Raw genomic sequence first — 115,343 nt, 5'->3', positions numbered from 1 at the left:
CAGCAGGTCGCAGTCTTCCGGTTCGACCAAATCCAGCCCTTTCAGGGGGGCCTAGTGGGCTGGAAAGCCACCGTAGAAATGTATAGCCTGAAATATAGCCTCACCCCCGAGGACATCGAAGGTGAGCGCCCCTTGCCCACAGAGCTAGAACGCTACCTCATTGATGACGACGAGCTGGACATGGAAAAAGCCAGCATTCAACAGGCCGCCCGGGAAGGGGCCGGGACCGAAACCAATGTGCTACGCAAAATATTGCGCATTCGCAACTACGTTTACGATCGCATGTCCTACGGCATTCAGCCCGCCATTGATACCCCAGCGGTTGCCCTCGCCAGGGGAACCGGCTCCTGTGGTGAATATGTCGGCGTGTTGTTAGCCCTGGCTCGGCTCAACGGCATCGCCTGTCGCACCATTGGCCGCTACAAATGCCCGCCCCATGCCGAATATCGCCACCTGCCCCTAGAGCCCGACTTTAACCATGTGTGGCTAGAATTTTATGTCCCCGGCGTGGGCTGGCTACCCATGGAATCCAATGTCGATGATGTTATCGAACGAGGGCCCTATCCCGAGCGTTTCTTCATGGGGTTGTCCTGGTACCACACCGAAATTGGCAAAGACATTCCCTTTACCAAAATGAATGCCGACGACAAACCAGACGATTTTTCCCTGCGCGATTTGGCCATCAACCACATTCGCTTTCGCATACTCGATGAGCTAGACCCTAGCGAAACTGTTGGGAAGGCTGATGACTAACTCCTATTCTCTCATTCTCCACGGTGGCGCGGGGGCGATTCAAACCCTAAAGTTTGGCAGTAGCGAAGAGGGTTTTCAACAAAGTATTAACGCCATCCTATACCAGGGACGCCAGCGCCTAGAGCGGGGAGATAGTGCCCTGGATGTTGTTGAATACTGTGTTTCATTGTTAGAAAACGACCCGCTTTACAATGCGGGCCGTGGGTCGGTGCTGAACGCCAAGGGCAAGGTGGAAATGGATGCAGCCCTAATGAATGGTGCCGATTTACGGGCGGGGTCCGTAGCCTGCGTGAGCCAAATAAAAAATCCAATTTCCCTGGCGCGTCAGGTGTTAGACCATGGCCAACAGGTTCTTTTAGTGGCCTATGGGGCGATGGAATTTGCCAAGCTGCGGGATGTGGAATTTTGCCCAGAAGAGTATTTCGTTACGCCAATGCGGGTAAAACAGTGGGAGGCAGCCCAAGCGGCTGGAACAATCACGTTGGACCACGAGCGGGTGAAGCCAGAAAAGCTCGGAACAGTGGGTGCAGTGGCCTACGATTTGAACGGTGATTTGGCCGCGGCTACATCCACCGGAGGCTTAGTAAATAACTCCTGGGGCCGGGTGGGAGATTCTCCCATTATTGGGGCCGGGGTGTATGCGGATAATCAGTCCTGTGCGGTTTCGGCAACGGGCTATGGAGAAGCGTTTTTGCGAACGGTTTTGTCGAAGACGATTGCCATGTTTGTGCAGTGGCGGGGCATGGATGTGGAGACCGCGACCCAGGCGGGCATTGAGTATTTGGTGAATCGGGTACAGGGACAAGGCGGCGTGATTGCCATTGACGCGGCAGGGCGCTGTGCGTCGGCACAGTCAACAACGGGGATGGTCTGTGGGTGGATTGAGCAGGGTGGAGAGAGTTACTACACTTTAGGCTAATGGCAAGGCTTATATTATCGGTGCTTTGTTCCCTCGCTCCCAGGCTCTGCCTGGAGTGAAAGATTGTGGCTCTGCCACAGCTAGAAGGCAAAGCCTTAGCAGGATTCAATTGTACTAGGATAGAATAGATAGTCAGCAGTCTGATGATTTACATCTTCTATCTGTGCCATGGTCCAAGTGATTGCCGCCCATAATCTGGAACTTCATGATGTAGAAGCACGCTTTGGTCTGCAGCAATCGACCGATCCTGCTTTTTTCCCGGAGTGGCAGGGGGTGGCGATGGCTCTAGATGAGCGAGACCTGTACTGGCTAGATAAGGCGAAAGCTAATTTTCTGAGCTTAATCAAATATCGCCTGCACGAAGAGGTGGTCAAAATGTCGATTTTGGCCCCACTGTTAGCTGTGTCTGGTTTAGGAACTGCTCCCTTTGTACCCAAAGCTGAAAAACAGGTGGAGGTTACCTTTCCCAACCAGGATTCAGATGCTGACGGAGAGATGATCCGTGGCCGCATTGATTTATTGGTGCTATATCAGAATCTATGGGTGGTCACCATTGAGACTAAGCCCCAGCAGTCGGATGTTTTAGAAGCGCTGCCCCAAGCATTGACCTATATGATGGCTAGTCCAGACGAGGCGTTGCCCCTGTTTGGTTTACTTACCAATGGTCGGCATTTTATGTTTGTCAAGCTCCTTAAACAGCCCCAGCCGGTTTACGGTCTATCAGAGCTCTTTACTTTATTTAGACAAGGCAATGAAATGCATCAGGTGACAGCGATTTTGCAACACCTTGGGAAGTTAACGATGGAGCTAGATTGGAAAAAGAGAAAAGTTGGCTAATTTTCTGCCTAGTAACAGTTTTTGCTTGACTAGGTAGGAGTGCAATTCCAGAATTATGGAAACGGATGAGTGTCTAGTGCATTGCTCTTAGGTTTTTACTATGATGGTGCAACTATGCCACTTGTCTACAAGGGACTCCAGTATAAAGAGGGTGTTCTCTCGCTCCAAGGCTCTGCCTGGAGTGTAAGATTGTGGCTCTGCCACAGCCAGGAGGCAGGAGCCTCCGTAGGGATTGGCCAGCCAGAGTCTGAGCACTAGAGGTAGGATGCACTATAGGGGCAAGGGAGATGTCCTACAGGTCCATTGCCATCAAATTGTGTAACGGATTTTCTCGGCTTGGTCGGCATAGCCCACCCTACGATGACTTTTTCCGTAATCCAGACTTACCACCAAGGGTGTACCAATATTCCCAATGGCCCCCAGATGCTGTAGCCCAATCATTCAAATTAAACTCTCCTGTCCCTTCCGGTGTGCCAGCAATTTTATAAACCTTGACCGCTTTTCCGCCATTGTCCCAAACCAACGGCCAGCCAGGTTCCATCTGTTCAGGTAGCGCACCATTGGGCGAAAGAAAATACGCATCCTGCCCGCGATGGGTGCCATTACCAAAGACCTTGGCTATTCCTGTTTTATCGATGGCAACAAAAGCCCCTTCTTCTAACCCAATGGCATGATTGTCCAGAGAGTTTTTATCTGCCGCAATTACCCTGGCCAACAATCCTAAAATTCTGCCGTAGCGAGTTTCTGGGTTCCGTTTGTTAATCCGGTCCAAGTGGGTGTCGGTAATCACATTAGATAAAAACGGCACCTGAATAAAATCGCTTTTGTGAATGGTCTGCGTATTGAAATGAAAGGGATCATCCAAAATTTCTGAGCTGATTATACCCTGATGATCTGGCGCATAGTAGTAGCTGCCCAAGATGGCCATGCCTGCACTGGTACCAGCGACGGGCGCTTTCTTGTCGTTGATAAGATAATTGATCGCATCTTCGGTGCGGGTGCCTTCCCACAACTCTTGATATAGGTTTTGGTCTCCCCCGGCAATAAACAGGGCATCGGCTTCGCGAATATAGTCTTCTACTTCGCGGCTGTTGGCCGCTTCTCTGCTGTCGATGGAGAGTTCTGCGGCGGAGTGAACATAGTCTCGATAGTTGCGGCTAATAAAGCTGGCTTGTTTGCCAACGCCCCCGGTGCGGATGGCGAGATAGTTTCCGCCACGGGCCTTTTCGAGAAACCATTTGGTGGCAGCATCTTCGCCCGATTTGCCCCCTTCAGCACCGCCGATCAGTAAAATAGCAGGCTCGGGCTCACTCCGAGCACTGCTAGGAGAACCACAAGTTAGAGAATATTCGAAGTCCTTTTGCTTACCCATGGTAGTGCTCTTGGGGGTGTATAAAACCAATTTCGGGTGCGTCGAAACCACGTTCAACACACCCGAAATTGTTGTTCCATTTAACTGATTAACTGCCTACGGGCATAGGCTCCACAGACGACTCATCCGCAGGGTCGACCAACAACGCTGGATTGGCATCATCCACAATGGGGTCACGTTTTTGAATGATTTCAATTGCCCGGCTCACCTGCTCTGGGAAAATCACCACTAAAGCGTCTTCCGGGGCATGGTCTAGGGCCCATTCAATCGCTGTGGTCTCATCCAATTGAATAAAGTGAGATACGGCAGAGTCAGGCACTTGCCCAATGCCCTGGACAATTAGCCCTGACGCCTCCCCTGCAGGGCGGCCCCGACGGTCATCATCTTCTTTGACAATAATGTGATCAAAGAAGGTGGCGGCGAGTTGCCCCAGACCAATCAGATCCTCATCGCGCCGATCCCCAGGGCCACCGACCACGCCGATGGTGGGGCCAGACCAGTTTTTTACAAAACCACCTACGGCTTCATAGCCTGCGGGGTTGTGGGCGTAGTCCACCAATGCATGGAAGCGCCCCATGTTAAATAGGTTCATGCGACCTGGTGTCTGCTGCGCGGAGGCCTCAAAGCTGCGCAGTGCGGCCCGAATCTGTTCCACTGTGATGCCTTGAACAAATGTGGCCAAGCTGGCTGCTAGGGCATTGGCAATCATAAACGGTGCCCGTCCGCCCAGTGTCAGCGGTACCTTAGTGACGTGCTCAATCCGATGCACCCACTCGTTTTGCAAAATAACAATGTGGCCATCGTCGTAAACGGCGGCAATGCCTCCATCCCGCACATGGTCTTGCACCAACGGGTTTTGGGCATCCATTGAGAAGTAGGCGACCTTACCCGCCACCCGATCGGCCATGGCCGCTACGCGTTCATCATCGGCATTGAGAATGGCGTAACCATCCGCATGGACAGCCTCAGCAATTACGCCTTTAACCCTAGCCATTTGGTCGATGGTGTCGATATCGCCCAGACCTAGGTGGTCGGCTGCAACATTGAGCACCACACCTACATCACAGTGGGGGAAGGCCAACCCAGAGCGCAAAATACCGCCTCGGGCTGTTTCTAATACGGCCATTTCCACGGTGGGATCTTGCAAAATCATCCGCGCACTTTGGGGACCCGTGGTGTCGCCCTTTTCAATCAGGTGATCGCCAATGTAAATCCCATCGGTGGTGGTAAAGCCGACGGCGGCGTGAACCTGGCGCGCAATGTGAGCGATCAGGCGGGTGGTGGTGGTTTTGCCATTGGTGCCTGTGACTGCCACCACGGGTACGTGGGTGGGAGTATCCGGTGGGAACAACATTTGTAAAATGGGGGCTGCCACATTGCGGGCCACCCCTTCACTAGGCGCTAAATGCATCCGCAACCCTGGGGCGGCATTCACTTCCACAATCACCCCATCTGCTTCTTTCAAAGGCTTGGTGATGTCGGTGGTGATCACATCGATCCCCGCAATATCGAGGTCAATAATCCGTGAGACGCGCTCTGCTAGCCACACGTTGTCTGGGTGAATGTCGTCGGTGCGGTCGATGGCGGTGCCACCTGTGCTGAGGTTGGCCGTTGCCCGCAGGTAGGCCAACTGATCCATTTCTAAAACGGTATCCACACTCAACCCTTGGCGAGCCAACATTTCGTCGGTGGAATCGTCTAGCTGAATCTGGGTGAGCACGTTGTCGTGGCCATTGCCACGGCGTTCATCTTGGTTTTCTTGTTCTACGAGTTCGGCGATGGTGTATGCGCCATTACCCACTACGTGGGCGGGCACCCGTTCTGCGACGGCGACTACCTGATGGTTCACCACCAGGATGCGATGATCCCGACCGGCATAAAAACGCTCAACAATGATCCCCCTGGAGATTTCCTTGGCGCGGTCATAGGCTTCTTCGGCCTCTTGCCAGGAGCGAATATCAATGGTGATGCCACGGCCATGGTTGCCATCCAATGGCTTAATCACGATGGGATAACCACCCAGATTCTCAATCGTGGGTTCGAGATCGTCAAAGCTGTAAATTAATGCGCCAGCGGGCACTGGGGCACCCATATTTTCTAGGACGGCTTTGGTGCGTCCTTTGTCGCAGGCGAGTTCTACACCCAGCACATTGCTGGAGGATGTGAGCGCTGCCTGAACGCGTTTTTGATATTTGCCATAGCCCAGCTGGAATAGATCACAGTTTTCTAATTCCATCCAGGGGATGCCCCGGGCCTCAGCTTCGCCCACTAGGGCATCGGTGGTCGCCCCCAGCGCCGCGTTTGCTTGCAATTCTTTGAGGTCGGCTAAATCTGTGCGCAGTTCAGTTGCGGGGTAGGAGCCTGTATCGATGATGCTTTGGCACAATCGCACGGCGGCACGGGTGGCATAGCGGCCAGCGGCTTCATTTTTGTATTCGACCACCACCTGATAGATTCCAGCGGTGCTGGTTTCTCGGGTGCGGCCAAAGCCGACGGTCATGCCAGTGAGCACCTGCAGCTCGAGGGCGACATGTTCCACGATGTGGCCCATCATGGTTCCTTCTTGCACACGGCGCAAAAAGCCACCTCTACAGCCGGGGGAGCAGTGATGCTCTTCCAAGCTGGGCAGCACTTGCACTAACCCATCGTAGAAGCCAGGTAGCGTATTGGAAGGACTCTCTGCGAGTTCCTCTAAATCTAAGCGAACGACAATTAGCTTAGGACGGCGAATACTCCAATAGTTGGGGCCACGCAATGTGCGAGTGTGCAGAATTCTCATAGGTGACAAAAAAATGTATGTGGATAGATGCCAACAGAAATTAAGGGGCCAGTTAATTTCGTATGCCAAGCTACAGGCCCTCTTTATGGGGGAGAGCTAGTACGGATAAAAGCGAACATGCCTGCAAAAATTAGCTCAGGCTTGCTAACTGGGTCATATATTTTTTGTAAAATTAATTACAGATGTATTTGATTTTAAGTGAATGCTTTGAAATTTTGATCGGAATATTTCGTGAAGAGGTCTCCAATTTTGGTGCGACTCTCGGAAAGCTGTTCTAGACCAAAAATAACTTAAAGGGTGTTGAATAATTGAACCCAAAGGGTGTGGGCTAACTGTAATGGATAATACAACACCGCTTGATTGGAATTACAGATATCCTAGCTTTGTCAGGATACCATGATACTTTACTGGGTATTTGATGCATTTAGCGCATTGAAATATGCAACTTTCGATGTTATCCAACGATAAAAACTGATGGGCTCCCGTGATTTTTCACACCCTATCGATAAATTGCAACAACCTTTAGCGACACCTGCATACTTTGCCGTAGTTGGTGATTAAAAATGAGACACCATGCCATGGGTGGGCATACATACTGAGCGGCGTCTATAGTCGTATTCATCGCCTTCGCTGAGAATATGCACCCGCAAATCGTGCAGGCTAAGGGGCGATGTTGGGGCAGAGCTACGATAGTTGGTGTGGGTTAATTCGCGGGGGTCAATGATGGTGACGGTCCCTTTTCCAATGACTTCAAAGGTGCCATCTCCTTTAAAGGCGGCACAGGTATCTTCGTCAATGCCAATACCTAGTTTGTCGGGGTTGGCTGCGATCGCACTCAATAACCGCGCCATCCGATTGCGATTGTGGAAATGTTGATCGACTAACACTTCTGGAACAAATCCCAACCCATCCATGAGATCTACCAGCCCACGGTTAGGTGACTCACCGCTACTTCCGCCTGAAATCATCTTTTCTCCCATCACTGCAGCACCGGCACTGGTTCCGGCCAGCACTAGCGTGCCCAGGTTCAGACGTTTTTTAAGGGTGGTGGCGAAAGTACTATTGCGGATAAATTCAAACAACCGCACCTGGTCGCCGCCGGAGAGGAAAATCCCAGTGCAGCTATCTAAAGCCTGGAGCCAACCATCCTGATCACATTCCTGCGGCCGCCTAATATCTAGAACCTTAACGCTCTTAGCTTTTAGCTCACTAAAAATGCGGGTGTAGCGATTACCCACTACGCTCGGCTCTTGGGATGCGCAAGGAACAATGCCAATGGTTGCCTGGGCTCCACCAGCACTTTTGAAGAAATTCGTCAATATGCTACGGGGACCGACCTTATCTTCTGCCCCTCCAATCACCATTACGGGGTACTGGGTCGGATTTACCATAGCCTAATCAATACAGTGAAAATTTACTAACGTCTATAACGTATCTCTAAATGATAAATCATATAGTTACGATGAGACAAAAATAGAAAATACTTTTCTCGAAGAAATTGCCGGTCGTCCATGGGAAAATATTTAGGGAAGGCGGTTAGATATTTTACAGAAAAATGTTCTCGGCTATGGGGGATTTGTAAATCTCAGAAAGTCTCTCTACCGTGTAAGGAGATTGACCCAATGAGCTGGCAGATGTCGAGGGGGCCAAAACTGCGACGTCAATAGGCTTGTATATGTCTTGTGAAATATTGAGTTCACCCACTTGTTGTTGCAAATATCTCTTGTTTGTTTGTCGGTTGTTGTCGTCCCGATCGGCAGCAAAAAAAACAGGAAGCTTGGATTAATCAAGCTTCCTGGGTGGCTCGTGGAAGAATCGTTATTAGTGCGTGGGCTGCTGGTTAGGAAACCGCAAACGCTTCGAACGGTGTGTCTTCGGCAACGCGAGGGGCGACACCGCTGAAGATGTCTGCCACTCGGATGGCGTCTGCCACCGCCGTCAATGTGGGGTTAGCATAGCCCACACTGTTGGGGAAGACGGAGGTGCCAATGAGCGTGAGATTGTCGACGCCATGCATGCGGTTCTCCGCATTGACCACACCATCGGAGGGGTTAACACTTTGGCGAGTGCCACCCATGTGGTGGAAACCACTGCCTGCGCGGGGAATATCTCCTTGGCCCAATTCACGCATGGTGACAAAGGAGCCGACGCCCGATTGCTTGAATGCATCGGCAACAAAATCCGCAGCCCGGTTGATGGATTCAGTCTCTTTCTGACTCCAGGACCACTGTAGTACAGGTAGCTGGCGACCTAAGCGATCGCAGTTTGTCCCCAACCGAACCCGGTTATCAGGTGATGGCCGCTGCTCAAACATCGCCTCCACCGAGACCGAGCCAAAGCTGTGGTAGCGAGCTGCCGGATCGCTCCAACCGCCTTTCCCTGTATTATGCACAGGATTATTCCAGGCTTCATAAATAAGTCTGCCTGCCCGAATTGGATCAGCGGCTAGCTGGGGCAAGAAGCCCAGGAACCCTTTCCTGTCGCGGCGCTTTAACCGGTCCCAAGCCTGGGCCACGGCCACCCCTGTCTTGGAAGAATCACCGACCGGGCGTCCTACCAAATCAATGGAGAATCTCAGGATGCCGAGTTCCTGGGCGATTTCAGGTTGAATCTCATGGCCACGCATAATGGGCGTGCCCGCGACTTCTTGGAAGTCGTACCAAGCTGTCGCCTTGAGCAATTCATCAGGATTAGGATCCGTTAAATACCCCAGGCGGGTGTGGGGATGATCCACAAACCAGCGGCCAAATACGTCGTGGGGGTCGGCCAGGGCGCCATCTTGTTTTGCTAGCAGTAGCTGGCGCGCATTTTCAATGCCGCCCAAGGCCAAGACATAGTGTCCGGCTTGAATGCGAACTTCACTACCATCTGGACGGCACATCACCAGGCCGGTTACCGTCTCTTGTTTGTTGGTCTCAATCCGCACGAGATGTAGGTCTGAACAAACCGTAATGCCCGGATGTGCTTTGGCTTCCGCCACTCGCTGTTGGCTGATGGCCTTAGAGCGGGCAAAGTGGAACAGTTTAGTGGGTAGGGTGAAGGTCGATAGAGGCACCGGATTAAAGTCATCCTGGTATCCGCCGATGTCGAAATTATGGCCTTCTAAAGCAAAGAAATCTAAAGCATCTCTGTAGCGGCTATAGACATCGATGCCCGGTGCAGCCCACGCTGGAATATCGAACTCGGGACGAGCATCAAAATCGGCCAGGGCACCTGGCACAATCCGCACCCGGCCTTCGGCAGCGGGTCGCCACTCTACACCCCAACGACAAGAATTACCACCAGACCCTAAGTAGCGGGAGTAGGTCATGTAGTCTTGCCTGGAGTACAGCGTTCCCTCCGACACAAGGGTGGGGTCAGTTCGATCCGCTGCGTCTGCCGCACTGGCAACTGTGCCGCAGAAAAATTCATGGCCCTGATCTTTGGCCGCAAACTTGCCACTGTCGATCACTGTTACAGCCTTGCCCGCGTTGGCTAAGCGCAGCGCAAAGGCAAGACCCACCGGGCCACTACCCACTACACAAACCGATTGAGGATCGATGGAACTTAACGTTCCTGGCTCGGCCTTGGCATCGAACTGATTTTTATTCATGACGAAATATTAACTGGTAGAAATTTTTCTGAAGAAGATACATTTACAGGAGACATGTCCGTGTCTCCATCTCTTCCTGGAAAGTTAACTAAATGTTCTGAAATAATACGTGGTTGTTCGTTGACAAGAACAGTGCTTCTGCGGTGCCTAAGCCTTGGGACTTGAGCGATATAAAGAGCACTCTTCTAAAGTTCGCAAGTGCATTTTGAGACCTAATCTTAGGTGGAACCTACCTAGGTTACTCGGCCCAATAGTAACAACAAAGAGCGATTGATGAATGAGCTTTGCACGGACTCTTTACGTAGAATTTATCGTTCCTTTACTTTATATAATGTAATTAGTCCGGATGGGGCTGTTTTCACTGTTACTAGATATAGGCTACTTCGTGTAGTATGTGCTTGAACTTTGCTGTTTCTTTAAGTACGGCTGGGTAATATTAAGGAAACTTGTTGAGTAGGCGCTTTGTCTAGTAAGTCGTTCTCCCATGGTCTATGCAGCTGCGTCCGATGTATGTTCTGTGTACTAAGGTATCGAAAATTACCTACGCATTCTTTGCCGCTTTCGGCAATGTAGTGTGATCTTTTGTGTCAGGTTGAAAGTTGTTACTGTTCCTGCCGATTGATATTTAACGCCAAAATCGCGAACCCAATTGCGGTAACAACACTGGGCAGGATAACTGTTTCCTTAAGAGATAATCGATGCCTGAACAACAAGCATAGGCTAATGGTTCTGGGTATCAATGTGTGATTGGCCAGGGTAAGGCCCCCGGCAATGAATGGGGGGTGAGAACCGTGTCTCCATTAATGTGCAGTGCCTTTTCTGCATAGTCACTGTCGGGCAGGCATGCCATCACCAATAGCCAGGTAAACCACGCATGTTGTTGCTTTGATTGTTGTTGTTTTGATTGTTGTTGTTGTCTTTAGGCTCTTGGGTGAGGGCGTATGCGTCAACGGTGGCCAGGCTATGGCCCACAAAAGAAGACAGGGTTGAGCGTAGATATCAGGATATGGGGAGATAATATCTGTTGTTTGTGGTATAGACAAAATTATTGCCGCACCATGGCGATGGGATGGACGGCAAATTATATCAATGACTTGGCGATATCAATGCAAGCGGCCAGGGAGGCCTCCGTTTTAACTGCTTGGGCATCTAGATGGGTGCGGGTAGTGCGATGGCCGCTGTGGCGCAGGGCCTCGATTAGCCGATCCCTCGGTGGAATATCCATGTGCCCTCGGCGCCCGAGTTCTGGCAGGGGATAGTAATAGGGGGGCATGGGGGCTTCGTCTAAAAGCGTTTGCAGGAGAGTTTGAATGGGTTTTGGCCATTGCCATTGGTGGGCCAGATCTGCCATCTGGGTGATGTAGTGCGCAGCGTGGAGCGGGCCTAGCCACATCGGTCCACTAACGACAGGGGCGCTTCCACAGGCTGCGCAGCTTAGCTGCCCCAGCTGTCGCCAGTTGGCGGTGCGGAACTGGCCGCAGCCGTAGCAATAGGCTAAAAAACCATAGTTTTCGTTTTGCCAGGGCTGTTTAACCACCCTCACCATGGCTCGATGGATGTAGCCATTGAAAATGGAGAACACTGGCTCAATGGCAAATCCACGGGCTGCGGCTTGCTGGGCCGCGCTGCCGATTAGCAGGCGCAACCCCTGTTCATGCACCGCGGGATGGCTGCGGGCACAGGCTCCATAGATTTGTACGCTTTTTTCTGGGGCGTGGCCGCTTGTAGTACGTCCATCGGTGCTGGTTAGGTAGAGCAGGCCGCCCAGCTTTATGGCCCAAAGGGCGGTGGTGATAAATGGGGTGGGGCTACCAAAGCTATCAATGTCGATGAGGTCGTAATAGTCTTTGTGTTGGGCGCAGCTAAAAAATAGCTGGTTCGCCTCCTGGTGGCTAATGCGATAGGTGTTGGGGGCCATGGCCTGGGCCAAATTTTGCTGGACCAGGGGGCGGAGGTCCGGGTTGCCTTCATTGGCCCAGACCCAGTCGGCACCTGATTCTAGGTGATAGCGTAGTGCCCTAACGCCACAGCCGGTCATGGCGTCGATTATCCTGAGCTGTCCGTTGGTTTGGCGATAGATGGCGGCGGCCAGGATGGCTAAATCGCGACCAATTTTGCTGGCAGGTCGGTAAAAGGCCTGGGCGATCGCAAACTGAGCTTTCCCTTCCTGTATAGGTGCATGGGTTTCCTCCGCACTCACCCCGGTACAACGGCCTGAATGGCTTCCTTGAGTTGTTCTAGATTCAGGTTGGTGATGATGAACACTTCTTGAATAGACTTGCCTTGGCGCGCAATTAGCTTAAACCCGCCGCGAATGGGCACCGAAATTTTGAGTCGAAACTTTGGTGCATGGGAGCGCCCCCGGCTAATCACCGCTGGGGTCAGCGTTTTAATGTGGGGGTGGGCCGAGAGTTTGTGCAGAATCGCAATTAGGCCAGGGATATGGGTGGAATGGTTGAGCACCACGCGACCACGGGCATCTTTGGGCTTAGGGGCCATCGCTATGCCTGCTCCAGGGGTGCCATGGTCAATCCGGCGCGAATTAGCTGGCTATGGTACAGCTCAGCCTGCTCTAAGGGGCCGACCCAAACCGTTGCCTGGCCTTCGTAGTGCACCTGATTGGTCAGTTTCCACGCCCGATCTGGGGTCATGTGGGGAATGTATGTCACCAGGGTTTCTGCGACATGCTGAAACGTATTGAAATCATCGTTGAGCACAATGATTTTGTAGTTGGGGTAGGGCTGGCGAGTGGTTTGATTCGCCTTTTCTTTCACCACGGTGGGTGATGCTGTTGCTCGAATGGCTGAATTTAAAATTTCTGCCTTCATAGGTATGACGTTGCAAGAGTAACGACTATTGCGATCGCGAAACACCTGAGGACACGATCCTGAATACTTTATATACAGTAACAAAGTGCCCTTAAAGCATAATGCTTGGGCAGACCCTTGATGGATTGCCATCGTTGTCTCATCGTCGTCTCATCGTTGTCTCGGCCAAGAATGTATAAAGCAAAGGGACTTTGACGATAAGGGTTAGTTAAGAACGTTGCCCCCTTAGCACAAAACCAGTTGATAAGTCGTCACCCTGTTGGGTGCTATGGTCGCTAAAGATTTGTATTCTAAATAGTCAACTAGGACACAGTGCCTTGGTCTATTTAGACACAACGTCTATTCAGACACGATGTCACCCAGGCAACATGTCTTCCAGGCAAAATATCTCTTAGACACAATCACTTGCATCTCTACAATATTCACCATCAGTAAACGAGTAAAGGAACAAGGTATGAAGAACTGGCGCTGGTTACAAGGAATTGGCCTGGGCCTACTTATGGCGGGGGGTGCAACCGCCATTCAAGCGGCGGAGCCATTGCCAACACCACTGCAGCCCCTACGTTTGAGCCAAAGCTATACCGATCTGGTGGCGGTGTCTTTGTTCCAGCACTATGCCGCAGGGTATCCGGCCCCCATCCTCACCGACGGCCTTTCCTCGCGCCAGATTGATTCGGTCCACATTACCTTTGTGCGGCGCTTGATGAATGAAGCCGGGGAAGAGGGCTCGGTGGTGGGCTATAAAGTGGCCCTGTCCAACTCCAAAGCCCAGGCGCAGCTGGGTGTGAACCATCCCCTCTATGGGTTCTTGCTAGAAAATATGCTGCTGGAAAGTGGCGACTCGTTGCCCCTTGAGTTCGGCAGCCGTCCCCATGCTGAGGGGGACCTGATGGTGCGGGTAGGCGGCCCAGATATTAACGAAGCCGAGACAGATCTGGAGCTGCTAGCAGCCTTGGATGCGGTTATTCCCTTTTTAGAGCTACCAGACTTGATCTACGCAGAAAATGCCAATATTAATGCTGGCGCCCTGGTGGCCGTGAATGTGGGGGCTCGATATGGCGTGGTCGGTGAACCGGTGGAGTTGGCCGCTGATGTTGCAGGTATGGAGCAGTTGGCCAATATTCGGGTGGTCCTAAACAACGACAAGGGCCAGTTTTTGGCAGAGGGCACCAGTGAAGCGTTGCTCGGGCATCCCATCAATGCGGTGCGGTGGCTGCGGGATACCCTCAATAGCCAAGGGGTGGAGTTAAAACCAGGGGATTTGCTTTCTTTGGGCTCTGTGACGTCTTTGGTTTCTTTAGACGAGGCGGATATTGAAGGCATAGAGGCGCGATATTTTGGCCTCGATTCTGAAGAAGGGTCCGTGGACCTGGAAGTTGCCTTCGAAATTCCTGAGTAAGACGGCTAGGTGGTAACTCCCACAGGTCATCTCCAGTTCGGCGTTTAGAACATGCTGCGAAAAGGGTAAAGCCCTGCAGAATGTTCATTAGATCAAGAGGGGTGCGGGGCGGAAATCCCTGAGCGCCCCTTTTTGCTATGTGCCGATGCTTAACCTGCCAAGCCGTGTATTTTATTGTTGGCAGTTGTTTGGATGTATAAAAAACAACATCTCTTCTGAGGAATTTACAGATATTCTAAGAGGGTTTTGAGCGCAAAAAATAAGCGCTGTAAATCTATGGAATCTATATTCATCAAGCTAAAAGCCCCTTAGGTTAGTTGGTGCATATCCAATTTTATTGTTATTTTTTTAGGCAGTTTTTTGATTGGTCTTGTAAAAAATAACCGAAACCAGTACTGATGCCTCTGTAGTGTTCAGGTAAGAAAAGTTAAACGCCATCAAGATTTTTCGTAGTATTGCTGATTCACACTATGATCTTGGCGCAGACCTTTGCCCGGATGGCAAAGTGCATCATTTTCGACATCAGCAGCTATTTCTACGTTCAATTATGGTCACTCTTAGGTTGTCAGAGAGAAAAAATCGTCATGTCTATTCGTTCGCGTTTTATCCAGGCTGTTCTTGCTAGTTTGATGGTGGCAGCGGCGGGTCCTAGCTACGCCCTAGAGTTTCCCCAAACCCGCGATCGCGGTGCCCCGGCCCGGGGACCATCCTTGGCCACCCGGGGTGAAACCTGCCTGGATCCTCAACAGAAGCCTTCATTGACCTCAATTTTGCCCCACAATGCGATCTCCACAGCATTTGGTGCAGATGCCGATATTCCCCTATCCCTGTGGTTCTATATTCCTGAAACCGGGGCCGTCAACGCCGAACTCACCGTGGTAGACGAAGTGGGGGAGGACGTTTACCAAGAAATCGTGACGCTACCCGACACCCCAGGTACGATTCAATTGCAACTGCCCCGCTACCAAAGCGATGGGGTGACGCCTATTTTTGCCGCTGGCAACCTGTACTATTGGGACCTGGCGCTGGTTTGCGATCCTAGAGATCGCAGTGACGATGTCTTAATTGGTGGGGGCATTCAGCGGTTGGATGCGAGCCCAGCACTACTAGCCGAGCTAGAGGCCGCCGCCGATGATGCCTTAGCCCAGGCCGAACTCTACGCCGCCGCCGGTGCCTGGCAAGAAACCCTGACCTTGGCTGCATCCCTCCGCTCCACCAATCCTGACCCATGGACCCAGCTGTTATCCTCGGTGGATTTAGACGCAGTCGCAGCGCAACCCATTGTGGGTCAGGAGGCCGCCGTGGTCGATGTCGCTCCTCCCGCCGTGCCGATGGCGGTGCCCAGCAGCGACGTCGACCATGGCACCAGTAATTTAGAACAGCTGCTTGACGGCATTCGATAATCGACAACGGCTGCTCGAGAGTCTCACCTAGTGCTGAAGCATGAATCTTAAACGTCTTTGGTGGCAATGGCGCGGTATTGTTGTTGCCGCCCCGACGATGACCATTATAATTATTCTGTTGCGCGCCCTGGGGCTGTTGCAACCTTTAGAATGGCTCACCTATGATCGCTACCTGCAGTGGCGTCCAGAAACGCCCGATACTCGTGTGGCCATTGTGGGTATCGATGAAGAAGATATTCGCCAGATGGGCCAGGCCATCATTCCAGATGCGGTCTACGCTGAGGTGATTTCAAAATTGTCGAGCCAGCAGCCCAGGGCCATTGGCCTCGACATTATTCGCGACGTGCCGGTGGAACCGGGCCACGCTGAGCTAGAAGAGGTGTTTCGCAATACGCCGAACCTCATCGGGATGCGGACCATTTTGGGGGACAGTGCCGATCGAGACTTAATTGATCCGGCCCCGGTGCTAGCGGAGTTGGGCCAGGTGGGCATCAACGATGGCATTGTGGATAACGACAACACAATTCGTCGCGGTCTGTTGATGGTGACCACCCCGGAAGGTGTCCAGGCCCCGAGCTTTGCCCTATATTTGGCCCTGCTGTACCTAGATGCTGAGGGGATTGGTCCCCAGCCGGTGGGCATCGACGACTGGTGGCAGTTGAACGGGGCTGTTTTTCGCCCCTTTAACAAAAACGACGGGGGCTATATTCGGGCTGATGCCGAGGGCTATCAAACCCTGATTAACTATCGGGGGGGCAGCGAACTTTTTGAAACCGTGCCCCTACGGGCGGTGCTAAATGACGAGCTACCGGAGGACTGGGCCAAGGATCGGGTGATTTTTATTGGCTCCGTGGCGGAAAGTCTCAAGGACCGTTTCTTTGTGCCCCACAGTAGCAAGATGCTGGCCCTGCCGAAGTCCATGGCTGGGGTGGAAATTCACGCGAATCTCACCAGCCAAATAATTAGTGCCGCTTTGGATGGTCGGGCGCTGATTCGCACCTTGTCAGAACCGGTGGAAATTCTCTGGATTTTTCTGTGGTCTCTATTTGGGGCAACAATTACCTGGATGCAGCGCAATCCGGCTAAGGATACGCTATGGCGCCAGGTTATTTTTCTCGTTGCCCTTGGCTGTGCTTTGGTGGCAGGCACCTATGGATTGTTGTTGTTGGGCTGGTGGGTGCCCATGGTTCCTCCCTTGATGGCCCTGACGGGGGCTGCCGCTGGGGTGAATACCTACCTGGCCCATAGTGCTAGCCAAATTCGGCGCACTTTTAGTCGCTATTTGAGCGATCAGGTTGTTGCTAATTTGTTGGACAATCCTGAAAATCTTAAGCTGGGGGGAGAGACGCGCAAAATTACCATCCTCACCTCCGATCTGCGGGGCTTTACCGCTCTTTCGGAACAGTTGCCGCCGGAGCAGGTGGTGCAAATTCTCAATTTGTACCTGGGCTATATGTCCGATGTGATCAATGAATATGGAGGCATCATTGATGAGTTTATGGGGGATGGCATCCTAGTGATTTTTGGTGCTCCCACCATCCGGGTCAATGATAATCATCCTGACCGGGCCGTGGCCTGTGCGATCGCAATGCAACAAGCCATGGTAGACGTGAATGTTGCCATGCGAGAAAAAGGATTTCCCGAACAAGAAATGGGGATTGGCATCAATACCGGCAGTGTGATTGTCGGCAACATTGGCTCAGAAAAGCGCACCAAGTATAGCGTCATTGGTAGTGCCGTCAATCTCGCCTTCCGCATCGAGTCCTATACGACCGGCGGCCAAATCTTTATTTCCGAAGATACCCACGAAGAAATTGGCACCATCAATCACCATCGTCTGGCCATCCAAAGCAAAGTGGAGGTCTATCCCAAAGGCATTAAACGTCCCATTACGATCTACGACGTCACCGGCATTCGGGGCGATCAATTCAAACTGTTTCTGACCCCAGAAGATTTACCGCTAAAACCCGTACATCAGACGATCTCCGTTGAATATGTAGCCCTAGAAGGAAAGCAGGTAGGGGCCCAACACTGTGGTGGCAGTTTGCAAAAACTCTCACCCAAAACGGCCCTGTTAAATATTCAAGGAGATGAACCCCTTAACTTACTCACCAACATTAAGCTACTCATTCAAACACAGTCAGCCCCCGAAGAAGTCCGCGAAACCGACATCTATGCCAAAGTGCAACAGCAAGGGCCAACAGCCAAAGAGTATGTGATTGCGTTTACGGCCCGTTCCATGGCCGTGATTAACTGGCTCAATCAGCAGATCACAGACCAATAGGGGCGTCCTTAGCCCAACCCCTTCAACACACCCAATGCTTCCTCAACGTGTTTCTTCGGGTTGAACTGCGAATTAAACATATGCTTCACAGTGCCTGTTTTATCAATCACATAGGTGACCCGACCTGGCAACAACCCCAGGGTTGCAGGCACCCCATAGGCCTTACGTACCGCTGACCCAGCATCGCTCACCAGCGTAAACGGCAAACTATACTTGCTTGCAAACGCTTGGTGAGAATCCGGTGAATCGCTGCTAATGCCGATCACCTCAGCGCCCAGCTCCTGAAAATCCTGGAAACTATCGCGAAATGTGCAGGATTCCGTGGTGCATCCTGGGGTGTCATCCTTGGGATAAAAGTAAAGCACGACGGCCTTTTGCCCCTGAAAACTCGATAGCGTTACCGAGTCTCCAGCCTGAGACTGCAGGGTAAAATCCGGAGCCTTGTCACCCACTTTGATTGCCATCGATTGTGTTCCTTTCCTTAAAACTAGATACCCTGTACTGCTGAGTCTTGATGAGCCGAATGACGTCATCCTAGATGAGTCCATTGCGGGCCGCCTCGTAAATCAGCAGCGACATTGCTAACATTTATTAAGCATACTCTGTCAGTAGAAAAAATGTCTTTCTAGCCGATGTACCCACCGACCTCAACCTGTTCATGCGCATTTTGCTCTGGTTTCGCAATGACCTTCGCCTCCACGACCACGAACCGCTGCATCGTACCCTAGAGCAGAAAGCCGAGGTGATTCCGGTCTATTGTTTTGATCCGCGTCAGTTTGGCCAAACCCGCTTTGGCTTTCCGAAGACCGGGACCTATCGGGCTCAGTTTTTGCTAGAAAGCGTAGCGGATCTGCGGGCCTCGCTACGGGATAAAGGGGCTGACCTGGTGGTGCGCCACGGTAAGCCGGAGGAAGAAGTGGCTGCGATCGCAAAAGCCCTACAGGTAGATGCCGTGTACTGGCACGAAGAAATCACCAGCGAAGAACTCGCAGTGGATGCCGCCCTCGAACAGCAGCTAGCCCAGCTAAAAATTAGCTACGAGATCTACTGGGGGACCACCCTCTACCATCCCGACGATTTACCCTTCGACGTCTCCCAGCTCCCCAAGGTATTTACCTCCTTTCGCAAGAAAGTCGAAAAAAGCAGCTCGGTCTATCCAGCATTTCCCTCACCCAATCAACTGCCGCCCCTACCCAAGGTGGACCTTGGCGAGCTGCCCAGCCTGGATGACCTCGGTCTAGAACCCAAAGTCCCAGACCCACGGGGTGTGCTGTCCTTCAACGGAGGAGAAACCGAAGCCCTGCAGCGGCTGCAGCACTACTTTTGGGATGTGGACAAACTACGGGTGTATAAACAAAACCGCAACGGTATGCTCGGGGCCAACTATTCCTCCAAATTCTCTCCCTGGCTAGCCCTCGGCTGCATCTCTCCCCGCAAAATCTACGAAGAAGTCGGTGCCTACGAACAACAGCGCGTCAAGAACGATTCCACCTACTGGCTAGTGTTCGAGCTCCTGTGGCGAGACTTTTTTCGGTTTATTTGTGCCAAACATGGCGATACGGTGTTTTACCCGTCCGGATTGCGGGGGCTGAAGGTGGCCTGGAAAGAAGACTGGCAACGATTTGAGCTGTGGACCCGTGGCGAGACCGGCTACCCGTTGGTGGATGCCAACATGCGAGAGCTAGCGGCAACCGGGTTTATGTCCAACCGGGGACGACAGAATGTGGCCAGCTTTTTAACCAAAAATTTGGGCATCGACTGGCGCATGGGGGCAGAGTGGTTCGAGTCGCTGCTGATTGACTACGATGTGTGCAGCAACTGGGGAAACTGGAACTACACAGCGGGCGTCGGCAATGATGCACGAGGGTTTCGGTATTTTAATATTCCCAAGCAGTCGAAGGACTATGACCCCGATGGAGACTATGTAAAACACTGGCTACCAGAATTGCAAAAGCTGCCCCGGCGCAAGATCCATAGCCCCTGGAAGCTGGATAAAGAAGAACAGAAACGGTGCAATGTGACCCTGGGTGTGGACTATCCCAACCCGGTGGTGGATTTACAAAAATCGGTGCAGACCAACGAGGCAATCTACAACGCAGCAGTGCAGATTCGGTAATGCTGGGAGGCACGGCCCACCCTCGACCCTTTTGATGAATGACTTATTCCTCGTATGCCGTCGCATAGGTGGCAACACAAACAATTTCAAACGTAGCATGGCTGTTGCAGGCACTGCCCGTAAAGCGATACTCAGATCGCAGCAGTGCCTCACGGTGGCCACGGCTCGGCACATTGTCGTCAATTAACAATTGGATAATGTGCCATTCCGCCGAAGAGAAAGGACCAAAGCTAATATTTTCACCGATGCGATTCCCAGCAGGAATCGTGCCATAGCGATTCACCCGATCCAGCGGTGCGCTACCGTCGCTGCCATAATGGCCAACGTTACCATTGCCCAAGTCGTTGGCGTGGTCCGCTGCCCCCTGGCTAAGTCCGGTGGAATAGCTAAGCAGTGGGAGAGAATCGGTATTCTCGAGGGCTACAATCGCTTCATCCAGGGCGGCGACCCCTTCAACAGTTTGCAAAATAGGCTGTCCCGGTAGTTTTACCAGGTTGCCGTCATAGTAGGGGCGCAGTGCCCGTAGTTTTTCTGCATACCGGGCCGGGTTGCGTCGCAGGGTGTTGGTCTCGGCAATAAAGTCTGCTGCCAGGGTGGATAGATGCTCTGTTGCGCTGCTAGTGGGGGTTGCTTTACTGGCGACTGGTTCAGGGGCAGCGTTGTCGGTGTAGTGGGTGGCGAAGCTGGTAATGCAGAGGGTGAGCCTGCCGCTGGGGATGCAGCCGATGCCGATGTGGTGCAGGTCGGGGGCCAAAAGGGTTTGCTGATAGCTGCGACTGCTATTGCCATCGTCCAGAACCAGGGCGGCGACGATGGCGGCTGGGTCGTTGAGACCTTCGCTAATGAGTTCTTTGAGGCGACCTTCGTAGGTGCCGTAGCGTTGGATGCGGTCTTCGGCGGTGCTGCCGTCGCTGCCCCGGAGGCTAAAGCGACCGGATAGGTGCAGGTCCTGGGCATGGTCTGTGGCGGCTTGGGAAAGTCCCTGGCTGGTGGTTAGGGGGGCTAGGGGTGCGGTGTTACGCAATGTGCGGATGGCGTTATCCAGGGCGGTGGTACCTTCTTGGGTTTGGAGGGGGCGTTGTCCGGGCCAGTAGAGGGCGGTGCCGATGTAGTAGCTGCGGGTGGTTTGGAGCCAGTCGGCATAGGCGGCTGGGTTTTGGCGCAGGCGGTTGATTTCGTTCAGGATATCGGGGGTGGAAACAGTTGCGCTGCGGGCGATTTGTTCAGTATTGATTGGTTGCGCGCTAAGTGGGCTAATAGTCAATGAAAATAGCAATGGTAGCAGTGTTGTACTGGCGGCATAGTGCTTGAAGCCCATAGAAGAGTTGCCCATAGTTTGTATTACAGGGATAACTTTTCTAATGAGATACTGACTTTCAAAGATATACCGAATCTCGAATGAAGCTTTAATGAGTAAAAAACTCCGTTCGTAAGTATGACTTATTCAATGGCTGTCAGCAGCTGTCTTAGTCAGAGAAGTCCGCATGATTTTCAGACCAAGGACATAGTAGATTTGTCAATCTCACTAGCATCGCCAAAGTAGCTTGTTATAAATTATATAATGTAGGATTGTGCAATCAAAGCACTCTATGTTGTGTGCTTTTTGTCTGAATTCAGCCTGATTTTTGCAATTAATCTACTTTGAGTAATGCCCCAACGACTGAAGACAATTTTTTTACTTAATTACAGAGGTTTAGCTCTTAGTGTTTTCAGTGCATTATTTTTGGCTTCTGGCAGCTACGCACAACCAAATTCGACGCCGGGGACAACCTCTTCATCGGTCAGTCAAGCTGTTCAACAGTCTCAACCTTCCACGGATATAGTTTTCGATTGGTTTAAGGAAAATTGGATAGCAATACTTCCAATACTTACGCTATCTGGGGTAAGTATTGCTTATCTTTCCATTTTGTGGAAACGTCCACTCTGGTTATTGCATTTACCTGCCCAGTTTTCAATTCCGAGTACGCAAATCACTCTAACCCCAGACATAGTACTGTGGCTTAAATATCGTCCCAAGGTACTTGATGCCTGGGTAGATGTTCGAATTGAACAAGCTCTAACAGAGTTTGAATCCCGTACAACGGTTGAGGAGCGACTGATACATATTTCATTGCCTGTGTCAGTTGACCGAAAAACTAATCCTCAGCTAACGGCAGAGGATTTACAAACATTTTGTAAAAGACAGCTCTTTCGGTTGGTAATTGTAGGTGAGGGAGGTATAGGCAAAACAAGCTTAGCTTGCCAAATTGCGAAGTGGTCAATGGCGGAAGTTCAGGAAGAGCGAATATGCGCTCATCGCATGATTCCTGTACTTATCGAAGAAGAACTAGACGGTACGCTGTTAGATGCAATTACTCTACAGATTAGGAATCTAAGAAATGACGAAAAGCCTGTATCAGAAGAACTCTTAAACCAGTTACTTGAGAAGCGTAGAGTTTTGGTGATTGTTGATCACTTATCTGAGATGAGTGAGAAGACACGCAAAGCAGTAAGGTACAAAGATCCTAAATCTCCAGTTAATGCCCTAATTGTCACATCGCGGCTAGAGGATATTTTAGGGCGTGAAGTTACTCAAACAACAATTAAACCTCAGCGTGTTTCAGGTAAGCAGTTGTCTATTTTTATGGACGACTACTTGAAAGCTAAGGACCAACGCGAATTATTTGAAGATGAAGATTACTTTGATGCTTTGCGTCGTTTATCACAACTTGTCACTGAAGAGAAAGAAATAACTGTTTTGTTGGCTAGACTGTACGCAGACCAAATGATATCTGTCGTACAAGATCAATTTATTAATGATCTTCCTACTAATATTACGGATTTGATTTTAAGCTATCTAAATGAGTTAAATCGAAACGTTCAAGATGGCAGACTTGATGATACAAAGGTTCAGCAGAATGCAAAAGTGACTGCATGGGAGTGCTTGAAAAATACTTTAAAACCGGAAACAGCAAATCGAGAACAAGTCATAGAAAAACTTTTGCTATTGAAGGGCGATAATAATTTTGCTCAAGAACAAGCTAAGAATGCTTTAGATTATTTAGAAAAGCCACTTTCTCTGATTAGAACTATTTCGCCCGCAAAGACTCGGATTCGTTTTACTCTCGATCCATTAGCAGAGTATTTGGCAGCGTTACACTTAGTTGAGCGGTTGCGTGATAACGAGAACGATTGGCAAGCCTTTTTTCAAGAGATTTATGCTAAGTCTAACTCATTGGAAGAAATCCAAGGTTTTTTGTTAGCGCTTCGAAACTGTTGTGAAGCGGAAAGTGGTTCCAGTTTCAGAGTGCCTGAAAGTATCATTCAGCGATTGGAGCAACTGGCAGGTCTTGATCCTGAAGTATTAGCTACAGAAAGACTCAGGCGTCGAATCCGTAGATTGATGTCTGATCTTTCTGTAGCAGAACCAGAGGATAGACAGCGAGCAGCTAGAGAAATTGGCAAAATTGGAGCTGATGCAAAAGACGCTCTGACGGCTTTAATCAAAACCGCGCAAGACTTAGATGGGGATGTACGAGCAAGTGCAATTCAATCTATTGGTAAATTAGGGCAATCTTCTGAACTGGTTGTACACACTCTGATGCAAGCATCTGAGGATACTGAACCGCATGTGCGTGCCCAAGCTGTTTCAGCACTAGTGGAATTGAGCGTTGTATCTAACTCAACGCAAATGCGATTCTTAGAGCTTTTGGGAGATGCCGACATTAAAGTTCAAACCATTGCCATTTTGGGCCTAGAGGCTGCAGGTAAAGCTGATGAAGCCACGCTTAAGGGCTTGCGGCAGATGCTTGAAAGTAGTTCATCAAGTATTTGTCTGCAGGCAGCAAAAACCTTGATGAGTTTAGAACAATCAGATCGCTTAATTATCCAGGCAATTATTAATCAACTGGATGATGAGGACTATCGAGTTCGTATCCATGCTGCTGAGCTAATTGGTGAATTAGACAGCGGTTCTGACTTATTGGACAGCCTTGAAACTGTACTAGAAAAACTTGAGTATTTGTTAAATGATAGAGCACCTGGAGTTCGCACTAGTGCGGCAAAAGCATTGATAAAACTTGATCAAGAGTCAGAGTTCTCAATTAAGGGATTACTTGCATTACTAAAGGATACAAACGCTAATGTACGCTCAGATGCCGCACAAAAATTAGGTATCTTAAATAATGGTTCTAGAGAGGTAGTCGAAGAATTAGAGGGGCTATTAAACGATAAAGACTATCAGGTTAGAGCCAGCGCAGCTGAAGCATTGGGTAAGCTTGATCGCTCATTGCCTAGTGTATTAGAGAAGCTGACGTTATTGCTGGATGATAAATATCCAGAGGTTCAGTCTAGTGCGGCTGAAGCATTGGGTAACCTCGGGAACTCGGCTAAGTACATCATTGAGAGACTCCTCAGCTTACTTAAAAACAAAAATCAAGATGTGCAGATTAGTGCTATCTGTGCATTAGGCAAGCTTCATAATATTGCTCCCCTGATACTACAGAGCCTTACAGAGTTTCTCGATGATGCGAATCCTAATATTCGTTTTCAAGCTGCTAGTGCTCTCCTCAAGCTTGAGCAAACCTCATCAAAAGTAGTGGATGTTCTGTGTGAACAGTTATTAAATGGGACTGCAGATAATCGGTTACAAGCATCTGAGTTATTAGGAGCAGAGAATGTTTTATCAGGTCAATTGATTCTTGTTTTTCTAGAAGCCATTCAAGATAAAGATATTAGAATTCAATCACAATCAGCATATGCGCTAGCGGAATTAAAGTGTGGATCTGCTTCTTTGATAAACACGTTAATTCAGCTTTTGAAAAGCGAGGATTTTAAGATTGTAGAAAAGTCTATTCAAGCTTTAGGTAAACTAGGAAGTTTAGCAAAAGACTGTTCTGGTGAACTTTTATACTTTTTAGATACGAATCTATCAGAGTTTAATGAAGAAGAAGTTGAAAACTTGAGGTATGAAGCACGAGAAGCTTTGATTGAGATTGGTAGTGTGTCTGAGGGAATAATTCATAAACTATTTGAGTTGTTTTCTGGCAAGGATGAAGATCTCCGACGTGACGCATCAAAAATTTTGGAGAGCATTCTGGAACAATCAGACATAGCTTTAAATAAAATCTTAAAGCTCCTGGAAAATTCAAGTTTTGAGCTAGTTAAAGATGCGTCGAATATAATTGATTCTTTTTCTTTTAATTCTATGGCTCCTAGGATTAAAAGAAAATTAGAAGATTTTTTAGTGCCTTTAATGCTGAGCCGAAAAGACATTATTACAACTAGTATTTCTACATATTTTTTAGTTAAGTTCGAGCTTGTGAGCGATCTGGTTATTTCAGAGATTTCAGGATTCATTGAAGATGGAGACTATGGTTTGCCGACACAAATCTTAGAGTATCTAAATGAATCTGGTGATTCAGAGCTAGAAGATTCCTTAGATGTTATTGTTGCAGCTATTGCGCATTTGCTAAGGGAAAATGATGAGTCAAAAAGTCAATTAGAATATATATTCCGAGCAATAACAAGGGAGGCTTATTTAATTCTTGAGAAGAGAATATTTAAGTTATTTAAAAGTGAAAATCTTTGGATTCAAGAATCAGTATCTCTAATATTACTCAGTAATGCTATTCCTATTGATAAATCTAAAATCTTAGAAATTGTCCCTTCGATTATTGAAGTTTTCTCAGATATAAAAAAAATAACTGAATCTAATCTATTTCAGGATTTAGCGAAAAAGGAAGAATTGAAAGAGGCTATATTATCAATCAGAAAAACTCAAGATAAAGAACTTCAGGTAAAATGTATAAAACTACTATTAGAATTAGATACGCTTTTTGAAGAGCGCGCAGTTACGGAATTAACGCCCCTTCTAGAAGAAGATTATATAGTTCGTGTAGAAGTATTTTCAATATTGCAAAATTTATACAATAGTTCGGGAAGAGTCTTACCTTTATTAGGTAGCTTACTAAAGGAATTAACTGACAAATATACGCAAAGGTATACTTATTTTACGAGTCAAAAAGTGAAATATATTTATATGCTTTTGGAATGTTTGAATGAGTTGAATTACTCTTTTTCTGAGTTGGAAAAGCAAAATCTTAGTTATATTCTAGTTAAAATTTTCGATAGAACGGTAGGGTTTGGCATTCCTTCTTATGGAGAATATAGAAATTATTTTGAGTGTATGAATTGGCTAAAAGTAGTCACAAAAAATAATCTTTCATCAGAATTAATAGTTCAAAGAACTCTAAGGCTTACAGAGACCTCAGTAAATACTTCATTGCGATGTCAAGCTATAGATGCTTTAGGTGAAATTGCTAGAGGATTTGAGCAAGTTTTCACTAAATTATTGTTTTTGATATCTTATGAAGATGATCATGTCAGACATCGTATAATTAGAACAATAGGAAATCTGTATATTGATTCTGATATTGTTCTAAATAATTGTTTAAGTCTTTCAACCGATAAAGATCCTTATGTGAGATACTTTGGAGTCTCTTCTATAGGTCGCTTTGGAAAGAAGCCAAAGAAAATCTTGACCGGTCTTGAGATTTTATTAAGTGATGAGGATATTCATGTTCGCCTAATCTCAGCTCAAACTTTACTGAGATCGAGTGTATTGAATAGGACAGTTATTAATACCCTTATAGAATTGATATGTGATGAAGATAATAATAATTTTGTTCGAACTCATGCAATTCGTCAACTTTGTGGTTCTAAAGAGATTGGCATTCACTATAAGGCTAAACTCTGCTCTTTGCTGAGTGATAAAGAAATATCAGTCCGTCTTCAAGCAGCTCAATCACTTCTCGAATTAGGCATAACAGAAAAAAAAGTTGTAAACACACTCTTAAATATAAGCCTTACTAAAAATGAAGAAATTATTTCAGAACGTACTCAGGCGATTAAAGCAATAGGATCTTTAGAGGAGCTAGAAAATGTAGAATTTGAAACTCTTCTGCCGTTGTTAGATGCTGAAGATGTGTCTATACGTATTGAAGTAGCTAAAGTACTGCTTCCCAAAAAGCAATATCAAGAACTTGCTATCAACACACTATTGTCAGTAGTAAATGATGTTGATTTAGACAGTCGTTACGATGCTATCGAGGCTTTGGGAGAATTACAATCTGCCTCTAATAAAGTATCTAGTAACCTGATTGAGGTTCTCAATGATTCTGATATCTATATTCGCGTAGTTGCTACAGAGACGTTGATTGCTTTAAATAAAGTAAGTCAGCCTGTAATTGATGTTTTAGCTTCTCTGCTGAAGCATGAGACGTCTTGGATACGTCGTTCAGCAATAGATTCTATTGGAAAATTAAAAGACACACCCAACGAAGAAATCTTGGTCATATTAAAATCATATTGTTTAGAAGATGACTGGCATCATGAGTCCCTTGAGAGCTTATATCAGTTAAGTGTTCATTCAGATATTGTGGAACTAGATCTGAAATCAATTCTAAATACTGATAATGCTGATATACAAAGAGATTTTATTCGGATATTAGAAAATTATCTAGAAGAAGGAAAAATTAAAGAGACTTGGATAAGTCAACTCATTCCTGTTGCTTATGGAACTGATGAGGATTGTCGGCGTGACGCAATTTCAGCTCTATACGAAGCTACTAAGACATCAGACTTTGCCAGTCAACAGTTTGTATCTTTACTGAAGAGCAATAATATCTCGGTCATACAAACTGTCTGTGAAACCTTGTATGATTTAAAGGAGCGGCCTCCAGAATCTTTATTAAAAACCTTCAGAAGACTAATTGCTGATGACAATTTATTGGTCAGCTCTATTTCTGCATATTTTTTAGTTTTATTTGGAGTTGATGCTCCTGTCGCTAATCTTCTAAAAAGGTACCTGATTGAAGAAAACTATGAAGTACCTGAGCAGGTTTTGATTCTACAGGAAAACCTACAGAATGGTTTAGATTTTATTATTGCTGCTGTGGCAGATTTGATGGAAAATGATGATGCGACTATTAGAGAATCCACTCTAAAAATTTTAGAGTCCATAGAAACATCACTGCCTCCTTTAATTGGGAGAATGTTTGGGATTCTTGAAGAAGATGAATCCTATCTTGTTGATGATATTCGCAAAATACTAATTGCACTAAAAGTCGAACCTACTGCCTTTTTAGAAAAGAAAGTAAACTTAATTGCACTTGATACGTCTGAAGAAAGCGTGAATTATAATGCTATCTCTACGTTAGGTGAATTTAGCAGATTGTCTGATTTAGCTGCAAATAGTCTATATTCGGCTATGGAAAAGGCTTATGACAAGACCCTTTCCTTGTCAATTGAAGGAAGTTTTGAAGAGGCTGAAGAATATTTTAGTTTGGCAGGTGAATATTTCCAGGCATTAATTGAAGATCATACGAGTGGTACAGAATTTATATCTAAAAAATTTCATCTGCTTTTAGATAATCAGAATCTTTTAATCCAAGGTATTGCTGCTTATGGATTATTGAAAATGGATGCTAATTTAGACTCAATAGTTGAAAAACTACGGTTGTTTATTGCCCGGCAGTTCTATGATCTTCCTCTCCAATTCCCTGATGGGTCTGGAATAGTGGATGCACTAGATCTTATCTTGATAGGCTTAGGTCGATTGTTAGATGAAGAAAACCTTGGATTGAATCTGGGTAATAAGGTAAGAGAAATATTCACTCTCTTGCCAGATCTTGTTGAACAAACTGTGCCAAGGCTTCAAGGTTTACTCGCTAGCGAAGAACGATCTATTTATAGATCGTATAAATCTTCAACTAATATTTTAGTTCAAATAGATTTATCTATTCCGTCTGAGCAAATTGTAAATCTTTTAATTCCTTTGCTTAAAGATGAATCGTCTGAAAAACGTGTCTTTATTGTAGGAGCTTTAGAGCAGCTAAATTATGTTTCTGAAACAGTAGTACATGAGCTATCGGAACTCCTATGGGATGAGGATCAGGCTGTTCGCGATAAAGCTATTAATGCCATTACAACCCTCAAAGGTGTTTCAAAGGTTGAGGCAATGCTAATTTAACCTTTTATTAGCCATACCCTATTTTCAAATAGCTATAAAATAAGCTCCTGTTGGTTGCTGGTAAACAAATGTACCAAGGCTCTGCCGACTCGCCAAAACATCTGCTGGAAGTCATTTTTCGGCAAATTCAATCCAGTTCCGATCAGCGCATTCCCTTCGCCACCTACATGGATCTGGCCCTCTACCACCCGGACCACGGCTACTACACCACCAAAGCCTCCGTCCTCGGTCCCGATGGCGACTTCATTACCTCCCCCCACCTGGGCCACGACTTCGGCCAGCTCCTCGCCGTCCAGTTTGCCGAAATGTGGGATATCCTCCACCAGCCCCAACCGTTTCATATTGTCGAAATGGGGGCAGGCCAGGGCCTAATCGCCGCCGATGTCCTTGCCTATTTGCAGCAGCACCATCCCCACTGCTACGCCGCTCTAGACTACATCATCATCGAAAAATCCCCCGCCCTGCGCGCTCAGCAACAACAACGTCTCACCCACCCAAATATCACCTGGACTACCCTAGAAACACCCTCCCCCATCACCGGCTGTTTCTTCTCCAATGAACTGTTGGACGCATTCCCCGTCCACATCGTCGAAAAAAACAACAACCAGCTCCAAGAAATTTACGTCACCGCCGAGAACAAGACCCTCACAGAAACCCTCGGTCCCCTCTCCACCGAAAAGCTATCCCAATACTTTGAGCAGGTAGGTATTGATCTCCTATCGGACACCTACCCCGACGGCTACCGCACCGAGGTTAACCTCGCAGCCCTCGACTGGCTTCAAACAGTCACCCATCGCATTGATCGCGGTTTTCTCCTCACCATTGACTATGGCCATACCGCCCAGCGGTACTACAGTCCCGCCCGCCACCAGGGTACCCTCAAGTGCTACCATCAGCACCGCCACCACAACGATCCCTACATCAACATCGGCCAGCAGGACCTCACCGCCCACATCGATTTTACCGCCTTAGAAAACCATGGAGAAAGTCTAGGTTTAACCAACCTAGGCTTTACCCAGCAGGGGCTATTTTTAATGGCCCTGGGCTTGGGCGATCGCATCGCCACCCTCACCCAATCCATCACCCCCGGTCCCGACGGTTTCAACCAACTGATCCAACGTCGCCAAGCCCTGCATCAGCTCATGGATATGAGCCCCATGGGTCTAGGCACCTTCGGCGTTTTAGTCCAGGGCAAAGGCCTACTAACAAAAGTCTCCCTAAAAGGCCTAACCGTCCCCCCATTAACCTTGTAGGACGTGTCCCTAGGGGATGGTGGATTATGCAGCTTGCCCATAGTGTTTGTTACCTGGAAAATCTCTTTACCTGGAGACCGAATTTTGTAAATATTGGGTCACATGGTCCGGCACCCCAATTCCCTTCGCTAATTGCGGGTCCCCAATCGGTTCCCCCGCCTGCACCCGCAGTGGAATCACTCCCGCCCAATGGGGCAAATCATAATCCGCCGCATCATCCACTGGCGGACCGGTGCGAATCTTGGCCGAGGCCTCCTCAATGGGCAACGCCAACACCGTCGTTCCTTGCAATTCCTGTTCATTGGGCTCCCGCGTTGCCGCCCAACGCCCCGCCATCACATGCTCTGTAAACGCATACAGTGCCCGTAGTTTCTCCTCGCGTTCGCTCACTAGCTCAGCCTTGCCAAACACCACCACCGAGCGATAGTTCATGGAGTGGTGCATGGCTGATCGCGCCAGTACTAACCCATCCAATAACGTCACCGTGACGCACACATCGATGCCTTGTTGCAGCGATTTCAGCATGCGGCTAGCGGGAGACCCGTGGATAAATAGCCGATTCTCTATGCGACCATAGGCCGTGGGAATCACAAAGGGTTGCCCCTCGACCACAAACCCCACATGGCAGATCAGTCCGGCATCTAAAATGGAACACACTGTGGTGAGATCATAGTTGCCCCGCTTAGGGACTCGCTTTACCTGGGTGCGCGCTGTTTTCATGGATGTGTTGAATTGAAAAAGTTTGCTGTCTGAAAAAGTCTTTCGCGGGTGCCCCTTGGACAATCATTGGAAAGATAACAGAGCTGATAACGTTACTGTAGCGATCGCAATTGGCCTTTGCCTAGAGCCAATTTATAATCAACCTACCAGTCCAATTTTTAGCCCAATTTTGGTATGCCCCCATGGAATTGGCCTTAACCATTGATGCCGCCTTGCCTGACCCGCTACATCACCAGGTCTATGCCCAACTGCGACAGGCAATTCTCTCGGGGCGGCTGTCGCCCGGTCAGCGGATTCCGGCATCTAGAGCCTTAGCCAAATCTCTTGGGCTGTCGCGTACCACGGTGACCCAGGGCTACGATCAGCTCATCGACGAAGGGTATTTGCACACGCAGCCTGGTGCCGGCACCTATGTGTGTAAACTTCCCCCACGCTTATTAGAAGCAGATAGTCCCGAGCCTCCCCAACCCGTATCCAGACATATTGCCCTATCCACCTATGGTCAACAGGTAGATAAATCCCCTGGCAGACCGCCAAGATCGGCCTATGACATTAGCTTTCGCTACGGTCAGCCCGCCCTGGACTTGTTCCCCAAAGAACTATGGCGAAAACTGTTATCTAAGCACTGTCGAGCCAGCTCCCATTGGCTGGGCTATGAAGAACAAGCCTACGGTCATCAGCCATTGCGACAGGCCGTTGCCAGCTACCTGCAACAGTCTCGTGCGGTGCGGTGTACCCCCGATCAAGTCATCATTACCAATGGCAGCCAGCAGGCGTTGAGCTTAATTACGCGTCTGCTCGTTAACCCTGGTGACACCATTGCCACGGAAGAACCAGGCTATCGGGGGGCGGCCCAGATTTTTAAGGCGAACGGTGCCCATCTCCTGCCGATATCGGTAGATCGCGATGGGCTCATGGTAGATAAACTGATGCACCATCACCAGATGCCACGGCTGGTCTATGTGACACCGTCCCACCAATTTCCCACCGGGGCACTGCTTTCTCTGCCTCGGCGGTTGGCGCTGTTGCAATGGGCCCATCAAAACAATGTGCTGATTGTAGAAGACGACTACGACAGTGAATATCGCTATGGCGGTCGTCCGATTCCGTCGTTGCAGGGGTTAGATTCCCATGGCTCGGTTTTATATGTGGGCACCTTCTCGAAGGTGATGTTTCCCAGTATTCGTTTGGGATATTTAGTGTTGCCCCAGTCGCTGGTGGATGTGTTTGGTAAGGCGAAGTGGCTAGCGGATCGACAGCCCCCGAAGCTAACCCAATATGCTTTGACGGAATTTATTACGGCTGGGCATTTGGACCGACACCTGCGCAAAATGCGACTGTGTTATGAACAGCGACGGCGTGTTTTAGTTGAAGCCCTGCATCAGCACTTTGGCGAGGCCGTGGAAATCTTTGGGGACAGTGCGGGATTACACATTATGGCGAAGTTGCCACTGCAACTCAGTGATACTGAGGCGGTGGCTAGGGCTGCCTCTGTGGGGGTGGAAATATGTAGCGCTCAGATTCAATATGAAGTGCCCTGCTGCCACGGAGACTATGTTTTTGGCTATACGAATATTACGGAAGAGCAAATAAAAACAGGGATTGCTCTAATTGCACAAGCGTTTCAGCCCTAGGGGGGCAAGCCTAAGATGTATGTGGATGTAATCATCAGGGCTGTTCCCCAAGTTTTGGCAAAATAGCGTTTCTAAAAACACTTTTCTGAAAGATAAATCATTAATAAGTTTTTTGTTGGGACTAATACTCCCTCGACAAAATATCTACTATGTAAGAGACAGCTAACATTTGAGGACAACGCTTTGGATCTGACACTGCTTGCCCTACTCATCATCAGCATGGTTCTGTTTTGGTTGCATATGCCCTATGCGGTATTGACCCTCGTGACCATCATTGCCCTAGCTACTCTAGTAACGCGTCTATCTTGGTCTGTAATCAGTGCGTTTGAGTCGGTTGAGGTTGACTAGGCTGGTTTGAACTAAAGGTTTGATTTTAATTTAACGTTGACTTTCATTGACGATGCCCTTCATTCTGTGAGGGGCATCGTTTTTGTGGATGGTTTTTCCCAGTAGCCCAGGGGGCTATGCCCAATATCTCTGGGCGGTTCGTAAATTGCGGGTGCGCCAATAGAGAATGCTGGCCAGGGTGACCTGTTTTAGCAGCCAATACACCACGGCCAAAATTATAAATGTCCCAAACATCACTGCGAGGGGCCACTTAGACAATAATAATGCCAGGGTATTTCCCATAACGGCCAAGGGGCTAGTGACTAAATCCCAACTGTTAAATCGTAGAAAACGACCTAAATAAATACCTAGGGCTGTGAGGCCATGGAGTGTGAGTTCCGCCGGTAGTACCCAGCGGCATTTTCCCTCCCGACTTAGGTAACGACCTAAATTCACTAGCGAAAGCGTATAGGTGGCCACACCAAAGCCGATAAAGAGAAAATATTGGGGAATTAAAATTAGTGCGATCGCCCATACCGATGTGCCCATCCGAATATCTTTGACCAGGTGAATAATATCGGTCAGCACATAGGGGGCATTGGGGAGAAAGGCAACAAACAGAGTAAATCCGATCCACCAAGGCCAGTGACGTCTATGGCTACCCCGGCCTCGAAATAACCAAAAACTTAAAATCAATGGAATCAGGGCTAAAAAGCTATTCCACACCATGAAAGGTAAATTGCCATGGGCCGTGTCTAAGCCATGGAGTAGCCATGTTGTCATGTGGGATGGCATAGATTGATTAGGGTTGCTGCGCGATGACCTTGAGATACACAGCGGCCAGGGGCTATTCCTGATCTAGCAGCTTGAGGGTGAGGGAGCGGAGCCTTGGGGGCTAAATCAACAACAGCGATTTGATTAACAGTGATGTAATCAAATTCGCACTATTGTGAATTTCGATTTAGTAAGTAGGGACCGCCCGCGTACAATAGATCGGTTGTATCCTGCGACACGAGTTTTGATTGAACGTTACACCCTGCCCGAGATGGGCGAACTTTGGACCGACGAGTATAAATTCCAGACCTGGCTTCAGGTTGAAATCGCCGTCTGTGAAGCTCAAGCTGACCTGGGCCGAATTCCTCAGGAAGCGGTGGACGAAATCAAAGCCAAGGCCAAGTTTGACGTAGCACGCATTCTAGAAATTGAGGCTGAAGTCCGCCACGACGTAATTGCGTTCTTGACCAACGTCAATGAATATGTGGGCGATGCGGGGCGCTATATTCACTTGGGAATGACCAGCTCCGATGTGCTAGATACGGCGCTTTCTCTCCAGATCGTAGCGAGTCACAAGGTGATTTTGTCCCATGTGGAAAAACTGATTCAGGTGATTCGCACCAAGGCCCAGGACCATCGTAATACGGTGATGATTGGCCGCTCCCACGGGATCCACGCCGAACCCATGACCTTTGGCTTTAAGCTAGCGGGTTGGCTGGCAGAAGTGCTGCGCCACCGTGAGCGCCTGTGCCGCATCCATGATGAAATTGCGGTGGGCCAAATATCGGGTGCGGTGGGCACCTACGCCAATATTGATCCAGAAATTGAAGCGCTTACTTGCCAAAAGCTTGGCCTGAAGCCAGATACCGCATCCACCCAGGTGATTTCTAGGGATGTGCACGCTGAATTTATGACCACTCTGGCCGGGTTGGCGGCCTCAATTGAGCGGTTTGCGGTGGAAATTCGTAACCTACAGCGCACCGACGTGCTGGAAGTGGAAGAGTTTTTTGCCAAGGGCCAAAAGGGGTCTTCGGCCATGCCCCACAAGCGCAACCCGATTAAGTCTGAGCGGTTAACCGGACTGGCCCGCCTGATTCGTACCAATGCTTTGGCGGCTCTAGAAAATGTGGCCCTATGGCACGAGCGAGATATTTCCCATAGTTCTGTTGAACGGGTGATTTTCCCAGACAGCTGTATTCTGACCCACTTTATGTTGGTGGAGACGACTAAGCTAATTCAAAATCTGCAGGTTTACCCCGAGAACATGAAGCGTAATATGAACATGTACGGCGGGGTGGTGTTTAGTCAGCGGGTGCTGCTGTCCCTGGTGGAAAAGGGGATTGCTCGCGAGGATGCCTATGGCATTGTGCAACGCTGTGCCCATGAGGCTTGGAATGTTGAGGGCGGCGATTTTCAGGCGCTGATTTCTGCAGATGCCCAGGTGAAGGAAAATCTATCGCCTGAAGAAATTAAGGAGGCGTTTAACCCAGACTATCAGTTGAGAAATCTGGATAAGGTTTATCAGCGGTTGGGAATTTAAGCTGGGCCGCCGTTTGTTGTCAGGGAACATGCCCTTGTTTGGGGGCATCCCAAAGGGCATGCCCTTCGGCTGTTTCGACGGTGGACAAAAAACTGGATAAAAAAACAGGAAGGTGGCATCGCCATCTTCCTGTCATGCCTACTATATGCTCACTAGACGCTTGCTAGTAGTAGGTAGCTCCAACCATGTACCTACTACATACTCAGACTAGGACCAATCAACTTTGTTCCGTATCTTCGACGTAGTCAGCGTCTTCATAGTCTGTTGTTTCAGCATCCATCTCGTCTTTAAAACCGCGTAGGGTTTTACCCAGGGCACTCCCCAATTCTGGGATTTTTTTTGGCCCAAAAATTAAAACGGCGACGATGGCGATAATTCCGACTTCTGGCCAACCTAAACCGAACATGGCAACTTTCGATGAATATCTCAAATACTATACCGTAGCTAATTAAGACATCAGCGAAGGATACCGGAGTTCTTAACCCTGGGGGGAGCGATCGCACCCTCAGGACCAAAAGTTTTGAGGATACCTAATGGGGGGGACTGCAAGCTGTATTAGGATTGCAGTCCCGAGCTGGGATCTATAGACTACAGGCTGTAGCGTTGCTCTAGCCACGTGCGTAGCCCTTCTTCCGAAGCAAACATGTGGTCGGTGCCACCGATGGGATCATGCACGTGCCAAACGGTTCCCTGCTGGGTGGACTGAGTGCGAATTCGGAGCTGATCACCTTCGGTGAGAGCCTTGACCAGCCACTGCCCTGCCTGACGCAGCCAACGACCAGATACCGTTGTAAGCTTTTGGGCTGGGGTGGGTTGGCAGAGTTTTTCGAGTCGTAGACGCTGTACTTCGATGTCTTGAATGTCGGAGGGGAAGGTGTTCATGAGAACCTCCTCGAAGGTGTATCGATGGGTCAGATGGATGAGAACAGCGGATATCCCGATAAGCTTGCGGTTACATCACCTGACTAGCAACTAGCCTGTGGGGCAATTGCTATGGTTCCTAATCTACGGATGAAACTTTGGATCAACAAAGCATGGGATAGATGGGTTCTATCTATGAAACTAATAGTGTTTTATTGGCTACGCCGGGGGAGAATTAGGAATTAGGCAAGAGGGCATTCCGACCTCCGACTTTCGACCTCCGACGTTCTAGATGCCTCGCAAATCATTCGGCGTTGTGGGATTACCCTAAATCCACAATGGTCCCTGGGGAACGATCCGTTAAAATACTGGACGCCACTAGTCCGGAACGTTGTTTGATGAGAAAGCTGTATTTTCTGCTGCCAGGAACCACCCGTTCGTTTTATTGTGGTGGGTTGTTTGCGGAGCTGAATACGTTGGCGCTAGCTCAGCAGGTGTGTGATGCGGCGGTTGTCACCTACCGGCAGCGGGAAGACGACCATCTGTTTCTTGAGGATGTTTTACAAGAACCTGAGCTGAGTCGCTATATCTTTGTTGTTAGCTGGGGATTTGATGTGCCTAAGCTACTGAAAAAACTCTCTGGCTGCCATGTGATTTACCATGCCCATAGTTCGGGATATGGGTTCTCGCTGCCACCCCAGGTGCCGATTTTGTCGGTCAGTCGTAATACGATGGGATATTGGGGGGCGCGATCGCAAAATTCTCTCCTCTATTGGCTACCCAATCAGCTGCCAGCGACGGTGCAAAATCAAAATCTAGAACGAGATATTGACATTCTCGTCCAGGCTAGAAAATCTTCTGAATACGTTAGCCAACAGCTGGTGCCCGCACTCCAAAAGAGATTTAACGTAGTTGTCATCGACTCATTTGTCGATGACCTGATGGCATTGTTCAATCGCGCTAAAATCTACCTCTACGATTCCGCTGAATACTGGACCCAATATCGTTTGACCGAAGGGTTTGGCCTACCCCCCATGGAAGCCCTTGCCTGTGGCTGTCAGGTATTTTCCAGCGTGAACCACGCCCTGTCCGATTTCCTCGATCCTGGCGAAAACTGTTATAAGATCGCCGGTTATGCCACCGGATACGATGTGCAACGCATTGCAAATGTGTTAGCCCACTGGCAGCCCAGTAATTTATCCGATAGCTTTTTCGCCCCCTATAGAGAAGCTCAGCTAGTGCCCCGTTTAGGCTCAATCCTAGAAGAACTCAATCAGTTTTTTGACTATTGTCAGCAGCATCCCGCCGATATTCCGAGCCTGACACGGCAGCGACGGCTTTATCTCTTCTATAAGCGAGTGCGGTCAAAACTAGAAAAAATTAGAAAATAGCCCGCATCCTGTGGGAGGGGTGCATGCATCACCGCCCCCCTAGCCACATTTTTTCTGAGTCTTCTGCATCTGCTGCAACAGATACTCTGTTTTGCCTAAATTTGCATTCTGGTAAAGTCGCTCAAACTCTTGGGTAAAGTGTTGGGCTACGGTGGGATTGTCAATAATCAAAAGATTCTCATCATTGGTGTGGTTGGCAGCCTTACTCCAGTTATGGGAGCCAATGATGACCGTGCGATTATCCAAGACTGCAAACTTGTGGTGGAGTTTGTCGCCATCTGCGAGTTCTGGATAGCCCACCTCAGCAATGGCCTTACTCCAGGGGCGATTCTCTTTTTCATATTGACAACGACCGTCGGGTAGCGCTAGCCCCAACATATCCAAGGCCTCGCTGTGATAGCGATAAATAAAACTACGGTCAATCAAAGTACGCACCTGGAGCTTGGCATTCGCCTGGAGGGCATTGGCAACGCCCTGATCCGTAAACACAAATAGGGCTAGATCCGTCGATTGGGTCGCTTTACTCAGGGTGCTAGCGATCACTCCGTTGGTGGTTTGTTCCCAGGGCGTGTCTTTGCGGTGGGGAGAAAATTGAACGGTGACGTCACCCCCGGGCAACATTACCGTTTGGGTGGGTCGTATGGGTTTCGGTGAACCAAAGGCACTATTGTCTGCCCCGGCTGGCCCATCGCCCCACATCAGCTCAAATTCCTGACGGTAGGCTGTCGCCAGTGCCTCACTTTGGATGTTCAGCAGCGCATTGGCATTGCCAAGACTTTCTGGCACCAGCCAGTCTCCATGGATGCCCGAAAGTGTAAAGTTTGCGGTGCCGGTCAGCACTTGGCGATTGTCCACCACCACAAACTTGTGGTGCATTAAGCCGCTGCCCTTGCTGCCATCATCCGTATCATCGACGATGGGAATACCCGCCTGGCGCAACATGAAAACCGCATCTCTTTGGGCGGCTTCCCCCGAGGCAATCTGTCCATCTCCATTGAGATCCCCAAATGCCCATAAATTTTCCTGTTTTCCTCGACTGTAGCGGTCTTGGTCGGCTATCCCGCTCAGGTTTTTCTGGCTCCAGGGCTGGCTGTATTGATTTTCTAAAATCACTCTGACGATCACGCCCTCGTTGGCTTTATCGATCAGGGCTTGGGCGATGTCCGGTAGGTTCAGTTCCTGAACCGCTACATCAACAGACATGTTGGCCTGATGAATCGCATCAATCAGTATTTGTTCCAGGTTGTCACCAGTGCGCTGGTGCCCCCGGTAGGGATCCCTATAGCTATTGGTGTTTCTGTGGTTCAAGAAAACTTGAACATAGGGATCTTGCGGTAGCGTTTGGGTATTGTTCTGGTTTCTCCAGTTCCAGCCCACTAAGCCTAAGCTACTCAGCGCTAGTGTTAACAAACCCAGCGCCCGAAATCGATTTAGCATGCTCCCAATGATTTTCCGTAGACAGTTTCTAGTAAGCCCTGTCCCGCTGATGCATTAGCAAAATCAGTCGTTGGTTTCTCGTGCCTACCCCTGAAAAACCGTCTCCACTGATAGGATTAATAGCGTTATGCTGATTACAATTCAAAAGCGCTAGTTTGCTATGCCAACTCCCGAACTTTTTCTAGAGGCAACCAAATGGATGGGCTTCGCCACATTAGCCTTTGCGGCTTTGGCGGTGCTGGCGTTTTTGGCCAAGTGGGGGATTCGCTTCAGATTGGTGGGCACGACTGGATTTTGTGGTGTGCTCACTGCTGGGTTGTTTGGCCTCAGTTTTCAACCCCTGGTACCGACTACGATTGAAGGGGCGATTCCTTACACTACGGTGTTTGACTCCGGAGCCTCCCAGCTAGTGATTGCTGTTCCCGCCACTATTACTGAGGAGCAACTGGAAGCGACGCTCCAGCAGGCGGCTATTAATTCATTTAATCCCAGCCAGCTGGATGGTGCTGGGCAAGCGCCTCTGATTAGGGCCCGTACGATTGTTCATCGCGCACCGGCCATTTCTGATTTGCTGTATTTGGGCCAGGTTCAACCCGATGCCCAGGCTGAGTCGGGCTATCGCACTCAGCTATCTCGCGCTGCTTTAGCGAAGGCCCGAGCGGTGGCTGATAGTTAATAAAATCTGAATTTTTTGTTTGGCGTGCAGGCGATAAATCGTGTCACGTTTCGAAAAATTTCACTCACTATGGTTGCTTTAGTCAGACTTCAGCTGACTAGCTTCTGTTTCAATTTTGTTAATACGTTTTTCGAACTGTTGAGAATTCACAAGCTATGTCTACCTCATCCACATTAATGGTGGCGCCAGCCCAGGTAGTTCGCGGGTCTGGTATTTTATCCCAGGCAGCACCGCACATTGCCCGGTTAGGGGAGCGTCCCTTGCTAATTGGTGGAGATCGCACGTTGCAGGCGGCCAAACCATTTTTTGCGCAGATGCTCCAGGGGCTGAGTGCCGCTCAGGCTTCCTATAAAACTGATTGTTGTGAAACTGCCTTGATCTCTTTGCAACAGGCGGTGAAGGAACACCGGGCTGATGTGATTATTGGTGTAGGGGGTGGTAAAGCCCTGGACACAGCAAAATTGGTTGCCTATCAAACCCAGCTGCCGGTGGTGACTATCCCCACATCGGCGGCCACCTGTGCTGGGTGGACCGCCTTGTCCAATGTGTACTCGGAGCGTGGGGCCTTTCGCTACGATGTGGGCTTGCCCACTTGCCCAGAACTGTTGTTGCTAGATTATGACCTTGTGGCGACGGCACCTAAGCGCACTCTGGTGGCGGGCATTGGCGATGCCATTGCAAAGTGGTACGAAGCGTCCGTCAGCAGTGGTCATTCTGCCAAAACTTTAATTATTGGTGCGGTGCAGCAAGCGCGAGTCCTTCGAGATATTCTGTTTCAAAAATCTGCCGCGGCCTTAGACAACCCCGGCGGTGACGACTGGCGAGAAGTGGTAGACGCCTCTGTGCTGATGGCGGGGGTGATTGGTGGCATGGGTGGAGCCCAGTGCCGTACAGTGGCGGCCCATGCGGTACACAATGGTCTGACCCAAATTCCTGCTAGCCACAGTATGCTCCATGGTGAGAAAGTCGCCTATGGTATCTTGGTGCAACTGCGCCTAGAGGAAATGGAATCGAGCAATGAGCTAGCCGTGGCAGCACGGCAGCAGTTGTTACGGGTCTATGGCCAAATTGGTCTTCCAATGACCCTAGGCGATTTGGGGTTAGGGGAAATGTCTCTTTTGGATCTGCGGCAGGCGGCTGAGTTTGCCTGTCAGCCCAATTCAGATATTCATCATTTGCCTTTTGAGGTCAGTCCTCAGCAGGTAATGGCGGCGATGGTATCCACTACCGCGCCCTGTCGGCGAGAGCCATCCGTGGCCAAATTGTCTAAAGCCCAATCACCGTCACATCAGTCATGAGGAGGTAAGGCATGACCCCAGCTTGGATGAAGAAAGCACAGCGACTTGAGCAATTGCCTCCCTACGCCTTTGCTCGTTTGGATGAACTGAAGGCCAATGCCCGTGCCCAGGGGCTGGACTTGATTGATCTAGGCATGGGAAATCCGGGTGGCCCCACACCGGCCCCGGTGGTGGAAGCGGCCCAAAAGGCCCTGGCCGATCCTAACCACCATGGTTATCCTCCCTTTGAAGGGACGGCGAGTTTCCGCAATGCCATTACTGCCTGGTACCATCGCCGCTATGGTGTCAGCTTAGACCCGGAAGGCGAGGCGTTGCCTTTGTTGGGCTCTAAGGAAGGTTTGACGCACTTGGCCCTGGCCTATTTGGATCCGGGGGATACGGTGCTGGTGCCCACACCGTCTTACCCAGCCCATTTTCGGGGACCTGCGATCGCAAATGCCCAGATCCATCCCCTCATGCTAACGCCGGAAAATGACTGGCTGATCGACATTTCCACCATTCCCGAAGCCGTTGCCCGCAAGGCAAAGGTGTTGTACTTTAACTATCCCAACAACCCCACCGGTGCCACGGCCCCGCGCGCGTTCTTTGAGGAGATCGTGGCCTTTGCCAAGCACTACGAAATCATGCTGGTGCACGACCTGTGCTATGCCGAACTCGCCTTTGACGGCTATCAACCCACCAGTGTGCTGGAAATTCCAGGGGCAAAAGAGTTTAGCGTAGAGTTTCACACCCTTTCCAAAACCTACAATATGGCCGGTTGGCGTGTGGGCTTTGTGGTGGGCAACCGCCACGTTATCCAAGGGCTGCGCACCCTCAAAACTAATATGGACTACGGCATTTTCTCTGCGATTCAAACAGCAGCGGAAACAGCCTTGAATCTGCCGGATTCCTATTTAGAAGAGGTGTGCGATCGCTATAGCACGCGCCGAGACTTTCTCATTAAAGGCTTAGCCGAGCTGGGCTGGACCGTGCCCAAGACCAAGGCCACCATGTATCTGTGGGTGCCTTGCCCGCCGGAGATGACCGCCGCTGATTTTGCCCTGGATGTGTTGCAAAAAACCGGTGTTGTGGTCACCCCGGGTAGTGCCTTTGGCGAAGGTGGTGAAGGCTTTGTGCGGGTTAGTTTAATTGCAGAAGAAGCTCGGCTACAGGAAGCCATCCAGCGGCTTAAAGACGCAGGGGTGCGCTATCCGTCTTCTGTGACGGTCTAACCTTAGGGCGTTTTAGCCCCCGCCGCTGTCAAAATGGCTAGCTCATGATAATGGGCTAGCCGCAGTTGGATAGGGCCTAAATCTTGCACGCCGGTAAAATCAGTTTCTTTGATATTTGCCTCACTAAAATAGGCCTGATCCACCTGGCTATCAGTCAGGTTGGCCTTTTCTAAATTGGCATGGCCAAAATATGTTTCCGTCAGATTGGCGTGGGACAGATACGCGTGGTACAAATTCGTATCCGCGCAGTAGGCGTGGCTGAGATTAGCGCCAATCAAACAGCAGTGGCTGAGGTTGGCCCTGTAGAAATTTGTGTTGGCCAGATTTGCTTCAAAAAGATAGGCGTGGCTTAAATTCGCTTGGCTCAAATAGGCCCCTTGTAGATTAAACCCTGCTAAGTCAGCCCCTTGTAGGTCAGCCGCTCGCAGGTTGGGGCGTACCTCTGCATGGTCCTGTCGCCACCGATTCCACACCCTGACCCCGGTTTGCAAAATTTCGAGATGCTCTGGGTGGGCCATGATGCTACACATCGCTGAGGTTTATTGAGGTGCGCTGGGGATAGCAACTTATGTTAGGAAATGCAGGGAGTTCTGAACTCCTAATTTCGAACTCCTAATTCCTAATTCTGAACTCTCGCTTCCTGGAGAAACCGCCTATCTTATTTGGATATCCGCGCCGTCTTTGCCACCTATAGGTTAGACAGGACGGGGACCATAACGTTAGACCAGGTGGCCACTAGGAACGTCCCTGTGGCAATGATAGACAATAGCCCCGCTAAAACGTTGCCTAGCAACGAGCTGACCACAATAGCAAGGCTCACTTTTGTCCCCAGCTTGAAGCGGGCTGGTAAGGCCAGGTCACGGCGATGGAGCATTTCGCCGACAAACGCCCCTAGCATGGAGCCGAACAACAGGCCAAAAATTGGTCCACCGATGGGCAGGGCCGGGAGTAGGCCCAACAAGCCGAGCACCATGCCAATAATGGCTCCGGTTTGGCCCCAGTTGCTAGCGCCTACTTTTTTGGCCCCCATGTAGCCTGCCAGGTAATCAATGGCGGTGGTTAGGGCAAAAATGGCAATGGCAATCCCCAGGGCGATGATGACAGATTGGGTGAAACCTGCGATCGCGCCCCACATCGCAATGGCAATCACAATTAGCCCAATCCCTGGAAATGCAGGAATAAAGGCACCCACAATGCCAGCTGCCATCACAATAAGCAGGACCCAATAAAGAATAATCAGCCCTATAGCCATGTTTGCGTATCTAATTTTCAATGAGTACTAGCACCTGTACTCTAGCGGTCTAATGGTTGGCATGACAACGATTCTAATGTCGGAAATACCGTACCTACTGACTCAAGGCCCGTAGAAACTTTTGCACCTCGCCCAGCAGGCTTTTTTTCGGTTTAGGCGCACTACTCGTCTCGTCTTCCCCACCGCCATAAAGAATTCTGTCTAGCTCCTCACTCGATGGCCGTTCTGGCAGCTCAGCCTGCAGCTCATATTTTTCGCCCACATCCTGCCACACTTGCCAACTCCCCGGGTGTCGTCGCAAGACCGCCGCATCTTCCAAGGGTCGGTAGTAATAGCACGATGTCAACGTGCTCAAAAACCGCTCCCGCAGCTGACGTGCAGCATAGCCAATGCCCACAACGCTCACATCTTCTAAGGCGGGGTTCAAAATAATCACCGGGCGATCCTGGGCTTCATTGCACAGCTTTTCCACATCCTGCACTTCAACCGCCGATGGATTTACCACCAGGATGGCATCGTCGTCAGGGTCGATGGCCGCTTGGATTTCGTTAATGCCGCGAATCGTAAAGTCCGGCTCATTCCAGTCGCGCTTTGCCAGGGCGGCTGCCCCAGCATCGGGAAACAGCACCTTAAATTGATTGATCCCCAGATCCTCAAACAGCCCTAAGAACCGTTCTGCAATGGGCTGCTGCTTAAGTTCTGGGATTACCATTTCGACCTGCAAGCGGGTAACGCCATCTTCAATGGCTGCCTTGGTGGAGGCAATGGCTTGATCGATGGTTTCCTCAAGACTAGTAGGCAGGTCAGACATGGTTAGATTTTTCGCTTTCAACAATTAATCTTTTCTAATTATCTGACTTTTTAGGTAGTTTAATTGGTTGATTCTTGGGCAATGGGGGCAGAGGCCCACTAAATTTAAGGTTTGGCACCCCCAATATTGTCTGCGATCGCTGACCTAACCCTAGTCTCATAGTGAGGCAGCCGCAGAGAGCCATTGTTTAATGGGGTGATAGCTTCGGCTCAAAAGACCCTGGAAATATGTGGCGTTTACCTAACTCCGCTACCTGTTAGCCATTGGCAGGCAGCGCAAACGTCTCAAGCACGCTTGACCAGTGTAATCACCACGGCACGTCCTGTCGCTTAGCCAATAAAGATTGAAAGACCGGCAACGACGAGGCAAGAGATTATATTTTGGTTTGATCAGGACCCAGGATAGGGCAGCTTATGCGCGTTTATCCGAGTACGGAGGGGCTGGGCTCAAATTCCACATCTTCATAGAGTTCAGCTACGTCAACAGTCATATCAATACTCTGTAGGTGGATGCTATCCCCTACTTCATAGGTGCTCAAAACCCACTGGCCAGAAGCATTTCGCCGAAACACCTCAACCGCTACGATGTTCTGGCTCACTAAGACATATTCGTCTAAGCTTTCCAACGCTCGATAGTCACGAAATTTATCCCCACGGTCAAAGGCCTCGGTTGTGTCTGACAAAACTTCCACCACCAAACAGGGCGATTTTAGAAAGTCGTTTAAGCCACTTTCCTTTGGATTGCAGCTCACCACTATGTCTGGATAGTAGTAACTGTTCGTTTTCTCAATGCGAACCTTAGTATCTGAAATATAAGGGCGACATCCACGACCTCGCAGACCCACCCGTAGAATCGAAAATAAATTGCCAGCAATAATCACATGGTTGTTGCTGGCCCCTGCCATGGCATACATTTGGCCACTGCGATATTCATGTTTGAGCGAGCTCGTTCTCTCAAACGCCAAATACTCGGTAACCGTTAGATATTCTGGACTAGCAATCATGCCCACAGATCTCCTTATCCCAGGATGGGCTGCTATTATCTCCCTCTACAACTAAAGCCGGTGGCGGAGGGGGCATAGCCAAATCCATAGGACATTCCTTCGTTCAATTCTAGGGTAAAGAATTTTATTAGCTGGCCATCACGATGGAATACGTTATGCGACTCCTGCCGTGGTCCGTTGGCTTTCCATTACTCGGTCAATAATCTGTTTTAAGACCATGGCAGCCCAATCCACATCGGCTTGCGTGGTCTGATGTCCTAGGGTTAAGCGAATGCCTGTTTTTGCGGCAGCATCGCTAAAACCCATGGCTTTTAGGATAGGGCTGGGGGTAAGCTTGCCGCTGTGGCAGGCTGAACCTGCACTAATGCCGATCCCCGCTAGGTTTAGCTGACGTACCAGTGTTTTACCCGATACCTGATGTCCATCGGCATGGGGTAAATAGAAACTGACATGGTGGGGCAGCCGCTGTTGGGGATGCCCAGTCAGCACCAGGTCAGGATGGTGTTGTAGTTGTTCAATTAAGCGATCGCGCAGTCCCATTAATCGCTGGGATTCTGCTATCAGTTCTTGTTTAGCGAGTTCGGCCGCTATCCCAAACCCAGCAATGATGGGTACCGCCTGGGTGCCAGAACGCATCTGATTTTCCTGACCACCCCCATTAATTAAGGGTAATAATTCAGTTTTAGGCTTGATATATAGGGCTCCAGCCCCCTGGGGGCCATAGATCTTATGGCTAGAGATGGACAGTAAATCTACCCCCAATTGCCGCACGTCAAGGGGCAATCGACCTGCCCCTTGCACGGCATCGCAATGAAACAGTGGCTGCCACGGGCTCTGCCCGATCACCTTAGCCAGGTCGGCAATGGGTTGCACCGTGCCCACTTCGCTTTGGCCATAAATCACCGAGACAAGTACCGTGTCTTCCCGCAGGGCCGCGGCTAAATCTGTTGGACTCACCCGACCGTAACAGTCCACTGGCAAATAGGTGATGTCCCACCCCAGCTGCCCTAACCGTTCTAACGGTTTAAGCACGGCTGAATGTTCCACCGCCGAGGTAATAATGTGGCGCGGCTTACGATATTGCTGCGCCACCCCCATGATGGCCAGGTTGTTGGCTTCGGACCCGCTGGCGGTAAATACGATGCCATTGGCCGCAGCATCCATTAGATCCGCCACCTGCATCCGGGCAATTTCTAAGGTGGTGGCCGACCGACTGCCCCAGTCGTGCAAACTGGATGGATTACCCCAGGTGGCTTTCATCGCAGACTCCATGGTTGCGATCGCTTCTGGGCGTGTCGGTGTTGTAGCGCTGTAGTCTAAATAGATTTGCATAATTGCCCTATTCCCTGCGCCTATGGCCCTAGATCTCGTCGGGTTCCTTGCCAGATACCACCGGAGCGGTTTTACTCAATGCCAGTTTAGGATGTTCCCCTTCCACTTGCTGACAGTTCCACTCATTGCGGAATAGCAGCACCGGACGGCCATAACTATCCTTCACCGTAACCGTATTAAATAAACGACCTGCATCCTTTAAGGCGTCCCAGCCACCGGTCACCCAGCGAGCGACGCCGTAGGGCAACATTTCTAGCCTGGTGTCAACGTTGTACTCGTTGCGCAGACGAAACTGTACCACTTCAAACTGTAGCTGCCCCACGGCGGCCAAGATCGGATCGCGCTTAGATTCATCGGCGGAGTACATAATCTGTACCGCCCCTTCTTCGCGCAATTCTGTTACGCCCTTGCGAAACTGCTTGAATTTAGAAGGGTTGGGGTTCTTTAGATAGGCAAACAACTCAGGGGAGAAAAACGGAATGCCTTCGTATTCCAGCTTTTTGCCCTGGTAAATAGTGTCGCCAATGGCAAACACCCCTGGGTTATTGAGACCAATCACATCGCCTGGATAGGCGGCATCTAACGATTCACGCCCTTGCCCAAACAACTTTTGTGGATGGGACAGACGCACGTTCTTGCCAGACCGGGCATGGTTTACCACCATGTCTTTTTCGAACTTGCCCGAGCAAATGCGCACAAAGGCGACGCGATCGCGATGGCGGGGGTCCATGTTGGCCTGGAGTTTGAATACAAACCCCGAAAAGTCTTCTCGGGTGGGGGGCACCATCCCCACTGTACTTTCCCTAGGGCAGGGCTTGAGGGCAAAGTCCAAAAATGACTCTAAAAATAGCTCCACCCCAAAATTGGTCATGGCGCTACCAAAGAACACCGGCGTCATTTCACCACTGTGGACTAGGTCCAGCTCTAGTTCCGGTCCTAGCTCATCGAGCATTTCTAGTTCTTCTAGAAACTGACCGTACACCTCATCGTCATTGATCAGTTCTTCAATGCGGGGATCGCCCCATTCCAAGACCGTATCCTCAGCGGCCTTACTACCATGGGCTGACCGCTCAAATAGGTGCACTTGTTTTTTCTGGCGATCAAACACCCCCTTAAACCGATCTCCCATGCCAATCGGCCAGTTCACCGCATAGGTAAATAGCTCTAGCTCTTTTTCAATTTCATCTAATAGGGCCAGCGGTTCCTGGCCAGGCCGGTCTAACTTATTAAAGAAGGTGAAAATCGGCAGCCCCCGCATTTTACACACTTCAAACAGCTTGCGGGTCTGGGGTTCCAATCCCTTGGCTGCATCTTCTAGCATGACGGCATTATCCGCCGCTGCTAAGGTGCGATAGGTGTCTTCACTAAAGTCTTGGTGACCCGGTGTGTCCAGCAGATTGATCCGATAGTCGTTGTAGGTAAACTGCAGCACCGTCGAGGTAATGGAAATGCCCCGCTGTTGCTCTAGTTCCATCCAGTCAGAAACCGCATGGCGTTGGGCACGACGTGCTTTGACAGAACCTGCTTCATGAATGGCACCTCCATAGAGCAGTAGTTTTTCTGTCAGGGTGGTTTTACCCGCGTCCGGGTGGGAGATAATCGCAAAATTACGACGCTGCTCAACGGCGGCATCAAGATTTGCTGAAGACGATAGGGTGGTGGTCATGGAGCTGTTGAATGGTCAATGCGCATGGCACGAGCTCCAGACAAAACGCTGGAGTAACCCCTATTGTACTGTTCGGTGACGATAGGGTGAGCTATGCACCAAATGCATTTAGGGTTTGTTAAAAATTAAAATCATGGCCTTGTCACTTGAAATCATGGCTTAATCAGCCTTTCCAAACTAAGCCGTGAAGTCGTTTCTTAACAGCTCCTGAGTGTTGCTGGTTAACGGGTCTGCCCAACCACAGCACTCGGTCATGGTGCTGCACGATGCTAACTCAGCTCAGCACTACCAATCTGCGCCATAGTGCTCAACCACGTCTCCTTGCCGAGTGGTAATGGTAAGAGGTAAATCGGCTACGTTTTCTTGACGGGCAAACTGTACCACTTGCATGCCGCGAGCCTTGGGTTCGACCACCATCGCGTAGTGATCGTCTTGCCACTGCAGATCAACAACTTGGTAATTCATCAGCCAAGTTTCAGCCAAATCACCTGCATTGATGGCGTTACCTTCGTTTTCGCTATAGCAGCGATGCCATACATCATCAGCCACTGACCACAAACCCGATAGATTAACGGGCTCCATCCGGGCACTGAGACCATAGGTCGTAAAACTCAAGGCATCGTGGTGCCAAAAGTTCTGGGCAAATGCTTGAAATTCTTTATCGTTTACCAACTCGCCATAGCGTGCATCGGTGGTGAGTTGTTTTTGTTGCTGTTCTGTCGTGGGGCGTTGCCAGTCAGCGGCTTCACTACAGACTAAATACTCCAGCTCAGACTGTGGGGAGGCTGGGTTCTCGGATGAGGGGGCAGGCACCACAGCATCAGCAACATTGGCAAAGTTACTGGCAGCTTTTAGACCACCAATGAGGGAAACGAGCGTAAAGATTAAAAGCCCCTGTTTACCGATTCGCTTGAACTTAGATGCGCCCATAGCTGCTTCCAATACCCTCCTTAGAACTGTTGTGATATATGGGTTGCCCTGGCAATGAACCATTGCCAAAAAGCTTGATTGAATTATCCGAATCCCTTGCTTAGACTGGGATATCGATGAGTCACTGAACTGCCAGACCCAGCCGCTACTTCAAACTACTAACGAAACCAGCCAAAGCCGTAAACTTTAGGGTCGGTTTCCTTAAGCATTTCGAAAGAAGGGCTCTCGATGTCGGCACATGCTGTGGAATTTCATGGCTCTGGGTGAAAACCTACCGAGCCTAGACAGCATCCCCTGTACAGATGCCGCTGATTCCAGAAGAGCTACTAACGTTTGATAGACAACCCAACAATTGAGCTTGATTTACGGAGATTACTCAATTGACAGTTCACAATCTTGTTGTTGCGACAATCCTGATATCTACGGATATTTGTACTGAATTAGTTGTTCCTATTATGAGCTAACCGCAATGGAACCTGCAGTTACCGTGGGCCAGTTTTTAGAAAAGTTAATGACTGTCCAGGAACAACCCTATTCTTACGGAAAATGGAACGAATACATCAATCTTTTTTGTTGTTGAACAAAGTTAATGCAACTGGGGCTGATGATTCCAGGGAATAGTCGGCACTATATTTCCAGGGTGGGGCTGTTTTGGGGCTAACGGTGCTGGGGGCGATTTTGCCCCGAAGCCAAGCCATCGCTACGTTTTTTGTTGGCGCCGGGCCTGTTGTTGAGATGTGAGACTATTGCGCTCCCAGAAGTATCCGCCTGCATAGCCTTGAATGTTGGGATCGGTGTCCGCTAAGGCAAGGCGTTTTTCTGCGATGCAGGCGTAATCTTTGTCTAGTTCAATGCCGAGGTAGCGGCGATTTAGCTTTTTGGCGACCACTGACGTTGTTCCAGAGCCTAGAAACGGATCGAACACTAAGTCTTGGGGACGACTGCTGGCTAGGATGATTTTGGCAATTAGTTTTTCGGGTTTCTGGGTGGGGTGGTCAGTGTTTTCGGGCATGGACCAGAAGGGGATGGAGATGTCGGTCCATAGGTTAGATGGGTGGGTGATGCGGAATTTGCCGCTGTCGGTGGTTTGCCAGTCTTTGGGGTTGCCGTTGCGATCGCGATATGGAGCAATGACTCGACGTTTTAACTTGACCGCATCCACATCAAACCAATAGTCATCCGATAACGTGCCAAACCAAATATCTTCCGACGAATTCTTCCAATTATGTTTTGATCCCCGCCCCTTTTCACGCTCCCACGTAATCCGGCTGCGAATCGTAAAATACTTTGCAAAAACGCTGTACACCATCGGCGACGATTGCCAGTCGCAGCATATATAGGCAGATGCATTAGGCCGTAGCAGTCGAATGGTTTGGGATAGCCAACCATCTAGCCAGCTGGCATAGGCCTCCGGGGAGCGCCGGTTAAACGTTGACTGATTGAACACCTTAGATCGGTTATAGGGCGGATCAACCACCAATAAATCCACAAAATGGTCCGGCAAAAGTGGCAATGCAACAAACGTGTCCTGGCAGAGCGTAATATTTTGCATCGCCTGATGTGAGGCCGGTGCATCTAGATGAACTAACTGTCTGCCATAGGTCTGACGATCGTCATCATTCAGCACTAGGGTGCGATTATTCGGTGCTCGTTGCTTGTCACCGTCCATCCGTCTGCCACGTACATCTACAGCAGCATAGCAAGCCAATTACGGTTCCATGGGGTGGAATCCGATCCAAATCGAATCTGGACAGATGTTCGGTAGACGTAGGTAAAGCGATTAGTATGGAACAATACCTCGGTTAATTGATTTCCTTCTCCCCATGTTTGAAGCCCTTTCAGAACGATTTGAATCCGCCTGGAAAACCCTGCGCGGCCAAGATAAAATCTCTGATGCCAATATTAAAGAGGCGCTTCGGGAAGTTAGACGTGCGTTGCTAGAAGCTGATGTCAGCTTAAACGTCGTCAAAGATTTTGTTGCCGATGTGCAAGAAAAAGCCCAAGGGGCCGAGGTCGTTGCCGGCGTTGCCCCCGATCAGCAATTTATCAAAATTGTCTACGACGAGTTAGTGGCCCTAATGGGGGATGCCAATGAGCCATTGGCAGATGCCGATAGTAAGCCAACTGTTGTGCTGATGGCTGGTTTACAAGGTACCGGTAAAACCACAGCATCTGCTAAATTAGCCCTCCATCTGCGCAAACAAGAACGTTCTGCCATGCTGGTGGCCACCGACGTTTATCGTCCAGCAGCGGTAGATCAGCTAATTACCCTAGGTAAGCAAATTGATGTGCCGGTGTTCGAAATGGGCACCGACGCCAATCCCGTTGATATTGCTAAAGCCGGTATTGCTAAGGCTAAAGCAGATGGCATTGACACGGTCATCGTGGATACTGCTGGTCGATTGCAGATTGACCAGGACATGATGGTCGAGTTGGAAAATGTTAAAACGGCCATCTCCCCCAACGAAGTTTTGTTGGTGGTGGATGCCATGACTGGCCAAGAAGCGGCCACATTAACCCAGACATTTCATGACCAGATTGGCATCACCGGTGCCATCCTCACCAAAATGGATGGCGACGCCCGTGGTGGTGCCGCCCTCTCAATTCGTCAAATCTCTGGCAAGCCCATTAAGTTTATCGGCGTCGGCGAAAAGGTAGAAGCCCTACAGCCCTTCTATCCTGACCGCATGGCCTCCCGCATTTTGGGCATGGGCGATGTGCTCACCCTGGTAGAAAAAGCCCAAGAAGAAGTCGACATTGCCGATGCCGAACAGCTACAGGCCAAAATCTTAGAAGCTCGGTTTGATTTCAACGACTTCCTGAAGCAGACCCGGCTAATGAAAAATATGGGGTCATTAACCGGCATCATGAAACTGATTCCCGGTATGTCCAACAAGCTATCGGCCGATCAGCTACAGCAGGGAGAAAAACAGCTGCGCCGTTGTGAAGCCATGATTAGCTCCATGACGAAGCAGGAACGAGAAGATCCTGATCTGTTGGCCAATTCCCCCAGTCGCCGTCGTCGGATTGCCAGAGGTGCCGGCTATGGCGATAAAGATGTCAGTAAATTAGTCAGCGATTTTCAGAAAATGCGTTCCATGATGCAGCAAATGGGACAAGGCGGCATGCCAGGTATGGGCGGCATGCCAGGAATGGGTGGTTTTCCCGGAATGGGCGGCATGCCCGGAATGGGCGGCATGCCCGGTATGGGTGGCGGTGGTCCCCGTCCAGGATTTCGTGGTTACAACACAGGTTCGAAAAAGAATAAGAAAAAGAATAAAAAAAAGAAAGGGTTTGGCACCCTTTAATCGCTCTGCAGAATCAAACGTATACGGATTGGGCTGGACTGGGCACGCTAATCAACATAAGTTGAAGTTGTGGCTATCGACTAAATGTATGGGAAAGCATATGGGACTGAAGCGATTGGCGTTTAGTTTAGGCTTGCCGTGGTGTTTGCTATGTGGCCCAAGCTACGCATTGCCAGGGCAGTCTGTGGATGATGCCAAAACCTGGATGCAGGGCCATCCTACGTTACAGGCAGATCGCCAGGAAGGCCTGCGGGTTCATCGAGTAGATGTGCCGTCGCGTCGCTTTACATTTCAAGCGAGTGTGTTTCCCATTGGCGGGTTTCAAGCCTCCGGTGGCAACGGCGTTTGGCCCAATCAGCGTGCCAATATCAACGTTGTTCGTCGTGAGGAGTTTATTCTGGTTGATTATGATGAACCCGTCACCCTAGAACGATTAGAAGAATCGCTACGAACGATTTATGGGGCGGATATTTATGCCGATTATCGTCGAGCCGAGCGTCTCAATAGCTATGGCATTGCGCCATTCTCCACCGAGGGAGATGTGCGTTTAGGCAATCTTTATGCCTACTGGCTAGAGATTACGGCCGATGATAGCGGTGCCCCTGCCATTGGTAAATTCAATGTTGTTTTGCCAGAGGATGTGGATCGTTTGCAAGCCTATTTGCAACGGTGAAGTTGGGCTAGGCCAGCTATGCTCCGCTTTTGTGAAAGCGTTGATTGAGATGGCGACGGGCCATGAAAAATGGGCTGGCCAGGCTGGCCGTGTAGAGTGTGAGTTCGCAAGCGGCCACATCATCGTTCCAAACTGCCTGGCGATAGCGGAGGCAGTGGAGCAGAATTTTGCGTACATCGTTGATGGTATAGAGCACAAGCATAGGGGCTCGTTGCCATGGATTGCAGCTCAGCATGCGAGTCCGGTAACGACTCAGACCAATCCCGCGACAAAGCTTTTTCAGATATTGGCGAGTTAATCGAGCCGCAGGAATTTGATGTTGTAGGCGCATGTGGGGGTTGTACCAGATTTCCCAGCCAGCTCGTTGGATATGAAGAATAGATTCGGTATCTTCCCCAGTTAGCATGCTTTTGGCAGTGCGACCGGTCAGCACCAGTTCTTTAGGAACGTTATCCAACCATACCTGACGCCTAACGACCATCCCTGCTGAGGGGGGGATCACTTTCTGGCTTGGGTCATACATCATGGGGGCAGAGCCTCGTTCTGTTAACGCCAGAAGTGCAGCAATGCGCTCAAAATTTTCAGGCGGCTCAGTTTCGAAATTTCCTCGGATACGACTGGCGATCACGCCCGCTTTAGGATAGTTTTCGGCAAAGCGATACGCAGCCACCAACCAGGTCATATCCGGTAACGTGTCGTCATCTAGAAAGCCAATCAGAGGACTGGTGGCAATTTGAATCGCTTTTTGACGAGCGTAGGCAGCTCCTTGCTTTGCTTCAAATGCATAGCGCAAAGGGATCTGCTGATTCCACTGTTTTTGATATTTGTGGACGATCTCCGCTGTGTTATCGGTGCTGTTGTTATCAACTACGATGACTTCCCAACTCAGTTCGTGGGCATTTAGCTGCCAGCGTAGGCACTCAAGCACCATGGGCAAACGACTTCCTCCGTTGTAGGTGGGAATCGCTACTGAAAAATCCAAACCGACCTTATTAGGAAAAAGGCGACTAAATACATGTCTTAAACTAACAAGACGATCGACATGTTCTAATACGCTAATCATGGCGATAAAACCTAGGAAAATGGTGATGTTATAGCGTTCTTTTCTAAGCTTGCCTGGCTGACGCTGTTTTCAGCATTCCCCCTAGGAGAATGGGGATTTACAACGACAGGGCTGATCTGGAAAATTCACGGAACAGTCAGAATTTTTACGGATTTTGACGCCATTCAGTATCCTGAAAATTTACGAAGCTTGAGCACATCTGCTGTAGAGCCCGCGTTTGGCCATGGTCAAGACTTTCTCTGGGTAGTCGCAACATAACTGCTGTATCCCTTGCTGCTAGGCGATCCCCGTTGACAGCCTAAATTGGATTAGCTATATTGATTTGCCAAACTATAGGTTGACGTCACCATGAAAGCATCTGACTGGCTAGAAAACCTACCGGAAAGACTGATTGCTGCGAGGAAGCTAGTTTTTCCCACCATGACTGATGCGGCCAATGCCCTGGGCGTGAGTAAACAGGCGCTGGAGCAGCGCGAGCGCAAACGCTATAAGGGGGCCAAGATAGAAACTCTCATTACCATGCTGAAACTTTTGGAAGAGCAGGCGATCATTAGCCCACCTAAAGAAAACAGCTAGCTATTGGATACTGCTTTGACAATAAAACGGACCCTACTGGATTCGAACCAGTGACCGACCGCTTAGAAGGCGGTTGCTCTATCCACTGAGCTAAGGGTCCTTACCTATTGAGTCAGTGGCGACTCAACTTTCTTAATAGGCATTCACCTAAAGATAGTGATTTAATTATCACCATTCTGATCATAGTTTCAAACTAAGCTTATCGGTTCAGTGAGGTTGTGCGCAATCTCTCATATTCATGAAGCCCTCAAAACGGCGACTGTCGGTGCGGCGTACGGAACTGGGTACGCTGAGGCACGTGATGGTTTTAGTCAACGGTTTTCTACTATCGTAGTGAGTTAGGTTGGATTTACTTAGAAGTCAGCAAATGCCCATCGTCTGACTAATGGTTTACTCGCTCAAGTCAGTAGCATCAAACCCTTTGGGTTAGCATTTATCAGCGACACCATGTTCATCTTAAAGCGTCAGGATGTAGAAATCGGTAGCTTTCAGCATCCGTCTAAAGAACAAAAGATTCCGATCTTGTCCTATCAAGGGCAGACATTTCGTCTGCTGAGTGTTTTTAATGCTGCTCAAGAGGAAGAAGCGCATACCCTGTGGCGAGATTTAACTGACAATCGTGGTAAAGCCTGTGTTCTCCTCGAAGAGCCAGAGCGATTTAGTGTTTGGGGCAAAATTAATTTAGAGCAATCTTCTAAGGGGGCTCAACCTGTACAGACTGCTGTGAATGGTGTCAGTGCCATCTTTGTGAAAGCCGGTATTTTGATTATTCAGGCGATGTATGAAGATGTGGCTGATTTGATGGGAGGTAAGCAGGCTAAACGTTTTGAGGGAGATTTGGCGGCGGTAGGTGCCCAACTACATTTGCCTGACTTGGGCTCGGCGGAATCTGTAACGGGGATACTTAAACTAGATCCATTTTCAGCATCGTTGCCACCGTGGCAGACGAGCCATCTCAATACGATATTTAAGGAACTACATCGTATTGGCAGAAGCTATTTTGGCCGTTCTAATTTTACTGACCGGGCGTTAGAAGCTCTAGATGAACTGTCGCCCACGGAGCGAGATGCATTTCTAAAGTGGCTTAAGGAGTTATCTAGCGGCCAACTTTGGCAGTAGCTTGACTCTACCGTAGGCATTGCTTTTTTTTGCAAACCGTGGCTTTTGGCGTACTTTGTGGGTATGCTGCGTTTGCGTAAATTATATATTTATCGAACTTGATAAATTTACCTGGTAGATATGAGGACGTAGGAGTATGTCCTTTGTTTCCCAGTTGTGGTGTTGAATCATCCTATGGGGTGATGGACTTCTAAGGGGGACTTCGTCCCTCAACGGTCAGCTGAGCAGTTTAAATATTGCCTATGCTGCATAATTTTCGGTGTTATTGCATTAGGGAGTAGAGCTTTGACGCAGTCTTCCAAGGCTTTTCAAGCCAATTCGCAGTCTACCTTGGTTCTATGTCTCGGTTGGGGCGTACTTTCCGTACTATTCTTTCTACTATTTGGTGCGCTTGCACCCGGAGAAGCGGCTAGGCCAGGTTGGTTTTTGGTCTCGATTACTTTTTTAGAAATTTTTGCATTTTTGCTGGCGTCCTATCTGTGTATTCGTAATTCTGGAAGTTCGCAGATTATCAGTGGTCGAACCGTATGGCTGGCTTTAGGCCTTGCTATGTTGGCCTATGCGGCGGGCAATGTGTTCTTCTTCCTGTGGGGCACTGTGTGGGGCTTGGACCCATCCGTATCTTTGGGTGATGGCTTTTATTTTATTAGTTACATTGCCATGGCCATCGGTATGTTGTTGGCGGCATTGCCTCGACGTATTGATCTGACGATTCCTCAATGGATCATGATTTTTGCCATTGGTTCGGTGGGGGTGATTTTAGCCTGTGTGCTGAACTATGGTTTGCCATCAGCTAGTGCTCAGCTAGGGGCACAACCGGCTATTGCGGCTGAGTATGATGTTATTAGTCAAGCGGCGCCTCCGGCGGAAACTGAATCAGTGGTAGAGCCGATTGAAGTGCCTTCGAGTGAGCCAGCGGAGGGTGAGGCGATTGCGGCACCTGTGTCTGAAGATGCGGCGGAAGAGGTGGTTGCAGGGCTGTTACCTGCGCCGGCTTGGGCCCAGTCTTTGGATACTGCTTTGGAGAAGTTTTCTGATCCTGTGGTGCTTATGTACGTGATTGCTGATTGCTTTCTTGTGGTGATTGCGGCGGCATTGTTAGTGGCGTTCTGGGGGGGGCGTTTTTCGCAATCTTGGAAACTAATTGCGATCGCAACCTTCTGTTTATATATCGCTGATATGGCGTTTGCTGCTTCTGGCGATAACTATACGGAAGGTGCACTATGGGAAGTATTTTGGACCTTCTCGGCCTTGTTTTTTGCGGCTGGAGCGGCCATCGAATATAACGTTTCTAAAAGGTCGCGCCGGGGATCACGTCGTCGGGCATGACACTCGGCCTAAACCTGGCATACTAGAAAAACGTTTTTACCTGCCCTTGAGGGTGTTGTTGTATGGCACCGCGCAAATTGTCTGACGCTGATAAACGTGATGTGGTTGAGATTTATCGCCAACCAGGGGAGACCACCTCTACCATTGCCACACGTTATGGCGTGAGTACCAGCACCGTCAGTCGTATTTTAAAGATGCAGATGCCGGAGGATGAATACCGGGCGCTGATCGCCCAAAAGCGTTCTGCGCCGTCGGAAAAAGTTGCCGCCGCCGATAGTGAAAACTCGCCCCAGGCAGAGCCACCGGCAAAACCAATACGCCGTGCGAGAAAGCGTTCTCGGGCGGTGTCTGCGGATGGGGAAACTCAGGCTGTAGATGCAGGGCAGCTAGAGCTATTGGCAGAAGCCGATGGGGAACCCAGTGGCGGTAAAGATGCAGATGACGTTTCAGCGGTGGCCACAGAATTATTGACTGAGCCCGTTCTTCGTAAGAAAAAGTCGTTGGATGATGAAGATCTAGATGACCTCGATGATCTAGGCGATGACGATCTTGAGGATGAAGACCTCGATAATGATCTGGATGCGGAGTTTGATGATGACGATGAGTTTGATGACGATGGCGATGACATAGGGGGCGACGAGTCTTCCCTGGTGGGCAATTCGGTGGAGATTATGCCGATCTCCGATGCCGTATTTCCTCGCACGTGCTATTTGGTCGTCGATCGCCTGTCAGAATTGATTACCCATCCCCTCAAGGAGTTTGCTGAGCTCGGCACGATTCCGGTAGAGCAAGAGTCTGCTTTGACGCTGCCGGTCTTTGATAATCATCGGGTGGCCCGTCGGTTTTCGCGGCGCAATCAGCGAATTATCAAAGTGCCCGATGGCCAAATTATTACGAAGACGTCTTCCTATCTCCAGGCGAAGGGCATCACCCATTTGCTCATTGATGGCAATATTTATTCCCTGTTGGGATAGCCATTATTAGAGATCGAAGTTGAAGCCTGTCTTGGCTAGCTGTTTATATTTAACATCGTCGAACTTGTAGAGCTGGGCGGCTCGGTGGGCAACGTTGGTTTCCTTTTCGTCTAAGTCTATGAGGATGTCGAGCTTGAGCAGTTTTTTGCGAAAATTGCGCTTGTCAAAGGGGCGATCTAGCACAATTTCGTAGAGGCGCTGTAGCTGACTTAGGGTGAACTTTTGGGGCAGTAATTCAAATCCGATGGGTCGGTGGCGAATGGAGGTGCGCAGTGCTGCGATCGCATCCTGCATAATTTTCCCATGGTCGAAGGCGAGGTTTGGCTGGCGGCCAATGGCCCACCAGCACGCTTGTTTGGCATCAGTTGCCGCCTTCACCTGATAGTCCCAAAGATTTACCAATGCATAGAACGCCACGGTGATTGTGTGTCCCCTCGGATCGCGCTGAGGTTGTCCATAGGCCTGTAGCTGCTCCAGAAATACGCCCTTTACGCCCGTTTCCTCACCCAGTTCGCGGCGAGCGGCCTGCTCCAACGCTTCATCTGGCCGCACAAAACCACCCGGCAAGGCCCACTGCCCCACAAACGGTGGGAGCTGGCGCTGAATCAATAAAACTTGCAATTGATCGGTTTTGCCGAGGCCAAAGACCACACAGTCAACCGTCACTGCTGGTCTAGGGTAATCGTAGCTATGGGCCATTGACGATCTAAGGCTAATTCGCTATAACCAAAATAACCTTAGTGTAATAAATACACAAAGTTTTTCTTTATTTTGGTTCTATGCTCGGTGCAATTGCAGGAGACATCATTGGCTCTGTTTATGAGTTTGACGCTCACAAGACCAAAGATTTTCCATTGTTTACAGATCAAAGCACGTTTACCGATGACACTATTTTGACGGTGGCGGTGGCTGATGTAGTACTCCACGGCGGTGGCTATGGTGATGCGTTTAAGCGGTTTTATCGGTTTTATCCCAATCCATGTGGTGGCTATGGCGCTCGGTTTCAGCGTTGGGCCGCTGCTGCCCAGGGCGAACCCTATAACAGCTGGGGCAATGGTGCGGCGATGCGGGTGAGTCCGGTGGCCTATGCCCATCAAACATTGGAGGCTGTGTTACAAGCGGCGAAGCAAACAGCGATCGTGACCCACAACCACCCAGAGGGAGTTAAGGGGGCTCAAGCGACGGCGGCAGCTATTTTCCTTGCCCGTCAGGGGCAGTCAAAACCGGCGATTAGGCAGTATGTGGAACATCAGTTTGGCTACGATCTCAGTCGTACCCTGAACCAAATTCGCCCGGGCTATACCTTTAACGAGTCTTGTCAGCAGACCGTCCCCGAGGCCATCACTGCCTTTCTCGAATCCACCAGCTTTACCGATGCCATTCGCAATGCCGTTTCCCTGGGGGGCGATGCTGATACGCTCACCTGTATTACGGGGAGTATTGCTGAGGCTTTCTATGGAGAGGTGCCCGAGGCGATCAGCGATCGCGTTTGGAGCATTCTAGATGAGCGTCTCAAGACCCTAATTGTTCAGTTTAAGGCGGCGCATATGCCCCTACTGAATGCATAAAACTATGGCTTCACTGTTGGCGGCGCCCATGCCTCTACTGAGTATATAAACTACGGCTTCACTGTTTGCGGCGCACATGCCTCTACTGAATGCATAAAACTATGGCTTCACTGTTGGCGGCGCATATGCCCCTACTGAATGCATAAAACTACGGCTTAATTATTTTTGGAGACCCACACCATGGCCCTGCCAATTCCTGAGTTCTTTACCGCTGACACTGTGGGGGAGGTGTGGCGTGTGCCCTATGAGCAGCGGGCCATCCAGGCCCAATCCTGGGCGCAAAGCCATGGCGTTCAACCGGCGGTGGCAGACAGCCCTAGGCTATGTCTGTTGGCCATTGATGTGCAAAATACGTTTTGTATTCCTGGGTTTGAACTATTTGTGGGGGGCGCGTCTGGCCATGGTGCCGTTGACGATACGCGACGTTTGTGCGAATTCGTGTATCGCAACCTGGGGCATATCACCGAAATTGTGCCGACGATGGATACCCATAAAGCCGTGCAGATTTTTCATGCTGCGTTTTGGGTCGATGGTGAGGGCCGCATGCCTGCTCCGATGACCATGGTGGAGTTAGATGCGGTGCGCGCTGGCCACTGGCGCGTAAATCCTGCCATTGTGCCGAGTCTGGGCATGCCGCTAGAGCAGCTAGAAGAGTTTGCCCTGCACTATGTAAAACGGCTGAGCGCAGATGGCAAATATCCTCTGACGGTGTGGCCCTACCATTCTATGTTGGGGGGCATTGGCCATAGTTTGGTCTCCGCATTTGAGGAGGCTTGTTTCTTTCATAATTTGGCCCGCCAGGCGCAGACGCGGTTTGAATTAAAGGGCAGCAACCCGCTCACTGAGAATTACTCGGTGCTGCGGCCAGAGGTTTTGGATAATGGGGCCGGGCAATCGGTGGCGACGAAAAATCAGGCGCTGATTCAACACTTGTTAACCTTTGATGCGGTTGCGATCGCAGGGCAGGCAAAAAGTCACTGTGTCGCGTGGACCATTGATGACTTGCTCAGTGAAATTCAACAAATCGATGCGGGCCTAGCTCAAAAAATTTACTTATTGGAAGATTGCAGTTCTCCCGTAGTGGTGCCTGAGGTCGTCGATTTTTCCGCCGCCGCTGATGAGGCATACCAGCGGTTTGCTGACGCGGGTATGCACGTTATTCAATCAACAACTGATATTTCAAACTGGTTATTAGCCTAAAACTATAAGCCAGAATTTTATAGTTTTTTAATACTGATTATCTACTGGTTCTTAAGAATGAACTGTTGGCTTTAAATACGAGCTTAATTGAGTAACAAACTATTAACTATGTAGAACTCAATCTTTGAGGATTTCAGACAAGTGGCCGAATTTGATTAAAGAAAAGAATCGGGTTTAATTTTCTTGTAGCTAGCTGAGATCATTGTGGTAAAGGCTTTTCCCAAAGGGGACTGCATTTTCTTAGTCATGCTTTGCCGACAACAAGTCTGTAAATTCATGCGCCTTTTGGCAGATTCAAGACAGTTTACGGAGCTTAGTTATTTATCAAAATGTGGCAAATTTCTAATTATTCTGTCATCTATTGAATAAGTCTATTAAAGTGAAAGCTAACGCGGTTCAAAAAATATTAGCTGTCACTTTCTTTATGAATTTTTGCTATTCCTGAATGGCGTGCATCAGGCGTTATTCCATGTCCGTTAAAGACGTTTAATCAGTCTTCTGTTATGCATTGTCCCTGTTGTCAGACCTCTTCCTTAAAGCGCGATCGCTTGAATGAATTTTTAGCAGTCCATGCCTGTGAAGCCTGCGAAGGGCAGTGGATTTCTTCCTATGACTATTGGCATTGGTTGGAGTGGGAAACCAATGATGAACCCATTAAGCCTTGCGACCATGTGGATTTAAGCGATCGCTTAGAGGTTGCCGATAATAGCCGTGCCACCTTTTGCCCTGAGTGTCATCACCTGATGCGTCGCGCGAAAGTGGGCCACGGGTTAGAGTTCTATTTAGATCGTTGCTCCCACTGTGGTGGCAGCTGGTTTGACAAAGGCGAATGGGAAATTCTTAAGGCCTGCAATATCCACAACAAGGTGCACTTAGTCTTTTCAGAGCCCTGGCAGTCCCAGATTCGTCAGGCCGAATTTAATCGAGTTTTAGAAGAGACCTATCGCAGTGCCTTAGGTGATGACGACTATGCCCAGGCTTTAGGAATTCGTGCCTGGCTAGAACAGCATCCCCATCGCGATTACATTATTTCACTGTTGAATCAAATTCCTCCGGCTGAGGATGAGTCTCGCTATGTCCACATAGACAAGGCTCCGCCCCAAAATGATCTACCTAAGCCTGTGATGAATGATCACCATTCCATGGTGGCAGGCAATGGTGGTGGCGTTGCTCAATCCTACGAATATCCCCAGCCAGCGAAGTAATCGATTGAGCGACTGCACGTAACCTTAGGTTGCCATGGATAAGCTCCTGGTTCGATGAGGCGGACGCTGTTGCTGTCGTTTCCTCTATAAAAACAGGCGGTTTCGCTTGGTTGATGTTTCGCAGCTGGTTGTCTGTTGCACGCTGCCCTTGCCAAGGGGGGTGTCACCTACTCTTCGGTGGTTAAGGTCAGTACTTGGGGCGGTGTAGCATCGGGGGGATAGAGAAATTGCACCTCTACGGATCTGTTTTCTCCAGGTTCTAGGGTGAGCTCTACTAGGGGTGGCCCCACTTGTCCACGGCGTTGGACAAGGTGAATATAATCCGCTTTACGTTCGCCCCGATCGTTGGCATACAAAAATAAGATGGTGCCGCGAAAGAAAATTCGTGAGCTATGGGGATTTAAAAACGTTAGGGCGTTTTTGATAGTTTCGTTTTGCAGCGGTGTTTGAACGGATAGGGCGACTTTTTGTGGCTGATCCGTAGGGTTGTGGAGCGGGAGTGTGAGGTCATACTCGGTGCCATAGTTGCCGTGGGCCCGGTGGGCCGTATCCCGATAACGCCGCACCATGGGGGCGCTTTGGATTTGTCTGGTGCCAAAGGTGTTGCGGTCAACTGTGCTGAGGGCGTAGGAAAGTTGTTCGCCTGGATTTGGAATATTGAGTTTGTTGGAGCGCCGATCGGTCAGGGTCGCTTGCCAGCGCGACCCTTGACTAACGCCAGCGACTCGACCATAGATAAAGGGCGTGGCGCGCGACCCAGGACGTGAGGGGGCGTGGTCCCGTGGTGTTGCTAATGGGCTATTGGCCAAAATCTGTAGCCATTCGTTTAATCTGGGGACGCGTTCGCCGCCGTTGGCGGTTGCAGGGGCCAACATGCTTAAGCTGGCTACGTAGACTGGCCCACTACTGGAAAGGCGGATCAGTGTGGAACGGGCATTGCTGCGGTTGCCCCCCAGGGTGTCGGGCAGGGGGGGGAGTAGTTCGCTATCGGGGGCCAGGCTGCCATCGGTCGGTACGGCTAAGCGACGCACCGGGATGGGGGCATTCATCAGTAAATAAGATTCTCGCCCTGGAATGGTGATGGGTTGAGACCAGAGGGCCTGCCTGCGATCGCGCAGAATCTCATTCATCAGACGGCTGCCGGGGCCTGAGAATTGTGTGCTGGCAAGGTTGAGCTCTACATCACTGCGGCCATGCCAGGGAGCTTCTTGGCTGAGGTAGCTAGCGGCTTCTCGAAACCGCAGGGTGACCGGTCTGCGGCTGGGGTTGTGAACCACAATGCCCAGGTAGCGGGTGCGGGTATCTCGGTCGCCCTGGGCTTGCACCACATGGTGAGCAAAAATATCAAAGCGCCCTTCAAAGGCATAGTCTAAATGGGCGTCGGGCGTCGCTTTGCCACGGGAGGGAAAGGTGGAGAGGAGAATGCCCTCGTCATTAATAATCTCTGGGCTGTTGCTATTAAAGACAGGAACAGTATCCAATGCCCCCGGCAATGGCCGCACTTCTTGAATGTGGGGAATAACATCGCCCTGGGTTTGGGCGATTTCACTGTTTGGGGTGAAGGACGTAATAGATGGTGTTACAGACCCCTGGTTTACTGCAGGCTGAAGGGATAGAGCCGCCGGAATAGCAGCGTACAACGACAGTAAAAATGACAGTGGACTCATAGTAGTGGCAAAAAACAGGGATGGAGAGCCGATAACAGCACATCCAGCCCGATCGATGTGAGAAAGCGAGTGCTGTTAATAGCTGTCGCCTAAACTACCATTTCATCGGTAGCTGATTTTACCGACTGTGCCGTTTATGGGGTTGGTTCCTCAACTGGAGCAGATTGTTGTTTCCTCGGGGGCAATGCCTAAGCCGTCTGCTCCAGCAACGTGCCAATGGCGCTAGCCGTTAGCTGTTCAACATGGGGTAAAACCAAGGCCGCACCGCTTTGTTTGAGGGTGTCGCCATAGCGGTTTTGATAATCGGCATTGGTTTGTACATGGGGCGGCAAAATGCCCACGCCTAGCCATCGCCGCTGGGGAAATTCCGCTCGCGCTGCGGTGATAGTGGCCATATCGGCGACGGTGTCTCCGGCGTACAGCACGGGTAACCCAGGTGGGACAGATTTCTCAAGGTGTTTCACCGTCATGTATAGCCCCGTTGGATCGGGTTTACCGGGGGCATCCTCCATGGCAACTAAAATAGGATTTTCCAGGCCAATGCGCTGTCGCAAGATGTAGTTGGCGGATCCTCGGGTGGCACCGCTAAAAAATGCGGACGGGACACCCCCCTTGGCTAATTCGTTGAGGTAGTTCGCGGTCATTAAGACGGGTTCCTGGGTAATGTAACCCGTCCATTGGCTGGGGTCCTCGCCTTTGCCGCGATACTGCTCTTGAAAATAATCCACAATGGCATCGTAGTCACCGGTGTAAGCATTGCCGGATGCTTGGCCATGGCGTTTGATCAGCTCCTGGGACGCTTTCCAATCATTGTTCCAAATGCCCTCACTTTTAAGCTGATCCAGGTCCGTCGGTGTGGGGCGATAATCACCGTTGGTAAAGTGTTCGACCGTATCGGCAATGGCCCGTCGATAGGATCCGCCAACATCACGGACAACACCATCGATGTCAAAAATCGCTAGGGCAATGGGATTAGGCATTGTGGAGATATAAGAATGAAGTTTTGATGTGATTAAGGCAATGAATGCGCTAGAATTATAGACCGTGTAGTTTTAAACTAGACCGTGTAGTTTTGAAGCCAAGAGGCGTACAGCGGAGGTATTCATTGTCTCGATTTATCTTAAAGGTTCTCTGGCTCGACAAGGATGTGGCTCTCGCAGTGGATCAAGTAGTGGGCAAGGGATCGAGTCCGCTGACCTCTTACTTTTTCTGGCCCCGTAATGATGCGTGGGACCAGATGAAGACAGAGCTTGAGTCCAAAACTTGGATTGCTGAAGAAGAGCGCATTGATTTGTTGAACCAAGCCACTGAAATCATCAACTATTGGCAAGAGGGCGGAAAATCTCAGACCATGCAAAAAGCAGCTGATAAGTTTCCCGATGTTGCGTTTACTGGTAGTTCATGATTTAGTCCGTCAATGATTTAGCAAAGAGCCCGTCAAGGTTTAGGTCCTTGGCGGGCTCTTTGCTGTAGTCGTAAAAAACAATAAAAAAGGGCTGGCTGTTTTCTAAACAGCCAGCCCTTTTTACCAATTACTTGCAAGCTCAGTCGGTTAAATACTACCGCCAGCAGCTTGAACGCGAGCCCGTGCCTTTTTCAGGGACTTAGTAGCCTGAATAACAGCCTGCTTGTCATCAGAAGCAACGCCCTCTGCTTCAGTTTTGGCAGAGGTATACTCTGCTTCGGCTGCAGAAAGGTCAATGCTATCACCACGCTCGGCGCCATTGACCAAGACAGTAACTTCGTTGTCTTCGATTTCAGCAAATCCGCCCATTAGTGCGATCGCAATCCAATCCTTATTGGATCGAACCCGCAACACGCCAATGTCCAGAGCTGTCAGTAAAGGAGCGTGACCGCTCAAAATACCCAATTGACCAGTTGTACTAGGCAGCACAACCTCTTCCGCTTCAGCATCCCAAATAGTTTTGTCGGGAGCTATTACACGCACTGCTAATGCCATAAAACTCTAAAACTTAAAAGTGAATAGTGAGTAGTGAGTAGTGAGTGATGAAACAATCTCATGCATCACACCGCTCACCACTCACCAAGCTAGAATTCTTGCCAGATGAGAGAAGGAGAATTAACCTTCAGCCTTCATCTTCTCAGCAGTTGCAAGTACTTCGTCAATGTTGCCCTTAAGGTAGAAAGCCTGCTCAGGAATCTCATCTAGCTCACCAGAGAGAATCATGTTGAAGCCCTTAATAGTGTCTTCTAGGCCAACATACTTACCAGACATACCGGTAAAGATTTCAGCTACGAAGAAAGGCTGAGATAGGAACTTCTCAATCTTACGAGCACGGGCAACCGCTAAACGGTCGTCCTCAGAAAGCTCATCCAAGCCCAGAATCGCAATAATATCCTGAAGCTCTTTGTAGCGCTGAAGAATCGACTGTACCGCCCGGGCAGTCTGATAGTGCTCGCCACCAACCACATCGGGCTGAAGCATAGTGGATGTGGAATCTAGAGGATCTACCGCAGGGTAAATACCTTTAGACGCCAATGCACGGGAAAGTACAGTGGTTGCGTCCAAGTGGGCGAACGTAGTTGCAGGTGCGGGGTCAGTCAAGTCATCCGCAGGTACATAAACCGCCTGAATGGAGGTAATAGAACCTTCCAAAGTGGATGTAATGCGCTCCTGTAGGTCACCCATGTCGGTACCCAACGTAGGCTGGTAACCTACCGCAGAAGGCATACGACCGAGTAGGGCAGATACTTCCGAACCAGCCTGTACAAAGCGGAAGATGTTGTCAACAAACAACAGTACGTCCTGCTTGTTTACATCGCGGAAGTACTCAGCCATGGTCAGGGCAGACAGGGCCACACGCATGCGAGCACCGGGGGGCTCATTCATCTGACCGTATACCAGGGCTACCTTAGACTTACCAAGGTCCTCAGCGTTGATTACGCCAGATTCGATAAATTCGTTATAAAGGTCATTCCCTTCGCGAGTACGCTCACCTACGCCAGCGAACACAGATACACCACCGTGCTGCAGGGCGATGTTGTTGATCAGCTCCTGAATAAGTACGGTTTTACCTACGCCAGCACCACCGAAGAGACCAGTCTTACCGCCCTTACGATAGGGAGCCAACAGATCAATAACTTTAATACCTGTTTCAAATACGGAAGGCTTAGTCTCTAATTCAGTTAGCTTGGGAGCGGGACGGTGAATGGGAGAAGTGGTGGACTTATCCACATCACCTTTCTCATCCACTGGATCGCCAAGCACATTAAAAATTCGACCTAATGTGGGAGCACCTACGGGGACACTAATGGGCGAGCCCAAATCAGTTACTGCCATGCCTCGCACCAAACCATCGGTGGAAAGCATTGCTACAGCTCTCACTTGGCTGTCGCCCAGGAGCTGCTGAACTTCGCAGGTAACAGCGACGGACTGACCAGCGGGGTTGGTGCCTTCAATTTTTAGGGCGTTATAAATGCTGGGCAGCTCGCCAGCGGGGAATTTAACGTCTACAACAGGGCCAATAATCTGAGTGATATAGCCAGTATTCGTTTTCTCTGCAGTTGTGACCATGCTTGCGCCTTATCCTAGGGTTTTAGCTACTGCGGCGACTTTTAATTTTAATTTTTACTTTCAAAGTGCCATGTAAAAGATTATCACTAGATGTATCATCCATGGCACTTGTATTTGCTATAGTCTGAGAACTTTGTCTGGTTGACGACAATTACAATTGTTTACTAAAGCAGGCGGATTCATCGATACATTTCCGACTTTGCTTAACAAATCGAGTCAAAAAATACATGCCCAGTAAGCCTAGACCGACCTGCATTGTGGGTTCGGGTATGGAAGCTTGCTTCAGGGGAGTTGTAGTTTGTGAATTGCTCGATGTCGCCGGTTGACTGAGGGGCTGTGCCGACGACGATGGGCTATGGGTGGTTGTCGATTCAGCCCCCGGAGCATTAGCCGTGGTTGATGATAATGCAGGGACCGCTGGCTTTGCGGTGGTGGGCACAGTGCTCGGAAGGGCAGCGGCATTGGTCGGTACGGTATTGGTGCGAAAGTTGGGGCGTTGCCGCACGTAGAACTGCGCATTGGGAATGGTATCGGTAATGAAGTAATTAAACCGAACCTGCTCCCCTGGCTCTACTCCGTTACCTCCATGGAAATTGATAAAGTCTCGTACATCAGTTATTTCGTCTGCGTTGTCGTAGTGGGCAGAGCTGTTAGGGCGACCGTCAAGAATATCTTGGGCAAAGGATAATCCATCGTTGTCATTGCTTGCAAAACCGGCTGTTTCTTGAAGCTCATGATCGTAGAAGCTCCAAAATTCTCCAGTTAGGTTGCGAGAGACAATGCTAATGGCGAAACCTGGGCGGCCAAAAATAGAGTGTTGTGGTGCATGGTTGAGCCCGGTGATGGCTAGGGAAAAGTCCAAACCCCATACGTCTTGGTAAATAACATATGGAGTCTGGAGAGTGCCAGTGCCCAGAATGTTGGTGATTTGGACGTTGTTGGAGGCGGTGCTGAAGCCTAGGCTGTTGTATGGGCAGCTATTGGTTAAGCAAGTGGCCTTGGCTGCTTGGCTGCAGATGGCCAGTAAGCCAAGGCTTGCCAGGCTGGCGACACTAAGGTGGCGGCGAAGAATTCCAAACATGATTTCAAGACCTCACTATCTCAACTGCTAGCAAGCGTATGTATCAAAAAGAACTGATTTTTGTGTTTGAAACCTCAGTGTTTTGAGTGCCTGTTGTGGGGCTTACGCTTGCTTTTTAGCTGTTATTAATTCATCTCAAGGATGTCATTACTGTGGTCTTAAGCTCCTTGGAAATACGTAAGCTTCATTGAAAAAAGACATCAATTTTCCTTGTTTGTGCGTGAAATTACTTAGATTTTGTGCAAGGGATGGCTCTGTGGGGCTCTGGGTTGGGTGTCCGGGCATTAAAAAACAGCTGTACTTTTGGAGAAGCACAGCTGTTTAAAGTTGGATGGGGGCTCTTGGGTGACGGATCGGATCGGTGTGTTCGGTGTGCCCAATGCAAATGGCTATGGGGGCATTACCGAACGTCTAAGGTTTGGCCAGCTTTCAGGTCCAGGTTGCCTGGGCTGGTGCCGTTGGCCGTTGCATCGCCATAGAGTCGAATGGTGTCTGCCGCCCGAATCTTGATGGTGCCGCCTTGGCCGGCTGACGCATTGGCAGAGACCGCCGAGCTGCGATTAACCATGACATCTTCGGTGATGATTCCACTCTCGGTGCCAATGGAGACGAAGCCACCTTGATTAATGCCGTTGGCGCTAATTTCGCTGCCAATGACATTAATTTGTTCGGCCGTAATGTTAACGGTGCCCTGACCATTGCGATCGGATACATCAATGCTGCCGCGCACCAGCACACTGCCTGGGGCTGTGGTTAGGGATGAATTGCTGGTGAGGCTTTGGGACCCATTGGTATTGGATTGGATCCGGTTGGCCTGGGACGCATCGCCGCCGGTGATGGTTTGGGGGATACCTGCGGCTGACTGTAGAGCGATCGCATCCGTTGAGATGAGCTCCAGGGCCAAAATATTATTGGGCTGACTCAGTCGGACTAAGTTATCTCCTGTGACGGCGACTAGGTTGGCTGTGCCTCCAGAGGCAACGATATCGCCGTCATTTTGAACGTATCGGCCCAAGAGGGTCAGGGTGGATTGGGGCTCTAGTGCCAGCGTGCCCTTGTTGTGAATGCTGCCTACGGGCAGTGCGGTTGAAAGTGGATTGGTGATCGGCAAACTGCGATCGCTATCTGTAAAGACATAGCCGGTGGGGGGACCGGTTAAATTAGCTACGCTGGGATTGGTATTGCCTGTATTGTCTTGCCCAGGGATGATGGCGCGGCTGACCACACCATCAATATCTAAATGATAGGTATCTGAAAACAGTAAGCCCGAGGCGGTGGTAGCCGTTAAATCCCCAGATAGATTGAGCTGGATGCTTTCCCCAAAGACCAACCCTTCAGGGTTGACAAGGATAAGATTAGCGTTGCTAGCAACGTTGGGCACATTGCTCTGAATTTGCAACGTGCCATATATCGACGACGGCTGGGGGCTATCGATTAGGCTAACAACGTTGGAAACATTAGGGGCGACAATAAAGTTCGCTTGATCGCCATTGCGAACATCAAAGCGATCAAACTGATGGATAACGTTGGGGGCCGCTCCACCAGAAGCCTGTCCACCAGTAATATTAAATTGATTAGAATTCTGCTCAACAGCTGTAGCGGGCGTTGTCGGATGAATTAGAGTTGATGCGGGGCCTGATGGTTTAGAAGGTGTAGCAAGCTGAGCCGAAGCAACCCGCTGCAAACCGCATACCCATAAGGGGGCGGCTGTCAAAAGCAGATAAATGAGTTTGAGTTTCATAAATGGAGCAATTGCTAGACAGCGTGTCAGCATATGCACTAAGTAAGTACGTATCAACAACTACAGATGGCACCCACACATATAAATAATACGGGGGATTTTTAATCCAACCTGAAGTAACGGTAAAGATCAGTGTGTGGAAACAATAAAGTTCATTTGTTGCAACATTGCCCCTCTGAGTACGGGAACCCGTACCGATCAATATATTGCTATGACTGCTCTTCAAACGATAAATTAGCACTCGGCAATAGAGAGTGCTAAACCGTGTTTAGGTTGCAGCGTCTTCCTCTATCAAACCCTTTCAGTTGGTAAAGGGGACTGCTCAAGCGGGTACAAACCGCTTTGGTGCAATTGCCGAATGATTGATCTATCAGAGTTCGGAGAAAACTATGGCAGCCATTTCTTTGAGTGTTTCTAGCGTCACTCCCCTAGGTGATCGCGTTCTTATCAAAGTCAGCGCATCTGAAGAAAAGACCGCTGGCGGCATCTTGTTACCCGATACAGCTAAGGAAAAGCCTCAAGTTGGCGAAGTTACTGCTGTAGGTCCTGGTAAGCGTGGTGATGACGGCAGTCGTCAGGCCCCTGATGTAGAAGTCGGTAATAAGGTGCTTTATTCCAAGTATGCCGGCACTGACATTAAGCTTGGTGGCGATGACTATGTACTGCTTTCTGAGAAAGACATCCTAGCCGTCGTTGGTTAACCCAGCACGAAACTTTGAATTTGGAGTATTGGCCAAAGCGCTATGCAAGAAAAGTCAGGAATAGTTGACTTTTTGATGCGTAGGTCAGCCTAGGTGTCTTGACTTAAAGGCCAGTGCCCAAGGACCTGCCCTTGGGGGTTCCAAATTCAAGACTGAAGCATTTAGGAGTCCGCTCCTTTAGGAGTCCGCTCCTTCCACCCCAGACCCCTCTAAAACGTTCTGAAACCATAGGTTAATTCATGGCTAAACGCATCATATATAACGAGAATGCTCGCCGTGCCTTGGAAAAAGGTATGGATACTCTGGCTGAGGCCGTTGCAGTTACGCTTGGTCCCAAAGGCCGCAACGTGGTACTTGAGAAGAAGTTTGGTTCTCCTCAGATTGTGAATGATGGTGTCACCATCGCTAAGGAAATTGAACTGGAAGACAACATCGAAAATACCGGTGTTGCCCTCATTCGTCAGGCGGCTTCTAAAACAAATGATGCAGCGGGTGACGGTACCACCACTGCAACCGTATTGGCCCACGCCATTGTTAAGGAAGGTTTACGTAACGTGGCAGCGGGTGCCAATGCGATCGCACTGAAGCGCGGCGTTGAGAAAGCCACCGCTTACCTAGTCGAGCGCATTGCCGAGAAAGCCCAGCCCGTTGGCGACTCCACCGCCATTGCCCAGGTGGGTACCATTTCCGCCGGTAACGATGAAGAAGTCGGCAGAATGATTGCCGAAGCCATGGAGAAAGTAGGCCGTGAAGGCGTTATCTCCCTGGAAGAAGGCAAGTCCATGACGACTGAGCTGGAAATTACCGAAGGTATGCGTTTCGATAAGGGCTATATCTCCCCTTACTTCGCCACCGACACCGAGCGCATGGAAGCGGTTCTAGACGACCCCTACCTGCTGCTAACCGACAAGAAAATTGCCCTAGTGCAGGACCTAGTGCCCGTACTTGAGCAGGTGGCTCGTTCTGGCAAGCCTTTACTAATCATTGCCGAAGACATCGAAAAAGAAGCCCTCGCCACCCTCGTTGTGAACCGTCTACGCGGCGTTTTGAACGTAGCGGCTGTTAAGGCTCCTGGCTTTGGCGATCGCCGTAAGGCCATGCTAGAAGACATCGCTGTGCTTACTGGCGGTCAGGTCATCACTGAAGATGCTGGTCTGAAGCTAGACAACGTCAGCATCGAGATGCTGGGCACCTCCCGCCGTGTGACCATCACTAAGGACAACACCACCCTAGTTGCTGAAGGTAACGAAGGTGATGTGAAGGCCCGTTGTGAGCAGATTCGTCGTCAAATCGAAGAGTCTGACTCCAGCTACGACAAGGAAAAGCTGCAGGAGCGTCTAGCGAAGCTTTCCGGTGGTGTGGCTGTGATCAAAGTCGGTGCGGCTACCGAAACCGAAATGAAGGACCGCAAACTGCGCCTGGAAGATGCCATCAACGCCACTAAGGCGGCCGTTGAAGAAGGTATTGTTCCTGGTGGTGGTACCACCTTGGCTCACTTGGCGCCCGGACTAGAAGAGTGGTCCAACGCTAACCTATCTGGCGAAGAGCTCACTGGTGCGTTAATCGTTACCCGTGCCCTCACCGCTCCCCTAAGACGCATCGCTGAGAATGCTGGTCAGAACGGTGCTGTGGTTGCCGAGCACGTTAAAGAGAAAGACTTTAACATGGGCTTCAACGCAGCGACTAACGAGTACGTTGATATGCTTGCTGCTGGTGTGGTTGATCCCGCTAAGGTGACTCGCTCTGCTACTCAGAACGCGGCTTCCATCGCAGCTATGGTGCTAACCACCGAGTGTATCGTTGTGGACAAGCCCGAACCTGAAGCGGCTGGCGCTGGCGCTGGCGGCGGCATGGGCGACTTTGACTACTAACTGAGTCGCAGGTGACTGCATGACATCACTAAGGGGCGGGGACATAGGTGCCCGCCTGTAGGAAAAAGCGGTAGGCATATCTTGCCTACCGCTTTTTTGTATGTCCTTACTTGGAGGATTTCATTGGCAAGGTGGGGGCGTAATCTTTAGCAACATATGGGGCTGGTGACGGACTCTGCTACGAAGCGTGACAGTTTTGTCTTGAGGTTCTGAAGTGTCTTAAATGGGATTACTAAACTGGCAGAATGCCTGATTTATCTAGAGAATCAGCCTTTTTGGTGAAGTCTTTTGTTGCAATCCGGCGGCGATTTTTTTTGTGGCAGCGGTTTTTTAGCAAAGGTTTTTGTCAAAACCCACTGTATTTCGGTCAATTGCCTCTACAATGTCAGCAAAAATTCCAATTTAATAATTGCTATTTATTCGGAGTATGGACTTATCCCCTTGGCGCTTTCCCTTGGCGCTTTCTGGTTTTGTTCTTAGACAGTATGTTCATTCTCTAAATCAGTGGGCAGAGCTTTTTATTAAGTTCCGCCAAATAGGGTATTTACTGCCCTGATTACCTGCGTCAGCACAGGCAAGTCAAGATACGTCTTCCCTTAACAAACCGCCACCCATGACAGCCACACCTACGGATCCACAGCAATTTGCTTCGTCCTCCTCTGGAGAGAATGTTGCGCTTGTCTTGACGAAGCGACGCTCTGTTGGGTTTAAGTTGGGTGCTGGGTGGTTTTGGCCGACTTTGTGGTTGTTGATATTAGGGGCTTCTAGCGCTCTGGGAATTTGGGCGATCGCATTTATTACCCGACTGCCGCCTTTGCCAGACTGCGATCGCATCTTTAGATTTAGTGCCGACAGCGAGCGGCTTTACTGTGCACGCCAGGCATCCGTGTCCGGGGCGGAGCAAGACTTAGTGGCGGGGGTGCAGCTGGTGGCCAGCTGGCAAGACACCCACCCCCTGTATCAAGACTCCCAGGACGAGACCAACCGCTGGTCGAAAGGCGTATTTAAGCTGGCCCAGCAGCGCATGCAGGCGGGCAACCTAGGGCGCGCCAATGAGCTATTGGGCTATATCCCTGAGCGGGCAGAAAACCATCCCCAGGTGCTGGAGGCTCTAGATGCATGGCAGCAAGAATGGGAGAGGGGAAATGAACTCGTAGCCGCCGTTAAAGAGGATGTGGCAAATCAAAACTGGAGTGGGGCCCGCAAGCAGCTAAGGGACATAAAGCGGCTAACCAGCGACCATTGGGTCAAGGATAAGTACCAATATCTAGACCAGTACATCAAATCGGAAGAAGATGCCCGTCGTAATCTAATTCGGGCTCAGTCCATGGCCGATAGCGGCGATATGGATCAGCTGGTGGAGGCGCTCACCCTGGTGCGGCAGATGGATATGCAAAGTGCTGCCTGGCCCGAGGCGAAACCCCTATTGGAAAAATGGGCAACTACGCTGCTCAACCATGGGTTCCAAAAATGGGAGCAAGAAGATCTAACCGGTGCCATTGCCATTATTCAGCAGGTGCCCATGGACCTAGCCACGGCACCAGAAGCGCAAGATTTAGTGCACTTGGCCCACGCTCAGCGGCTGGCCAAGTTTAATCAGCAGTGGGTGCCCACCTATGGCGATATCGTCAATTTAATGGAGGCCATTCAGGCCCTCAAGGGCATTGAAAGTGGTAGTCCTTTTTATACAGAGGCGGAAGTGAAGCTCGGGCAGTGGACTGAGCAACTAAAGGATCTGCAAAAGCTCTACGGTGCCAGCTTGATTGCCAATTTAAATCAAAAGTCGTCGTTGCAGGTGGCCATTGCAGAAGCTAAGGAAGTGGCGGAAGGACGTCCCCAGCGGCAGCAGGCCCAAACCTTGATTGCCCATTGGTTGAAAGAGATTGAGCGGATTGAGGATCGGCCCCTGTTGGCGAGGGCTCAGCAGCTCGCTGACAAGGGGGATAAGGCTAGTTTGCAGGCTGCGATCGCAGAGGCGCAAAATGTTGAATTGGGTCGAGCCCTGCGGGTGGAAGCCCAAACTAAGGTGGCCCAGTGGACCAAGCAGATTCAGGTGCTCGAAGATCAGCCCCTCTATAGCAAGGCATTGGAGCTAGCGAGTAAAAACAAGCTGCGGGATGCCATTACCGAAGCGCGCAAAATTGAAAAAGGGCGGGCGCTTTATGGTCAAGCACAGGATTCCATCAAAGAATGGACCGCCCGCATCCAAGTGGCTCAGGATCGTCCGATTTTGAATGAGGCGGAGGAGCTCGCTTACCAAGGGCGGTTGTCAGATGCGATCGTCGTGGCTTCGCGCATTGCCCCAGGCCGTGCTCTGTACAATGAAGCGCGCAATTCTATTGCTGTGTGGGATGCTGAACGGGCCTATATCGAATCCTTACGCGCCCCGGCGGACGATGGCTATGACGATGGCTACGACGACGACGATCATCACCAAGATCATGACTAAGCCGGTTTGCTGGTTGGCTACTAACACCGCAAAGCTGAGGCCACAAAGCTGAGTTAGTAGGGGATACTAGAACGGTGACATGGAATCAGGCGGCATGAGTGAACGTCCCTTGCAATTGATGCTGGTGGATGAAGACCCCACCTTTCGGTTGGGGTTACGGGTGTGGTTAGAGCAGTTACCAGGGTTTCAAATTGCGGCGGAAGCGGCCAATGCCTCTGAGGCCATGGACATTCTTCGGAAGTGCGATCGCACCCAGGCCAAAGCCTTTACCGACCCCACCCTGCGAGGCAAGGCCACCATCGATCTCGTCATTGTGGACTTGGGCTTGGGGGCCAACGATAGTGGGGGCGATCCGGTTAGTAGTTCCGGGTTGCAACTTTGTAAATCCATTAAAACCGAGTTGCCCAAACTCTCGGTACTGGTGCTCAGTGCTCGAGATGAGCCTGTTTTAGCCGCCGCCGCTCGCCAGGTCGGGGCCGATGGCTACGGTACCCGCAGCATGCCTGTGCGTGAATTAGCCCAGCTAATTCGTTCTGTGGCCAGGGATGAACAAAAAACACCCACCAGGCGACCCCAACTGCCCCCAAAAATTCCTGGGCCCCTCACCGCCATGCGCCTCAGTATGCGCCTTGCGGGGGTGGACAAAATCGATCAACAGCTGGCTAAGGCCACCGCTGAGTTGCGCCGGCCCAATTTATCTTGGCTAGAACGTCAGGTCTTAATCGGTCAGCGGCGTGAGCTAAAAGCTGCCCGCTGGTGTATGCGGCAGCTGTGGGCCACCCGCCAATACCCAGATGCCACCTGGGTCAAAAAGACCACGCGTCAGTCCAATTTTCAGACTCAGTCACCCAGTGAGCGTGCTTCCAGTCGTTTGCCCTCCTCTGTGGGGGCCGCTGCCGCCATTACCAAATCGGATGCAGCGCCCCTGAGTTTGCGTAGCGGTGATGTGCAAAATATGGTGTTTGAAGCCGTTTTTGCCAAGCTCCAAACCGACCTACAAAACACCACCGCAGAACCATTAGAAATCGATATTTTACGGCTTGATAAAAAGCGAGAGCTGCTATTTATTATTCTCCGACGGTTTGAGGATTTGCTAGACGATCTTCGCCAATCTGCGCCCCAACCGGGCCAGTTACGCGATAAGTCTCCCCAAATATTGCGAGACCTTTGGGTGGCCACCATAGAGGAGTTTTTTGGCCGCTACTACACAGTGCCCCTGAACGGTGTAGAGCAAGAACTTGTAGCGGTGCTGTATGACGAAAAAGAAGTCGTGGAGCGAGATATTCTCAAACACATTCCCTTGGTGCCCGAGCTGCTATCCCACTGGTTATTTCAGGACGCCATGGTGGTAGAGGGTACCAGCTATGTGGCAACTGCCCCCGAAGCCTTAATCCACAGTGAAAAACTGCTGGAAAATCTATTGATCCAAATGGGCAATGGGGTGATGCAACCCCTACTAAACCGTTTGGCGGATGTGGAGGTGATTAAAAAAGGGTTGTACAGCCGCCGCATTATTTCCACCCGAGATATTGAACGATTTCGCAACGACCTATCCTGGCGCTATCGTTGGAATCATTTGGTGAACGAACCCACCGCAATTTTTGAGAGTCAGTATCGGCTATATACCTTGGGGCCACGGGGGATTTTGCTTGCGCCCATCTATGCGCCCCGTCGCACAGAGCTAGAGCAGCTATCTGGGTTGCCCTGGGCCATGACCCTACTATTGGAAACTCGCGATGCCATTAGCCCTCGTGTTCGCGCGCTGGTTGCCTTAGTGGGCAGCAGCGTGGTCTATGTTCTCACGGAGGTTGTGGGTCGCGGCATTGGCTTAGTGGGTCGGGGCATTTTGCAAGGCGTTGGCAGTGCTTGGCAAGATACGCGTCGTTCCAACTCCCGGCAAGCGCCACCCACATTTAATGAATGGGAGTAGGTCTAGAGAGTGGGAGCTAAAAAAAAGCCCCAGGCCTAGGCCCGAGGCTTTGATGGGCTCGTGGAAGGAAAACGCTAGATCTTGATCCAACCAAACCAAGAAAGGATTACGGCAACCAGGCCGCTGGTAAGCACAACGGCACCTGCCACAGTAATGGCCGCACCCACTTTGCGCAGACCTTCGGGGGGCATGCCGTCGCCAAATAGGGCATCGCCAGTGGCGGAGAAATCGTTGCCGAGGGCGGTGAGGGTTTCTAAATGATCGCTACCGTAGCGGGGCATGCGCTCAAAGGGAAGTTCGCCCATGCTTTGCTGAGGCAGAATGCGTCGCCGCTGGTAAGGCACCGTATCCTCACCAAAGTTTGCCATGTACTCATCACTGTTGAGCAGGGCTTCTACAAAGCCCTGGATGCCCTCAGTGGCCAGCACAATTGACCAGGCTAGGGTTTCGCGCTGATCGTAGACTTGACGACCCAGAACTCTTTGTACGCACATGTCTACGAAGCGATAGTTGTTGCTGCATTCGTAGTTAAGGCGTCTAAAGGATTCCGAGAGAAGCAATCCGCGGATAAAGTCTTTTACAGAAATCTGGTTACTGCGTAGCTGCGATTCGAGAAAGCGATCGCGATGACACGACAATAGTTGTTGCTCATTAAAAATGCGGCGGTAAGCAGCTAACACTAGCGTTTCAACTTCCTGGGCATCCGGTAGCAGAGCGGTTGAAAAAATACGAGGCTGCTCATCACCGGGGATTTCAAAACCACTTACACGTTGATTTTGACAACGGCTGGGATAGCTCAACAAAGGTAAAGTCACGGGTTCAAATCCTTTCTTAAGGTCGGTGCCATGGAAAAAACTGCAGGGTAATTGCTGGTTTGGACAATTACCCAAAATGCAGTCATATAAGGAGTTCTCGTCCTCCGTTCGTCTTTTAGTCTAGGGATAGGTTGGGGGGCAACCAAAAAATACGTACGGAAACGAAACCAAACTAAATAAAAATCAATGATTGTCTAATACACCATTGACTATCCCCATGGTTCGCCGTCGCATGGGTTTAGATGGCCTAAACCTTGATGGTGATTGATGTAAGTATTTATGCTTAATCGCGGTTTGTGGGGAGAAATAGCAATTATTTTCTTAGAAATACGGGGAGCTAATCTGAGAATCTGTAATGTCCCGTTACTTTAGCGCCGTCGTAGTTTGCTCATCATTTTGCGAGACCATCGCAGCTGTAGCTCTTCGTGGCTGGCCCAGTCTTGCAGAATGCGAAAAAAGATTTGCCGATCGCTGGTTTGTAAAACAGCCGTTTGGTCAGCCGTTTCAATGGCGTAGGGGTAGCCGCCACCGACAATGGTTTCGGCACGGACCCAGTTGAGCACCCGGTCGGTAATGCCTGCTTCGTGCATCCAGCGGGGCATTTCAATGCGAGCTGGATAGCCTTGGTTGGTTTTGAGATAGGTGAAAATAACGCGCTCTTTATGCTGCTTATATTCGGTGAGGATGCCTTGGCGATCGCACTGAAAGATGGCTGTGCAGTCACCCCACTGCATATAGCGATTGAGCATCTGGGCGTCGGTCACCTTTGGAATCATCGAAACGCTAGCAGAATGATGTTCCAAAAGAGTGGTGAGATCGTGGGCAGAACTAGTGTCCACATAGCCCACCAGCGGCACTCGGTGGGTTTCACTGGCCTCCAATAAGGTCACTAGGGCGTCCACATATTCTTTGCGATCCTCATCTTCATAGGCATCGGCAAAGGTGGCCACCAGCGCCCCATCAAAAAAGACTAGGCAGCTTTCCGGGGCTTGTACCGTCTCTATATACTTCACCAGACGGCCCACTTCCATTTTGAACCGGTGTTTATTCACCAGTCGATCCAACGGTTTGGACGTGTCCCCCAGTTCTAGGTCCTTGGGTGTCATTACATCTAGCTGAATATCTTTGATATAGTCTGCGGCTGATGTATGGGGGTTTTCAAACCAGCCAATTTGCACCAGTGCAATGGGGGGGGATAGATCTTTGCTCGGGAAAATCTGGGAGCCATCCACGGCAAAGGTGGTAATGCCGGTGAGGTGTTCATTCACCCATTGCAGGCTATGTTCGCGGTTATCCCATTGCAGTCCGCTGGGGCAAATGCCATGGCTATTGCTTTCTAGGTTTTCTAGCGGGCGAGCGCCGATGTTGCCATGGCGACTGTTGAGCCACGGGTCGAGATCTGCCGCCTCGGTTTCACACAGGGCCTGCCATGCGCTTTGGTAGCGTTCTAGGTTCGTTTGCTGTCCCCTGGCAAAACCTTCGAAATCCTGACGCTTATCGTACAGAATCGTTTGAAGTTGGGAGGGTTTGATGGCCATGGGCGGAGGACAGGTAGGGCATTTGTACTGCCCTATTTTGCCACGGGTTTAGGATTTCGGTAGGGGCATGCATACCCCCTTGCCGGTGAACGGCCTGATTCGGTTTAACGGCGCGATTGTAGTTTGCGATAAACGTCCTTAATGTCCACGCCGTGGTGAGCGATCGCAACCAGGGTGTGATAGATCAAATCTGCCACTTCCCCAGCGATCTCGTCCGGTTCGTCATCTTTGCAGGCCATCACCACTTCAGCCGCTTCCTCGCCAATTTTTTTGAGGATCGAATTGTCTCCACCGGCCAGCAGCTTATTGGTATAGGAGCCAGGTTTGGGGTTGGCCTTGCGATCGCAAATTACCCCATATACCTGGGAGAGGGTGTCCGCTGCCGGGGGGGTTATGCCGCCGTCCACCTGGTGGAAGCAGCTACGTTCCCCCGTGTGGCAGGCAATGTCCCCCACCTGTTCAATGGTGAGCAGCAGGGCATCGCTATCGCAGTCGTAGCGAATCGCCTTGAGCTTTTGCAAATGGCCTGAGGTGGCCCCTTTATGCCACAGTTCCTGGCGGGAACGGCTCCAATACCACACATCACCGGTTTCTAGGGTTTTTTGTAACGATGCCTCGTTCATCCAGGCCATCATGAGCACGGTGCCGTCAAGATAGTCTTGTGCGATCGCAGGCACTAAACCCTGATCGTTGTAGCGAATTTTGTCAGTGGGAATAGCGCCTGCAAAGGAAAGCGGAGTACTCATGTCCGTATCAGTTCAGCATTAATGCAATTTGTGCAGCCCCATTGTCTCAGCTCAAGGGCTTTACCCGCACCGCTACATTCCTTAACATATTGCAATCGTCACTCTCACAAACGTTAGGATTGAGAATACTGCAATCTTCAGCAATCATTGACAACGGCAGCCATCGCGGGCTGTCATCAACCCCTTAGGTAAACGAATTTAACGATAAGGAGAGCCCGTTGGTTACCAGCACATCATTAAAAACCACCCAATCAGATGAGATTTTTTCGGCGGCCCAAAACTTAATGCCCGGGGGCGTCAGTTCTCCTGTGCGAGCATTCAAGTCCGTTGGCGGCCAGCCTATCGTCTTTGACCGCGTTAAGGGCTCCCACATTTGGGATGTAGACGGCAATGAGTACATCGACTACGTTGGCACCTGGGGACCTGCGATCTGTGGCCATGCCAATGATGAAGTCAATGCAGCCCTAGTGGACGCCCTGCAAAAAGGCACCAGTTTTGGTGCCCCCTGCTATCTCGAAAATGTATTGGCCGAGATGGTGATTGGTGCTGTCCCCAGCATTGAAATGGTGCGCTTCGTTAACTCCGGCACCGAAGCCTGTATGGCCGTATTGCGCCTAATGCGGGCATTCACCGGTCGTGACAAAGTCATCAAGTTCGAAGGCTGCTACCACGGCCATGCCGACATGTTCTTGGTCAAAGCCGGTTCCGGTGTGGCCACCCTGGGTCTACCCGATTCTCCCGGTGTGCCCAAGAGCACCACAGCCGCCACCCTAACTGCGCCCTACAACGACCTAGAGGCTGTCAAAGCTCTCTTTGCTCAGCATCCCGGTGAAATTTCCGGTGTCATTCTAGAGCCCATCGTCGGTAACTCCGGCTTCGTCACCCCCGATGCCGGTTTCCTCGAAGGCCTGCGGGAGATCACCCAAGATAACGATGCGCTGCTGGTCTTTGATGAAGTCATGACCGGTTTCCGCATTGCCTACGGCGGTGTGCAAGAAAAGCTTGGTGTCACCCCTGACCTGACCACCCTCGGCAAAATTATTGGCGGTGGTCTGCCCGTGGGTGCCTACGGTGGCCGTCGCGAAATTATGGAAATGGTTGCCCCCGCAGGCCCCGTTTACCAAGCGGGTACGCTGTCCGGTAATCCACTAGCCATGACTGCAGGCATCAAAACCCTAGAAATTCTCGGTCGTCCTGGCACCTACGAACAGCTAGAAGCCACCACCAATAAGCTGATCAACGGCTTACTAGAAATTGCCCGCGAAAACGGCCATGCCGTATGCGGTGGCAACATTAGCGCCATGTTCGGCATGTTCTTCACCGAAGGACCGGTGCACAACTACGACGATGCCAAGAAGGCTGATTTAGAGAAATTTAGCCGCTTCCATCGGGGCATGCTAGAGCAGGGGGTATACCTTGCCCCTTCCCAGTTTGAAGCTGGCTTCACCTCTCTTGCCCACACCGACGACGACATTGCCAATACATTGGCAGCCGCTCGTACTGTCCTCTCCTCCATCTAGTTAGCTGGAGGAATTTAGGCTACCTCAACGGTAGCCTAGTCATCATTTTTATAGACATATCTGGGGTAATGGTTGATGTCAGCCATTACCTGACTTTTATTAATCTACGTGCGGGCTGCTCACCGCTTACCATCCATGGACGATATTGATGCTCTTAATGTTTTAGACGCCGAGGTGGGGTTTGATGCCCCCATCGATCCGCTAGATGACATCCCCTTAGAGGATGAAGCGCCTCGCTATAACCCGGATCAGATGCTGCCGTTGCTGCTGTCAGAGAATCTTCAGCAGCGCATGTTGGCAGCACGCGCGTTTTATAAAATTCAAGAGCCCCGTGCGATTCCTCGATTAATTGAGCTGCTCAAGGATGACAGCCCCTTGGTGCGGGTGAATGCGGCCTATGCCCTAGGACGCAATCCGAGTGAAACTGCCGTTGATGCGTTGATCGAACAGCTCCAGTCGGATTCCCACGGCTATGTGCGTAAGGCGGTGGTGTGGGCCTTGGGAAATTGCCAAAATGAAAAGGCGGTGGCTCCCTTAGTAAACTCCATTGAAAATGATATGTCCGTGGTGCGGCTGTGGGCGGCGAGTGCCCTGGGGCAAATGGGAAAAATCAGCTTCGACGCAATTCTCAAGGCGATTCCGGCATTGGTAAAAACCATGCGCAACGACCCCATCGCCATTGTGCGCAGCAACTGTGCCTGGTCCATTGGGGAGCTGTGCAAAGACCTCACCTATAACGTGGTCTATGCCACCGCCATTGATGCGTTGATTGAAACCTTTGTGGACGATGAGGATTTGGGGGTGCGGGACGATGCCCGCGCGTCTATTTTGAACCTGGGCGATGCCCGCGGGCTACAGGTAATTGAGGAACTAGAACAAGAGGATTTTTAGTATTTGCACCACTAAGGGGACTTTCCTTGCAATACTTTGAATCCGTTCAGCGATAGATGTAGTAGCGCACTGCGTTTAGCAGCAACAAGCAAAATGTAAGGTGCGTTCTTAGGCACAAGGTTTATCTCTCCATCAATTCCGCCTTGAGAGCGTACCACTCTACTTTGAAATCAATGAAATCAGTAGGGTCAAAGTCTAGATGGCTGAAATCCGCCCCAATTTGTTTTTAGATAAAATAGTGAGTGAGCGCTGATCTGGCGGCTAGCGGGATACTCTCAAATGATGCAGGCACCATCGAAACCAACGACCCTGACAGAATTCTTACAACTACCAGAAACAAAGCCTGCCAGCGAATACATCGACGGTCAAATCATCCAGAAGCCAATGTCTCAGGGGAACCATAGCATTATTCAAAGAGCGCTTGTTCCTGCCATCAGCGGGGTGGTCAACTCCAAACGGACTGCCCATGCATTTCCTTAATTACGCTGCACTTTTGGTGGTCGTTCAACGGTTCCTGATATTGCCGTTTTTCGCTGGGACCGCATTCCTCGTGACGAGAATGGAAAGGTTTTCAACGCATTTTCGGCTGCGCCAGATTGGACCATTGAGATCCTATCTCCAGATCAAAGCCAAACAAAAGTAACGAAAAATATTCTGCACTGTTTGCGACACGGAACTGAGGTCGGTTGGTTAATTGATCCAGTGGAACAAACCGTCTTTATCTACCATTCCAAACGGGAACCTGACGTATTGGATGGGCCAAATGACATTATCTCTGTACCCATGTTTGCCAGGGATTGGCAGCTGACGATCCAGGAATTATTTGGTTTGGTATTGAATGCTAGTCCACAACGGCCCTTTGGTCTGTGTGCTGGAGAATTTACAGTTCCTGATGACTTCGATGCACCTTTGCCGGAAGAAATTTTAAGTGCATTTGAGGGGCAATGAGAATCCTGTTAGACACCCATATTTTCCTTTGGTTTATTAGTGGCGATCAGAAACTAGCAAAGGATATTCGGAATAGCATTTGCAACAGAGTATTCTGTGCCACTGGCGATACTGAGATGTTAGTCTCCAAAGGTCCAGCGAACGTAGGGATATTGCCCCACAATGTCTTGATGCGTAATGTTGGCAAAATACCAATTCTCATCGGCCTGGGGAGCAATGGGACCAATATCAAACTGAAAATAAACATGTCCCTGGCCAAACCAACTATCGTATAGCTGGCGATAGTGACGAGCCGCATTATCCAGGGTATCGCTGTTCCCAAAATCACCAATGCAGCCATCTGTGGGGCAACAATTCCTGTGCCTACTGATACCTGTTGGATAAGCATCATGCCTATCAATTCTGAGTCAATAAAGCGAGAATGCAATCCTGCGTTGCATTGATAGATTCGATATCATTAAACGCAGATGTAAGCGTGCAGAGAAGCGCAATGGTAATTAGTCTGGAACTCCCATCTGAACTAGAAAGCGATTTATCTGCCGAGGCATCTCAACTCAAATTGCCCTTAGCAGAGTACATTCTGCGTGTACTTGCATTTCGTCCTTTTCTGCAGGACCCTCCCAAAACAGGACTAGACCTCGTCGCTTATTGGGAAACCATTGGAGTGGTCAGCTCTCGTGCTGATATCGCCGATAGCCAGGACTATGCCCGTAAGTTACGCCATGCTGCCGAAAATCGCGAGCGTAGCTAGGGCCGCAGATGTATATAGTTGATACCGACGTCATAATTGATATCCAACGGGGCTACGAACCTGCACTGGTTTGGTTCGCTTCCCTCCCAGATTTACCCAGTATTCCTGGCTTTGCCGTCATGGAGTTGATTCAGGATGCTCAGAACAAGCAACAGGTTCGCAAGGTTTTACAGCTAGTCGCACCATTACCAATTGTTTGGCCGACTGAAACTGACTGTGCTAGAGCTTTATCCGACTTTACGGCATACCATCTGTCTAACAAAGTTGGCCTGATTGATGCCCTAATTGCTGCTTGTGCCGTCGGACGTAGTGCCACCCTCTGTACGTTCAACGTGAAGCACTATCGCATCGTTCCAGGCTTGAGTATGGAGCAACCCTATAACCGTTGACCACAGATCAAATCCTAATCCCCAAAGGTCCAGCGAACGTAGGGATATTGCCCCACAATGTCTTGATGCGTAATGTTGGCAAAATACCAATTCTCATCGGCCTGGGGAGCAATGGGACCAATATCAAACTGAAAATAAACATGTCCCTGGCCAAACCAAATATCGTATAGCTGGCGATAGTGTTGAGCCGCCTCGTCCAGGGTGTTGCCGTCACCTAAATAACCAACGCAGTTATAGAACGCCTGATTCAACGGTGTGCGAAACGTAACGGATTGCTGTTGGCTGTCCATAAATTCCGTTTTTCCTTGGCCCATGGTGCTGACATCCAGCATCATGCCAATGCTGTCCCCAGCTTCAAATTGGATGGCGGATTCTTGCCAGATTCGGATTTCTGTGGGGCAATCACCGGCGGTGGTTTCAACGGGAAGGGCGATATCGTCTCGTCGTTCGAATGTGTCGCGACTGGAGGGGGATAGGCCCTCGGCCATGGCGGAAGGTGCAATGGAGACTGTGCTGATTAGTAGTAATGCTAGGGGGCGAAATTGAGTCAGTGTCATGGTTTAGCTGAATTTTGCGTATCGGTTAGGGCTAAACAGCCCCTGGCTTTAGTGGGCCGCTAGCCATTGGGCGTAGGGATATTGGCCAATAATTTCGTGGTGGCTAAGGCTGGATAGTTGGAGGGCATCCGCTGGCTTGGGCCCTAGGTCAAGGCGAAAAACCACATGGCCTTGTTCAAACCAAAGGTGGTAAAGGTGACGGTGTTCGAGCGGCGGATGGGGACCGCTGCTAAGGGTGCCAATGCAGCTATAAAACTGAGGTTTCAGGGGTGTTTTATAGGTGATGGATCGTTCCTGGTGGTCACTGACTGTTGTGACTCCTTGCCCGATGGTGGCGACATTGAGCATCACCCCTGTGTAGGCGCCATGTTCAAATTCAAAGCGTTCACGCCAAAAGGTAACGGTTTCTGGACAGCTGCCGGAGATGGTTTTGGTGGGAAGGGTGGCGTCATCTAAGCGCTGGAATCCTTCTAGGGGAGACGATGAGAGGCCATCTGCCCTGGCGTCTGAGGTCAGGGGCAATGCGGCACTGGTGGCTAGAAAGAGGATGGGGATAACACGTCGCATGGGCCGGTGTTTGAGGACTGTTTGGGAGACTTCAGGGGAGAGTGGGAGGTTTCGTGGCTATTGGGGGGATGAGATCGCATTCTTCACAAATGTCTCCATCCCTTCAAAGTTCTGATTAACGACATTTTGCGACAATCTTTGGTGACAGCGACCCCGTGTGGGATGATTTGGGCGATTGCTTCAGAACTGCACCTCCATGCTTCCCATTGACTGGCTAATAGTATTGGCCTACCTAATCTTTACGATGGTGCTAGGTGTTTACCTATCTCGTAAAGCCTCCGGTAGTCTTGTTGATTTCTTTGTCTCAGGGCGTTCATTGCCCTGGTGGTTGGCCGGTACTAGCATGGCCGCCACCACCTTTTCCATCGATACGCCACTCTATGTGGCCGGTGTGGTGGGCTCCCGTGGCATCGCTGGCAACTGGGAATGGTGGAGCTTCGGCATTGCCCATGTGGTGATGATCTATGTGTTTGCCCGCATGTGGCGACGATCTGAAGTGGTGACCGATGCGGAGCTAACGGAAATTCGCTACGGCGGAAAAATGGCGGCTGTGCTGCGCGGAGTAAAAGCATTTCTGTTTGCGGTGCCCATTAACTGCATCGGCATTGGCTACGCCATGTTGGCCATGGTCAAAGTGGTGGATGCGTTAGAGCTATGGCAAAGCGTCGGCATTGAACCCAATGACAGCATGAAGCTGTGGAGTGTGATTGTCGTTAGCATTTTGGTGCTGTTCTATGCGGGATTTTCTGGCCTCTGGGGAGTTGTTGCTACGGACTTTTTTCAGTTTTTCCTAGCGTTGATTGGGGCGATTATTGTTGCGATCGCATCTGTCTCCTCCGTGGGCGGTATGCAGAACCTGATCAATCAGGCCCAAACCAACACCGACTTCGATGTGCTCAGCATTGTCCCCATTACCTTCAGCGGTGGCATTGGCTGGAGTACGGCGGCAGGCATCCCCGCCAGTGCGTTTATGGCCTATGTGTTTCTTCAGTGGTGGTCCTTTCGCCGCAGCGACGGCGGTGGAGAATTTATCCAGCGTTTGGTGGCGGCCAAAGATGAAAACGAAGCGGAAAAAGCGGCCTGGTTTTTCAACATTTTGCACTATGTTATTCGCACCTGGCCCTGGATTATCGTGGCCCTGGCGGCGGTGGCGATTTACCCAGACTTGGCTGACCGAGAATTAGGCTATCCCAAGCTAATGCTCGACTTTTTGCCCCCGGTGGTGCTGGGTTTGGTGGTGGCATCCCTCATTGCTGCCTTTATGAGCACCGTTTCCACGCTGATTAACTGGGGTGCGTCTTATCTCACCAACGATCTCTACGGTCGCTTTATCAAGCCCGATGCCACCCAAACCGAACTGGTCAATGTAGGGCGCATCACCTCAGTTTTGGTCACCATCTTAGGCGCCACCGCCGCCTTCTTTGCCTCCGATGTGGCCACCGTATTTCGTCTAGTGATTGCCATCGGCACTGGGCCAGGACTGGTGCTGATTTTGCGCTGGTTCTGGTGGCGCATTAACGCCGCGGCTGAACTCAGCTCCATGGTCACCGGCTTTGTGATTGGATTGCTCACCAGTGTGGTGAAAGTGATTCAGATTCAGGACTTTGGGATGCGGTTGCTAGTCACGGCGGGCATCACCACTGTGGTGTGGGTCACCGTTATGTTGCTGACTCCGCCTGAATCTGACGAAACCCTAGATGACTTCTATCGTCGTGTGCGACCTGGTGGCCCCGGCTGGCGGCGACAGCGCCAACGCACTGGGGTGAGACCGTTGCAAAATCTAGGTCTGGAATCGCAGCGGGTTTTAGCGGCGTTGTTGCTACTGTTTGGTGCCATGTTTGCGGTGGGGGGCTTTTTGCTATTGCAGTCGTTGTTGGGCTGGTGCTCCCTAATTATTGCGGTGGCTGGCTGGTGGTGGTTGCGCAAGCTAAATCAGCGGCCGATTGCTCCGGTGCCTCGCCCTGGCTTGGATGACGATGATATGTGGTCTTGATCCCATGGGCTAACCCCGACGGTGGGTAATGCCCACCCTGCAAAAACGTTACGATACTTAATGCGAGTTTATTTATTCTGATTGTCTGATATGTCCATCATTCGTTCCTACGTTATTCCTTTTTTGATTTTGCTGGTGTTTTTGTTCGCCATGGTGGCGGTGAGTGCGCGCATTTGGCTCCCCAGCGACATGCTGGCACCGGCTCCCATTGATGGGGATGAGTTAGCCATGGCCGGAAAGTTGTTGCTTAATGGCTTTGGTGTCTGACTGGCCTGATGGATATCATTTGATTGAAGGTTCTAGCTTAGATCGTTCAAGGCTTTTAGCTACGATGGCCACGGCCTATCAGGAATTAGGGGCGACTCAGGTAGGCCACTTAACTAGAACCGTGGAACTGTACTTGGCAGGGCCATCAATGCTGTGGTGGTTAGAACCGGCGGCCACTGCGCGTGTGGGTTTCATGGCCAGCCAACCCAAAGCTATTGGCTGCCTTTGGTTAGGGCAATCAATCAATCAACTCACCGGCGCCCTGCAGGGCTATATTTATTTGGTGTATGTTGACCCTGCCCACCGTCGGCAAGGATGGGGCCGTAGGTTGATGACCCATGCCCAAAACTGGGCCGCTGAGCAAGGCTACGACCAACTAAGTTTGCAGGTGCTATTGGACAATCTACCTGCGCGACAACTTTACAAGAGCCTTGGCTATCAAGACAGTGCAACGCTATTACACTTAGATTTATAACGAATACTAAGGTTAGCGATAGTTCTGAAATTGCAAAGCAACGGGCCAGTCTTCTTCTTTGATGAGTTGAATAGCGGCTTGCAAATCGTCCTTAGACTTGGCCGAAATCCGTACGGCTTCTCCTTGGATCGAAGCTTGTACCTTTTTCAGGTTATCGCGAATCATTTTTGAGATTTTTTTCGCGACTTCTTGGGTCAGTCCCTTTTTGAGTTCAATCTCTTGTCTAACCCGGTTGCCGCTAGCGGCATCGATATTGCCGTACTCAAAAATTTTCAGTGACAGATTGCGTTTTGCCGCCTTGGTTTGAATTAAGGTATGTACCGCCTGCAGCGTCATTTCACTGGCGGTTTCAATGGCAATATTGGTCTCCCCCAGGTCCAGTGTTGTTTTGGTGTCTTTTAGGTCATAGCGACTTTTGAGTTCGCGACGTACCTGGTCTAGGGCATTGACCAGTTCTTGGCGGTCAAAGTCACTAACAACATCAAAGGAGTAGGAGGAAGCCATAGTGAGGATTGATTATGCAACAGGTGGGTGGGGGTGGGCAATGCCCACCAGCCCCTGGGGACGTGAAACTATTGTAGCCAGATGCTTTTGCAGCTCATTAAGTAAAGGCTGAAAATACTGAGGCTGCCAATGCCAAACATGAGCGATCGCAATGGGGCCACATTCAAAATATAAAAGGCTGAAAATAGTAGCCGAGCTATAAGATAGGCCACCACGGCTAGCAACGCAGCCGTACTTTCTTGACCCGTAAGGTAGGCCACCACGGCGGCTGGTGCATACAAAATAAACGACTCAATCGAATTTTGATGCGCCCAATTAGCCCGCTTTGCATGGTCGGGGAGCTGATCTGCATAAAATCTGGGCCGAGAAAAAACCTCCATCGGCTCGTCCATAGATTGGGCCAGCTTGACCCGCTCTGCGGCAACAATCATGTAGGGGACATAAATCAGAAACGCCGCCACTGGCAGGCTATATACAAAGATATTTGGTGCAGATAGTAAGCTCACAGCTCAACCCAACCGATGAATGACGATAATAATGAAGGACGGCGATGCTCCGGCTCAAGTGTCCGACCAGGGCAGATAGCTTAGGCCCAACCATATAAATGGGCTGCCGTAGAGTAGACGGATTCTAGTTTAATTAGTCGAAGTAGAACAACGTAACAATCTTGCGCTGGTCTTCCGCATCCTTGCAGGTTTTTAGCAAGGTGTGGCTGTCGTGGAACGCAAAACAGATCAGCTGCTGGCAGCGAGAAATAATTTCCTGGTTACAGATAGCGCTCGCTTCTGCCAGGCTAAGGCGATCATTGGCAGAATTTTCGACCAAATGAATGACAGAATCTAGCTGCTCCCGTGACTCACGCGGCTGGTGGTCGAGGCTTTGGGGCAGAATGACCGTCAATAGGTTGGGGTCCGCCTTCATTGCTCCACGAATAGCCGCAGAGTTTGTCCCTGTTGCTCCAGATGTGAGTAGACGATTACCGCCCAACACAAGCGCATAGCTCATTAGCTCAATCAAGCGCAGGTGGGTAATCGGTACATGCCTGGAACCCAAGATAGCAATACGCTTTGAGCCCGATTGCTGAATCGCAGCAAGCTCTTGCAGAAAATCGTCTACCTTAAGCGATTCGATGGGTGTATCAAGGGACTGACTCAAGGGTTTTGTAGAGTTTTAATGAAGGGACTGGCCAATTCTACCAAACCCTTGGCCTTAGACCTACCTTGCTTTCACTGGCAGATGGATTTGGTGCGCAACAAGAAAATTATTTTCTAGCTTCTGGGGGTTGTTAGCCGTCTTTAGGCAAGACCTATCTATCCGATGTCAGTATCGGGGGCAGCGACAGTCAGCTGATACGTTCAGCTACTGGTGTTAGCCTCCAACGAAACAACACTATTAATGCAGAATTGATGTAGACCCCGACTTAAGCTGTGACCGCAGGGGAGGATAAATTCAGTTCGCTCATCAATCGCTGTACGTCAAAGTGTTTCTCCATCAGCAACTGAATACACTGAACCTTGATGGGCTCCTGCAAACGGACCTGTTGAAAAGAACGTTCGATAATCTCCACCGTGGTTAACGTGTCTAGGTCAACTGACAGGATAGGCACTTCTAAATCTTGAGCTCGGCTAATAATGTCGGGTCGCGGAGCGATGTGGCCTGTGAGCACTAAACATTGGGTCGAGGTTTCCAACGCGGCTAACTGAATGTCGGCTCGGTCACCCCCGGTAATCACAGCCATGTTGTCAGCCTTGCGAAAGTACTTCAACGCTGAGTTGACGTTCATGGCACCAATGCTTAAGCTCTGCACCATCAAATCCATCCGCTCTTGGCAGCAGAGAACCTCGGCTTTTAGCTGATGCACAAGTTCGCCAACGCTCACACTGCGCATGAGGGGAGTGCTGGGTAAAATGCCTAAAACTGGAATGCCATGACGTTCAAGGCAGTTTTTTACGTTGGTTTGCACGGCCTGGAGCTGGTTGTCAGGGACGTCATTGATGAGCACCCCCATCAAGCGATCGCCTAACTTTTGCTTGGCCGCTAAAAGACCATCCACAATCAACACTGAGTGGAACCGAGCGACCAACATCACCTGGGCTTCAGTGGCCCTGGCCAGTTGCAATAGGGATAGGCCAAAGAGAGTGCCTTCTTCTAGTGTGCCGGGCCCTTCAATTAACAGCAGGTCCTCGCCTTGGCCATCTAAATAGGTGGCCATTTGCTGTGGGTCAATGGCGGAATTTTCTTCGGTTAGCTGCTGCTCGATGGTCTGGGCATCTAACGAGAGCAGTGTTGGTCGTAGTCGCGCCGTGGGCAGCTCGAGGATTTGAGAAATGAATTGCACATCTTCATCAAGACCCGCTTGCTCGCTGGGACAGGTCCCAACTGGTTTCGCATAGGCGATATCAATACCGCGATCCCGAAGCTGTAGAGCCAGCCCCGCTATGGTGGCCGACTTGCCGCTGTAGGGCTCTGTCGAGCCAATCAGCAGATGCTTGGATGGATGGGGCACACTATCACTCCTAACTACCAACAGGACTAGTTCTCATTGTGCCATGGCGCGTAATTTGGAACCGGGAAAAAGCTTAACTTTTGCCGAAGTGTTTAGTGGGTAGATGGGGATAGCCGGTAGATCTCCGTAGGCTACTCTAATCATCCATTCTCAGTAGTCTGCGATAAAAGCTTTTGGAAAAATCAGGGGATCGCTTGAGGCGTATGGCCGTGACGACGTCGATTAAAAAGTCAACGAATTCAAATGTGGCCATGGTGATCTCGTAGGTTAGCTCAGCGTCACCCGCAAATTGCATCCGGCATCGTGTTAGATCGGCCGGCAGCATGGACACGTTCCATGTGGCTAAAAAGGCAATGCTTTCCCCCCCTTCAATCCGGCGCTCGCCTTCCAGATTGCCCTTTTTGTATAGTCCAATGGCGTAGGGTAATGCTTTGCGTTTGTTGCCCTGGTAGTAGGGCATGTAAACGCCGACATCTTGTTTGGGAGCGGGCTGAATGTCTGCAATAGGCATGGTGTTGAGCAGTGGGGTCTGGGCAATATGGTCAATTGAGGCAACTAGATACCTGGGCCATGACTAAACACGGGGAGTCAGTGTATCTAATGAGCTTAGCCATAGTGTACCCACAGAAACCTTGCCCCCGTTCATTGTTGGCGCAGAGGATTGCTAGGTGGCCCTAGGGAAAAGCAATACTATGTAACAGATTTCAATAAGATATTAATAACCTGTAACTTCTATCCCCACTGTAAGGAACCTATGGCGACTGAAATGATATCGGATGTTTCGCTAGATGATCTTTCGGAGGGACGTCGCCTTAAGGCATTGGCGGCTTTAGTTCTGCTGTGGGGGATGACGGCGATGCTGCATTGGGCGGCATGGGGACAGCTAATTGTATGGGGCGTTACTGTGCTGGTGGCGCTTTACATTCTGAGGGTTGCGATCGCGAATGCGACCTATGCGCGCAGCCCCGATAAAGCGGCAATACCGACAACGTTGGCAGAGGATGCCTGGCCCCGGGTGTCCCTTTTGGTGGCGGCCAAGAATGAAGCGGCTGTGATCACTAACTTAGTGACATCACTTTGTAGCTTGGATTATCCCAAGGATCGCTATGAACTCTGGGTGATTGACGATAACAGTGACGATGGCACGGGCAAGATTTTAGACCGATTAGCCCAGGGGTATCCCCAGCTCAAGGTATTGCACCGGGGGGCCGATGCCACGGGCGGTAAGTCCGGGGCGCTGAATTTGGCCTGGACCCGAGCCATGGGGGAAATTTTCGCGGTATTTGATGCGGACGCTCAGGTGCCCGCCGACCTATTACGCCAGGTGGTGCCGTTGTTTATGAATGAGCGCACCGGGGCGATTCAGGTGCGTAAGTCGATTGTGAATCGGGGGACTAATTTTTGGACCCAGGGCCAGGCGGCAGAAATGGCCCTGGATCGTTACTACCAAGAGCAACGGGCGGCGTGCTGCGGCATTGGTGAACTGCGGGGAAATGGTCAATTTGTGCGGCAGGCGGCCATTGCCCAATGTGGTGGTTGGAATGAAATGACCATTACGGATGATTTGGATCTAACGGTGCAGCTGCATTTGCACCAATGGAATATTGGGTTTTTGACCATGCCGGCGGTGGGAGAAGAGGGGGTGACCACGGGCAAGGCACTTTGGCATCAGCGCAACCGTTGGGCAGAAGGTGGCTACCAGCGATATCTGGATTATTGGCGACTGTTGTTTCGCAACCAGCTGGGCTGGAATAAGTCCATTGATATGTTGGTGTATTGGATTTTGCAATACATGTTGCCCATTGTGGCGGTGCCGGATTTGATTGTTGCGATCGCGTTACGTCAGCCCCCAGTTTTTGCTCCGTTAACCACCTTTGCTGTGGCGATGTCCTACTGGGGCATGGCCATGGGCATTTATCGCACCGAGAAAATCTCTCCCCTATTGGCCATGGTCAAGGCGGTGCAAGGCACCCTATACATGACCCATTGGATTATTGTGATGGCCTTTGCCACCACGCGCATGGCAGTGCGTCCCAAGCGTTTGAAGTGGGTCAAAACCATCCATGGCGGCGAGGCTGCCAGTGCTTAAGGTAGCGCTGGATGACCAATAAACCCTCTTGTTTAGGTGCCAGGCCCTTGGTTGGAGCGTCCACGGGGCTGGCCCAACCGAAGTCTAAAGAAAACGTTGCAATGTATAGGTTGCAACGTTTTTTCACGTTTGACCAGCGATATATCCGCTAGCGTTGGGACATACCCATCTATATCGTTGGTTTTACCTATGACATCTTTTTCGTTGTCTTTTCCGAAGTTGTCCCCAAAGCAGTTTGCTTGGGATAGCGCAGTTCTATTTGTGGCTATCTTTTGGCTGGGGGGCAGCTTAATGCTCGACCTAGTTGTTATGCCCATGCTCTACATGGGGGGCATGATGACCACATCTAGTTTTGCCAGTGCCGGCTATAGCTTGTTTGAAGTCTTTAACCATGTCGAAATGTTGCTGTCCGGTGTGATTTTGACCGGTGTGCTGGCCATGCGCCACAGACATGCTGAATGTGCCATAGAGGTAAGCGGTAGCCGTAGCCGGTGGTCCCTATTGGTGGCTGGCAGTTTAGTTGCGATCGCTTTGCTCTATGCCTACGTGCTCACCCCTGCCATGGGCGCAATTGGGGTGGTGTTAGATCTGCCCGCAACCATGCCTGCTACTGTTCCAGAGGCCATGGACTGGATGCACGGTGTCTACTGGGGAACTGAGGCGATCAAGCTTTTGCTGCTCGGCTTTTTGCTCCGCCTTTGCTATAGCGACATTGCGGCCCAGTTTACTGAGCAACGCTAAGCAGCCCCGTTATTCGGAGGGGTCGGGCCAGAGTAATCGGATGGCCATCAAGGCAAACCCAATGGCTGCGATGCCTTTTACCAGCTGTGTGGGCAAAATTTGGGCTGTTCCTTCCCCCACCAGGACGCCCAAAAAGCTCGCCAGCACCAGCGCCCCGGCTGTGCCAAAAAATACGGCCTTGGGGGAGTCAGAACTACCTCCGAGGGCAATGGCAGCCAGCTGGCTTTTATCGCCTAGTTCCGATAAAAAGACGGTGATAAAGCTAATTCCAATTAAATTCCAATCAAATGGCATGGCCTATTTTCAGTAAGTTTAGGGCTGATATCAAACGGGCTTAAATTCCGATTACATCGGCCACCAGGGTCACGGAGATAATCAGCAGGAGAATGCCGGCCAGGGTATCTAAGGTGTCTGGGGAAACACGGCGGGCTAACCATTGGCCCACCAATACCCCCACCAAGCTGGTGGAAATTAGTGCTAAGGCTGCCCCAATAAACACCATGATGGGCCTGTGGGACTCGGCGCTAATTAAAAGCGTGGCCACTTGAGTTTTGTCGCCTAGCTCCGCCAAGAAAATGGTGATGAATGTGGATAGGAAAACACCCCAAAACGTCGCTCTCCCCGATTTGACCGGAGTCTGCGCATCAGATTTATCGTCGTTGGTCGGTTGAATGGGGGAAGAAGAGGGCACAGTCAAGATTTCATATTTCTTTCATTATCTGCCAGGGCGATAACAAGGACAAGTTTTGGCAGGTGGGGGGAAATAATCGTCCCCCTTAATTGCCGCTGCCTTCATCTCCTATCCCGACTGCGCTGCTAAATCTCTCCATTTCCTCGCTTTTCGCTCCATACACACCCCTAATTTGTTCGTGGCAGCAGTCAATGGCGAAGTCATTGAGTTCGTCTGCGGTGATGTCGAACATTTTGATAAATGTTTCCGGCTGCACCCGGCAAAAGCTAGGGCGTTTCTCATAAATAGTGCACAGACGCTGTTCGTGGTCGTAGTTGATGCACCATCCATCGGCACCCACCATGCCCATGTAGGTTTCAAGCTGCTCGGGGGTGAGATAGGTTTCGAGCTCAGGGCGATCGGCTGGGGTGAGATTACAGCAAGCACCACAGTTTTTTACGCATTGCCAGGTGGCCATGGCCGCTTTCCTTTGGGTAATAGCTTTACCAGGATACGGGGCTGTGGGAGCCGATATGGGGAAGAAGTGAGTGCCTGATGCGATCAAGTTTCTTGGAATTTTGTAAACTTCCTTAAACTTGATGGGTTCGAACCAGGTAAAATGGCGATGCGCTTGGGCGCAAGAAGTACGGTTAACTGGTCATCGGAGGTTCAATGGCTCTTCTGGGTATCTTGGGTTTAGGCGGTATTAATTTTCTCGTAGTCGCTCAGCTCGCTGTATTGGCTATGGTGGTTATTTCGGGTCCAGTGATCGTGTTTTTGTTAGTGGCACGCGGCGGCGACCTTTAAATTATTAAAACCCCGGCTTTTGGAATTGATATCTTTCCCAAAGGCCGGGGTTTTTGCTGGAATTTTAAAATCGCTTTCGTAGGATAAATTCTGCGATCGCTAGGTCCACGGGTGTGGTTACCTTCAAATTAGTTTCTTCGCCTTCCACAATGTGGACAGGTAGTTTGCATTTTTCAAATAACGCGGCATCATCGGTGACTGACCAATCCTGGGTTTTTCCTTTTTGATGCGCATCTTTTAGCAATTCCACATCAAACCCTTGGGGGGTCTGGGCTGCCCACAGCTCATCCCGGTCGGGGGTGGCTGCGATAATGCCCTGGTTGTCCACCTGTTTGATGGTGTCCTTGACCGGGATGGCGGCAATAAAGCCCTGGCACGTTGCGAATGCGTTTGAGCAGCGATCGAACAGGCTGGGGGTGGCTAGGCAGCGGGCTCCATCGTGAATTAAAACGTGTTTGGCATGGGCCGGGAGGGCGGCTAAGCCATTGCACACAGATGCTTGGCGCGTATCGCCACCACGGACAAACACAATGGGTTTTTGAATGTTGAGTTGGGCCACGATGTCTTGAAATACGGGCTCATCAATGGCCTGGCAAATAATGCCGATCCATTCGATAGAGCTAGCATCCACTGCGGCTTTCAACGTCCATCCAAGGATCGGTAAATCTAGCAAGGTCAGGAGCAGTTTATTGCCATCGGCGCCCATCCGCTTGCCAACGCCTGCTGCTGGTATGAGTAGATGCATGGTGTGTTCAAAAGAAAATACGTCAATCGCTGGTGGTGAGGGCTTTCTCGTGCCAAGTATTTCACCAAATATTGATATTTTCTATGGTCTCAAAAAATGTCGGTGCTGATGTACAGATCACCCTTAGCACAGGCGCTATCTAGGAATTTAGGGCAATCAATTTTTATATTTTCAGTGTTTAGTCGTTTTTCTACAGCGTTAGCGCTGCCAGCTTCCTCTAGAATGAGTAGCGAAGTATTATCCAGAGCCCATGCACGTCCTGGCGTTAGTCCCTGGTGGAATCAGCGAGCAGCTTCAGTTTTTCCCAACTTTAACAACGATTAAGCAAAACTACCCCAACTCTGAAATTTCGGTAGTTGTCGAACCTGGCTCCAAGTCGGCTTATCGGGTCTCTAAGGCCGTCAGTGAGGTGATTCCGTTTGATTATCGGGGACAAAATAGTCCAGCAGACTGGGCTAATTTATTAGGTATTCTTCGCGATCGCGAATTTGAACTTGCCCTATGTGCTAGCGATCGCTGGGAAGAAGGCGTTTTACTGTGGCTGAGTGGTATTCCCACCCGCATTGGCTATAGCAGTACTAAAATTCCCTGGCTCTACACCACAACCGTCACCGCCGACACCCAATATCCAGTTGGGCAATATCAAGCACTGTTACAGGGGTTGGCCAAGTCTTCACCGGTTGCCCCCATGCAGCTAAACGTCCCAGAGGGCGATCTGGCCTGGGCCGATGAACAGCGCCAGGGCATGGGGTTAGCCGGGAGTGGTTATGTGATTCTTTACCCCGGTCTGAATGATCAAGCCGATGGGTACCCCCTGGAAAGTTGGTTAACCATTATTGAGGATTTTCAAAGTAAACAGCCCCAGCTTCCGATTGTTCTGCTAGAGACAGTAGATAGTAAAGATGCATTGGCCGCAATGGGGCGCCAGCCTACTCTTAAAACCATTGCCGCCACTAACCTGGGACAAGTGGCCGCCGTTTTAGCAGGGGCCGATTTGATTATTAGTCCCGACAGTTATGTCAGTCAGGTTGCTGTGGCTTTACAGGTCTTTACCTTGGTGCTGCAAACTACTTTGAGTCAAGCTCTACCCCCCGCTGATGGGGAGATGCGGGCTCTAGGGGTGAAATCTGCAACAGCTAAGTTAGCGGATATTGCGCCGGGGGATGTATTGCAAAAAGTGTGGGGCGGTTAAGTCGTTGGGTATACTCTAAGACGTTTAATAAATAAAATCCGTTGGAATAAAAAGCCTTGCTGGGTAGCTCTAGTGTGTCTTCTCCGACAAGTTGCGGTATTGCCTCGCATATTTGACGGAGCGGCTCCTATTTAGAGTGGCAATAGCCAATGCGGGTGTTCTAATGGCAAAACGAGGGTATTAGGCAAAAGCTTAAGACTCCGTTCAAAGTTACGGTAGGCAGGTGCTATCCCTCGGTAGCATTGCCCTAGCGTGAAATATCGAATGAAATAGTTGCATTAAATTTTAGATGAGGTCAAACCATGGATCGCGTTAAGTCTCAAGCTGCTGTGGTGTCTCAGTTACTTTTTTCCCCTAAAACAGCAGACGCTTATAAAAACGTTCTGGTTTTAACGGGACAAATTATTAAAGAAGTAGCGTTGCTATTGTGGTTAGCTATTTGTTCTATTTTTGTATTCGGCGCCTGGTTTGGGGACTTTTCCCTGAATACGGGGCAAAAAGCTCGGACATGGTGGGAAACGCAGCAATCAGTTGCAGATGATGGGAATGAAGCTGCTGCTGCCACAGGTAAAGCCTTGCTCGATGTGAGTCAAAATGGTGCCAATTTTCTCTTGGATAAGGCCCGTGAGCAGTTGGGTTTAGAAAAAAAGGAACGCCCTGCGCCTGCTGCCGCGCCTAAACCTGCTGCTGCGCCTAAGCCTGCTGCCGCAAACCCCGAAAAAGCCAAAGCGGTTGCTAAAACTCCCCAGCCTGCGGCGGAAAAAACTACGGCTGAGCCGAAGGATGCGGCTGATTCTGCGTCGGAAAAGGTATAAAGGGCTAGCGTTTGGCTGCTGAGCCAACCCTGACTAGGTCTAACGCTTAATAGATCGGCAAAAGGGACGCCAATGGGCGTCCCTTTTGTGTGGTTACTCCGATGGAGTCGGCGTTAAATCTAGCGTTCGAATGTCAGTGGGGAGATAGCTCAACGATTCTGTGACTGAGATCGCTTCTTTGATGGTGATATTGTTGCAGTCTTTTTGCCCATAGTCTTGGCTATTGACCAGCCCTGCACCGACTAAGCGATAAAAGCCCTCGTTGCCTTCTAGCCAATCGGTAAATAGGTCGCTTTCAGGCAGTTCCCCAGTGCCGCCGTTGGGAAATTTGCCATGGTACAGGCTGTAGCCTTCGCCAAACAATGGTGTTTCCAGAGGTTCTTGGTTCTCCAGGGACATCTCGTTTATCCCGGCAGACATGTACTCGATGGCAAAACATCGATTTTGGTCATCGCGGTACACCAACCAGTAGTAGAGAGGATCTGCCGCTGGCTGACCCACGCCATAGTTGGCTAAGGTCATGTTTTGGGGAAGATAGGTCGGGATGGCGATGTCTATGGCCAACTTTGTTAGTTGATTGGTCGTCTCCGGGGGGAGCTGGGCTAGGTAGGCGTTTGGCGGTGGTGACGGCGGCAGCTTGGCGTCTAAATTATCGGGGCCGTTGGCTTCAGGGGCTGCTTGGCAGCTAGCCAGCACGACAGCAGAGATCAGGGCTCCATAGACCCCGCGTACACGTTGGCCAAATTGATTACCCATAGCTTTTCGAGGGCTGGTTTGCAGTCGTGCCATGGCGACGGTTTGCCCAAGGTTCTTCGGTGACATAGTGCAGCATTAACCTCAGTCGTTGGTCCACGCGTCGTCAGTAAGGCTGCCCGTTCCGATGGGCAAAATAATATCCCCCTTCGGGTTTGGCAAGCGCGAGGAGATCGTCATCGGGATATTCAACCCGCTCCTCCCATGTGCGATCGCCCACCTCTAGATACACAGCATCCTGGGTCGATCGATTGATTAAGTGATGGCCATTGGCCACGCCAGCGGCAAAGCCCGCCATCATGCCAGGGGTGAGCGATGTTTCTCCAGCATCAGTGACTAAAATCAATTCGCCTGAGATCACATAGATAAACTCATCCTGGCCTTGGTGCCAGTGGCGTAACGCTGACTGAGCACCCGGGGCCAAGGTGGTTAAATTAACGCCAAAGTTAGTTAGCCCCGCCGCATTACCCACCCGCTGACGGGAGCGCCCAGCTACAGCGGCTCGAAAATCAGCAGGATAGCCAGTGCCTTGTGTGATGGGCACCTCAGAGAGATCGATCACCATGGATTTATGTTTACCTACGCTCACCCAATGATTGTGACTATTTTGCACAAGACCAATAGGCTCAATCATCTGATTGGCAGGATAGCTTAATCGGCGACCTCAGCCATTTCAATAACTTCGCCAGAATAGTCTTTCACTAGAAAATTTAACGGCCGTTCCCGACGGATTTTGTGGCGTACACCGTTGGTCTGGACTTGCATTAGTAGCAGCTCTAGACAGTCGCGATCGAAGCAAACGTGGCGTTGACGCTCTTTGTGCCCGCGACTTGCCCCTGAAATGACATGGAGCTGGGTGTTCTTTTTGAGTTGATACCACAGACCATCTGAATTGCCCATGCCAGGCTCCATGGGGCGCGATAGGCTAGTGCCCATGCCCATCATGGGATCCATGCTGGCACCCATGGTTTGCTCGTAGTTGTAGTAATAGTGGAGGGGGACATCGGCGGCCGATAGCCCCAGCATCCCTTCATAAAAGTTCTGGGCCAGGTCTAAATCGGACACCATCACCGTGTGGACCTTGGGTGCACTGGTGAGAAACATCCACATTGCCCCCGCATAGGCCACCAATAGGAGCACCATGATGCCCTGGGTGGACACCAAGCTATCGAGCGGTAGTCCTTGCCAAATAGATGCTAAAGCTGGGGAGAACGGGGTAATACAAAAGTCCATAGATGGTCGATCGCAACAGGCTATCCTTAGAGCATTGCTAACAATACAGTACTCCTAGTTTATCAAGGGAAAATCCGACTGGTGATGGGTTGGTTTAATCGTCTATTCCCCAATCAATCTTGTTCCTCAGGGGATTGACTGATATATCTGCGGAGGATTTCCTGCCAAATCTTTAATATTCTACGAATCCTGGGTATAGTAGTGGCTATTTATACGGTAGTCTCAGTCTGGTTAAGGCCGGTCTGTACCCATGCCGGTAAATTGCCAGGAGCTCCGTTCGCGTCGTTGTGGATATTCCCAATTTTCCTGAATGTGATCATGCCATTGTCAAGTCGCTGTTTGAGTACAGCGACTATGACTTGGTGCAGCAGCTAAAACAGCACCCTGAGGAAGGGAAGTACTTCACGGCCCTTTTCTGTCGCTACAGTCCAGTGGTGTACACACTGATTCGCCACTCAGCGCGTTCAACGGTGCAGTCAGAATATTTGTTCGCACTGACTTGGCGACATATTTTATATGAGCTGAGTGGATTAGAGCTGCCCCCTGAGCCCCCGGCAGATTTTTCCCTACAGGCTTGGCTCGTTAATTTGACAGCGGTGTGTATCAATCAGGCGGCATTGCCCGATGTGGAGGAAATTCATTACAGTCTTCAGGATGCGTCTCCGCCCCTGTGGTGTTATGTGACCCAGGGCATGGAACGGTTGCAGCCGCTCCACCGTTTAGTGCTGGTGATGGCCCAGACGTTTCGCTGGAGTAAAACTCGAATTTCGGCGTATTTACAGGCTGAAGGACAGCGAATTTCACCCCAAGCTGTGGCCACCCTGTTGGCCGATGCGCAACAGTCTTTAAGTTCTGGGTTGCCGAATGATATTCAGGCGATTTACTTGGGGGATACTGAAACTGGTTCCGAAGAAGATTTGCCGGAGGATTTGGCAGGTTTATTGGATGTTTCCGATCTTGATTTAGAACAACCGAATTTGGCTCCGGAAGCATAAGTGGATCGGATTTTTAGGTAGGAGAGTCTGGCAAGTGCGCAGTATAGTTCGGTTTGTGTCTGGTGTGGTGGCTGTGGCGTTGTTGGGCATACCAACGGCCTATGCCCAGGATTCGTTGGATGAGCAATTGCGACAGCCGGTTGATCGTGAAACGGTTAATCAACGCCGCGATGTGGCCGATCAGCTGCTGCGGTTGGGCGAACGCCAGGCCGATCAGGGGGACTATGGTTCAGCGATCCGTGCCTGGACCCGGGCGGTTGATCTTTACTACGACATTGGTGACTCTGCATCGATGGAGCAGGGCTATGGCAATATTAGCCGTGCCTATGCCCAGTTGGGGGACTATGGTAATGCGGAGACGGCGGTGCGCAGACAGCTTGCGATCGCACGCGACAACCAAAACTTTAGCTCCCAAATCTTTGCCTGGAATACCTTAGGCACCCTGCGCTTTCAGCAGGCAGCCATTGAGTCTGCCACCCAGGCCTACGAAGAGGCACTCAACATTGCCTACAGCATCAATAACAACGAAGGCATTGGCCTTTCCCTTAGTAATCTAGGTCTCGTAGCAGCCACCCAGGGCGATTATGCCGCTGCCATTGACTACTACGAAGTAGCCGGGAGCTATCGCATTCTCTCCCCCAATATTGCGGGTCGGGCCAACACCAGTAACAACCTGGGCGATGCCTATGTTGCCGATGGTCAGTTAGATCGCGCCATCGGCGCCTATCGGCTGGGCCTGCGCTACGGTCGTGATAGTGACAATAGAACGGCCCAGCTCCAAGCCGTTGATGGCCTGATCGATGTCCATACCGCCCGTGGCGATTGGTCCCAGGTGCAGGAATATTTAGACGAGCGTATCGCCCTAACCCTTAACACCAATAATGCCTGGGGCCGTTTAGTTACCTTTAAACGCTTGGCCGAGTTTTACGAAGCCACCGGCGATCGAGTATTGGCGAAAGAGCAATACGAACGGGCTTACGCATTGGCGCGCCAATTAGAGCAAACCAGTCTTGAAGCAGAGCTGTTTAACCGTTTGCTCACGTTTCGAGACGTTCCAGATAATAACGACTAATGCGGTTTGACCTAATCAGCTTGTTCCCTGACTTTTTCACGTCACCGCTCCAGTCAGGCCTCATTGGCAAAGCCCTGCAGCGTGATATCGCCCAGGTACACATTACAAATCCCAGAGACTTTACCACCGACAAACACCACAAAGTCGATGACGAACCCTATGGCGGTGGGGTGGGTATGGTGATGAAAATAGCGCCCATCATGGCGGCGCTAGAAAGCTTGCCCCAGCAGCCCCGGCGTGAAGTGGTATTAATGACTCCCCAGGGCGAACCCATGGAGCAGGCGTTGCTGTGGGATTGGTCAAAAAACATAGACCAGCTGGTGATTATTTGTGGTCACTACGAAGGGGTGGATGAACGCATCCTGAACGTTGTCACCCGAGAAGTTTCATTAGGGGACTTTGTCTTGACCTGTGGCGAAATCCCCGCCCTTGCGCTATTGAATGGTGTGATTCGACTGTTGCCGGGCACCGTCGCCAAGCGAGATTCTCTTCACTTCGATAGCTTTGAGGCCGGCTTATTAGATTATCCCCACTACACTCGACCTGCAGAATTTCGCGGGTGGACTGTTCCAGATGTACTACGCTCGGGCAACCATGCTGCCATTGATCAATGGCGACGGCAACAGCAGATAGATCGCACCCAGGCCCGGCGGCCCGATCTGTATGCACGCTGGCAGCAGCAATGGGACAATGGGGACGGTTAGGAATTCGGAGTTAGGAACTCAGAATTTGGAGTCCTCTGCGCCAGGGGCAAAGCTCTACGGAATTTTGAGCCCTCTGCGAGAAAAGCAAGATTCTATGGAATTAGAGATTCCCCCCTTTCCGAATTCCGACTTCAGATTTCCGAATTCTCTTAGGGTCTATGAACATTCGCATTGGTAATGGCTACGACATTCATCGCTTGGGTCCCGATCGTCCCCTGATTTTGGGCGGTGTGACCATCCCCCATACGTTGGGGCTCCTTGGCCATAGCGATGCTGATGTGCTCACCCATGCCATCATGGATGCCCTGTTAGGCGCCTTAAGCCTTGGGGATATTGGCCTTTATTTTCCCCCTACGGATCCGAAGTGGAAAGGGGCCGACAGCTTGGAACTGTTGGATCAGGTATATCAGCTAGTGCAAGATCGCGGCTGGGCCATTGGCAACGTCGATTCGGTGGTGGTGGCAGAGCGGCCAAAGCTAAAGCCCCACATCGAAACCATGAGGCAGCGGCTGGCGGATCGGTTGACCTTGGCCCCCGATCAGGTCGGCATTAAAGCCACGACCAATGAAAAGTTGGGCCCAACGGGTCGTGAAGAAGGTATTGCCGCCTATGCGGTTGTGTTGCTGGTGCAGAAAAAAAATCAACAATAATTGTGTTAAAAAGTTTCTGAAAACACACAAATTTGATTAAACTTTTTTTAGAATCGATAAATATAGTCCGGATATTGCAAAAGTATGGTTAATCGGTGCTTTTGGTTACATCTTTACATGGGTGCTGAGCGTATCTAAGTAGAGGGTTGTATCAACACTGCCTGATATATATCCGGGAAATAAGACATTTTGGGTGCGAGAGTAGCATTATGGATGGCTCAACCGTTGCAATTTCTTTAAAGCAAACGTCTCAGTCTTGCCAGTTATTTGGCGGTAAGGCGAGCCAAAGCCATTGGTTTTCCACAATCCCTCCCGAACGCAGAGGATTGCACGGAGAGTTTGACTACTACGGTTTATCCAAACGGGTTTGTCGATGTCTAAATACTAATGCCAACATCACCCTACGGCGCTTGAAGGTACGTCAGCGTGGGCGTGTGGTGGTGCTAAGTGGCCAGGTGGGCTCTCCCCATTTATTGCATCAGATTGTGAATTTAGCCATGTCTGTGGATGGCGTAGATGATGTTGAAACCTACGGTGTGGCCGTGGCTGAGGCCTGTTAGAGTTCGGTAGGGGCAATCCGTAATCGAATCCACGATAGGGCCAAGATCACGACGAAAATAACTAGGCCGATGGTGCAGGCATAGCTCATTTCTAAATTAACGAAGGCCTGTTCATAGACGTAATACACCACCGTTTTGGAGCTGCTTCTGGGGCCTCCCTGGGTCATGATGTACACCTCTTCGAAGACCTTGGTGGCAGAAATCGCCGAAATTACGGCCACTAGAAACATATAAGGTTTCATCAGGGGCAAGGTTATGTCCCAATGTTTGCGCCAGCGCTCCGATCCATCAATGGCGGCGGCTTCGTAGAGATCTTCTGGGATACCTTGTAGACCGGCAATATAAATGACCATGTAATACCCTAGGCCTTTCCAAACGGTGACTGCCATAACGCTAAACAGAGCTAGGTTGGGGCTGGTTAACCAAGGAATGCGGATGTCGTGGCCTGTAACTTGACTCAAAAGCTGGTTGAACAGCCCTGTTTCTGCATAGAGCCAACGCCAGGCAATGCCTGCGACCACCATGGAGATAACGACCGGGGTGTAATAGGCGACGCGGAACCACGTCATCCCTTTGAGTTTTTGATTGACCAGGATGGCAATGAGTAGAGGCGCGATCGCAAGAATGGGCACAACACCGACCAAATAGATAAGAGTATTGCCTAAGGTTTGCCAAAACCGTTCATCTTCCCAGAGCCGCACAAAATTGTCCCACCCCACCCAAAGCGGTGGCTGGGTAATGTCGTAGCCATATTCTGTAAAACTCAGATAAAACGCCTGCAGTGCGGGCCAAAATACAGTGAGTCCCAATACCAGGAGAGCTGGTGCCAGAAATGCATAGGGCGTGAGCCAGCGAGGAAACGAACGCATCATCTAGGTCAGGGGAACCATGGAGAAACGTTTCCAGCATACGGGATGACACCCAGGAAAGGAAAAACCTGCCAGCGTGCCGGCGAGGCCCCACTTACAAAAATCGTCGGTAATCTTGCCCTAAAAATAAAGCTTTTTCCGCATTGCGTCGTCGAGTTAGTCCTGCTAAAACGCGTCCACCCGCCCGGTTCCAGCGGGGAAATTCCTTCGCCGCACCGTAAACATCTCGGCGATTGAGTTTTTTCAGCAGGGTGGAGCTTTTCATCGCGCCAGAACCCACGTTGTAGGTAAACGACACGAGGGCCGCAAACTGGTTGTCATTGATGGGTACCCGTACCGCTTGAATGATCGATTTTTCAAAGCGGGTTAAATCAGTCTTCAAGAGTGATTCTGCCTGGGCCTCACTAATTTCCTGGCCCGGTTTCACACCACGGGTCGTGCCATAGCCAATGGTCCATACACCGACAGCGTCTTGGTATGCCCGCAGCCGTAGGCCCTCGAACGACTTAATCAGCGACACACCGCTAGCGTTGGTTTGGCGTGAGCTACCAGTCGCTGGCGGCGTGGCCTGTTTTGGGATGGCTTTCGGCTCAGGACCCGTTTGAGACACCGTCATACCGCGGGGCGCATCGGCACGACTGAACCACGACTTCATACCGCTGATATTCAGCACTTTTTCGTTGGGGTTTGATTTGGACGGATACTTAGAAATTTTGGAAATGTAGTACCCTCCCTGCATCAAATAGATGGCTTTATCCGTTTCCTTGATCCAAGTGCCCATAGCTCTGTCTAATGTCCCTATTGGTTGTTTTTACCCAGACTTTACTGTATCTAGATGACTAGAATAAGAATGATCAATAAATTTTAGTTTGCCCATGGTTGTGACGTCAGCCCCCTCCGAAATCACCAACCAGCCTGTGGTTAAAAGACTGGCTAATGGTTTGACCATCATTGCAGAGCAAATGCCGACCGCTGCAGTCAATCTCAACATTTGGTTACGTGTGGGGTCGAAAGTGGAATCCGATGCCATTAATGGCATGGCTCATTTTTTAGAGCACATGATTTTCAAGGGTACACCCCAACTTCAATGTGGTGAGTTTGAACGCCTAATTGAAGAGCGCGGGGCGATTACCAATGCGGCAACCAGCCAGGACTATACCCACTATTACATCACCACCGCGCCCAAGGATTTCGCAAAGCTGGCACCGCTCCAGGTGGAACTTTTGCTCAATGCTAAGTTGCACGACAATGATTTTGAGCGGGAGCGACCCGTTATTTTAGAAGAGATTCGCCGGTCTGAAGATAATCCCAGACGGCGTGTTTTTCAGCATTCCATGGTGCTTAACTTTGATCAGTTGCCCTATCGGCGGCCCGTGCTGGGTCCGACATCGGTGATTGAAAACCTGTCGGCAGCCCAGATGCGCGATTTCCACCGTCGCTGGTATCAGCCCCAAAATATGACTGCAGTGGTCGTGGGGGATCTGCCGGTGCAGGAGTTGATTGCCACTGTGGAAGAGAGTTTTGAGCAGGCCCTGGCGAACCGGCACCATGGGAGCCTCAAGGATTCGTTAGAACGGGTGCCGGTGACTACGCCAGAAGAGCCATTTCAGTCAATTGCTCGGGCCGATTATATTGACACGACCTTGCAACAGGCCCGTTTAGTTTTGAGCTGGCGCGTGCCCGGTCTACGGCAGCTATCGGAGACCTACGCCTTGGATGTGGTGGCCTCCATTTTGGGCCAGGGACGCACGGCGCGCTTGGTGCAAGATCTGCGGGAGACGCGGAGTTTGGTAAATAGCATTTCCACTAGCAACATTACCTATGGCGAGCAGGGGGTGTTCTATATTTCTGCGAATTTGGCCATTGAGCATTTAGATGAGGTTGAAGCTGCTGTTTTAGACCATATTCAGCGGCTGCACGAGGAACCCGTGAGCGATATGGAGCTGTGTCGGGTCAGAACCCAGGTTGCCAATCGCTATGTATTTGGCAATGAAACCTCTAGCGATCGCGCCAATATGTATGGCTATTATCATGCGATGACCGGTGATATTGAGAATGCCATCAACTACCCTATGGCGATTCGAACCGTGGATGCTGCGGCCATCCAGTCTGCGGTGCAGCAATACTTGCCAGTGACGGCCTATGGCGCCCTGAGGCTACAGCCTGAGACGAATTAGCGCGATGGAATGATGATGGGCAAAGGGGCCAAAGAGGGCGGCACACTGGCGCCAGCGAGACCGCAGCCCCCTCTGCCTCAGGCACCTTCCCTGGCCAAGGGGAGGACGTTGTTTAATAGAATCCGGTTAGGGATTTTATTTGGGTGCATACACCTAAGGGGTATCAATAAATGGCTGACATTTGGGCCGACATCTCTGCTCACATCGGTCGGGTGACGGGGCAGCCTTTCCACGGTACAAAGACCATGTCGGTCGGTGGGGGCTGCATCAACCAGGCCTATGGGTTAAGCGATGGGCAGCGAACGTTTTTTATTAAGCTCAATCAGGCGAGTAAGCTGGCCATGTTTGAGGCTGAGCTGGCGGGCCTCGAAGAAATGTACAACAGCCAGACGATACGTGTGCCCCAGCCGTTGTGTGCAGGGCTAGCGGGGACTAGTTCCTACATTGTGATGGAGTGGTTGGAGTTGGGCCGTGGCCGCGCTTGGGATGCCATGGGTCGTAACTTGGCCGCGATGCATCGAGTCTCTAGTGATTTAGGTTTTGGCTGGTATCGGGCGAATACCATTGGGGAAACCCATCAGCCCAATGATTGGCAGGATAGCTGGTTAGCTTTTTGGCGCGATCGGCGCTTGGGGCATCAATTTCGGTTAGCAAAACGTCGGGGTGGGTCGTTCCCGAGGCAGCAGCAATTGCTGGCGGCACTGCCGGACCTGTTGGCGGGCCACGATCCTTTGCCCGCGCTTGTGCATGGCGATCTATGGTCGGGCAATGCGTCGCTTACGGCGGCGGGGGAGCCGGTGATTTTTGACCCGGCTATGTACTATGGCGATCGCGAGGTGGATTTGGCCATGACGGAGTTATTTGGCCGATTTCCTGCGGATTTTTATGATGCCTACGAGGCGGCCTATCCCTTAAACTCAGGCTATAAAACGCGCAAAATTCTCTATAATCTGTATCACATCATTAACCATTTCAATTTGTTTGGTGGTGGCTACGAAGCCCAGTCGAATCGGATGATTGACCAGCTTTTGAAGCAAATTCGATAGGGGGTGAGCCGCCCCAGGTAGGGCATCTGCGATCGCAACAACCTCGCGGCCACCCACAACATTGATGGCTCAGCCAAGAAACCAGGGATTTGCCGTTTGATCGAGGTTGGAACGGTACGAGAATTTGATATATTGAAATTCTGCAATTCGGCGGCATGGCCAAGTGGTAAGGCAGAGGATTGCAAATCCTTTATCCCCAGTTCGAATCTGGGTGCCGCCTTTATCCAACTGTTATAAGTTGAATAATCATGCCCAGTGATAGCTGGCGATTTTATTTATGGCAAACTGCTGAACGCATCCAGCAGTTTGTTGCGCACATAGCTGTTATCAGTGACAGCTTCCAGGGATCATCTATGCCTTGAACTCTGTGCACCAAGCTATAAGATTCAAAATCTTTGTTTTTCAAGGATTTTGAATTGCTATGTTCCGCAAACGGGACACCCAAGAAGGGGCCTTCTAATCGAAACCTGCTTTGAGATTGTTAGAACCGTTGGATTAAGGCGCCCACGGTTTTTAATTGTCTATTTGCGGTCATTGTAAAGGCTGTAATAACACCCAAAATGCTCCCAGCCTTCAGCGAGATGCCATTCACCGCTTTCGGTTCGCGTCTGTCCGTCATAATTCATTGTTGCCAAGTATGCCCCTGCTGGGAGGGCTAGGGTATAAGTTGGCCCTGGATCACATTGTTCAGGTAAATCTTGAGACGTGTTGTAATACCGACAACCACCGCATGGTGCAAGGTTAAACGTATATTTAGCATCGGTATCTTTCGCCTTGAGCGTGACTCGCACACCCTCCGGTGAAGTATTTTGAATTGTGACTGCAGAACCGTGATTTAGCTGTTGGTAATAGGCTGGGGCTTCAAGTGCTAATGAGTTTTGGTTAGCTGGCATTTGGAAATTTAACTGCGGTATGGTGAGTCGCAATATTTGGGCAGTCAGTGGCATAGCAATTGCTATCCAAATATTGAAAGAAGGTTGATTGTTTGAAGTATTAACAGCCTGAAACAGCGGTTTTCTGGGGCGAATACTTTTGCTGCGAGTGCGGATGGTCGGTACTTTAGAAATGCTTCCCCGGTCTCTCTGCAAGTCATGGATAATACGTTCTACCACCCAAACAGCTGACCGGCCCCTATATTTTTTCTGATACTCCCGTACCAACCTAATAGATGTATTCCTATCCTTCGTGAGCTTAGTTATCTCCGATATATCAATTTGCATAGTGGGCAGTTTCTAAATATCTCTAACTGGATGCACAAATAGTTAAAACAAACCGGACTCAGGATTCCCTGAGCCGGTTTTTGTCTATTTATCGTCTAACTAAGTTCCGTACTGTCCCCTAGCGTTAGATCCCATCGCGAATCTAGGCATTACTGCCGGGAACTCTGACCTTATCCTCGAACGTTATGCCGTTCTACAGGATTGTGTGCTTATTAGAAAACCCACCACTATGAATAAATTTACGCTGGCTCTTGCCTTTCTCTTAGCCACCTCGGCATCGTCTGCGCAGGCAAACTCCGCCTGTTACATGGAAATGAACGGACGGCATATGGATTTAGGCTACATGTGCGGCGATGGTGCATCATCATCAGCTCCCTTGCCGCCATCATTTGTGCCGACTGAGTCAGAATATGTTGCACCAGACTATGAAATCTTCGAAGTAGTAGAAGAGTCTAACCCTGTATCCTTTGAGCTCATCAGATCCGCATATAACCGAAATAATGGCATGACTACCATCACCGGCTACGCCGTCTTTCCACGATCTTCTGAGTATGGTGACTGGATACAACCAACGATTTACGACAGACGTAACGGTAGCATGATTGCCATTATGCCCACCATAGAACGCACTCGCGGACAACGAAAAATAACTGCCACTGTTGAAGTTCCTGGCCAAGTTATCTTGAAAAATCTAGAAGCCAGGCTATAGCCTGGCATTTTTCAAAAGCTAGATTAGTTAGAAGCTTAAACCAACCTGGTAAATCCCAGGTTGGTTTTTGTGGGTTGTTGCTAGCATTTGGATGATTTGATGTGTTTCATCAGAGAATAGGCCAGTCTATATTGCTTCGCTAACCAGGGTAGCAATGAACGTTAGACTGATTTGCTTGAAGATCAATTAATCCACATCGTAATAAGTTGCATTTGCCCGCTTATGCCTCATCGTGGGAGGGGGCAAAAATTCCTGTTCATAATATCGATAGCCAGTGGGTGGAGCAGGCATCTGAAACGGATAGACAACCGGCACTGTCCGCTCTTCCCGGCGTTGTCTTCCCGATACTAAAACCAGGCAAAGCAATACGGCCCCACCACCAATCACCATCACCAGCAATAGTCCGCCGCCCATCCATAGCAAAATCGTCTGGATATTAGCGCTGCTATCGTTCTGGCTAGATTGTGCCGCTACCAGATGACCGTTTTGCAACGATAGGGTATCCACCGAGCGCTGATATTCCCGCATCTGTGACAACACGGCCCGTGTTTCTTCCTGCTGCTGCTTTAGCTGATTTTCTAAATTACGCGCCAGCATTTCCTGCTGAACCAGCTGATTTTCTAACTTAGCGGTTAGATCGCGCTGACGGTCTAATTCTTGCTTAACGTCTTCGTTCAACCCCTCGTCAACGGTTTGTATGGGCGATTGGGGAACGGGAACGACTGTTTCTGGCGTGGCCGAGCTTGGAGGGACCTCAGCCGCCGATGTCTGAAACCCAACTCTTGCTAGTAGCAATACCAAAACGGCTACACCGGTCGTGGCACATCCAGCCACGAACGCCGTTGTATCTGTCATTGAAGAAGATTTGGGTGACATTAGTTAATTCACTGCCCCCAATCGCTTAAAACAATGATGGATGGGTTTCACAAACATCTAGTACAGACGAATAACGATTATTTGTCTGACTCCTTATTCTAAACATCTCGCCAAGATCCATAAACTTATAGAGATGATTTAGGTTGTGGTGTCAAGGTCTACTTATACTATCGTACGCAAGCAAATGGAACGGGTAATACCGTTAAATTCTTGAAAGATGTACGTTTTTGTGTACCTGATGGTTCCGTGGAGTATACCCTATATTCCTTCTGAAATTCAGAAAACTTACATCTGCCGCAGATGGCATTTACAGTTGGGCGAATTATTTCGATTTTTGCCTGCGAATGCTAGTTAATGGGCCCTGTGGGGCTTTAGGTGAGCCTAAATATATTCACATATAGCTTGGAATTAATTTGTGCAATTAGTAAGGATTTTGGGACATTTTAACCAAAAATGTAAGAATTCTATAAATAGATAGAGCAAAATCTACGATGCTTATTTAATCTATCTATGATTTCAATCTTGACAACAAAAGGTTAAATCAATAAGTAATAAGCCCCCTTACTAGGTACCTCGTTCTTAGGATGAAGGGGTTATTTGAGAATTTGCTAGTCCATGGATATTGCTCCAGAAAAAGTAGCGCATTTGTCAAATCGAGTTGATACTTTACAGCAATTGCTAGAGCAAATTGACTGTAAAGTATCTGATTTGCTAGTGCGCCAGGATTCTAATGTTGAGCCTGGACGTCCCAAGTTTGGGGTAAGTCCCCCCGAGCGTGTGGCGATGAATGGTTTGGAAGAGGCGCTGGACCATAAGGATATTTTGAATGATGAGCCTCATTTTGGTGCGGATCAGCTGACTGGGAATCAGTCTCTATCTCCTGAGGTTCAAGTGCAGCGTTTGACCGCTCAGTTAACGGCGGCTTACAACCGCATTGCTGCATTGGAGGAGCAGTTGCTTACGAAACGAGCCATTAGTAGTTAAAGACAGCTGGCTGATGATGGGGCATGTCTGGAATGTGGCGAGACGGTAATTAGGTTTGCTGGTTGGATTGCGTCGATGAAGAGTCAACGATGTTCAGGCAGCTTTCTAATAATGTTTCTATGGAGCTTAAGAACTTAGGTTGTTGCCAGTTTTGGTATAGATGCCCTGCAATTAAACATCCCCCTGCTCCAACTCCTTCTTTGACGAAGCCTTTTTCAAAAATCTTGAGCTGGGGATAGTTTGACTGTTCGAATGAAATTTCACTACTGATGATTGGCGGTGTGGGAACTGTCGCGGCGAGGGTAAGAAATTGACTGGTGGTATCGTTTACAATCCATCGAGTCGTGCCAATGATGACATTTTCTGGTTCCCATGGGTATTGGCTGCTGAGTTCTTGCAGCATTGTATAAACCGCAATCATTTGACTGCCGCCAGCTAAGAGCACGCCACTATGATGGCTGGCGCTGATGGTCATACCGAGAACAAATGGCTGCATGGGGTCACCAACTGCTGCGATCGCAGCCCATACAGACAAACCTTTAGATAAACTTTGTGCCTTGCTTAATCCGGTGTGGATTAGCACGGCTTTTTGCTGATGATTGCAAGTGGGGTGGCTGCTGCCCATTAATCCGGCCACATCGTAGCCCATGGCAGTGAGCACGGCTTGGGCGGTGGTGGTGCCCGCCACCACGCATTCACCCACGACCAGGTAGCTGCCAGCAAAGCGACGACCCAGGATTTTCCCCCAATGTAGCCCTGCTTCAAATAGGTGTTGTACCTGGGGCAAACTCAGCGCTTGCCCAGAGCTAACGCAATGTGAGATCGCTCCCCCTAGGGGAATATGTGGCACGCTGGGGGCATCGGGCAACCCCGCATCAAACAAATAGATCGGCCACCGTTGTGCTGCCGCCACGGCTCGAGTTAAGAGCGCGGGGGATACGCCTGCGACCAACGGTGGCAATGGATATTGCGCCCCTGCTGTGGGGCCACCATATATAAATTCAGCGTCGGCCAAGGCGGTGAATCGGCGCGCCTGGGGGCTGTTGCCAGCGGCCGAAATGTCGGCAACGAGGGCCGTTTCTGTAAACCCCAGAACACAGACATACCCAGGTTGTTTGCCCCGATAGGTTTGCTGCCACCGTTGGGTGATATCCCTATGGGTGTGGTGCCTAATTAGGGGAGGGTGCAGCGGCGGCGATGGATCAGATGGCCTATTCATCCAAAATTTGCTGTACCCACTGGGGCGGTGGCGGCATGGGGATGCCCATGCGTTCTAACAATATCCAAGCGGTTAAATGGACGGTGAATAAATAAACAACGCTGCTCATAAACACCATGGCAACGGCTGCAATTTGAATAATGCCAGGGCTAGGTTGGCTGATGCCCCCCAAGCTCAGTAAGCCAAAATCTAACAGTCGATTGGTCACCCAGTCGGTTAGTTGCACCACTTGGGCAACTAAATACCCCCACAGGTCTTCCCCAGCCATCCACGACAGCAGCCAAATGCGAAAGAAAATGCCCAGGGTGACAATCAATGCTCCGATGGGCAAAGACAATAGCCACGATGCCTGACGCCGCCAGTGATACCCCAGTTGCACGCCCAGTACCCCGTAGGGAATAACGTAGAGAAGGCTGCGGGGTGGGCCAATTAAAATCCCGAGGAGCAAACCTGAAACAACTGTCGCCATCCAGGCCGAACGATAATTCCAGCGCAGGTACACCAGGGCAATGGGGACTGGAAATAAAATACGCAACAGGGGACCGGGGGGAAAATATAGATTAATCAGCCACATCAAACTAGCGGCACTGGCCAAAAAGGCAGTTTCCACTAGGGCCACAGGTCCCTTGTCCCCCGGAGCCGTGATCGTGGTTGACCTATTGGCGGTAGACACATCCTTCGGATCATCATCTTCGATCCAGGGACGATCTAGGTCCAATTCATCCAATTCATCCGAACTACCGCTACCTGACACACCGGCTGCCTGTTTTTCTGCCTGATAGTCTTCTGGCTGCCCCATGGTGCTTCAATGTTAACCTAACCAAAATCTTAATCTTGAAGCCAAGAATATGGCTAGACCAATAACTTTTCCAATGAATCCAGCGACGGAATGCGAATCAGATCCCGTTCCCGGTTAATCAACCCTTTCTTTTCTAATTTGCTTAAAACGCGGGTTACGGTTTCTCGCGCCAAACCACTTAAGCTACTGAGCTCACGGTGGGGCAAATTCGGAATTTCTACGCCGTCTGCGCCCTGGGTGCCTTGTCCATCGGCCAAAAATAATAAAACATCTGCCACGCGCGATTGGCTATCCGATTCCCGCAGTCGTAGGCGACGATTCACTTGGCGTAACCGTCGTGCCATTAATTTCGCTAAACGAATACCCGCCTGCGGTTCACTGTTGAGCAAGCTGACAAAATCTTGAGCCGGCATACTGCCAATCATGGTCGTTGCCAGGGTAATAACGTCCGTGGAGCGGGGCACCGCTTCGAGGGGCGCCATTTCACCGAACAGCTCACCTTTGCCCAAAATATTGAGCGTTACTTCTTTGCCATCTAGGTTATAGGTGCGGA

Annotated in this window: 104 protein-coding genes, 2 tRNA genes and 2 pseudogenes (2 of these 108 cut by a window edge); 53 read left to right on the top strand and 55 right to left on the bottom strand. The window is 50.3% G+C overall.

All coding sequences use genetic code 11. The annotated features are described in order from the left end of the window. The 3 genes from IXB28_RS13160 to IXB28_RS13150 all read left to right on the top strand — a co-directional run. Positions 1-753, top strand: partial view of a transglutaminase domain-containing protein gene (locus IXB28_RS13160; RefSeq protein WP_215619048.1) — the final stretch only. 930 nt of this gene lie to the left of the window's left edge; the window shows 753 of its 1,683 coding nt (coding positions 931-1,683); its start codon lies beyond the left edge, outside the window; its stop codon occupies positions 751-753. Continuing rightward, positions 746-1,672 (top strand): isoaspartyl peptidase/L-asparaginase family protein, encoded by a 927-nt coding sequence (locus IXB28_RS13155; protein ID WP_215619047.1) that lies wholly within the window; start codon positions 746-748, stop codon positions 1,670-1,672. The genes IXB28_RS13160 and IXB28_RS13155 overlap by 8 nt, the downstream gene beginning before the upstream one ends. 168 nt (positions 1,673-1,840) lie before the next feature. Next, positions 1,841-2,509 carry a restriction endonuclease subunit R gene (locus IXB28_RS13150; RefSeq protein ID WP_215619046.1) on the top strand — a complete coding sequence of 223 codons (669 nt, stop codon included), beginning with the start codon at positions 1,841-1,843 and terminating at the stop codon, positions 2,507-2,509. 355 nt (positions 2,510-2,864) lie between these two features. Here IXB28_RS13150 and IXB28_RS13145 read toward each other — a convergent pair whose 3' ends face one another. From IXB28_RS13145 to clpS, 7 genes are all read right to left on the bottom strand, one after another. Next, positions 2,865-3,881 carry a cyanophycinase gene (locus IXB28_RS13145; RefSeq protein WP_215619045.1) on the bottom strand — a complete coding sequence of 339 codons (1,017 nt, stop codon included), beginning with the start codon at positions 3,879-3,881 and terminating at the stop codon, positions 2,865-2,867. 88 nt (positions 3,882-3,969) lie between these two features. Next, positions 3,970-6,660: a cyanophycin synthetase gene (cphA, locus tag IXB28_RS13140; RefSeq protein ID WP_215619044.1), complete on the bottom strand. Its 2,691-nt coding sequence runs from the start codon at positions 6,658-6,660 to the stop codon at positions 3,970-3,972. 557 nt (positions 6,661-7,217) lie between these two features. Next, a complete protein-coding gene (locus IXB28_RS13135) occupies positions 7,218-8,051 on the bottom strand; it encodes a cyanophycinase (protein WP_215619043.1) in 834 nt (277 codons plus the stop codon). A 449-nt stretch (positions 8,052-8,500) separates the two neighbouring features. Further along, positions 8,501-10,252: a GMC oxidoreductase gene (locus tag IXB28_RS13130; RefSeq protein WP_215619042.1), complete on the bottom strand. Its 1,752-nt coding sequence runs from the start codon at positions 10,250-10,252 to the stop codon at positions 8,501-8,503. A 1,081-nt stretch (positions 10,253-11,333) separates the two neighbouring features. Next, complete coding sequence (locus tag IXB28_RS13125) at positions 11,334-12,452, bottom strand: class I SAM-dependent methyltransferase (protein WP_326521038.1); 1,119 nt, start codon at positions 12,450-12,452, stop codon at positions 11,334-11,336. After that, positions 12,449-12,751: a DUF2103 domain-containing protein gene (locus tag IXB28_RS13120; RefSeq protein WP_215619041.1), complete on the bottom strand. Its 303-nt coding sequence runs from the start codon at positions 12,749-12,751 to the stop codon at positions 12,449-12,451. Before IXB28_RS13120 ends, IXB28_RS13125 begins: the two co-directional genes overlap by 4 nt. Before the next feature lie 2 nt (positions 12,752-12,753). Next, positions 12,754-13,080, bottom strand: coding sequence for an ATP-dependent Clp protease adapter ClpS (gene clpS, locus IXB28_RS13115; RefSeq protein WP_215619040.1), 327 nt, complete (start codon positions 13,078-13,080; stop codon positions 12,754-12,756). A gap of 454 nt (positions 13,081-13,534) precedes the next feature. Here clpS and IXB28_RS13110 point away from each other — a divergent pair, with 454 nt between their 5' ends. The 3 genes from IXB28_RS13110 (at position 13,535) to IXB28_RS13100 (ending at position 18,166) form a co-directional block, all read left to right on the top strand. Continuing rightward, entirely contained in the window at positions 13,535-14,479 is a 945-nt protein-coding gene (locus IXB28_RS13110) for a 2-keto-4-pentenoate hydratase (protein WP_215619039.1), read from the top strand. A gap of 584 nt (positions 14,480-15,063) precedes the next feature. Then, complete coding sequence (locus IXB28_RS13105; RefSeq protein WP_215619038.1) at positions 15,064-15,882, top strand: DUF928 domain-containing protein; 819 nt, start codon at positions 15,064-15,066, stop codon at positions 15,880-15,882. A gap of 40 nt (positions 15,883-15,922) precedes the next feature. Then, positions 15,923-18,166, top strand: a complete 2,244-nt coding sequence (locus IXB28_RS13100) for a CHASE2 domain-containing protein (RefSeq protein WP_215619037.1) — start codon at positions 15,923-15,925, stop codon at positions 18,164-18,166. 8 nt (positions 18,167-18,174) lie between these two features. Here the strand turns inward: IXB28_RS13100 and IXB28_RS13095 are convergent, their stop codons facing one another. Beyond that, positions 18,175-18,630: a peroxiredoxin gene (locus IXB28_RS13095; protein ID WP_215619036.1), complete on the bottom strand. Its 456-nt coding sequence runs from the start codon at positions 18,628-18,630 to the stop codon at positions 18,175-18,177. Positions 18,631-18,824: 194 nt separating this feature from the next. Here IXB28_RS13095 and IXB28_RS13090 point away from each other — a divergent pair, with 194 nt between their 5' ends. Continuing rightward, positions 18,825-20,282, top strand: coding sequence for a DASH family cryptochrome (locus IXB28_RS13090; protein WP_215619035.1), 1,458 nt, complete (start codon positions 18,825-18,827; stop codon positions 20,280-20,282). A gap of 43 nt (positions 20,283-20,325) precedes the next feature. Here IXB28_RS13090 and IXB28_RS13085 read toward each other — a convergent pair whose 3' ends face one another. Continuing rightward, positions 20,326-21,615: a CAP domain-containing protein gene (locus IXB28_RS13085; protein ID WP_215619034.1), complete on the bottom strand. Its 1,290-nt coding sequence runs from the start codon at positions 21,613-21,615 to the stop codon at positions 20,326-20,328. Between the two features lie 315 nt (positions 21,616-21,930). Between IXB28_RS13085 and IXB28_RS13080 the strand changes: the two genes are divergently transcribed. Together IXB28_RS13080 and IXB28_RS13075 are read left to right on the top strand one after the other, a co-directional pair. After that, a complete protein-coding gene (locus IXB28_RS13080; protein ID WP_215619033.1) occupies positions 21,931-29,292 on the top strand; it encodes a HEAT repeat domain-containing protein in 7,362 nt (2,453 codons plus the stop codon). A gap of 68 nt (positions 29,293-29,360) precedes the next feature. After that, positions 29,361-30,545, top strand: a complete 1,185-nt coding sequence (locus IXB28_RS13075; RefSeq protein ID WP_246559769.1) for a class I SAM-dependent methyltransferase — start codon at positions 29,361-29,363, stop codon at positions 30,543-30,545. 66 nt (positions 30,546-30,611) lie between these two features. Here IXB28_RS13075 and IXB28_RS13070 read toward each other — a convergent pair whose 3' ends face one another. Beyond that, the gene (locus IXB28_RS13070) at positions 30,612-31,265 is read right to left on the bottom strand and encodes a pyridoxamine 5'-phosphate oxidase family protein (protein WP_215619032.1); all 654 of its coding nucleotides are present in this window, start codon (positions 31,263-31,265) and stop codon (positions 30,612-30,614) included. Between the two features lie 182 nt (positions 31,266-31,447). Between IXB28_RS13070 and pdxR the strand changes: the two genes are divergently transcribed. Continuing rightward, on the top strand, positions 31,448-32,899 hold the full coding sequence (gene pdxR, locus IXB28_RS13065; protein ID WP_215619031.1) for a MocR-like pyridoxine biosynthesis transcription factor PdxR: 1,452 nt from the start codon (positions 31,448-31,450) through the stop codon (positions 32,897-32,899). 462 nt (positions 32,900-33,361) lie between these two features. On the opposite strand, the gene IXB28_RS13060 is transcribed toward pdxR, so the two are convergent. Beyond that, complete coding sequence (locus tag IXB28_RS13060; RefSeq protein ID WP_215619030.1) at positions 33,362-34,009, bottom strand: DUF1361 domain-containing protein; 648 nt, start codon at positions 34,007-34,009, stop codon at positions 33,362-33,364. Between the two features lie 235 nt (positions 34,010-34,244). Here IXB28_RS13060 and purB point away from each other — a divergent pair, with 235 nt between their 5' ends. Further along, entirely contained in the window at positions 34,245-35,540 is a 1,296-nt protein-coding gene (gene purB / locus IXB28_RS13055; protein WP_215619029.1) for an adenylosuccinate lyase, read from the top strand. A 217-nt stretch (positions 35,541-35,757) separates the two neighbouring features. On the opposite strand, the gene tatA is transcribed toward purB, so the two are convergent. Both tatA and IXB28_RS13045 read right to left on the bottom strand, forming a co-directional pair. Then, positions 35,758-35,946 carry a twin-arginine translocase TatA/TatE family subunit gene (gene tatA, locus IXB28_RS13050; RefSeq protein WP_215619088.1) on the bottom strand — a complete coding sequence of 63 codons (189 nt, stop codon included), beginning with the start codon at positions 35,944-35,946 and terminating at the stop codon, positions 35,758-35,760. 182 nt (positions 35,947-36,128) lie between these two features. Further along, entirely contained in the window at positions 36,129-36,422 is a 294-nt protein-coding gene (locus IXB28_RS13045; RefSeq protein ID WP_215619028.1) for a hypothetical protein, read from the bottom strand. A gap of 377 nt (positions 36,423-36,799) precedes the next feature. Here IXB28_RS13045 and IXB28_RS13040 point away from each other — a divergent pair, with 377 nt between their 5' ends. Next, a complete protein-coding gene (locus tag IXB28_RS13040; protein WP_215619027.1) occupies positions 36,800-37,792 on the top strand; it encodes a glycosyltransferase in 993 nt (330 codons plus the stop codon). Between the two features lie 39 nt (positions 37,793-37,831). Here IXB28_RS13040 and IXB28_RS13035 read toward each other — a convergent pair whose 3' ends face one another. After that, positions 37,832-39,229, bottom strand: a complete 1,398-nt coding sequence (locus IXB28_RS13035) for a phospholipase D-like domain-containing protein (protein WP_215619026.1) — start codon at positions 39,227-39,229, stop codon at positions 37,832-37,834. Positions 39,230-39,389: 160 nt separating this feature from the next. On the opposite strand from IXB28_RS13035, the gene IXB28_RS13030 reads away from it, so the two are divergent. The 3 genes from IXB28_RS13030 to IXB28_RS13020 all read left to right on the top strand — a co-directional run bounded on the left by IXB28_RS13030 (position 39,390) and on the right by IXB28_RS13020 (position 42,414). Continuing rightward, entirely contained in the window at positions 39,390-39,905 is a 516-nt protein-coding gene (locus tag IXB28_RS13030) for a Ycf51 family protein (RefSeq protein WP_215619025.1), read from the top strand. A 155-nt stretch (positions 39,906-40,060) separates the two neighbouring features. Further along, positions 40,061-41,203, top strand: coding sequence for an iron-containing alcohol dehydrogenase family protein (locus IXB28_RS13025; RefSeq protein WP_215619024.1), 1,143 nt, complete (start codon positions 40,061-40,063; stop codon positions 41,201-41,203). Between the two features lie 11 nt (positions 41,204-41,214). Further along, a complete protein-coding gene (locus IXB28_RS13020; RefSeq protein WP_215619023.1) occupies positions 41,215-42,414 on the top strand; it encodes an aspartate aminotransferase in 1,200 nt (399 codons plus the stop codon). A gap of 2 nt (positions 42,415-42,416) precedes the next feature. On the opposite strand, the gene IXB28_RS13015 is transcribed toward IXB28_RS13020, so the two are convergent. The 8 genes from IXB28_RS13015 to IXB28_RS12980 form a co-directional block, all read right to left on the bottom strand. Further along, positions 42,417-42,932, bottom strand: coding sequence for a pentapeptide repeat-containing protein (locus tag IXB28_RS13015; RefSeq protein WP_215619022.1), 516 nt, complete (start codon positions 42,930-42,932; stop codon positions 42,417-42,419). Between the two features lie 170 nt (positions 42,933-43,102). Continuing rightward, positions 43,103-43,621, bottom strand: a complete 519-nt coding sequence (locus tag IXB28_RS13010; RefSeq protein ID WP_215619021.1) for a DUF456 domain-containing protein — start codon at positions 43,619-43,621, stop codon at positions 43,103-43,105. 139 nt (positions 43,622-43,760) lie between these two features. Then, on the bottom strand, positions 43,761-44,477 hold the full coding sequence (locus IXB28_RS13005) for a DUF1995 family protein (RefSeq protein ID WP_215619020.1): 717 nt from the start codon (positions 44,475-44,477) through the stop codon (positions 43,761-43,763). A gap of 421 nt (positions 44,478-44,898) precedes the next feature. Next, complete coding sequence (locus IXB28_RS13000; protein ID WP_215619019.1) at positions 44,899-45,480, bottom strand: Uma2 family endonuclease; 582 nt, start codon at positions 45,478-45,480, stop codon at positions 44,899-44,901. A 153-nt stretch (positions 45,481-45,633) separates the two neighbouring features. Further along, entirely contained in the window at positions 45,634-46,812 is a 1,179-nt protein-coding gene (locus tag IXB28_RS12995; protein WP_215619018.1) for a cysteine desulfurase family protein, read from the bottom strand. Positions 46,813-46,840: 28 nt separating this feature from the next. Continuing rightward, on the bottom strand, positions 46,841-48,478 hold the full coding sequence (locus IXB28_RS12990) for a peptide chain release factor 3 (RefSeq protein WP_215619017.1): 1,638 nt from the start codon (positions 48,476-48,478) through the stop codon (positions 46,841-46,843). A 285-nt stretch (positions 48,479-48,763) separates the two neighbouring features. After that, a complete protein-coding gene (locus IXB28_RS12985; RefSeq protein ID WP_215619016.1) occupies positions 48,764-49,408 on the bottom strand; it encodes a hypothetical protein in 645 nt (214 codons plus the stop codon). Positions 49,409-50,108: 700 nt separating this feature from the next. Continuing rightward, a complete protein-coding gene (locus IXB28_RS12980; RefSeq protein ID WP_215619015.1) occupies positions 50,109-51,077 on the bottom strand; it encodes a DNA-methyltransferase in 969 nt (322 codons plus the stop codon). A gap of 154 nt (positions 51,078-51,231) precedes the next feature. On the opposite strand from IXB28_RS12980, the gene ffh reads away from it, so the two are divergent. Both ffh and IXB28_RS12970 read left to right on the top strand, forming a co-directional pair. Then, positions 51,232-52,716 (top strand): signal recognition particle protein, encoded by a 1,485-nt coding sequence (gene ffh, locus IXB28_RS12975; RefSeq protein ID WP_215619014.1) that lies wholly within the window; start codon positions 51,232-51,234, stop codon positions 52,714-52,716. A gap of 100 nt (positions 52,717-52,816) precedes the next feature. Continuing rightward, complete coding sequence (locus IXB28_RS12970; protein ID WP_215619013.1) at positions 52,817-53,389, top strand: hypothetical protein; 573 nt, start codon at positions 52,817-52,819, stop codon at positions 53,387-53,389. Positions 53,390-53,405: 16 nt separating this feature from the next. Here the strand turns inward: IXB28_RS12970 and hpsE are convergent, their stop codons facing one another. Beyond that, positions 53,406-54,452, bottom strand: coding sequence for a hormogonium polysaccharide biosynthesis glycosyltransferase HpsE (gene hpsE, locus IXB28_RS12965; protein ID WP_215619012.1), 1,047 nt, complete (start codon positions 54,450-54,452; stop codon positions 53,406-53,408). Positions 54,453-54,800: 348 nt separating this feature from the next. Here hpsE and IXB28_RS12960 point away from each other — a divergent pair, with 348 nt between their 5' ends. Then, positions 54,801-55,028: a hypothetical protein gene (locus IXB28_RS12960; protein WP_215619011.1), complete on the top strand. Its 228-nt coding sequence runs from the start codon at positions 54,801-54,803 to the stop codon at positions 55,026-55,028. 27 nt (positions 55,029-55,055) lie between these two features. Here the strand turns inward: IXB28_RS12960 and IXB28_RS12955 are convergent. Continuing rightward, positions 55,056-55,128: transfer RNA gene (locus tag IXB28_RS12955), tRNA-Arg, on the bottom strand. Positions 55,129-55,475: 347 nt separating this feature from the next. Between IXB28_RS12955 and IXB28_RS12950 the strand changes: the two genes are divergently transcribed. The 3 genes from IXB28_RS12950 (at position 55,476) to IXB28_RS12940 (ending at position 58,450) form a co-directional block, all read left to right on the top strand. Then, on the top strand, positions 55,476-56,147 hold the full coding sequence (locus IXB28_RS12950) for an Npun_F0813 family protein (protein WP_215619010.1): 672 nt from the start codon (positions 55,476-55,478) through the stop codon (positions 56,145-56,147). A 426-nt stretch (positions 56,148-56,573) separates the two neighbouring features. Next, positions 56,574-57,476, top strand: a complete 903-nt coding sequence (locus IXB28_RS12945) for a hypothetical protein (protein WP_246559768.1) — start codon at positions 56,574-56,576, stop codon at positions 57,474-57,476. Between the two features lie 62 nt (positions 57,477-57,538). Next, positions 57,539-58,450, top strand: coding sequence for a helix-turn-helix domain-containing protein (locus tag IXB28_RS12940; protein WP_215619008.1), 912 nt, complete (start codon positions 57,539-57,541; stop codon positions 58,448-58,450). Positions 58,451-58,456: 6 nt separating this feature from the next. Here IXB28_RS12940 and IXB28_RS12935 read toward each other — a convergent pair whose 3' ends face one another. After that, the gene (locus IXB28_RS12935) at positions 58,457-59,149 is read right to left on the bottom strand and encodes an NUDIX hydrolase (RefSeq protein WP_215619007.1); all 693 of its coding nucleotides are present in this window, start codon (positions 59,147-59,149) and stop codon (positions 58,457-58,459) included. A gap of 80 nt (positions 59,150-59,229) precedes the next feature. Here IXB28_RS12935 and IXB28_RS12930 point away from each other — a divergent pair, with 80 nt between their 5' ends. From IXB28_RS12930 to IXB28_RS12920, 3 genes are all read left to right on the top strand, one after another. Beyond that, on the top strand, positions 59,230-60,018 hold the full coding sequence (locus tag IXB28_RS12930) for an ADP-ribosylglycohydrolase family protein (protein WP_215619006.1): 789 nt from the start codon (positions 59,230-59,232) through the stop codon (positions 60,016-60,018). Between the two features lie 180 nt (positions 60,019-60,198). Beyond that, complete coding sequence (locus IXB28_RS12925) at positions 60,199-61,218, top strand: cysteine hydrolase family protein (protein ID WP_215619005.1); 1,020 nt, start codon at positions 60,199-60,201, stop codon at positions 61,216-61,218. 503 nt (positions 61,219-61,721) lie between these two features. Continuing rightward, on the top strand, positions 61,722-62,423 hold the full coding sequence (locus IXB28_RS12920; RefSeq protein WP_215619004.1) for a zf-TFIIB domain-containing protein: 702 nt from the start codon (positions 61,722-61,724) through the stop codon (positions 62,421-62,423). A gap of 167 nt (positions 62,424-62,590) precedes the next feature. On the opposite strand, the gene IXB28_RS12915 is transcribed toward IXB28_RS12920, so the two are convergent. Continuing rightward, a complete protein-coding gene (locus IXB28_RS12915; RefSeq protein ID WP_215619003.1) occupies positions 62,591-64,090 on the bottom strand; it encodes a DUF3370 domain-containing protein in 1,500 nt (499 codons plus the stop codon). Positions 64,091-64,278: 188 nt separating this feature from the next. Continuing rightward, positions 64,279-65,070 carry a TIGR01548 family HAD-type hydrolase gene (locus tag IXB28_RS12910; protein ID WP_215619002.1) on the bottom strand — a complete coding sequence of 264 codons (792 nt, stop codon included), beginning with the start codon at positions 65,068-65,070 and terminating at the stop codon, positions 64,279-64,281. Positions 65,071-65,162: 92 nt separating this feature from the next. Here IXB28_RS12910 and IXB28_RS12905 point away from each other — a divergent pair, with 92 nt between their 5' ends. Beyond that, the gene (locus tag IXB28_RS12905; RefSeq protein WP_215619001.1) at positions 65,163-65,495 is read left to right on the top strand and encodes a 30S ribosomal protein PSRP-3; all 333 of its coding nucleotides are present in this window, start codon (positions 65,163-65,165) and stop codon (positions 65,493-65,495) included. A gap of 147 nt (positions 65,496-65,642) precedes the next feature. Here the strand turns inward: IXB28_RS12905 and atpC are convergent, their stop codons facing one another. The 4 genes from atpC to IXB28_RS12885 form a co-directional block, all read right to left on the bottom strand. Beyond that, entirely contained in the window at positions 65,643-66,050 is a 408-nt protein-coding gene (gene atpC / locus IXB28_RS12900; RefSeq protein ID WP_215619000.1) for an ATP synthase F1 subunit epsilon, read from the bottom strand. Positions 66,051-66,170: 120 nt separating this feature from the next. After that, positions 66,171-67,625, bottom strand: coding sequence for a F0F1 ATP synthase subunit beta (gene atpD, locus IXB28_RS12895; RefSeq protein ID WP_215618999.1), 1,455 nt, complete (start codon positions 67,623-67,625; stop codon positions 66,171-66,173). A 151-nt stretch (positions 67,626-67,776) separates the two neighbouring features. Next, positions 67,777-68,706, bottom strand: a complete 930-nt coding sequence (locus IXB28_RS12890; protein WP_215618998.1) for a hypothetical protein — start codon at positions 68,704-68,706, stop codon at positions 67,777-67,779. A 400-nt stretch (positions 68,707-69,106) separates the two neighbouring features. Continuing rightward, complete coding sequence (locus IXB28_RS12885; protein WP_215618997.1) at positions 69,107-70,447, bottom strand: two-partner secretion domain-containing protein; 1,341 nt, start codon at positions 70,445-70,447, stop codon at positions 69,107-69,109. Positions 70,448-70,836: 389 nt separating this feature from the next. Between IXB28_RS12885 and groES the strand changes: the two genes are divergently transcribed. The 4 genes from groES to IXB28_RS12865 all read left to right on the top strand — a co-directional run bounded on the left by groES (position 70,837) and on the right by IXB28_RS12865 (position 77,398). After that, positions 70,837-71,148, top strand: coding sequence for a co-chaperone GroES (groES, locus tag IXB28_RS12880; protein ID WP_023072995.1), 312 nt, complete (start codon positions 70,837-70,839; stop codon positions 71,146-71,148). Positions 71,149-71,387: 239 nt separating this feature from the next. Further along, positions 71,388-73,019 (top strand): chaperonin GroEL, encoded by a 1,632-nt coding sequence (groL, locus tag IXB28_RS12875; RefSeq protein WP_215618996.1) that lies wholly within the window; start codon positions 71,388-71,390, stop codon positions 73,017-73,019. A 613-nt stretch (positions 73,020-73,632) separates the two neighbouring features. After that, a complete protein-coding gene (locus IXB28_RS12870; RefSeq protein ID WP_215618995.1) occupies positions 73,633-75,468 on the top strand; it encodes an AAA family ATPase in 1,836 nt (611 codons plus the stop codon). Positions 75,469-75,562: 94 nt separating this feature from the next. Then, entirely contained in the window at positions 75,563-77,398 is a 1,836-nt protein-coding gene (locus IXB28_RS12865; RefSeq protein ID WP_215618994.1) for a DUF3685 domain-containing protein, read from the top strand. 74 nt (positions 77,399-77,472) lie between these two features. On the opposite strand, the gene IXB28_RS12860 is transcribed toward IXB28_RS12865, so the two are convergent. The 3 genes from IXB28_RS12860 to hisIE all read right to left on the bottom strand — a co-directional run bounded on the left by IXB28_RS12860 (position 77,473) and on the right by hisIE (position 80,497). Further along, positions 77,473-78,213, bottom strand: coding sequence for a phycobilisome rod-core linker polypeptide (locus IXB28_RS12860; protein WP_215618993.1), 741 nt, complete (start codon positions 78,211-78,213; stop codon positions 77,473-77,475). 368 nt (positions 78,214-78,581) lie between these two features. Then, complete coding sequence (locus IXB28_RS12855; RefSeq protein ID WP_215618992.1) at positions 78,582-79,751, bottom strand: DNA double-strand break repair nuclease NurA; 1,170 nt, start codon at positions 79,749-79,751, stop codon at positions 78,582-78,584. Between the two features lie 104 nt (positions 79,752-79,855). Beyond that, a complete protein-coding gene (gene hisIE / locus IXB28_RS12850) occupies positions 79,856-80,497 on the bottom strand; it encodes a bifunctional phosphoribosyl-AMP cyclohydrolase/phosphoribosyl-ATP diphosphatase HisIE (protein ID WP_215618991.1) in 642 nt (213 codons plus the stop codon). Between the two features lie 218 nt (positions 80,498-80,715). Between hisIE and hemL the strand changes: the two genes are divergently transcribed. The 6 genes and pseudogenes from hemL to IXB28_RS12825 all read left to right on the top strand — a co-directional run bounded on the left by hemL (position 80,716) and on the right by IXB28_RS12825 (position 84,996). Next, positions 80,716-82,017 (top strand): glutamate-1-semialdehyde 2,1-aminomutase, encoded by a 1,302-nt coding sequence (hemL, locus tag IXB28_RS12845; RefSeq protein WP_215618990.1) that lies wholly within the window; start codon positions 80,716-80,718, stop codon positions 82,015-82,017. A 135-nt stretch (positions 82,018-82,152) separates the two neighbouring features. Beyond that, the gene (locus IXB28_RS12840; RefSeq protein ID WP_215619087.1) at positions 82,153-82,908 is read left to right on the top strand and encodes a HEAT repeat domain-containing protein; all 756 of its coding nucleotides are present in this window, start codon (positions 82,153-82,155) and stop codon (positions 82,906-82,908) included. Between the two features lie 279 nt (positions 82,909-83,187). Continuing rightward, a pseudogene (locus IXB28_RS12835) lies at positions 83,188-83,745 on the top strand (Uma2 family endonuclease); the annotation flags it as partial. A 107-nt stretch (positions 83,746-83,852) separates the two neighbouring features. Next, positions 83,853-83,936: pseudogene (locus tag IXB28_RS17090) on the top strand (type II toxin-antitoxin system VapC family toxin); the annotation flags it as partial. Between the two features lie 410 nt (positions 83,937-84,346). Then, positions 84,347-84,607: a hypothetical protein gene (locus IXB28_RS12830; RefSeq protein ID WP_215618989.1), complete on the top strand. Its 261-nt coding sequence runs from the start codon at positions 84,347-84,349 to the stop codon at positions 84,605-84,607. 8 nt (positions 84,608-84,615) lie between these two features. Beyond that, on the top strand, positions 84,616-84,996 hold the full coding sequence (locus IXB28_RS12825; RefSeq protein ID WP_215618988.1) for a PIN domain-containing protein: 381 nt from the start codon (positions 84,616-84,618) through the stop codon (positions 84,994-84,996). 14 nt (positions 84,997-85,010) lie between these two features. Here the strand turns inward: IXB28_RS12825 and IXB28_RS12820 are convergent, their stop codons facing one another. Both IXB28_RS12820 and IXB28_RS12815 read right to left on the bottom strand, forming a co-directional pair. Next, positions 85,011-85,553 (bottom strand): hypothetical protein, encoded by a 543-nt coding sequence (locus IXB28_RS12820; RefSeq protein ID WP_215618987.1) that lies wholly within the window; start codon positions 85,551-85,553, stop codon positions 85,011-85,013. Positions 85,554-85,601: 48 nt separating this feature from the next. Further along, positions 85,602-86,120, bottom strand: coding sequence for a hypothetical protein (locus tag IXB28_RS12815; RefSeq protein WP_215618986.1), 519 nt, complete (start codon positions 86,118-86,120; stop codon positions 85,602-85,604). A gap of 196 nt (positions 86,121-86,316) precedes the next feature. Here IXB28_RS12815 and IXB28_RS12810 point away from each other — a divergent pair, with 196 nt between their 5' ends. The 3 genes from IXB28_RS12810 (at position 86,317) to IXB28_RS16950 (ending at position 88,855) form a co-directional block, all read left to right on the top strand. Next, positions 86,317-88,113, top strand: a complete 1,797-nt coding sequence (locus tag IXB28_RS12810; RefSeq protein ID WP_215618985.1) for a sodium:solute symporter family protein — start codon at positions 86,317-86,319, stop codon at positions 88,111-88,113. Positions 88,114-88,203: 90 nt separating this feature from the next. Next, positions 88,204-88,380: a hypothetical protein gene (locus tag IXB28_RS12805; protein ID WP_215618984.1), complete on the top strand. Its 177-nt coding sequence runs from the start codon at positions 88,204-88,206 to the stop codon at positions 88,378-88,380. Beyond that, positions 88,373-88,855, top strand: a complete 483-nt coding sequence (locus IXB28_RS16950; RefSeq protein ID WP_215618983.1) for a GNAT family N-acetyltransferase — start codon at positions 88,373-88,375, stop codon at positions 88,853-88,855. The genes IXB28_RS12805 and IXB28_RS16950 overlap by 8 nt, the downstream gene beginning before the upstream one ends. A gap of 12 nt (positions 88,856-88,867) precedes the next feature. Here IXB28_RS16950 and IXB28_RS12795 read toward each other — a convergent pair whose 3' ends face one another. The 5 genes from IXB28_RS12795 to ebsA all read right to left on the bottom strand — a co-directional run bounded on the left by IXB28_RS12795 (position 88,868) and on the right by ebsA (position 92,376). Then, positions 88,868-89,359, bottom strand: a complete 492-nt coding sequence (locus IXB28_RS12795) for a YajQ family cyclic di-GMP-binding protein (protein ID WP_215618982.1) — start codon at positions 89,357-89,359, stop codon at positions 88,868-88,870. 68 nt (positions 89,360-89,427) lie between these two features. Further along, positions 89,428-89,865, bottom strand: coding sequence for an MAPEG family protein (locus tag IXB28_RS12790; RefSeq protein ID WP_215618981.1), 438 nt, complete (start codon positions 89,863-89,865; stop codon positions 89,428-89,430). A 133-nt stretch (positions 89,866-89,998) separates the two neighbouring features. Beyond that, positions 89,999-90,514 carry a DNA-protecting protein DprA gene (locus IXB28_RS12785; protein ID WP_215618980.1) on the bottom strand — a complete coding sequence of 172 codons (516 nt, stop codon included), beginning with the start codon at positions 90,512-90,514 and terminating at the stop codon, positions 89,999-90,001. Positions 90,515-90,779: 265 nt separating this feature from the next. Next, positions 90,780-91,865, bottom strand: coding sequence for a phosphotransacetylase family protein (locus IXB28_RS12780; RefSeq protein WP_215618979.1), 1,086 nt, complete (start codon positions 91,863-91,865; stop codon positions 90,780-90,782). A gap of 136 nt (positions 91,866-92,001) precedes the next feature. Continuing rightward, positions 92,002-92,376, bottom strand: coding sequence for a type IV pilus biogenesis protein EbsA (ebsA, locus tag IXB28_RS12775; protein WP_215618978.1), 375 nt, complete (start codon positions 92,374-92,376; stop codon positions 92,002-92,004). 243 nt (positions 92,377-92,619) lie between these two features. Between ebsA and IXB28_RS12770 the strand changes: the two genes are divergently transcribed. Both IXB28_RS12770 and IXB28_RS12765 read left to right on the top strand, forming a co-directional pair. Further along, positions 92,620-93,954: a glycosyltransferase gene (locus IXB28_RS12770; RefSeq protein ID WP_215618977.1), complete on the top strand. Its 1,335-nt coding sequence runs from the start codon at positions 92,620-92,622 to the stop codon at positions 93,952-93,954. A gap of 189 nt (positions 93,955-94,143) precedes the next feature. Beyond that, positions 94,144-94,695: a DUF4149 domain-containing protein gene (locus IXB28_RS12765; RefSeq protein WP_215618976.1), complete on the top strand. Its 552-nt coding sequence runs from the start codon at positions 94,144-94,146 to the stop codon at positions 94,693-94,695. A gap of 9 nt (positions 94,696-94,704) precedes the next feature. Here IXB28_RS12765 and IXB28_RS12760 read toward each other — a convergent pair whose 3' ends face one another. The 3 genes from IXB28_RS12760 to IXB28_RS12750 all read right to left on the bottom strand — a co-directional run bounded on the left by IXB28_RS12760 (position 94,705) and on the right by IXB28_RS12750 (position 95,843). Beyond that, positions 94,705-94,989 (bottom strand): TMEM165/GDT1 family protein, encoded by a 285-nt coding sequence (locus tag IXB28_RS12760; protein WP_215618975.1) that lies wholly within the window; start codon positions 94,987-94,989, stop codon positions 94,705-94,707. A 40-nt stretch (positions 94,990-95,029) separates the two neighbouring features. After that, a complete protein-coding gene (locus tag IXB28_RS12755) occupies positions 95,030-95,386 on the bottom strand; it encodes a TMEM165/GDT1 family protein (RefSeq protein WP_326521033.1) in 357 nt (118 codons plus the stop codon). An 85-nt stretch (positions 95,387-95,471) separates the two neighbouring features. Then, complete coding sequence (locus tag IXB28_RS12750) at positions 95,472-95,843, bottom strand: YkgJ family cysteine cluster protein (protein ID WP_215618974.1); 372 nt, start codon at positions 95,841-95,843, stop codon at positions 95,472-95,474. Positions 95,844-96,037: 194 nt separating this feature from the next. Between IXB28_RS12750 and psb30 the strand changes: the two genes are divergently transcribed. Next, positions 96,038-96,172 (top strand): photosystem II reaction center protein Ycf12/Psb30, encoded by a 135-nt coding sequence (gene psb30, locus IXB28_RS12745; protein ID WP_215618973.1) that lies wholly within the window; start codon positions 96,038-96,040, stop codon positions 96,170-96,172. 64 nt (positions 96,173-96,236) lie between these two features. On the opposite strand, the gene ispD is transcribed toward psb30, so the two are convergent. Further along, positions 96,237-96,917: a 2-C-methyl-D-erythritol 4-phosphate cytidylyltransferase gene (ispD, locus tag IXB28_RS12740; RefSeq protein ID WP_215618972.1), complete on the bottom strand. Its 681-nt coding sequence runs from the start codon at positions 96,915-96,917 to the stop codon at positions 96,237-96,239. Positions 96,918-97,167: 250 nt separating this feature from the next. Between ispD and IXB28_RS12735 the strand changes: the two genes are divergently transcribed. Both IXB28_RS12735 and IXB28_RS12730 read left to right on the top strand, forming a co-directional pair. Beyond that, positions 97,168-98,109 (top strand): glycosyltransferase family 9 protein, encoded by a 942-nt coding sequence (locus tag IXB28_RS12735; protein ID WP_215618971.1) that lies wholly within the window; start codon positions 97,168-97,170, stop codon positions 98,107-98,109. 302 nt (positions 98,110-98,411) lie between these two features. Further along, the gene (locus IXB28_RS12730) at positions 98,412-98,924 is read left to right on the top strand and encodes a hypothetical protein (RefSeq protein WP_215618970.1); all 513 of its coding nucleotides are present in this window, start codon (positions 98,412-98,414) and stop codon (positions 98,922-98,924) included. Positions 98,925-99,017: 93 nt separating this feature from the next. On the opposite strand, the gene IXB28_RS12725 is transcribed toward IXB28_RS12730, so the two are convergent. From IXB28_RS12725 to IXB28_RS12715, 3 genes are all read right to left on the bottom strand, one after another. Then, positions 99,018-99,746, bottom strand: coding sequence for a hypothetical protein (locus IXB28_RS12725; protein ID WP_215618969.1), 729 nt, complete (start codon positions 99,744-99,746; stop codon positions 99,018-99,020). A 37-nt stretch (positions 99,747-99,783) separates the two neighbouring features. Beyond that, positions 99,784-100,242, bottom strand: a complete 459-nt coding sequence (locus tag IXB28_RS12720) for a cupin domain-containing protein (protein WP_215618968.1) — start codon at positions 100,240-100,242, stop codon at positions 99,784-99,786. Positions 100,243-100,328: 86 nt separating this feature from the next. Next, a complete protein-coding gene (locus tag IXB28_RS12715) occupies positions 100,329-100,910 on the bottom strand; it encodes a glyoxalase-like domain protein (RefSeq protein ID WP_215618967.1) in 582 nt (193 codons plus the stop codon). Between the two features lie 287 nt (positions 100,911-101,197). Between IXB28_RS12715 and IXB28_RS12710 the strand changes: the two genes are divergently transcribed. From IXB28_RS12710 to IXB28_RS12690, 5 genes are all read left to right on the top strand, one after another. After that, the gene (locus IXB28_RS12710) at positions 101,198-101,905 is read left to right on the top strand and encodes a sigma-70 family RNA polymerase sigma factor (RefSeq protein WP_215618966.1); all 708 of its coding nucleotides are present in this window, start codon (positions 101,198-101,200) and stop codon (positions 101,903-101,905) included. Positions 101,906-101,939: 34 nt separating this feature from the next. Beyond that, entirely contained in the window at positions 101,940-102,977 is a 1,038-nt protein-coding gene (locus IXB28_RS12705; protein WP_215618965.1) for a tetratricopeptide repeat protein, read from the top strand. After that, positions 102,977-103,681 carry a tRNA (guanosine(37)-N1)-methyltransferase TrmD gene (gene trmD, locus IXB28_RS12700; protein WP_215618964.1) on the top strand — a complete coding sequence of 235 codons (705 nt, stop codon included), beginning with the start codon at positions 102,977-102,979 and terminating at the stop codon, positions 103,679-103,681. Before IXB28_RS12705 ends, trmD begins: the two co-directional genes overlap by 1 nt. Before the next feature lie 158 nt (positions 103,682-103,839). Beyond that, complete coding sequence (gene ispF / locus IXB28_RS12695) at positions 103,840-104,331, top strand: 2-C-methyl-D-erythritol 2,4-cyclodiphosphate synthase (RefSeq protein WP_215618963.1); 492 nt, start codon at positions 103,840-103,842, stop codon at positions 104,329-104,331. Positions 104,332-104,540: 209 nt separating this feature from the next. Then, positions 104,541-104,891, top strand: coding sequence for a BON domain-containing protein (locus IXB28_RS12690; RefSeq protein WP_215618962.1), 351 nt, complete (start codon positions 104,541-104,543; stop codon positions 104,889-104,891). Here the strand turns inward: IXB28_RS12690 and IXB28_RS12685 are convergent. Next, positions 104,888-105,763, bottom strand: a complete 876-nt coding sequence (locus IXB28_RS12685; protein ID WP_246559766.1) for a carbohydrate ABC transporter permease — start codon at positions 105,761-105,763, stop codon at positions 104,888-104,890. The two genes, IXB28_RS12690 and IXB28_RS12685, sit on opposite strands and share 4 nt — an antisense overlap. A 91-nt stretch (positions 105,764-105,854) precedes the next feature. Continuing rightward, positions 105,855-106,541: a lysozyme gene (locus tag IXB28_RS12680; protein ID WP_215618961.1), complete on the bottom strand. Its 687-nt coding sequence runs from the start codon at positions 106,539-106,541 to the stop codon at positions 105,855-105,857. 94 nt (positions 106,542-106,635) lie between these two features. Between IXB28_RS12680 and IXB28_RS12675 the strand changes: the two genes are divergently transcribed. The 3 genes from IXB28_RS12675 (at position 106,636) to IXB28_RS12665 (ending at position 109,203) form a co-directional block, all read left to right on the top strand. After that, the gene (locus IXB28_RS12675) at positions 106,636-107,937 is read left to right on the top strand and encodes a M16 family metallopeptidase (protein WP_215618960.1); all 1,302 of its coding nucleotides are present in this window, start codon (positions 106,636-106,638) and stop codon (positions 107,935-107,937) included. 179 nt (positions 107,938-108,116) lie between these two features. Continuing rightward, positions 108,117-108,983, top strand: coding sequence for a fructosamine kinase family protein (locus IXB28_RS12670; RefSeq protein ID WP_407659201.1), 867 nt, complete (start codon positions 108,117-108,119; stop codon positions 108,981-108,983). Positions 108,984-109,132: 149 nt separating this feature from the next. Beyond that, a tRNA-Cys gene (locus IXB28_RS12665) sits at positions 109,133-109,203 on the top strand. Positions 109,204-109,504: 301 nt separating this feature from the next. Here the strand turns inward: IXB28_RS12665 and IXB28_RS12660 are convergent. After that, complete coding sequence (locus IXB28_RS12660) at positions 109,505-110,095, bottom strand: hypothetical protein (RefSeq protein WP_215618958.1); 591 nt, start codon at positions 110,093-110,095, stop codon at positions 109,505-109,507. 337 nt (positions 110,096-110,432) lie between these two features. Here IXB28_RS12660 and IXB28_RS12655 point away from each other — a divergent pair, with 337 nt between their 5' ends. After that, positions 110,433-110,912 carry a hypothetical protein gene (locus IXB28_RS12655; protein ID WP_215618957.1) on the top strand — a complete coding sequence of 160 codons (480 nt, stop codon included), beginning with the start codon at positions 110,433-110,435 and terminating at the stop codon, positions 110,910-110,912. Between the two features lie 186 nt (positions 110,913-111,098). Here IXB28_RS12655 and IXB28_RS12650 read toward each other — a convergent pair whose 3' ends face one another. Continuing rightward, a complete protein-coding gene (locus tag IXB28_RS12650) occupies positions 111,099-111,767 on the bottom strand; it encodes a tol-pal system YbgF family protein (RefSeq protein ID WP_215618956.1) in 669 nt (222 codons plus the stop codon). Between the two features lie 636 nt (positions 111,768-112,403). Here IXB28_RS12650 and IXB28_RS12645 point away from each other — a divergent pair. Then, positions 112,404-112,772, top strand: coding sequence for a hypothetical protein (locus IXB28_RS12645; protein ID WP_215618955.1), 369 nt, complete (start codon positions 112,404-112,406; stop codon positions 112,770-112,772). A gap of 49 nt (positions 112,773-112,821) precedes the next feature. Here IXB28_RS12645 and cobT read toward each other — a convergent pair whose 3' ends face one another. The 3 genes in view from cobT to IXB28_RS12630 are tightly spaced (at most 53 nt apart) and all read right to left on the bottom strand, a layout consistent with a single transcriptional unit that may run on beyond the window. After that, entirely contained in the window at positions 112,822-113,991 is a 1,170-nt protein-coding gene (gene cobT, locus IXB28_RS12640) for a nicotinate mononucleotide-dependent phosphoribosyltransferase CobT (protein WP_215618954.1), read from the bottom strand. After that, positions 113,984-114,790, bottom strand: a complete 807-nt coding sequence (locus tag IXB28_RS12635) for a DUF2232 domain-containing protein (RefSeq protein ID WP_215618953.1) — start codon at positions 114,788-114,790, stop codon at positions 113,984-113,986. Before IXB28_RS12635 ends, cobT begins: the two co-directional genes overlap by 8 nt. 53 nt (positions 114,791-114,843) lie before the next feature. Then, positions 114,844-115,343: the 3' portion of a Crp/Fnr family transcriptional regulator gene (locus IXB28_RS12630; protein WP_215618952.1), read on the bottom strand. It continues 205 nt past the right edge of the window; 500 of the gene's 705 nt are visible here — the last part of the coding sequence; the start codon falls outside the window, past its right edge; its stop codon occupies positions 114,844-114,846.

The sequence above is a fragment of the Leptothoe kymatousa TAU-MAC 1615 genome (assembly GCF_018739865.1).
In the GTDB taxonomy this organism is placed as follows: Bacteria; Cyanobacteriota; Cyanobacteriia; order Phormidesmidales; family Phormidesmidaceae; genus Leptothoe; species Leptothoe kymatousa.
The sequence above is the reverse complement of the archived record's forward strand: the minus strand, read 5'-3'. Positions and strand labels throughout refer to the sequence as shown.

Bases quoted from the DNA above. Each gene is read 5' to 3' on its own strand.
- IXB28_RS13135 (WP_215619043.1), bottom strand. From the start codon at position 8,051: ATGGTAAATCCGACCCAGTACCCCGTAATGGTGATTGGAGGGGCAGAA.
- IXB28_RS13070 (WP_215619032.1), bottom strand. From the start codon at position 31,265: ATGAAAACAGCGCGCACCCAGGTAAAGCGAGTCCCTAAGCGGGGCAAC.
- IXB28_RS12910 (WP_215619002.1), bottom strand. From the start codon at position 65,070: ATGCCTAATCCCATTGCCCTAGCGATTTTTGACATCGATGGTGTTGTC.
- IXB28_RS13090 (WP_215619035.1), top strand. From the start codon at position 18,825: ATGCGCATTTTGCTCTGGTTTCGCAATGACCTTCGCCTCCACGACCAC.
- IXB28_RS12675 (WP_215618960.1), top strand. From the start codon at position 106,636: ATGGTTGTGACGTCAGCCCCCTCCGAAATCACCAACCAGCCTGTGGTT.
- IXB28_RS13030 (WP_215619025.1), top strand. From the start codon at position 39,390: ATGCCAACTCCCGAACTTTTTCTAGAGGCAACCAAATGGATGGGCTTC.
- IXB28_RS13110 (WP_215619039.1), top strand. From the start codon at position 13,535: ATGAAGAACTGGCGCTGGTTACAAGGAATTGGCCTGGGCCTACTTATG.
- IXB28_RS13095 (WP_215619036.1), bottom strand. From the start codon at position 18,630: ATGGCAATCAAAGTGGGTGACAAGGCTCCGGATTTTACCCTGCAGTCT.
- IXB28_RS12825 (WP_215618988.1), top strand. From the start codon at position 84,616: ATGTATATAGTTGATACCGACGTCATAATTGATATCCAACGGGGCTAC.
- psb30 (WP_215618973.1), top strand. From the start codon at position 96,038: ATGGCTCTTCTGGGTATCTTGGGTTTAGGCGGTATTAATTTTCTCGTA.
- IXB28_RS12760 (WP_215618975.1), bottom strand. From the start codon at position 94,989: ATGCCATTTGATTGGAATTTAATTGGAATTAGCTTTATCACCGTCTTT.
- IXB28_RS12940 (WP_215619008.1), top strand. From the start codon at position 57,539: ATGGCACCGCGCAAATTGTCTGACGCTGATAAACGTGATGTGGTTGAG.
- trmD (WP_215618964.1), top strand. From the start codon at position 102,977: ATGCGGTTTGACCTAATCAGCTTGTTCCCTGACTTTTTCACGTCACCG.
- ispF (WP_215618963.1), top strand. From the start codon at position 103,840: ATGAACATTCGCATTGGTAATGGCTACGACATTCATCGCTTGGGTCCC.
- IXB28_RS12635 (WP_215618953.1), bottom strand. From the start codon at position 114,790: ATGGGGCAGCCAGAAGACTATCAGGCAGAAAAACAGGCAGCCGGTGTG.
- IXB28_RS12995 (WP_215619018.1), bottom strand. From the start codon at position 46,812: ATGCAAATCTATTTAGACTACAGCGCTACAACACCGACACGCCCAGAA.
- IXB28_RS13060 (WP_215619030.1), bottom strand. From the start codon at position 34,009: ATGACAACATGGCTACTCCATGGCTTAGACACGGCCCATGGCAATTTA.
- IXB28_RS13040 (WP_215619027.1), top strand. From the start codon at position 36,800: ATGAGAAAGCTGTATTTTCTGCTGCCAGGAACCACCCGTTCGTTTTAT.
- IXB28_RS12855 (WP_215618992.1), bottom strand. From the start codon at position 79,751: ATGGCCATCAAACCCTCCCAACTTCAAACGATTCTGTACGATAAGCGT.
- IXB28_RS12645 (WP_215618955.1), top strand. From the start codon at position 112,404: ATGGATATTGCTCCAGAAAAAGTAGCGCATTTGTCAAATCGAGTTGAT.
- IXB28_RS12890 (WP_215618998.1), bottom strand. From the start codon at position 68,706: ATGTTTGGAATTCTTCGCCGCCACCTTAGTGTCGCCAGCCTGGCAAGC.
- IXB28_RS12870 (WP_215618995.1), top strand. From the start codon at position 73,633: ATGACAGCCACACCTACGGATCCACAGCAATTTGCTTCGTCCTCCTCT.
- IXB28_RS12805 (WP_215618984.1), top strand. From the start codon at position 88,204: ATGTCCATCATTCGTTCCTACGTTATTCCTTTTTTGATTTTGCTGGTG.
- IXB28_RS13100 (WP_215619037.1), top strand. From the start codon at position 15,923: ATGAATCTTAAACGTCTTTGGTGGCAATGGCGCGGTATTGTTGTTGCC.
- cobT (WP_215618954.1), bottom strand. From the start codon at position 113,991: ATGAATAGGCCATCTGATCCATCGCCGCCGCTGCACCCTCCCCTAATT.
- IXB28_RS12830 (WP_215618989.1), top strand. From the start codon at position 84,347: ATGGTAATTAGTCTGGAACTCCCATCTGAACTAGAAAGCGATTTATCT.
- IXB28_RS12735 (WP_215618971.1), top strand. From the start codon at position 97,168: ATGCACGTCCTGGCGTTAGTCCCTGGTGGAATCAGCGAGCAGCTTCAG.
- cphA (WP_215619044.1), bottom strand. From the start codon at position 6,660: ATGAGAATTCTGCACACTCGCACATTGCGTGGCCCCAACTATTGGAGT.
- IXB28_RS13020 (WP_215619023.1), top strand. From the start codon at position 41,215: ATGACCCCAGCTTGGATGAAGAAAGCACAGCGACTTGAGCAATTGCCT.
- IXB28_RS13075 (WP_246559769.1), top strand. From the start codon at position 29,361: ATGTACCAAGGCTCTGCCGACTCGCCAAAACATCTGCTGGAAGTCATT.
- IXB28_RS13045 (WP_215619028.1), bottom strand. From the start codon at position 36,422: ATGAACACCTTCCCCTCCGACATTCAAGACATCGAAGTACAGCGTCTA.
- IXB28_RS12810 (WP_215618985.1), top strand. From the start codon at position 86,317: ATGCTTCCCATTGACTGGCTAATAGTATTGGCCTACCTAATCTTTACG.
- IXB28_RS12730 (WP_215618970.1), top strand. From the start codon at position 98,412: ATGGATCGCGTTAAGTCTCAAGCTGCTGTGGTGTCTCAGTTACTTTTT.
- IXB28_RS12970 (WP_215619013.1), top strand. From the start codon at position 52,817: ATGGGACTGAAGCGATTGGCGTTTAGTTTAGGCTTGCCGTGGTGTTTG.
- IXB28_RS13150 (WP_215619046.1), top strand. From the start codon at position 1,841: ATGGTCCAAGTGATTGCCGCCCATAATCTGGAACTTCATGATGTAGAA.
- IXB28_RS12960 (WP_215619011.1), top strand. From the start codon at position 54,801: ATGAAAGCATCTGACTGGCTAGAAAACCTACCGGAAAGACTGATTGCT.
- IXB28_RS12655 (WP_215618957.1), top strand. From the start codon at position 110,433: ATGAATAAATTTACGCTGGCTCTTGCCTTTCTCTTAGCCACCTCGGCA.
- IXB28_RS12725 (WP_215618969.1), bottom strand. From the start codon at position 99,746: ATGTCACCGAAGAACCTTGGGCAAACCGTCGCCATGGCACGACTGCAA.
- IXB28_RS12985 (WP_215619016.1), bottom strand. From the start codon at position 49,408: ATGGGCGCATCTAAGTTCAAGCGAATCGGTAAACAGGGGCTTTTAATC.
- ebsA (WP_215618978.1), bottom strand. From the start codon at position 92,376: ATGCCTATTGCAGACATTCAGCCCGCTCCCAAACAAGATGTCGGCGTT.
- IXB28_RS12950 (WP_215619010.1), top strand. From the start codon at position 55,476: ATGTTCATCTTAAAGCGTCAGGATGTAGAAATCGGTAGCTTTCAGCAT.
- IXB28_RS12815 (WP_215618986.1), bottom strand. From the start codon at position 86,120: ATGCGACGTGTTATCCCCATCCTCTTTCTAGCCACCAGTGCCGCATTG.
- IXB28_RS13105 (WP_215619038.1), top strand. From the start codon at position 15,064: ATGTCTATTCGTTCGCGTTTTATCCAGGCTGTTCTTGCTAGTTTGATG.
- IXB28_RS12750 (WP_215618974.1), bottom strand. From the start codon at position 95,843: ATGGCCACCTGGCAATGCGTAAAAAACTGTGGTGCTTGCTGTAATCTC.
- groES (WP_023072995.1), top strand. From the start codon at position 70,837: ATGGCAGCCATTTCTTTGAGTGTTTCTAGCGTCACTCCCCTAGGTGAT.
- IXB28_RS12765 (WP_215618976.1), top strand. From the start codon at position 94,144: ATGACATCTTTTTCGTTGTCTTTTCCGAAGTTGTCCCCAAAGCAGTTT.
- IXB28_RS12930 (WP_215619006.1), top strand. From the start codon at position 59,230: ATGCTCGGTGCAATTGCAGGAGACATCATTGGCTCTGTTTATGAGTTT.
- IXB28_RS12680 (WP_215618961.1), bottom strand. From the start codon at position 106,541: ATGGGCACTTGGATCAAGGAAACGGATAAAGCCATCTATTTGATGCAG.
- IXB28_RS12685 (WP_246559766.1), bottom strand. From the start codon at position 105,763: ATGATGCGTTCGTTTCCTCGCTGGCTCACGCCCTATGCATTTCTGGCA.
- IXB28_RS12990 (WP_215619017.1), bottom strand. From the start codon at position 48,478: ATGACCACCACCCTATCGTCTTCAGCAAATCTTGATGCCGCCGTTGAG.
- tatA (WP_215619088.1), bottom strand. From the start codon at position 35,946: ATGTTCGGTTTAGGTTGGCCAGAAGTCGGAATTATCGCCATCGTCGCC.
- IXB28_RS12935 (WP_215619007.1), bottom strand. From the start codon at position 59,149: ATGGCCCATAGCTACGATTACCCTAGACCAGCAGTGACGGTTGACTGT.
- IXB28_RS13025 (WP_215619024.1), top strand. From the start codon at position 40,061: ATGTCTACCTCATCCACATTAATGGTGGCGCCAGCCCAGGTAGTTCGC.
- IXB28_RS12925 (WP_215619005.1), top strand. From the start codon at position 60,199: ATGGCCCTGCCAATTCCTGAGTTCTTTACCGCTGACACTGTGGGGGAG.
- IXB28_RS13155 (WP_215619047.1), top strand. From the start codon at position 746: ATGACTAACTCCTATTCTCTCATTCTCCACGGTGGCGCGGGGGCGATT.
- ffh (WP_215619014.1), top strand. From the start codon at position 51,232: ATGTTTGAAGCCCTTTCAGAACGATTTGAATCCGCCTGGAAAACCCTG.
- clpS (WP_215619040.1), bottom strand. From the start codon at position 13,080: ATGAAGGCAGAAATTTTAAATTCAGCCATTCGAGCAACAGCATCACCC.
- groL (WP_215618996.1), top strand. From the start codon at position 71,388: ATGGCTAAACGCATCATATATAACGAGAATGCTCGCCGTGCCTTGGAA.
- IXB28_RS12715 (WP_215618967.1), bottom strand. From the start codon at position 100,910: ATGGACTTTTGTATTACCCCGTTCTCCCCAGCTTTAGCATCTATTTGG.
- IXB28_RS12865 (WP_215618994.1), top strand. From the start codon at position 75,563: ATGAGTGAACGTCCCTTGCAATTGATGCTGGTGGATGAAGACCCCACC.
- IXB28_RS13130 (WP_215619042.1), bottom strand. From the start codon at position 10,252: ATGAATAAAAATCAGTTCGATGCCAAGGCCGAGCCAGGAACGTTAAGT.
- IXB28_RS13080 (WP_215619033.1), top strand. From the start codon at position 21,931: ATGCCCCAACGACTGAAGACAATTTTTTTACTTAATTACAGAGGTTTA.
- IXB28_RS13035 (WP_215619026.1), bottom strand. From the start codon at position 39,229: ATGCTAAATCGATTTCGGGCGCTGGGTTTGTTAACACTAGCGCTGAGT.
- atpC (WP_215619000.1), bottom strand. From the start codon at position 66,050: ATGGCATTAGCAGTGCGTGTAATAGCTCCCGACAAAACTATTTGGGAT.
- pdxR (WP_215619031.1), top strand. From the start codon at position 31,448: ATGGAATTGGCCTTAACCATTGATGCCGCCTTGCCTGACCCGCTACAT.
- IXB28_RS13145 (WP_215619045.1), bottom strand. From the start codon at position 3,881: ATGGGTAAGCAAAAGGACTTCGAATATTCTCTAACTTGTGGTTCTCCT.
- IXB28_RS12920 (WP_215619004.1), top strand. From the start codon at position 61,722: ATGCATTGTCCCTGTTGTCAGACCTCTTCCTTAAAGCGCGATCGCTTG.
- IXB28_RS12980 (WP_215619015.1), bottom strand. From the start codon at position 51,077: ATGGACGGTGACAAGCAACGAGCACCGAATAATCGCACCCTAGTGCTG.
- IXB28_RS13010 (WP_215619021.1), bottom strand. From the start codon at position 43,621: ATGGCAGCTGGCATTGTGGGTGCCTTTATTCCTGCATTTCCAGGGATT.
- IXB28_RS13000 (WP_215619019.1), bottom strand. From the start codon at position 45,480: ATGATTGCTAGTCCAGAATATCTAACGGTTACCGAGTATTTGGCGTTT.
- IXB28_RS13005 (WP_215619020.1), bottom strand. From the start codon at position 44,477: ATGTCTGACCTGCCTACTAGTCTTGAGGAAACCATCGATCAAGCCATT.
- IXB28_RS12770 (WP_215618977.1), top strand. From the start codon at position 92,620: ATGGCGACTGAAATGATATCGGATGTTTCGCTAGATGATCTTTCGGAG.
- IXB28_RS12690 (WP_215618962.1), top strand. From the start codon at position 104,541: ATGGATGGCTCAACCGTTGCAATTTCTTTAAAGCAAACGTCTCAGTCT.
- IXB28_RS12650 (WP_215618956.1), bottom strand. From the start codon at position 111,767: ATGACAGATACAACGGCGTTCGTGGCTGGATGTGCCACGACCGGTGTA.
- IXB28_RS12795 (WP_215618982.1), bottom strand. From the start codon at position 89,359: ATGGCTTCCTCCTACTCCTTTGATGTTGTTAGTGACTTTGACCGCCAA.
- ispD (WP_215618972.1), bottom strand. From the start codon at position 96,917: ATGCATCTACTCATACCAGCAGCAGGCGTTGGCAAGCGGATGGGCGCC.
- hisIE (WP_215618991.1), bottom strand. From the start codon at position 80,497: ATGAGTACTCCGCTTTCCTTTGCAGGCGCTATTCCCACTGACAAAATT.
- IXB28_RS12820 (WP_215618987.1), bottom strand. From the start codon at position 85,553: ATGACACTGACTCAATTTCGCCCCCTAGCATTACTACTAATCAGCACA.
- IXB28_RS12885 (WP_215618997.1), bottom strand. From the start codon at position 70,447: ATGAAACTCAAACTCATTTATCTGCTTTTGACAGCCGCCCCCTTATGG.
- IXB28_RS12915 (WP_215619003.1), bottom strand. From the start codon at position 64,090: ATGAGTCCACTGTCATTTTTACTGTCGTTGTACGCTGCTATTCCGGCG.
- atpD (WP_215618999.1), bottom strand. From the start codon at position 67,625: ATGGTCACAACTGCAGAGAAAACGAATACTGGCTATATCACTCAGATT.
- IXB28_RS12840 (WP_215619087.1), top strand. From the start codon at position 82,153: ATGGACGATATTGATGCTCTTAATGTTTTAGACGCCGAGGTGGGGTTT.
- IXB28_RS13120 (WP_215619041.1), bottom strand. From the start codon at position 12,751: ATGGCCCCTAAGCCCAAAGATGCCCGTGGTCGCGTGGTGCTCAACCAT.
- IXB28_RS12720 (WP_215618968.1), bottom strand. From the start codon at position 100,242: ATGGTGATCGATCTCTCTGAGGTGCCCATCACACAAGGCACTGGCTAT.
- IXB28_RS13085 (WP_215619034.1), bottom strand. From the start codon at position 21,615: ATGGGCAACTCTTCTATGGGCTTCAAGCACTATGCCGCCAGTACAACA.
- IXB28_RS13015 (WP_215619022.1), bottom strand. From the start codon at position 42,932: ATGGCCCACCCAGAGCATCTCGAAATTTTGCAAACCGGGGTCAGGGTG.
- hpsE (WP_215619012.1), bottom strand. From the start codon at position 54,452: ATGATTAGCGTATTAGAACATGTCGATCGTCTTGTTAGTTTAAGACAT.